This window comes from Kitasatospora sp. NPDC086801, assembly GCF_044745805.1.
Taxonomy (GTDB): domain Bacteria; phylum Actinomycetota; class Actinomycetes; order Streptomycetales; family Streptomycetaceae; genus Kitasatospora.
Genome location: NZ_JBIVAX010000001.1, coordinates 592,218 through 705,318, shown reverse-complemented (window position 1 = coordinate 705,318; position 113,101 = coordinate 592,218). Strand labels below are relative to the sequence as shown.

Here is a 113,101-nt window from a genome sequence, read left to right as displayed (position 1 = left end):
GTACCGCCCGCGCGGCGGCGCGTGGTCCACCTCCTCGGCCGACCGGCCGACGATGCTGCGGCGCACCGGGCCGCCGCCCGCCGGCTCCTCCTCGTACTCGAAGAGCGGCTCGGCGGGGAGCTCCTCGGCGACGCCCTCCTCGTGCCCGTCCTCGTCGCCGCCGCCGGTCGGCAGGCCGAAGCGCTCGGCGTCGGCGTCGGAGAAGGCGATCAGGTCGGACAGGTCGTCGTCGAGGTCGTCGCCGGGCTGGTCCTGGTGCTCCTCGATGAAGACCACGCTGGCGTCGGTCTCGGTCTCGGTCTCGGTCTCGGCATCGCGGCCGGTCTCCGTGTCGTTCTCCGTGTCGTTCTCGCCGTCGCTCTCGCTCTCGCTCTCCGGTTCGGCGTCCGGGGAGGCGAGCGCGGCGGCGAAACGGTCCAGCAGGCGGCGGCCGGTGGCGTCGAGGGTCTCCTCGTCGAACTCGGTGAGCCGGCCGGTGGCGCTCAGGTCGCCGGTGAAGCGGACCACCGCGGTACCGTCCTCGGCGCCGTCCGCGACGCTGACCCGGACGGTGGCGGTCGCCTCGCCGCTGCCGCGGGCCTCCTGGCCCTCGGCGAACACGGTCAGCACGCCCTCCCGCCCCTCGATCAGGGACAGCACGCCCTTGTACGTGATGGTGGAGCCGCCGATCCGCAGTTTCAGCCGGCCGCCGATCTCCTCCGCCGGCCCACCGCCGACCGCGGCCGGTTCGGTGCTCAGCCCCGGCACGGCACGGGCCAGCAGCGCCGGATCCTGCAAGGCCTGCCGCACCAGCTCGGCGGGCATCGGGACGACAACCTCATGCTCCATGTCTGGGAGCCTACCGACCCAACCCCGCCCGGTCCCTACCCACCGCCACCCGACTTCCCCGGGCCACCACCCCCCGGCCCCGCGCCCCCGGCTCAGCGGGGGCCGAGCAGGGTGAGGGCGGCCGGGGGGTGGGCGGGTCGGAGGGCGCCGAGGCGGGTCGCGGAGGCGCGGAGGGCGTCGGGGGTGAGGGCGCGGGGCGGTGGGGCGTCGGGGGCGAGGGCGAGCGGGGGCCGGGCGGCGGCCGCGAGGAGGAAGGTCTGGGCGGCGTCCGGCGGGTCGGGGCGGCAACTCGCGGTGGCACTGCCCTGGACGGCGTACGGGACGGTCTGCAGTCCCGCCGTCCGCAGGCCGGACTCGATCTGCCAGAGCCCGTCCGGGTCGCCGCCGGCCCGGACGGCGATGCGGCCGCCGGGGGAGAGTAGCCGGGTGGCGAGGCCGTAGAACTCCTGGGAGTGGAAGGTGACCGGTCCGCCGTCGGCGGGTGCGGGCAGGTCGGCGAGCACCACGTCGTACGGTCTGCCGGCCGTGGCGGCGCCGCGCAGCCAGGCCATCGGGTCGGCGGCGGTGGCCTGGACGCGGGGGTCGTCGAGGGAGTGCTCGGTGAGGGCGGCGAGCCCGGGGTCGGTGCGGGCGAGCCGGGGGAGCGCGGGGTCGGCGTCGACGAGCCGGACGGACCGGACGCCGCGGTGCCGGAGCACCTCGCGCAGGGCGAGGCCGTCGCCGCCGCCGAGGAGCAGGACGCGGGCGTCCGGGCCGGCGGCCATCGCCGGGTGGACCAGGGCTTCGTTGCCGCGGTACTCGTCCGGTCCGCAGACGGTGAGGCGGCCGTTCAGGTAGAGCCGGAGCGGGCCTTCGGCGGGGCCGGTGAGCACGATCTCCTGGGAGCGGCTGCGGGCGGCGAAGCGGACCTGGGCGCCGTAGAGGGCGTGCCGGGCGGCGCGTTCGATGGCGTCGGAGCCGGCGGCGGCTGCGGCGAGCAGGGCGAGGACGAGCGCGCAGCCGCCCCAGAGCAGGAGTCGTATCCGGGGGGCGGGTTCCTCGCGGAAGAGCCAGAGCACGACGGCGGCTCCGGCGACGGCGTTGACGGCGCCGGTGACGAGGGCGCCGTCGCCGGGCCCGAGGCCGGGCAGGATGAGGAAGGGGAAGGCGAGGCCGCCGATCAGCGCGCCCACGTAGTCGGCGGCGAAGAGGTCGGCGGCGGCGCGTCCGGCGTCCTCGCGCCGGATCCGTTGGATGAGGGTCATCAGGAGCGGGATCTCGGCGCCGATGAGGATGCCGATGAGGCAGGTGAGGCCGACCACGGCGGCCTGGTAGCGGCCGATCCAGGCCCAGCAGGAGTAGAGCGCGAGGACGGAGAGGCCGCCGGTGAGCGCGAGGGCGCATTCGACCAGGGCGAAGGCGGTGGCGGGCCGCCGGGTGAGGCGTTTGGCGAGGAGCGAGCCGAGGCCCATCGCGAACACCATGACGGAGAGCACGACGGAGGTTTGGGTGACCGAGTCCCCGAGCAGGTAGTCGCCGAGCGCCACGAGTTCGAGTTCGTAGACGAGTCCGCAGGCCGCGCAGACGAACGCGGCCAGCAGGACGGTGAGGCGGGCCAGCCGGGGGTGGGAGCGCAGCCGGGACCGACGGCGGGCGGGCAGGGGGGCGGGGCTCCGCCCGGACCGGGGTGGGGCGCCGTCGTCGAGGTCCACTCGCGAGCGGGCGGGTGGACCTGCCGGATGGTTGATCACGAACAAACGCTAGGGGACGTTCGGGACGGATAGCTGCGCCCATTCGACGGACAGTGCGGGGCGCCGGATTGACGAATCGTTCCTGCGTACGATTCGTAGGCTATGGCGGGATCGGCGACCCTGGTCGAGTGGCTGGCGGTCATGCCCCGGACACCACCAGCGCGGAGCGGGTGCAGACCAGTTGGCCCTCCTGCGGGTAGGCGTGCCAGGTCCGCCAGAGCAGCCGGTCGGCGCCGCCCTGGGTGACCAGCGCGGTGAAGGCGCTCGGGTCGCCCGGGAACACCCCGGCCAGGCCGCGCGGGTGGCCCTCGACCAGGGCCAGCAGTTCCTGGGCGCGGGCCGCGAACTCGTGCGGGGGCAGCGCCTCGATCCGGGCCGCGAACTCGTACTCCCAGCCGCCGACCTGCTTGGCCACCCGGGCCGGCAGCGGGGTGCGGCGGCCGGGCAGGCAGGCGACGGTCTCCAGGCACTCGCCGGGGCCGGCGGCGATCACCACCTGGTGCGAAGCGCCCAGCAGCCGCAGCTGGAGGGTGCCGGACGTGCCGGGGCGGCCGCCTCCGTCGAGTCTCAGGTCGCGGACCGCGAGAGCGGGAAGCGGTTCGCCGCCCAGGCACCAGGCCAGGTCACCGGCGCGGGTGTCCGTGTAGGAGGTCTGCAGTGTGGTGAGCATGCTCGGCTCCGCGTTTCAGCTCCGTGCGCGCCCGCCGAGCAGCACCGAGTAGGCCTAGGCGATGGCGAGGCTGTTCGTGGCTGTGCGGCCCTGGGCGCGGCCGACCGTGGAAGGAAGGATTCCGGCTGGAGATTCAGCAGCAGGGAAGCACGAATACGCCGGGTCCGTCGGTGATTTACCCAACTTTGTCAAGCATTCACCGTTTCGAGCACCCCTGCTCCCCGGCTCTGATCGCCCCGGTGTGCGACTTTGCACAGCGCGCGCCCCTTTCGCCGGTTCGTGCGCCGTGCGAGCTGGTAGTGCGCCGTGCACGCGCCTCGTGCGCCGCCGCCCTGCACGCGCCGGGCGGGCAGGGCGGTCGGAGCGTTCCGGAGAGGTCGGCGGAGTTGCCCCACAGGCATCATTCAATCGTCAACCAGGCGTCAACCGGGCATGGCTGTCAGGCGAGTTGAGGAAAGTTCAGCCCGTTCTCCGGGCCATCATTGCTCCCCTCGCGCCCGGGAGGCGAAGGCGTCGCGGGCCCTCGTCGACGGGTCAGAGGCGCTGGAGTCGTGACACCGCTTCCTCCAGCACGGAGTCCTGCTTGCAGAAGGTGAAGCGGACCAGGCTGCGGCCCGCCTCGGTGTTGTCGTAGAAGACGGCGTTCGGAATGGCGACGACGCCGCAGCGTTCCGGCAGGGCGCGGCAGAACTCGATGCCGTCCTTCTCACCGAGCGGGGTGATGTCGGTGGTGATGAAGTACGTGCCCTCGGGGGTGAACACCCGGAAGCCGGCCGCGGAGAGCCCGTCGACCAGCAGGTCGCGCTTGCGGAGCAGGTCGGCGCGGAAGCCGTCGAAGTAGGCGTCGGGCAGCCGCAGCGCCTCGGCGACGGCGTACTGGAAGGGGCCGGCGCTGACGTAGGTGAGGTACTGCTTGGCGGTGCGGACGGCCGTGACCAGGGCCGGGCTCGCGGTGACCCAGCCGACCTTCCAGCCGGTGAAGGAGAAGGTCTTGCCGGCGGAGGAGATGGCGACGGTGCGTTCGCGCATGCCGGGCAGGGCGGCGATCGGGTGGTGGGTGGCGCCGAAGACGAGGTGTTCGTAGACCTCGTCGGTGACGACCAGGAGGTCGTGTTCGACGGCGAGGGCGGCGATGGCGGCCAGTTCGTCGGCGGTGAGGACGGTGCCGGTCGGGTTGTGCGGGGTGTTGATCAGCAGCAGGCGGGTGCGCGGGGTGATCAGGGCGCGCAGTTCGTCCAGGTCGGGGCGGAAACCCGGGGCGCGCAGGGTGAGCGGGACGCGGGTGGCGCCGGCCATGGCGATGCAGGCGGCGTAGGAGTCGTAGAAGGGTTCCAGGGCGATCACCTCGTCGCCGGGCTCCAGCAGGGCGAGCAGGGTGGCGGCGATGGCCTCGGTGGCGCCGGCGGTGACCAGCACCTCGGTGTCCGGGTCATACGACAGGCCGTGGAAGCGCTGCTGGTGCTCGGCGATGGCCTGCCGCAGCTCCGGGATGCCGGGGCCGGGTGGGTACTGGTTGCCGTGGCCCTCGCGCAGGGCCCGTACGGCGGCCTCGCGGACCTCCTCGGGCCCGTCGGTGTCGGGGAAGCCCTGGCCGAGGTTGATCGAGCCGGTGGCCGTGGCCAGGGCGGACATCTCGGCGAAGATGGTCGTCCCCATGCCGGCCAGTCGGCGGTTCAGCAGCGGCCTCTTGCCCATCGGTGGCTCCTCACGCGTCGTCGTCGGCCCCCATCCTGGGTCAGCCGGGGGCCGGGGACAAGGACGGCCCGACCACCTGGGGCCGAGTGGTCGGGCCGTGCGCTCGCGTGCGGGGCGGGGTCACGCCTCGTTGGTGCCCTCGGGGGTCTCGCCGTCCTCGCCCTCGATCTCGTTCTGCAGGCCGAGGCGCTCGACGATCCACTGCTCGAAGCCGACGGACGCCTGGGTCCAGTTGGCGGTGGTGGTGACGAAGTAGTCCAGGTTGACGCCGGTGCCGACGATCATCTGGGCCTCGCCGATCAGGCGGACCACGCCGTCCTCGTGGGTGTGGGTGTAGACCTTGGGCCAGAGGGTCTCACGGTTCCACTCGTCGATGAGGTCGAGGATCTCGCCCTTCTTCTCCAGCGGGTACGCGCGGTCGTAGAAGGCGCGCACCGCGAAGAGCTCCTTCTGCTCGCCGCGGAACATGTAGTAGACGCGGAAGCCTTCCCAGGGAGCGGTGAGGTCGCCCTCCTCGTCCACGACGTGCTTGAGCTGCATCTGGTCCAGCAGCTGGGCCACCAGGCCCTGGTCCGGGACGATGATCGGCGGCGGGCCGGCCGGCCGCCCCTGGCCGCCGGGCTGGCCGCCGCCCTGGGGCGCGCCGAACGACGGGATGGACGACGGGTCGATGCTCATGGGGTCCTCTTCCTCAGTGCACGTGGTGGCCGGCAATGAGAGGCCGCCCTTTCCACTTCCCATCCTGCCTCATCCGGGGCCCGCCTCACAGGGGCACCCGGGCACGCGTCGATCTTCGTCCGGGGTGCTCCGACGTCCGGCGCAAGGGGCGATGGTGACGGAGCGTGTTCGGCCGGGAGGCCGCCCCGGGCGGGGTGCCGCAGGCTGGATCGGCGACCATTTCGACCGTCAACTGTGTCGTGTGGACGGGGTGTTGACCGGGCCGCCCGCGCTGTCGTGCGGGCGGCCCGGGTTGGTGGTGCTACTTCTCCAGCGGTCCGCGGCTGCGGACGGTGAGGCGGTCGCCATCCTCGTCCCGCTCGACCAGGACGGTGTCCCCGTCGTGCACCCGGCCGGACAGGATCGCCCGGGCCAACTGGTCGCCGATCGCGGACTGGACCAGCCGGCGCAGCGGGCGGGCGCCGTACGCCGGGTCGTAGCCGGTGAGGGCCAGCCAGTCGCGGGCGGCCTCGGAGACGTCCAGGGTGAGCCGCCGCTCGCGCAGCCGGTCACCGAGGCGGGCCACCTGGAGGTCGACGATCCGGCTCAGCTCGGCGGTGCCCAGCGGGTCGAAGACCACGATGTCGTCCAGCCGGTTGAGGAACTCGGGCTTGAACGCGGCCCGGACGGAGTCCAGCACCAGGGCCTTCTTCCGGTCCTCCGGGATGGCCGGGTCGACCAGGAACTGGCTGCCCAGGTTGGAGGTGAGGATCAGGATCGCGTTGCGGAAGTCCACCGTGCGGCCCTGGCCGTCGGTGAGCCGGCCGTCGTCCAGCACCTGGAGCAGGACGTCGAAGACCTCCGGGTGGGCCTTCTCCACCTCGTCCAGTAGCACCACGCTGTACGGGCGGCGGCGGACCGCCTCGGTGAGCTGGCCGCCCTCCTCGTAGCCGACGTACCCGGGCGGGGCGCCGACCAGGCGGGAGACGGAGTGCTTCTCGCCGTACTCGCTCATGTCGATCCGGACCATGGCCCGCTCGTCGTCGAACAGGAAGTCCGCCAGGGCCTTGGCGAGTTCGGTCTTGCCGACGCCGGTCGGGCCGAGGAAGAGGAACGAGCCGGTCGGGCGGTCCGGGTCGGCGATGCCGGAACGGGTGCGGCGCACCGCGTCCGAGACCGCCCGCACGGCCTCCGCCTGGCCGATCAGACGCTGGCCCAACTCCTCTTCCATGCGCAGGAGTTTGGCGCTCTCGCCCTCCAGCAGGCGGCCGGCCGGGATGCCCGTCCAGGAGGCGACCACGTCGGCCACGTCGTCCGGGCCGACCTCCTCCTTCACCATCGAGGCGGAGGCGTCCTGGTCCGCGGCCCGCTCCTGGGCCTCGGTGAGCTCTGCCTCGGCGGCCGGGATCTCGGCGTACATCAGCTTCGAGGCCCGCTCGAAGTCCCCGTCGCGCTGGGCCCGTTCGAGCGCTCCTTGCAGGTCGTCCAGCCGCTCCTTGAGCTCGCCGACCCGGTTGAGGCTCTTCTTCTCCTGCTCCCAGCGCGCCGTCAGCGCGCTCAACTGCTCGTTCTTGTCGGCGAGATCGCGCCGCAGCCGGGCCAGCCGGTCGATCGAGGCGGCGTCCGACTCCTTCTCCAGGGCCAGCTCCTCCATCCTCAACCGGTCGACGGAGCGCTGGAGTTCGTCGATCTCGACCGGGGAGGAGTCGATCTCCATCCGCAGCCGGGAGGCCGCCTCGTCGACCAGGTCGATCGCCTTGTCGGGCAGGAAGCGGGAGGTGATGTAGCGGTTGGACAGGGTGGCCGCGGCGACCAGTGCGGCGTCCGCGATCTGCACCTTGTGGTGCGCCTCGTACCGGCCCTTGAGGCCGCGCAGGATGGCGATCGAGTCCTCCACGCTGGGCTCGCCGACCAGCACCTGCTGGAAGCGGCGCTCCAGGGCCGGGTCCTTCTCGATCCGCTCGCGGTACTCGTCCAGCGTGGTGGCGCCGACCATCCGCAGCTCGCCGCGGGCCAGCATCGGCTTGAGCATGTTGCCGGCGTCCATCGCGGAGTCGCCGCCGGCGCCCGCGCCGACCATGGTGTGCAGTTCGTCGATGAAGGTGACGACCTGGCCGTCGCTCTGCTTGATGTCGTTCAGGACGGCCTTCAGCCGCTCCTCGAACTCGCCGCGGTACTTGGCGCCCGCGACCATCGCGCTGAGGTCCAGCGCGACCAGCCGCTTGCCGCGCAGCGACTCCGGCACGTCGCCGGCGATGATGCGCTGGGCCAGACCCTCGACCACGGCGGTCTTGCCGACGCCCGGCTCGCCGATCAGCACCGGGTTGTTCTTGGTCCGGCGGGAGAGCACCTGGACGACCCGGCGGATCTCCTGGTCCCGGCCGATCACCGGGTCGAGCTTGCCGTCCCGGGCGGCCTGGGTCAGGTCGGCGCCGTACTTCTCCAGCGCCTTGTAGGTGCCCTCGGGATCCGGCGAGGTGACCCGGCCGCTGCCGCGCACGTCCTTGAACGCGGCGAGCAGATCCTTCGCCGTCGCGCCCTGCTGCGCCAGCAGTTCGGCGACCGGCCCGCCCTCGGCGGCCAGGCCGACCATCAGGTGCTCGGTGGAGACGTACTGGTCGTCCAGGTCGTCGGCGCGCTTGCCGGCCTCGGTGAGCACCGCGAGGGTGTCCCGGGCGAGCTGCGGCGCGGCGACCGTCGAGCCCATCGCGCTGGGCAGGGCGGTCAGCTGGCGGCGGGCCTCGGCGTCGATCCGGGTGACGTTCGCCCCGACCGCCTCCAGCAGCGGCCGGGCGATGCCCTCGGGCTGCTCCAGCAGGGCGATCAGGATGTGCACCGGCTTGACGTCCGGGTTTCCGGCCGCGCCCGCCTGCCGGATCGCGGCGGACAGGGCGTCCTGCGTCTTGGTGGTGAACTTGCTGGCGTCCACTGCTGGGGGGTCCTCCCTCGTCGTCCTTCAATGCTGCTACTTACAGCATGCACTAAGTTGAGTCTATTCCGCTCAAGTTTTCCACGCCTGTTTCGTCCGGGGCGGCCGCTGCGCGCGGGGCGTCCGGCGGGTCAGTCCCAGCAGCTCCCGGGCCGGTCCGCTCGGCCGCTGCCCGGCCGGCCACACCGCGCGCAGCGGCCGCCGCAGGTCCAGCCCCTCGGCCAGCGGGACCGCCACCAGCCGCCGGGTGGCCAGCTCCTCCACCACCGTCAGCTCGCTCAGGCAGACCGGCCCGGCCCCCGTCATCGCCGCCGCCTTCAGCGCGGTGGACGAGGCCAGCTCCAGCCGGGGCCGCACCGTGCCCCCGTACGGTGCCAGCGCCATCTCCAGCACCTCCCGGGTGCCCGAGCCCGACTCGCGCAGCACCAGCGGGGTGGCCGCCAGCTCCGGCCCGGTCAGTGGCGTCCGGCGGCGCGCCCACGGGTGGCCGGGCGCCACCACGACCACCAGCCGGTCCGCCGCCACCACCGCGCCGGCCAGCCCGGGCGGGGTGGACGGGCCCTCGACGAAGCCGAGGTCGGCATCCCCGGCCAGCACGTGCCCGGCGACCTCCGCCGAGTTCGCCGTCCGCAGCGTCACCGCCGTGCCCGGACTGGCCTCGGCCAGCGCCAGCAGCCAGCCCGGCATCAGGTACTCGGCGACGGTCAGGCTGGCCACCACCCGCAGCTTGGCGTCCCGCCGCTCGCGCAGCGCGTCGATCCCGGCGTCCAGCGCCTGCGCGGCCTCCACCACCTGCCGGGCCCACTCGACCACCAGCCGGCCCGCCTCGGTCGGCTTGCTGCCCCGGGGGGAGCGCTCCAGCAGCGGGACGCCGATCTGCCGCTCCATGCCCTTGATCCGGGCGCTGGCGGTCGGCTGGCTCACGCCCAGCTCGGCCGCGGCCCGCCCGACGCTGCCCAGCCGGGCCACCGCGAGCAGCAGTTCCAGGGCGCCGAGCTCGGGGACGCGGGGGGAGAGGGCCATAGGTCCAGGCTATGTCCTCATAGAGCCCGCGGCGCTACCGGAGGCCCCTCCGGGGCGGCACGGTGGAACCATGTCCACCTTGGCCGATGTCCGCCCGCTCACCCGCTCCCCGCTGCACGCCCGCCTCGCCCGCCTCGACCTCGCCCAGCTCGGCCCCAACTGGTACGCCGCCGTCATGGGCACCGCGATCCTGGGCAACGGCGCGGCCGTCCTGCCGGTGCGGCTGCCCGGGCTGATCGGCTTCGGCGAGGTGATGTGGGCGCTCGGACTCGCCGCCCTGCTGGTGCTGGGCGCGGCCCGGCTGGTCCACCTCACCCGGTACCGCGAGGCCGCCCGCGCCCAACTGCTGGACAACCCGGCCACCGCCGTCTTCTACGGCTGCCCGCCGATGGCCCTGCTCTCGGTCGGCCTCGGCACCCTGCTGCTCGGCTCCCGGGTGATCGGCACCGGCCCCGCGGTCGCCGTCGACGCCGTGCTGTGGGGCGTCGGCACCCTGTACGCGCTGGCCGTCGCCGGCGGCATCCCGTACCTGATGATCACCCGGCACCCGGTCTCCGCCCTGGAGGCCAACCCGACCTGGCTGCTGCCGGTGGTCGCCCCGCTGGTCGCCTCCGCCACCGGCCCGGCCCTCATCCCGCACCTGCCGGCCGGGCTGTCGCAGCAGGCCATGCTGTACGCCTGCTGGGCCCTCTTCGGGATCGGCCTGCTGGCCACCCTGGTGCTGCTGCCGGTGGTCTTCACCGGGCTGTTCCACAGCAAGCTGCCCGCCCTGGTGCTCACCCCCTCGCTGTTCCTGGTGCTCGGCCCGCTCGGCCAGTCCGTCACCGCCGTCCACCAACTCGCCGACGCCGCCCGCCCGGTGCTGCCCGCACTGGCCCCCGCCATGCTCCCCTTCGCCGAGCTGTACGGCGTCGCGGTGCTCGGCGTCGCGATGCTCTGGCTGGCCGTCGCGCTCACCGCCAACCTGCGCGCCCGCCGGGCCGGCATGCCGTTCGCGATGACCTGGTGGGCGTACACCTTCCCGATCGGCACCTGCGTCACCGGCGCCTCCGCGCTCGCCCGGCACACCGGGTTCGGCGGCTTCACCGCGATCGCCGCCGGGCTCTACCTGCTGCTGGCCACCGCCTGGGTGCTCGCCGCCGGCGGGACCGCCGCCGGGCTCGCCCGCGGGCGGCTGCTGGCGCGCTGAGCACACCGCCACGGGCCCACGAGCCCACGGGCACACCGCCTGCGGGCACACGGGCTCACCGCCCGCGGGCTCACCGCCCGTGGGTTCACCGCCCGTGGGTTCACCGGCACTCCGCCCGCCGGCCCGGACGGGCGCTGCCGTTGCAGGAACCCGCACCTGCATCCTGACCGTGCACGGCCAACCGATCGTACGGGCGGGCGCCACCCGCGCACCCCGCTGGCCTCGGCCTTTACCGGAACCCGGCCCACCGCTCGACCCGTCCCGCCCCACCCGCCGTGCGGATAGCTGCAATTGCGCGAACATGCACTCGGGCGACACTTGTTCACCGGCCGTCACGCTGTGAAGGTGGAGTCACGCCAGGCCGTCCGGGCACCGCAGCCCGGTGGTGGCGACTTGCTCTTCGGAACTGACCACGGGTGCAACGTCCCGCACGCGTGAAACGGGGGGGAAGAGCGCCGGCCGGGGCGCCATGTGTGGTGATGGCCCCCGGAACCGGAGCCGTCGAGGCGTTGCTGCTCCGCCTCGACGGAAGCGCCTGGGCATGGCGTGGCGACGGCGGCCCCGGGCACCCCGGAGTGCGACGGCACCCGGGCCCCGGAGGCCGTCGTCAGCCCGGTACCGTGACCGCCGAGCCCCGCGCCGGCCGGCGCGGAGGCGGCAACGAGGGAGAAGCGTCCGGCAGGGGAGTGTGCGACGTGACGGCGGAACCGGCGGTCATGCCGCAGCACGGACAGCCCCCGGGCGAGGAGCCCGACGAGGCCGCCCGGCAGCTGTACCTGGTGATCCTCGCCCAGGGCGGCCGCATCCCGTTCACCGACACCCAGGACGCCGACCAGGCGGCGCTCCAGCAGCTCATCGACCTCGGCCTGCTCATCGCCAACCCGATGGACCACTGCTACACCGCCATCAGCCCACGCTCCGTCAGCGACCGCCTGGGCGCCGAACTCCGCAGCGAGGCGACCAGGCTGCTGGTCCGCGCGGAGAACCTCCCCGGCGCCCTCGACGGCCTCACCCGCGCCTACGACGCGATGCCCCGGCCCTCCGGCCGGGCCGGCGGTGTCGTCTACGTCGAGGGCCACGTCCACATCCGCCAGCGGATCTCCCAGCTCGTCTCCGACTGCCGCTCCGAAGTCCTCGCCGCCCAACCCGGCCACCGCCCCGCCGACACCCTGCAGGTCGCCCTCCTCCAGGACGTCCAACTCCTCCAGCGCGGCTGCGCCCTGCGCACCATCTACCAGCCCGTCGCCCTCGCCGACCCGCCCGCCCTCGCCTACGCCGAGGAGGTCACCCGGCACGGCTCCCTCATCCGCGTCCTCGACGAACCGTTCCAACGGCTGCTCGTCTTCGACCGCACCGTCGCCGTGATCTCCGCCGACGACGACAACAGCACCGCCGCCTTCCTCACCGACCCGGCCGCCATCACCTTCCTGGTCGGCGCCTTCGAACGCGACTGGGCCCGCGCCGACACCGCCGAAACCGCCGCCGCCCTCGGCCCCACCCGCACCACCCCCGACCGGGTCGGCCGGCTCCTCGCCCGCGGCCTCACCCAGCGCGCCGTCGCCACCCGCCTCGGCCTCAGCGAACGCACCGTCGCCGCCCACATCTCCCGCCTGCGCGACCGCCACGGCGCCCAGACCCTCTTCCAACTCGGCTGGCTGATGAGAGGCGCCCGCGATGACCGATGAACCCGGCCCCGCCGAGCGCGCCCTCTACTTGACCGCCGTCCGCAACGGCGGCCGCCTCCACCCCGACGACCTCGCCCGCGCCGACCGGCCCGCCCTCGCCGCCCTCGTCGCCCGCGGCCTCCTCACCCCCACCCCCGCCGGCTACACCGTCGCCAACCCGCGCTCCCTCGGCGACCGCCTGGGCTCCGAACTCCGCACCCGCGCCACCCGGTTGCTCCTCCAGGCCGGACGCCTCCCCACCGCCCTCGGCCCCCTCGCCCACGCCTACGACGCCCTGCGCCGCCCCACCGCCCCCACGACGGACACCACCCACGTCGAGGGCAACGCCGACATCCGCCAGCGCATCTCCGACCTCACCTCGGGCTGCAAGGAGGAAGTCCTGGCCGCCCAACCGGGCCCGCGCCCCATCGAGGGCCTCCAGATGGCCCTGCCCCAGGGCCTCTCCCTGCTCCAGCGCGGCTGCTCCCTGCGCACCATCTACCAGCCGGCCACCCTCGCCGACCGGACCGTGCTCCGGCAGGTCGACCTCAGGACCAGGTACGGCGCCCACGTGCGCGTCCTCGCCGAACCGTACGAGCGGGTGATGGTCTTCGACCGCACGGTGGCCGTCATCCCCGCCGCCGAGGACAGGAGCCGCGCCGCCTTCATCACCGACCCGACCACCGTCGCCTTCCTGGTCGCCCACTTCGAACGCGACTGGGCCCGCGCCACCCCCGCCGACCGCCACTTCGACCCCCCGCACCCCACCGGCGCCCGGATCGTCCGGCTCCTCGCCCGCGGCCTCACCCAGCGCACCGTCGCCACCCGCCTCGGCCTCAGCGAGCGCACGGTCGCCGGCCACATCGCCCGGCTGCGCGAACTGTACGACGCCGAGACGCTGTTCCAGCTCGGCTGGCAGATGAGAGGAGAGCACGATGCCTGAACCCGTACTCGACCTCCCCGACGACGCCGCCCGCGACCTCTACCGGGCGATCCTGGGTGAGGGCGGCCGGATCCGGGTGGGCGAGATCCGTCCCGAGGACGAGGCGGTGGTGAAGCAGCTCACCGACCTCGGCCTGCTCGTCCTGCGGGTCGCGGACGGCGTCTACTCGGCGATGAACCCGCGAGCCGTCGGTGAGCGGATCGGTACCGAACTCCGCGAGGAGGGCGCCCGGCTGATCACCCGGGCGGCACTCCTGCCGAGGATGCTGGACGACCTGACCCAGGCCTACGACGCGGTGCCGCATTGCCACCCCGAGCGTTCGCCCGGGGTGGAGTACGTCGCCGGAATGCTGCAGATCCGCCACCGGATCGCCCAGGTGCAGAACGACCATCCGAGCGAGGCCCTCGCCATGCAGCCCGGGGGTGCTCGTCCTTCGGTGCTCATGGACGACGGGCTGGAGCAGAGCCGACGCCACCTCGCACGAGGCGGCACGCTGCGGACGATCTACGAGGTGTCAGCCCGGCTCGATCCGGCGACGGTCGCCTTCGCCGCCAGGTCGACCGAGCTCGGCGCCGCGATCCGGGTCCTGCCCGTCTCGTTCACCCGGCTGATGATCTTCGGCCGGGCCGTCGCCGTGATCCCCGCCGCCTCGGACCACGGCAGCGCGGCCTTCGTCGAGGATCCGGCCGTGGTCGACTTCCTGGTGCGGGACTTCGAGCTGCACTGGCGGCAGGCCGAGGGTGTGAACTGGGCCGCGCTCGCCGTCGGCGGGGCGGAGCCCGTGATCCACGAGCAGGTCGGCCGCCTGCTCGCGCAGGGGCTCACGCAGCGGGCGATCGCCAACCGTCTGGGGCTGAGCGAGCGGACGGTCGCCGGTCACATCGCCCGGCTGCGTGAACTGTACGACGCGGAGACGCTGTTCCAACTGGGCTGGCAGATGCGGGCAGCCCGGACGGGGGACGGGGAGTCCGGTGGGTGAGCGTCGCTCAGCCGGTGGCGGCGCTGGTCGGCCAGTAGCCGGCCCGGCCGGCGACGGGGGGCTGCTGCCGGGGGACGTTGAACTGCTCGCCGGGGGCGGTCCAGAAGCCCTCGCGCAGGGACAGCGCCATGCCGGCCCAGTCGAGCGCGGTCTCCACGGTGTGGTTGAGGGCCTCCTGCGACCAGGTGTCGTCGAAGACCAGCGGCAGGACGGGGGCGACCTGCTCGATGGTGGCGATCAGCGGGTTGTGCGTGATGGCCTCGTCGACGAGGAGGACGATGGGCTTCCGCAGCGCCGACGCCCACCCCAGCTCCAGGCTCACCCCGGCCGACAGCGGCGCCCCGACGTAGGCGAACACGAGGTCCGCGGACTGCAGGGCCCGGAAGTCGGACGGCACCCGGGGCTCCGGCGCCTGCCCGGCGACGGTCCAGGCATCACTGTGGTGCGCGCTGTACACGGCGGCACCGCTACGGAGCAGGGTGGTGCGAAGCGTCGTCAGCCGAGTCCGGCTGGCGAGGGTCACCACACTGTCCGCCGGCCCGGTCAACCGCATCAGCGGCGCGGCCAGAAACACACGTGCACGCCGGCCCTCGGGGGCCTGTCCAGCGTGCTCTCGCAGGTAGGGCTCACTCATTGTCGACTCCGGGGGAGTGGCTGACCGGGTTCACCGGGCCCGGTGGGTTAAGCAGGCAGGCGATGTCGAGAGCCGCTTGGCGGGCACTCGTCATGAGTAGGTAAAAGACTGGATTGAAGGTACATCGGCAAGTGTGGTGAGCTTGCCGGGACCATCGGGAGCGAACTGATCGTCCATCGTTGGCGGGGACCGAGTCCACTCCCGCACGGTGGCATCTGCATGCCTGGCATGGAGATGACGCACTCCCCCCGAAGGGGGGCTGTGGCATCCACGTCGATACTGCGGCATTATGTGGGCGGTTGAAGGACACGTCCTCAATTTGCTTCGACACTGCGACTCTTTGGAAGGTGTGATCGCGTGCCTCGCATGATCCGACACGTTCGCATCGCGGCGGCCACGGTCGCTGTGGTTATCGCCGTACTGGCCGGCGGCGCTCAGTTCCAGGCCGCCAAGGGCGGTTCGGTGGATCGAGGGGCCTCGGTGACCCAGCAGGCGAAGACCGGCGGCATGTCGCTGGAGAACGACAGCAACTGGACCTGAGACGGGGACAGTTCGGTTGTCGGGGCGGACCTGGCCGGGATCCCGCGTTGCGACGCGGGGTCGGGCCGTCCGGTTCGACGACCTAGGCAGGGGCGTCCGGATCCCGGTGCTGAGCGGCGCGAGCGAGCACGTATCCCAGCTGAAAGAGCGAATCCACCTGGTAGTCCTCTCTCATGTCCGCTATGTGCCGTGCGAGCGTGCGCTCGCTGATCCCGAGGCTGCGGGCTATCACACGGTGACTGGTGCCTTTGAGCAAGAGGTCGATGATCGTCTGCCGCAGGCTTGATATCACCTGCTGCGGGACGACACGGGCTCCGTCGAATTCCAGCGCGTGGCTCCAGTGCCGCTCGAAGATCTCGGAGACGAGGAAGTCGATGATGGCGCGGTCGTGGATGAACGCCGCGACGTTCAGATCGTCCGCCACCGGGATGATCGCGGTCCGTCGGTCAACGATGATGAGTCTGGCGTACGGCTCGTCAAGGGTCCTGACGTGTCCGCCCGCTTCGGTGATCGCCAGGACGTAGTCGCGGGTGGCCGGGTGGTACCGGGTGCTCGGGTGATAGATCGTCCGGGCCGACGCACCTCGTTGGAGCAGCGCGAGGTCACGGTCACGGCTTCCGGCGAGGGCCTCCGGCGGGCGGGGTCCCCCGGGCTGTGCGGCGAGGAACTCCTCGGTGCAGCTGTTCGCCAGTTGGCTGAGCCGCTGGTTGATGAGGGCCTTTCCCCGGACGTATTCGATGCTTCCCCCGGATTGCATCGGGGTGTTGAAGGCCTCCGCCAACTCCTTCAAGTCGGTCGGCAGTTCCTCCGCCCGGGACAAGAGGTCGAGCGCCTTGCGTTGCCACGACGCGATGAGGCCGGCGGAAAGCTGCTGGGGGTCGACCGCGATGAGCACATCGGCTTCGTCCGTGTCGGGCACCAGCAGGCCGATATCGAGGAGTTCTTGCAGATGCTTGGTCTCGGCCTTTACCCGCTCTTGGCGCGTAAGTCGGCCATGATCGCCGACCACCTGGAGATAGAGTTTTCGGGCATCGGCCGAGAGAACACCGAGCCCGCCTGACGTGAGCCCTGGCTCGGCCGTCTCTGGCATTTGCGGCTCCTTGGTGTTGTACAGATCCGGACGAGGGCTGGACATGTCGGTCCCGGCTGGGATCATAGGCGCCTTTCACGCGGTTCGGAGTCGACGTGCAGCCTCGATGTGCGTCTGCTGACAGCACCCTCTCACCAAGACCGAGCCGCCGACACCCCCCGGGTGGAGGGGAGCCGGCGGCCGGAGGTGTTCAGCCAAGTTTCAGCGCTTGGGGCGCCAGACGACGAGGGCGCTGGACTGGGCGGGGGGCTGGTAGGGGACGAGGTCGCGGCGGTAGGAGGCGTGGACGGCGGCCTCGCGCTGCTGGAGGGCGCTGGCGGCGCCTTCGAGGGAGTCGGCCAGTTCGCCGATGCGGGACTGGAGGGCGGCGACCTGGTTCTCCAGCTCGATGATCCGCTTGATCCCGGCCAGGTTGATGCCCTCGTCCTGGGAGAGCCGCTGGACCTCGCGCAACTGCTGGATGTCGCGGGCGGAGTAGCGACGGCCGCGGCCGGCGGTGCGGTCGGGGCTGACCAGGCCGAGGCGGTCGTACTGGCGGAGGGTCTGCGGGTGCAGGCCGGAGAGTTCGGCGGCGACGGAGATGACGTACACCGGGGTGTCCTCGGTGAGTACGTACTGCGGCGGGGCGGTGGGCCGCCGGGTGCGGCGGCCGTCGCCGGGCAGGCCTTCGCCGATGCCGGGGCCGATGGGGCTGTCGGGGATCATCTGGTCGTCACGCTCCCTTCGCCGCCCGGAAGAGAGCGGCTCGTGGGTCGTCGGAGGCGGTGGCCTCGCGGTACTGCTCCAGGGCGTTCAGCGCGTCCCCGGTGATGTGCCGCGGCACCACGACCTCGACGGTGACGAGGAGGTCGCCGCGGGTGCCGTCCTTGCGGGTGGCGCCCTTGCCGCGGGCGCGCATGGTGAGGCCGTTGGCGCTGCCCGGGGGCAGCTTGAGCTTCACGGCGGGGCCGTTGAGCGTGGGCACCTCGATGGTGCCGCCGAGGGCGGCTTCGGGGAAGGTGACGGGGACGGTGACGGTGAGGTTGTCCCCCTTGCGCCCGAAGACGGGGTGCGGGTCGACGTGCACGGTGACGTAGAGGTCGCCGGGCTGTCCGCCGCGTTCGCCTCGGGCGCCCTTGCCCTTGAGCCGGATGCGCTGGGCGTCCTGGACCCCGGCCGGGATGCGGACCTGCATGGTGTGGGCCGAGCTGGCCCGGCCGCTGCCGTGGCAGTCGACGCACGGGTCATCGACGATCATGCCGCGCCCGCGGCAGTCCTTGCACGGCTCGGAGAGCGCGAACGCGCCCTGGCCGCGGCTGACGGTGCCGGCGCCGACGCAGGTCGGGCAGACCCGCGGGGTGGTGCCGGACTTGGCGCCGGTGCCGTTGCAGGTGCGGCAGGGGGCCTGGCTGGTCATCCGCAGGGGGACGGTCGCACCGTCGACGGCCTCGTCGAAGGCGAGGGTCACCTCGGTCTCGACGTCGGCGCCGCGCCGGGGCTGGGCCTGTCGGCCGCCGCCGCGGTTGAAGAGCCCGCCGAAGACGTCGCCGATCCCGCCGCTGCCGGTGTTCTGGCTGCCGCTGAAGAGGTCGCCGAAGTCGAAGCTGTAGCTGCCGTTGCCCTGGCTGGGGCCGCCGGCCCGGAAGCCGCCGTTGGCGAAGAGGCTGCGGGCCTCGTCGTACTCCTTGCGGCGCTTCTCGTCGGACAGGACGTCGTAGGCCTCGGAGATGTCCTTGAAGCGTTCTTCGGCCTTGGTGTCGCCCTTGTTGGCGTCCGGGTGGAACTCACGCGCGAGCTTGCGGTAGGTCTTCTTGATCTCGGCGGCGGTGGCGTCCTTGGGCACGCCGAGGACCTTGTAGTAGTCCTTCTCCACGTAGTCCTTGCCACTCATGCGTCCACCTCGCTCCGCTCGGCAGCCGCTTCGCGCAACACGCACCTTTCAACGATTCGCTCGCTGCGCTTGCTCATGCGTCCACCTCGCTCCGCTCGGCAGCCGCTTCGCGCAACACGCACCTTCCAACGATTCGCTCGCTGCGCTTGCTCATAGCTGCCGCCACCTCCCGATGTCCATCCTCGCTGCGCTGTCAACAGCCGCACCGCCGGGTGCTGTTGACAACGCGCTGCGGAGTCGGCCGCCGTACTGGCCGGCGTACGACTCCGCAGCGCACTGGTTGTCAGCTGTCACAGGTTGTCAGCTGTCCGAGCCACCGTCGGACTTGTCCGTGTCCCCGGGCTTCGCCTCGCCGTCGGGCGCGGCCGTGGTCTGGGTACCCGGCTGGGGCTCCGCGACGGCGACCATGGCGGGGCGGATGATCCGCTCGCCGATGCGGTAGCCGGGCTGGAGGATCTGCACGCAGGTGTCCTCGGTGACGTCCGAGGAGTAGCTGTGCATCAGCGCCTCGTGCATGGTCGGGTCGAAGGGCTCGCCCTCCTTGCCGAACTGCTGGAGGCCCAGCTTGGCGACGACCGTCTCCAGGGACTCGGCGACGGACTTGAAGCCGCCGGTGACCTCGCCGTGCTCGCGGGCGCGGCCGATGTCGTCCAGCACCGGGACCAGGGACTCCAGGATGTTGGAGACCGCGATCTCGCGGACCGTCAGCCGGTCGCGCTCGACCCGCTTGCGGTAGTTCTGGTACTCGGCCTGCAGGCGTTGCAGGTCACCGGTGCGCTCGGCCAACTCCCGCTTGGCAACGGCGAGTTCGTCGGAGCCCGAGCCGGTGCCGGAGTCGGCGGCACCGGCCGCGGCGGCCTCCTCGGCGGCCTTGATCACAGCCTCGTCGGCGGCGGAGTCGTCGCCGGGCTTGCCGCCCTGCGGCTTGTCCGTCATGCCGCACCGCCCTTGGGCTTCTCGTCGTCCACGATCTCGGCGTCGACGACGTCGTCGTCCTTGGCCTGGGTGGACTCGCCGGCCGGGGCGGCACCGGCGGCGTCGGCGTTGGCGTACAGCGCCTGGCCGAGCTTCTGCGCGGTGGTGGAGACCTTCTCCGAGGCTTCGCGGATCTTCGCGATGTCCTCGCCCTTCAGGGCCTCCTTGAGCTCGCCGATGGCGGTCTCGACCTCGGCCTTGACGTCGGCGGGGAGCTTGTCGGTGTTGTCCGCGATGAACTTCTCGGTCGAGTAGACGAGCTGCTCGGCGGAGTTGCGGGTCTCGACGGACTCGCGGCGCTTGTGGTCCTCCTCCGCGTACTGCTCGGCCTCGCGCATCATGCGCTCGATGTCGTCCTTCGGCAGCGCGGAGCCGCCGGTGACGGTCATCTTCTGCTCCTTGCCGGTGCCGAGGTCCTTCGCGCCGACGTGCATGATGCCGTTGGCGTCGATGTCGAAGGTGACCTCGATCTGCGGCAGGCCGCGGGGGGCCGGCGGCAGGCCGGTCAGCTCGAACATGCCGAGCTTCTTGTTGTACGCCGCGATCTCGCGCTCGCCCTGGTACACCTGGATCTGCACGGACGGCTGGTTGTCCTCGGCCGTGGTGAAGATCTCGGAGCGCTTGGTCGGGATCGTGGTGTTGCGCTCGATCAGCTTGGTCATGATGCCGCCCTTGGTCTCGATGCCGAGGGACAGCGGGGTGACGTCGAGCAGCAGGACGTCCTTGACCTCGCCCTTGAGGACACCGGCCTGGAGCGCGGCGCCGATGGCGACGACCTCGTCCGGGTTGACGCCCTTGTTGGCGTCCTTGCCGCCGGTCAGCTCGCGGACGAGCTCGGCGACGGCGGGCATGCGGGTCGAGCCGCCGACCAGGACGACGTGGTCGATCTCGGAGAGCGAGATGCCGGCGTCCTTGATCACGTTGTGGAACGGGACCTTGCAGCGCTCCAGCAGGTCGGAGGTGAGCTGCTGGAACTGAGCGCGGGTGAGCTTCTCGTCCAGGTGCAGCGGGCCCTCGGCGGAGGCCGTGATGTAGGGCAGGTTGATCGAGGTCTCGGAGGACGAGGACAGCTCGATCTTGGCCTTCTCGGCGGCCTCGCGCAGACGCTGCAGGGCCATCTTGTCCTTGGACAGGTCGACGCCGTGGCCGGCCTGGAAGACCTTGACCAGGTGGTCGACGACCTTCTGGTCCCAGTCGTCACCACCGAGGTGGTTGTCACCGTTGGTGGCCTTCACCTCGACGACCCCGTCGCCGATCTCCAGCAGGGAGACGTCGAAGGTGCCGCCGCCGAGGTCGAAGACCAGGATGGTCTGGTCGTCCTTGTCGAGGCCGTAGGCCAGGGCGGCCGCGGTCGGCTCGTTGACGATGCGCAGGACGTTGAGGCCCGCGATCTCACCGGCCTCCTTGGTGGCCTGGCGCTCGGAGTCGGAGAAGTACGCCGGGACGGTGATGACGGCGTCGGTGACGGTCTCACCCAGGTAGGCCTCGGCGTCCCGCTTCAGCTTCTGCAGCACGAAGGCGCTGATCTGCTGCGGGTTGAAGTCCTTGCCGTCCAGGTTGATCTTCCACCCGGTGCCCATGTGGCGCTTGACCGAGCGGATGGTGCGGTCGACGTTGGTGACCGCCTGGCGCTTGGCCACCTCGCCGACCAGGACCTCGCCGTTCTTCGCGAAAGCGACGACGGACGGCGTGGTCCGCGCGCCCTCGGCGTTCGTGATGACGGTGGGCTCGCCACCCTCCAGAACGCTGACGACCGAGTTCGTCGTACCGAGGTCGATGCCGACCGCGCGTGCCATCGTAGATACCTCCACGGAAGAGTTGAGCTTTACGGGCTCAAGGATGCATGACCGGATGGGTGCCGTCAACAGGGATGAGTCGCCGTCGCTCAACTTTGCTGAGCGGTAGGCTTCCCGCGCCCACGGCGTGTGTGGCGCCACGTGACTGCCGCCATAGCTTGGGAACCTTCTGGAGAACTGGTGGCGGGCGGTAATGTCCGGGCCGTCGACCCGGCAAGTTACCGACGAGTACACTCCTTTCCACACAAGACCTTTCAAAGACTGCTCAACAGCAAGCCGCAGGAGACGGAGAGCCGATGCAGCTAGCAGCGATCGTCATCTCGCTGGTCACGTTCGTGATCGGCACCGCGCTCGCCGCCCGTGCGGCGCTGTACATCTACGAAGTGGTACGGACCGGCCAGCCGGACTCCACCCGCTTCGGTCAGCCCGCCCAGCGGGTGAAGACCGTCGCGGTCGAGTTCGTCGGCCACACCCGGATGAACCGCTGGGGGATCGTGGGCATCGCCCACTGGTTCGTCGCGGTCGGGTTCTTCAGTCTGGTGCTGACCATCGTCAACGCCTTCGGCCAGCTCTTCGACGCCGAGTTCGCGCTGCCGATCATCGGCCACTGGATGCTCTGGCAGCTCTTCGTCGAGCTCGTCGGCACCCTCACCACGCTGGGCATCGCGACGCTGATCGTGATCCGGCTGATGAGCCTGCCGTCCCGGTCCGGCCGCAAGTCCCGCTTCGCCGGCTCGATCGCCTGGCAGGCCTTCTACGTCGAGTACACGATCCTCGGCATCGGCCTCTGCATCCTGATGCTGCGCGCCCTGGAGGGCGCCCTCAACGGCGTCGACTCGTACGGGCCCGAGCACCTGGTCTCGTACCCGCTGGTCTCCGCCTTCAGCGGCCTGTCGCACGGCACGCTGGAGAACCTGATCTACCTCTTCGCGATGCTGAAGATCTGCATCTCGTTCGCGTGGGCGATCACCATCGGCATCAACCCCTCGATGGGCGTGGCCTGGCACCGCTTCCTCGCCTTCTTCAACATCTACTTCAAGCGCGAGGAGGACGGCGGCACCGCGCTCGGCGCCCTGCGCCCGATGACCAGCGGCGGTCAGCCGATCGACTTCGAGGACCCGGCCGAGGACGCCGTCTTCGGCGTCTCCCAGGTTGAGCACTTCTCCTGGAAGGGCATCCTCGACTTCTCCACCTGCACCGAGTGCGGCCGCTGCCAGTCGCAGTGCCCGGCCTGGAACACCGGCAAGCCGCTCTCGCCGAAGCTGCTGATCATGAGCCTGCGCGAGCACGCCTTCGGCAAGGCGCCCTACCTGCTGGCCGGTGGGGGCAAGGACGTGGAGGGCGAGGAGAAGGCCACCGCCGAGCAGCTCAAGGACGTCCCGGCGGCCGCCCTGGCCGAGGCCGAGCGCCCGCTGATCGGCACCGCCGAGGAGAACGGCGTCATCGACCCGGACGTCCTGTGGTCCTGCACCACCTGCGGCGCCTGCGTCGAGCAGTGCCCGGTGGACATCGAGCACATCGACCACATCGTCGACATGCGCCGCTACCAGGTGATGATCGAGTCCTCGTTCCCGACCGAGGCCGGGGCGATGCTCAAGAACCTGGAGAACAAGGGCAACCCGTGGGGCATGGCCACCAAGGCCCGCCTGGACTGGGTCAAGGAGCTCAAGAAGGAGACCGGCATCGAGGTGCCGGTGATCGGCGAGGACATCGACCCCGCCGAGGTCGAGTACCTCTACTGGGTCGGTTGCGCCGGCGCCCTGGAGGACCGCGCCAAGAAGACCACCAAGGCCTTCGCCGAGCTGCTGCACACCGCGGGCGTGAAGTTCGCCATCCTCGGCAAGGAGGAGTCCTGCACCGGTGACTCCGCCCGCCGGCTGGGCAACGAGTTCCTCTTCCAGATGCTCGGCGCGCAGAACGTCGAGACGCTGAACGCGGCCCTGGAGGACGCTCCGGTCAAGCGGATCGTCGCCACCTGCCCGCACTGCTTCAACACCATCGCCAACGAGTACCCGCAGCTGGGCGGCCACTTCGAGGTCATCCACCACACCCAGCTGCTGCAGCACCTGATCGACGAGGGCAAGCTCGTCCCGGTCAACCCGGTCGAGGGCCTGATCACCTACCACGACCCCTGCTACCTGGGCCGCCACAACAAGGTCTACAGCCCGCCGCGCGAGATCATGGACAAGGTCCCCGGTCTGCGCCAGCAGGAGATGCACCGGCACAAGGAGCGCGGCTTCTGCTGCGGCGCCGGCGGTGCCCGGATGTGGATGGAGGAGCGCATCGGCAAGCGGATCAACACCGAGCGCGTGGACGAGGCGCTGTCCCTCAACCCGGACATCGTCTCCACCGCCTGCCCGTTCTGCCTGGTGATGCTCTCCGACTCGGTCAACGGCAAGAAGAACGAGGGCGCCGCCAAGGAACACCTGAAGGTGGTCGACGTCGCCCAGCTGCTGCTCGACTCGGTGAAGGCGACCCCGCCGGCCGCCGCCGAGGAGCCTGCGACGGTGGACGCGTAGCGTCCTCTGTTCGACAGTTCTGCTACAACACCCGGCCCGGTGGTCGCCGTGAGAGCGCCCGCCGGGCCGGGCTTTTTGCGGGCCGTGGCGGGCCGTGGCGGGCCGGATCCCGGGCGGATCCCGGGCGGGACTCGTAGGGGAGTGGTGCCAATCGCACGGTCGCCTGAGTCTGCGCCCGTTGGGAGGAAATACAGTAGACGCCAGACCGGCCTCGTGCCGGTCGACCCGTTCCGGACGCCCGGACGGGTCCAGACCACCGACGGAGGTATCGGCCCGCCGGGCCGGGCCGCGGAGAGCACAAGGGGAACAGCGCAGACCATGACCGAGGCGATCATGCTGGTCGGTGGTAAGGGCACGCGACTGCGTCCGCTGACCACCCACACCCCCAAGCCCATGCTGCCGGTGGCAGGCGTCCCCTTCATCGCACACCAGCTGGCCCGCGCGGCCGCCGCCGGCGTCACCCGCGTCGTGCTGGCCACCTCGTACCTGGCCGAGGTCTTCGAGGACCACTTCCAGGACGGCACCCCGTACGGCATCGAGCTGGTCTACCTGACCGAGCGCGAGCCGCTGGGCACCGGCGGCGCCATCCGCAACGCCGCGTCCGGGCTGACCTGCGGCCCCGACGAGCCCGTGCTGGTCTTCAACGGCGACATCCTCTCCGGCGTCGACATCGCCGCCCTGCGCGACGGCCACGTGGCCGCCGGGGCCGACGTCACCCTGCACCTCACCCGGGTCGAGGACCCGCGCGCCTTCGGCCTCGTCCCGACCGACGAGAACGGGCGGGTGCTGGAGTTCCTGGAGAAGCCGGAGACGCCCGAGCAGATCGTCACCGACCAGATCAACGCCGGCTGCTACGTCTTCACCCGGTCCGTCATCGACCGCATCCCGGCCGGCCGCGAGGTGTCCGTCGAACGCGAGACCTTCCCCGAGCTGCTGGCCACCGGCGCGCTGCTGCGCGGCGTCGTCGACACCTCGTACTGGCTCGACCTCGGCACCCCCGCCGCGTTCGTCCGCGGCTCGGCCGACCTGGTGCTCGGCAAGGTCGACTCCCCGGCCGTCCCCGGCCCGACCGGCGACGCCCTGCTGCTGCCCGGCGCCACCGTCCACCCCGGTGCGGTGCTCAGCGGCGGCACCGTGGTCTCCGAGGACGCGGTGATCGAGGCCGGCGCGATCGTCGAGGGCAGCGTGATCCTGCCGGGCGCGGTGGTCGGCCCGGACACCCTGGTCAAGGACTCCATCGTGGGCGCCTTCGCCACCGTCGGCGCCCGCTCGGCGCTGGACGGCGCGGTGATCGGCGACGGCGCGGTCGTCGAGTCCGACAACGAGCTGCCGAACGGCATCCGGATCGCCTGCGGCACCCTGCTGCCGGTCGGCGCGGTCCGCACCTCGGCCGGCCCGGGCGGCTGCCCGGCCGGCACCGCCGCGGCCGCCTCGGTGCACGGGCCCTCGGTCAGCGCACAGCGGTAGGCGCCCGGGCCGGGGCGCTGCCGCCGGGCCGGCCGTGGCGCCGCCCGGCGGCGGGATTTCGGCCGCGTTCGTCTCAGGCTCGCTGCAAACCGGCCCCGGCTCCGTCCAGGCCCCACGCGGACTGGGCCGGACGGGTACCGTCAGAGCGTGGCTGGTAATCAATACGACAGCGGGCAGGGCGCCGACCCGCACGGCGGGTGGGCGTCCCCTCCGCCGCCGGCGGGGCCCGGGGGGCACGGGCAGACGGACGGGCCGGAGTACTTCACGGCCCCGCACCGGGGTGTGGCCGACGGCCCCGACGGCACGCCCGGAGGCCCCGGCGCACCGGGCCCGCAGGGCGGCTACGACCCGTACGCCGCCGACCGGCCCGGCAGCACCCGGGCCTTCCCCACCGGCGACCCGTACGCGCCCTCCCAGCAGGGGTACTACGACCAGGGCCAGTACCCCGGATACCCCGGGCAGTCCGGATACCCCGGGCCGTCCGGGCAGTCGGGGCAGTCCGGGTACCCGCAGGAGGGGTACGGCCCCGAGGGCTACGGCCAGGACGGCTACGGCCAGGACGGCCACGGGCCGCAGCAGCAGCCGCCGTACGGCCAGGACAACGTCACCGTCTACCGGGCCGGCGGCCAGTCCGCCCCGCACGTCGCCGGGCCCCGCCCGCACTGGCGCGAGCTGCTCATCGGCATCTTCCGCGCCCCCACCGCGACCTTCGACCGCACCCGCGACCACCAGGTCTGGCTGCCCGCCCTCACCGTCTCGATGCTGTACGGCGCGCTCGCGGTGCTCGGCATAGGCCTGACCCACGACGACATCGTCGACTCGACCTTCACCGTCGCGCTGACCGGCATCGCCGCCGCCGCGATCGGCTTCGCCGTGGCCGGAGCGCTCTTCGGCGGCGTCACCTACGCGCTGGCCCGCCAGCTCGGCGGGGACGGCCCGTGGAAGTCGACGGTCGGCCTGGCCGCGCTGATCGGCTGGCTGACCGACGCGCCCCGGCTGCTGCTCGACCTGGTGCTGCCCTCGGGCAGCGCGGTCGTCCAGGTCGCCGGCTGGGCGACCTGGGCGTTCTGCGCGTACCTGCTGACCAGCATGGTCCGGCGGGTGCACGACCTGCCCTGGGGCAAGGCGGCCGCCGCCTCGGCGGTGCAACTGCTCGCGCTGCTGGTGCTGATCAAGCTGCCGACCCTGGGCTGACGGGCGGAGGGCAGAATGGTGGACGGGTCCCGGTCAGGCCGGGCCCGTCCACCGTCTTCAGCCCCTCTCACCCGTTCTCCGCCCCTTCACCCCTTCACCCCCCACCCCTTCACCCGTTTCACGTCACCGGAGCCAGGAATGACCCTCCCCACCACGCACGTCAGCTTCCCGGCCGGGGCGGTGACCGGCGAGTCGACGGTGATCGCGGTGCACCCGCTGGGGGACGGTCGGCACGCCGTCGTGACCGGGGCCACCCCGTTCCACCCGCTCGACCACACCTGGCCCGACCAGCCCGCCGACCTCGGCACCCTCACCGTCGACGGCACCGAGCTGGCCGTCGTCGACTGCCTCACCGGCGCCGTCGGCCCGGACGGCGGAACGCCGCTGGTCGGCGCCGACATCCCGGTCCGGCGCGGCGACGAGGAATGGTCCTGGCTGGTCCTGCACGTCGTCGACACCGACCCCGGCGACCTCCTCGGGCGCACCGCCGTCCTCACCGTCGACGCCGACCGCCGGGCCGCCCTCAGCGCCTCGCACAGCGGCTGCCACCTGCTCGCCCTCGCCCTCAACGAGGCCCTCGCACCGCGCTGGCGCAAGGACCCGGGCCGCTCCGACGCCCTCGGTCACCCCGACTTCGACAGCCTCGCGATGGCCACCTCGGTGATGGACACCGAGGCCAGCACCGACACCTACCGGCTCGGCAAGTCGCTCAAGAAGAAGGGCTTCACGGCGGACGCCACCGACGAGTTCCCCGCCCTCGCCGACGCCCTGCCCGCCCTCACCGAAGCCGTGAACGCCCGGCTCGCCGCCTGGGTCGCCGCCGACGCCCCGGTCCGCATCGAGGTCCCCGGCCCCGAGCTCACCGCCCGCCGCCAGTGGCACTGCGAACTGCCCGAGGGCGGCGCGCAGATCTTCTGCGGCGGCACCCACCTGCACCACCTCGGCGAACTCGCCGAACTCCGCACCGAACTGCGGCTCTCCGAGGACGGCACCGAACTGGTCGCCGTCACCCGCCCCAAGCGGGCCTGACGCCGCAAGCGGGCCTGACGCCCCAAGCGGGCCTGAGCACGCGGGAAACGCGACGGGCGGCCGCCCCTCGTCCGTCATCGGCGAGGGGCAGCCGCCCGTGTTGCGTGCGCTCCGCCCGGATCAGACGTCGGTGCGGTGGAAGTTCATGAACGAGCGGGACGGCGTCGGGCCACGCTGGCCCTGGTAGCGCGAGCCGTACCGCTCCGAGCCGTACGGGTGCTCCGACGGCGAGGAGAGCCGGAACAGGCAGAGCTGCCCGATCTTCATCCCCGGGTACAGCTTGATCGGCAGCGTCGCGACGTTCGACAGCTCCAGCGTCACGTGACCGTTGAAGCCGGGGTCGATGAAGCCGGCCGTCGAGTGCGTCAGCAGGCCCAGCCGGCCCAGGCTCGACTTGCCCTCCAGCCGGGACGCCACGTCGTCGGGCAGCGAGATGACCTCGTACGTCGAGGCCAGCACGAACTCGCCCGGGTGCAGGATGAACGCGTCGTCGCCGTCGGGCTCCACCAACCGGGTCAGGTCCGGCTGCTCCTCGGAGGGGTCGATGTGCGGGTAGCGGTGGTTCTCGAACACGCGGAAGAAGCGGTCGAGGCGCACGTCGATGCTCGACGGCTGGATCATCGCCGGGTCGAACGGGTCGATGACGACCCGGCCCAGGTCGATTTCGGTCCGGATGTCCTTGTCAGAGAGCAGCACGTTTCGAGGTTACGTGCACGACACGGCCCCGGACGAATCCGCCCGGGGCCCGTTCCGTCCTCGTGTCGACCGTCAGGCCAGGAACTCCACGGCCTCCAGCCGCATCGCCCGGGCCAGTTGCGGCGCCGACAGCTCCCGCGCGTCGGCCAGCACCGAACTCCGCAACCGTCCGCACTGCGGACAGCGGATCAGCCGCCCGGGCCCGAGCCGGCCCGGCCCGAGGTTCTGCATCGGGAACGTGGTGGTGCTGAACAGGTGCCCCTCGGCACAACGAACGACGGCGCGCTGCTCCATCGATCCCCTTCCCATCCCTAACCCAGTACTCACCCGTACTCATCGCGCCCCGGCGGACCGAGCCCCGGGACAGCGTCACATTAGGGGATGTTCCGGACATTCCACATCGTGGCTCGCCGCCCCGGACCCACCCACCGGAGCACTCCTACGCGGCCCACACAGTACGCCCCCCACCCGCCCCCACCCCGCTCCGCCGCACCCCTGGGCGGGCCGTGCAACCACGGTCACGAATGGGGTACAGTGACACTGGATTGAGCGGTCCCTGACGGCTCATCAGGCGGGCGTAGTTTAATGGTAGAACATGAGCTTCCCAAGCTTAGAGCGCGAGTTCGATTCTCGTCGCCCGCTCCAGCAGTAAAGGCCCAGGTCATACGACCTGGGCCTTTCGCATTGTCTAGACCAATCCGACCCCGCCGTGCCAGACCCGTGCCAGAACGCGGCTGGGTGATCTTTGAAGTCACGCGTCTTCCGATCGCTGCGCGACTGGAAGGCCGAGCCACAGGGCGGCTCTCGGGGCGATGGAGGCGCTAACGGCAGTGAGCCGGGCTGGCGGCGATCCTCTGCTCGGGGAGAAGCGACTGTCACCGTGGCGAGCCGAGTCGTCGGGCCTGTGTGCCCCGTGGAAGGCGGGGGCGTGGCTTGCCGCCGACCGCTGCTGTCCTGATCGGTGTGCTGATTCACAACTCTTGACCTTTATTTGGTAGTTGATCGATAGAAGATTTGATCGTCCCATCGCAGGATGGGATAGGTCACCGCGGTGGTTTCCACAGCGGCAGGGGCGGGATGTGATGCCGGCAGGGTGCAAGGGGGATGCGGTGCAGGACGGTTACTCGGTAGATCTGGGTGCGTTAAGGGACGCGGCCGCAGGCGTGAATGGCACTCTCGAGCAGGTGAGCCAGCGGAAGGTCGCCGACATACCCCATGACTCGTCGGCGATCGGTCATGGCCACCTGGCGAGCACGCTGTCCGATTTCCTGAGTCGATGGAATCGTGGTGTGGACAACCTTGCCAAGGATGGCAAGGAGATCAGAAGTCGGCTGACGCTCAGTGTGAATGCGTACACCAAGGCTGAGCAGGACGCACACCAGCATGTCGTGCAGAGCGGCAACATGGCGACCGCTCCCGGGGCCGATCCCGGAGTGCGCTGATGGCGGCCGAACTCGGGACCACGAGCGATCCGAAGTCGTTGGTCCCCGGAAGTCCGGCGGCGATCTACGCGACCGAGGCCGAACTGCGTTCCTATGGAGACCACCTGCATCAGGCAGGAGCCGGACTCCAACGGATTGACACGGTTGACGGCTGGCGTGGAGACGCCGGAGACGCCTTCCGCCACGCATTCCATGGGCAGCCGGGAAAGTGGCTCCAAGCTGGCGACGCATTTCACGATGCCGCAGACGCACTCAAGAGCTATGTCTCGACTCTGGTGTGGGCACAGGCCCAGGCAGCTACAGCGGTCAGCCAGTGGAACTCCGGCGACAAGGCAGCCGCAGGTGAAACGCTGCGCGGTGCCAGAGAACAGCTGTCATCTGCTGGTGACAGTGCAGCTTCCAAAGTTGGGAAGGCCCGTGACCTGGCGCCGCCCAAGCCGGGTTTCTGGTCCCGCCTGGGCGACGACATCGGTGGGTTCTTCTCCGATGCTGGGCATTTCGTCGAGAAGGCCGGAGAGGTGGTTCTTGGCGACCTCGCGTCGGTGGGCAACGCCATGGTGCATGACCCGGGTGCTGTGCTCCAGCTGGCAGGTGGGCTCGGCCTGGCGGTGCTCGGCGCGGGCGGCGAGATCGGTGGCTTCGCTCTCGACGTCACTGGTATCGGGGCGGTGCTGGGTGTGCCGGTCAACGTCATCTCAGCCGTGGCCATCACCGGCGGTCTCGGGATGGCCGGCGTTGGTCTGAACACGATCATGCATGACGCGGCTGGTCCAGATCGGGTCAACATGAACTCCGACGGAGGCGGTGGCGGTGGTGGGGGAGACACCGGCGGCGAGCCTGTCTCGAATCGCGTCCGGCCCCCTCGGGAGGGTGACACTAACTACGTTGTCGACAATCCCTCTGATCTTTCGGATACGATCACCGATATCGATCGGGTGGAGAACGGGACCCTCTGGGAGGAGAAGACGGCCACTGGCCAGGACCCGCGAATGGACCCCCAGAAGTGGGTGCAGAAGAATGTTGTCAAGAAGCTCGACTCCTATATCCGCGCTCGTCCCTATCTTGAGGGTTACGAGAATGCCCCACTTGGTATGGACTTCACGGAGCCGGGAGCAACGCCCCAGTTCAGGGCTGCGGTTGAACAAGCTGTCGAGGATTGGAAAGCCGCCAATCCGGGCGTAGATGTATCAGTTAGGTGGGCGCAGTGAGTTGTATTTTCCAGGTGGGGGACGAGATCGTGTGGGATCCGTCGAACACGGTGGCCAGGTTGTTCACCGGAGAGGCGGCGGCGGTGGCATCTGCTTTCGGGCTGCATCCGGGAATCGGTGAGATCATCGAGGACGAGTGCGAACTCGATATCCCGGTCCTGGAGGCCTTTATCGCCGAACTCGTGCGGCGGTACCACGAGGCGACCCACCCAATCCTCCGATCGCTCACGGTGGGGTTCATCGCTACGGCGTCGGTTCTGGTCGAGCGGGCTGGCGGGCAGCTTCCGTCCGGTGAGCCGGACCAGGTCGCGGCCTGGGCCCAGTTGCGCCAGGAGCACGCGAGGTCGATGCCGCGCTGAACGGGACCGGACTGGTCGCGGGAGCGCCCTCGGCTATGTCTCTCTGCCGCGGGCACTCGTCGGCCAGTTCCACCGGATGGGTCGGTACCGGGAACGCGGATGAGTGTGCTGCGGTGCCAGGAGCGGTCGTACCGGGCGCCGCAGCACACGGCGCTGCGCAGGTCTATTAGTTGGCGCAGGTCGGCTGAGCCAACGGATGGTTTGGGCGGGCCACGCCTCACGGGCATCAACCGCCAGCTGGGTCGTTGGCCTGGGCACTCATGTTGTTACTCCGCTTCCTCCCAGAGCGTCTCGTGGGCCTCGCGATCGCCCGTCGTTCGCTTGCGCCGGGCGCTGCGGATGTCGACTACGGCGGCGCTGATGCCGTTGGAGATCTTGGTCTGCTGCTCCTCGGTGGAGTGCTGGTAGATCAGCGCGGTACGGGGGGAGTTGTGGCCCATGAAGGCCATGAGGTCCCGGAGGCTGGCGCGAGGACGTTGCCGGTGTGGCGGAGGTCGTAGAAGCGGAGGTGGTCGAGCCCCAGCTTCTTGCGGGCCTTGCGCCACTTGCGGCCGAAGGTCGAACGGCGGAAGGGGGCTCCGCGCTCGCCGACGAAGAGCAGGCCGTCCTCTCCTGGCCGCTTGCCCCGACTCAATTCCTGCAATCCAGGCTTTTCTTCTCTCCATCTCCTGCTGGGCTTGGATCAGGAGCATCCTCCGCCTTTCCTCCTTGAGCGATTGCACTTCTCGCTCGTACTGTTTCAATCGGCGGCGATGGGAATGGGCAACGATGATCTCGACCGGTAGGACCAGAAGGAGGCCGATGGTTAGTGCTATGGATATATTCTGGATCCTCATGAAGCCATCGCCGGGATCTGATACCGCTACCGGAAGGCCCTTTGTCACGTTGTTGATGATGGGAAGCCCAAGAGAGCCCAGTATTACTAGTCCAAGCTTCCAGGATGTGACCTTGCGGTGTGGGAATTCTGGCTGCTTTCGCAAATTTCAAACGCCCTAACTGTTCGACCGCGCCGGCGCCGAAGGAGCCTGCTCTGGCCGGTGACCGAGGAGCGTGAGGATCCTACGGCTCATCCGGGCTCAGGGCTCGTCTCCTTCGCTCTCTCGCGAACCCAACGAAGGAGACGAAGATGAACTTAACTCCAAGGGATGGTCCGAACGCCCCGGCAAAGATTCATACTGCTCCCCACCAGTCGCGCTGGCCGCCATGGTCCCAGACTGGCGCCGTGAGAAAATTTCCGGCAAAAAGTGCCGGCCATCGCCCTGTCTCTTTTGGAACCCGGCCTGCTCGAAATTCGAAGTGCATGGCCACGGTGGCGAAGGAGATGAAGGTGTAGACGTTCAAGACCCGGGGCAAGGGATTTATGTCGGAGTATCTTTCAATAAATCTGATCTGATAAGGCCACTCCCGCGCCGTGATGATTGCTAGAATCATCAAAGGAATGGCTCGCCGTACGTCTCGGGCTAGGCTGTCAATCTTGTCCTCGTGCCGGAGGGCAAAATCGGCAAATCCTTCAAAAAGGGGATTCGGGGCTGTTTCTGGATCCAGGCCCTTCCAGGCCCTTCCTGGCTCTGACTGCCCCGTTGAATCCCTCTTCCTGAGTTCTTCCTCGCATGCGCATCCCGGCGCTATCGACGTACGCCTCAATCTCGGCCGTGAATCCGCGCATGCTATCGCTAGATAGCTTTGAGTCTGCGGAGATTTGAATCGAGGAAGGAGCTTTCGAGGTTTCTCTCAATTTTCTGGTCAGGTTTGTCCAGAAAATGTCACCCGCGTCTGGGTCATAGGCGAATCCCAGTACTGGAATTCTGCTTTGTTTCCAGTCTTCATAGTGATCGTCGATTGGGATGGCGTAGCCGCGGGCGCGCTTGTACTTTTCCGCTCTTGACTTGGATCGCGATGTAGCGGCCTGTTCGTTTACCCCCCCACGAGTGAGGTCTACGATGAGGTCTTCGCCGTGGTCGTTGCCGCCATCGATTTCCTGCACGATGTGTTCGTAGTCTTCAAGCAGGGTGCGAACGGCGTTGACGCCAGCCCTTTCGATGCGGTGGCTCGGACGGAGGGTAGCCACGGCCCCCTTCTCCTCACGCTCTGTTCGGCGCACCCCACCGAAGGTCACTGACATGTAGCGGAGGTTCGCGAAGATCTGTGCAAGGTGGGGCAGTTCTCGACTGGCCGCCTGGGATCGTGTCCTGCGGGCTTCCTTCAACTGGTCGAGGAGCCGGCGAGTTGCCTCGCTGCACCGAGCAGAGCGTTGAGTTGAGAGGTTGGCGCGCGTCCGGGCCCATGCGCGGGCTGGTCGGCAAGGACGGCAGCGGGTATCCGCTCAGTAGCTGTGCCAGATGTGTGCCAGAACGGGTGGTGAACGGGGGACAGCAGCGGTCTGCGCTGGGCGTCCGAAGGGGCGATGCGTTGGCATCGCCGCAGGTCAGGAGCACTTTTTGGCTCGGAAGCCCAAAGATTCCCAAGCTTAGAGCGCGAGTTCGATTCTCGTCGCCCGCTCCGTACCGAAAGCCGCAGGTCACATGACCTGCGGCTTTCGCGTTGTCCGGACCGAGTTGGGTCCGCTGTGCCGGGGTGTGTTCGCGCCGCGTGGCGCGGCTGGCGGCCGGCGGCGGGGGTGACCGCTCCGGTCGGTCGGCGAGGGCACCTGACTGCACCGAGGCCGGTCAGGGACCGTGATCGGTCGGCGATGGATCGTTCCGACGATCCGACGTCGGGGAACTCATCGGTACTCGTGTCCCGGAGCCGGCTGTTCCTCGGTCGGGTCGTACCGGGCGGACGGCGGTGCCGGGGCGGTGTTCCGCCGGGGGATCCCCCCGCCGTATCGGGAGGCTCGGGTTTCTGCGTCCGCCCGCTTCGGCAGGCTACCGTGGGGCCGGACGCAACAGACTGGGGCGGTGGCGAACTTCTGCTCCACGACGGACCGGGGGGTGGGGCGCGGTGGATCCACTGTCGTTGTCGGCGGTGACGGCTTTCCTGGGCGCGGCCAGTGCGGGGATGGCCAATGAGGCGGGCAAGCGCGCTTGGGAGACCGTGGGCGGGTTGGTGGCCCGGGCGGTGGGGCGGGAGGTTCCGGCCCCGGCCGGGCCGGCCGAGCGGGAGTCCGTTGCGGGTCTGCTCGTGGCGGAAGCGCTCCGTGATCCCGACCAGGCCAGGGCACTTGCCGTCGTGATGAGCGGAAACGGTACCGGTGGGGCTGCGGCGCACGGGGTGCCTCGGTTGCTGCCAGCGTCGGCTCGCTTCTTCACCGACCGGAAGGGGCCGCTGGAACTGCTCGACCGCGAGGCCGACCGCAAGCCCGACGGCCTCCCGAAGGTGGCCGTCCTGCACGGCCCGGAGGGAATCGGTACCAGTTCGCTCGCCTTCCACTGGGGTGGTCGTGAAGCGGGCAGGTTTCCGGACGGGACCTTGTACACGGATCTCCGGGGCGGCTCGGCGAACACCGCCCCGACGCCTGCGACGGTCCTGCGGCACTTCCTGCTGCGCCTGGGCGTCCCGGCGGAGCATGTTCCGCCGGCCGTGGAGGACCGGATCGACCTCTACCGCTCTCTGCTCGCCGGCCGACGGTTGCTGGTCGTGCTCGACCACGCGCAGTCGGCGGCGCAGGTCCGGCCGCTGGTCACGGCCGCGCCCGGGGTGTTCACCCTGATCGTCGCCCGCCGTCCGCTCACCGGCCTGGACGCGGTCACCATCCCCGTCGGCCCGCTGTCCGACAAGGACGCCAAGCGCCTGCTGGCCGAACTCGCAGGTCGACCGGCCATGTCGACGGCCCGCGCCGCACTTCCCTCGGTGCTGGAGCGGTGCGCCGGTTCCCCGTTCGCACTTCGTGCCATGGCCCCGTATCTGGCGACGGGGTCGTTCGGCAGTGGCGGGACGGCGAACCCGCTGCCCCCGGTGCGGGCGGCGGCCGAGGAGTCCTATCGCCGGCTCGAACCGGAAGCGGCCAGGATCTACCGCCTGGGATCACTGAGGCCCTGGCCCTCCCTCAACCCGGCCGCAGTGGCGGCGACGGCTGACGTCTCGCAGGCCGAGGCGGAACGGGCACTGGCCGAACTGGCGGATCTCCAACTGCTGGAGAGCACCGGGGACGGCCGTTACCGGTACCGGCCGGCAGTGCGCTCCCACGCGGAGGAGGCCGCCGCCCGGGAGGACGGCCTGGCGGGGTGCGCCGCAGCCGTGGCCCGCACGGTGGACTGGTACCTGCGCTTCGCCGTCCGGGCGGACTACGCGGCGCTGAAGGAACGCTGGCACCTGGGCCCGCTCTACGCCGAATTGGGCCCGGGCGCGTACGAGGACGAGGGCGCGGCGGTCGCCGCACTGGTGGGCGAGTTGGGCAACCTGGTGGAAACCGTGCTCGCGGCAGAGGAGTTCGGCCTTTTCGACACCGTCTGCCAGGCCGTCGAGGCACTCTGGGCGGTTCAGCTCAAGGCCGGCTGCCACGATGCCCTGCTGCCCGCGCTGCGGGCCGGGGCCCGTGTCACCGGACGGCATTGCCCGGGCACCCGGACGGCCGGTCGGATGCACACCCAACTGGCCTTTGCGCTCATGGAGTTGCGGCAGGACGAGGAAGCCGAGCGCGAGTTGTCGGCTGCTACGGACGACGAGGCCCGGGTCGGGCACACCCGTGGTCGAGCGACCGCGGTCGAATCGCTGGGCCTCCTACGGTTGCGGCAGTGGCGTTTCCGGTCCGCGCTGGAGTGCTTCGAGGAGGCCGACCAACTGCTCGACGGGATCGGCCCGGGTGACGAGGGCGCCGCCGATCTGCCGCGTGCTCGCGCGCTGTTGCACCGTCATCGGGGCCGGGCCCTGCGGGGCCTCGGCCGGTTCGACACGGCGGAGCAACGGCTCGACGCGGCACTGGAGTTCTTCCGGGACAGCGGGGAGCGGTACAACACGGCCCGCGTGCTGACGGACCTCGCCGAGCTCCACCTCGACACTGCCGACCGCACCGAGGCGCTCCCCCTGATCGACGAGGCCTCCGCCCTGCTGAGCCGGGAGAACGCGGCCGTTCACCTCAACTACCTGGCCGCGTTGCGTCTGCGCTGCCTTCCCGCTCAACCCTGACCCGTACGCGTCGCAGGCCGGTTCCCGTCTTCACGATCAGCCCGGTTGCCACCAGCTCCGCCACCTCCGAGCCGGTGCGCAGCCGGGAGTGCAGCGCCGAAGCGTACGCGGCCGGGTCTCCGGCCGCGTCGGCCGCCAGCGTGAGCCGCAGCCCGTTGCGGTGCAGCACCGTGCACTCCCGGGGGCCCGTGACGTAGGCGGCGAGCGAGGCGGAACGGTGACGGCCGAGCACTTCGGCCGCCCACGCCTGGGGTGGGCCGAGGCGGGGGTCGTCCGCCTCGCCGTACCGGTAGATGACGTCGGCGATCTCCAGCACTCCGGGATCGAGGGTGTCCTCATGCACGGCGAGGTGTCCCTCACCGTCGGCGGCGTCGGGTTCGTACCGTGGCTCGGCGAAGCGCTGGACGGCGATGGTGCCGTCCGCGGTGGTACGGGTGAGGACGCGCAGCGGTGCGGTGCGCAGCGGCGGCTCGTACGGCGGCAGCGGCAGTGGGTCGAGCACCGCCGGGGCGGTCGGCTCGGTGATGCCGATCAGCCGGTAGAAGAGACTGCGCAGCAGTGCCGCCGACTGTCCCGGAACCGAGCTCGTCAGCTCGGCCGGCCCATCGAGGGGGCGGTGTTCGGCCAGTAGCTTGTCCAACTGGGGCAGCAGTGCGCCGTACGGATCGAGGCGGGGCGCGGATCGGACGAACGCCGCGACGGGCGAGGACGCTCCGAGGGCCTCCGGGTCGGCGGCTCCCAGCAGGACGGGGGTGCCGCAGGCGGCGGCGTAGTAGCTGACCGAGCCGAAGTCGCCCAGGACCACGTCCGCGGCGATCAGGGCCTGGCGCCAGCCTTCGAGCGGGTCGACGAGGGCGAGCCCGGCCCGTCGGGCCCGGTCCAGCCAGAGGCGGACCTGGCCGGGGCCGTGGCCGTGCCAGATGTTCGGATGGAGGACCGCGGCCACCCGGTACTCGTCGACGGGGAGCTCGGAGGTCAGCCGGGGCAACAGGAGCGGGAGGACGTCCTCCGAGCCGGCGTCACCGAAGAGCGAGGTCGGGTTCCAGGTCGAGTTCAGCAGGATGAGGCGCTGTCCCGGATGGACGCCCAGTGCGCGACGGTACCGGTCGCGGTGGTGCCGGGCCGCGAGGATGCGGTCGAAGCAGGGGTCGCCGGCCAGCACGGCGGTCGGCAGGGCCGCAGGGCAGGACTCGGCGAGCCGGTCGATCTGTTCGGGGTGGGAGAAGACCATGGCGTCCGCGATCGGGACGCCTTTTTCGGAGAGGACCCACTCGGGCCCGAGCCCGAACGTGGCGTCCGGCGTCCGGCGTCCGGCGTCCGGCGTCCGGCGTCCGGCGTCCGGCGTCCGGCGTCCGGCGTCCGGCGTCCGGCGTCCGGCGTCCGGCGTCCGGCACGGCCAGCTTCTTATTGTATCCGATGCCATGGGAAAGGACTGTCAACTTGCCTTTGATGGCGTCGAGTTGGCCGCCGAAGCTCGCCGATATGGCCAGGTCCACGGGAACTGAGAGGGCCTGCTCCCAGGGCAGGACAGGGACACCCGTCGAAGCGAGCAGCTCCACCACGCCGGACTGGAAGGGCGACGACCCGGTGCAGGTCGCCAACAGCTGGAGCCGTAGATCGTCACGGAACAGCGGGAGCACGTCTAGCAGCCGCGTCGCGGCCGTCACGTTGTGGACGACCAGCAGGACCCGCCGACACCGTCCGCGGGTGGCCCATCGGGCCGCATCGGACCCCACCGGTACGCGAACCCAGTGCTCACCCACGTCGCTATCCCAACCCTTCCGCGTCGAGGCCTCCGTGGCCACCGTTTCCGATCTTGAAGCCCGGAGGGGCCAACGTATCGCGGTGAGGCGAGAACCCTTGGCTGTACTTCTTCTGGACGAGAACACGGGGTTGCTTCCACCGCCGGTCGGGCCGGATCCGTGCCGGAACGGGTGGTGAACGACGGGCGGCAGCCGCCACCGAAGGGCGTCCGAAGGTGCACCGCCGAGTCGGGCGGACGGTGTTCGGGCGGACGGTGTTCGGACAGGTGGTGTGGGGGTCGAATGCGGATCCGATCGGGGGCTTCACTCGATGGGGCGAACCATGGCGTCAAGGTCCCCTATGTCCTGATTGCCGGACGTGGGCGGGCGGGTCGTTCGGATGGGATGGGCGGCGGAAGCGACGGAAGTCGTCACTTGAATCGCCCGTCGGAGGGGCCATGAAGCTCGCGCGGACCAAGATCGCCGAACTCGCGGCCGTCGCGGTGAGCACGCTGTCGCTCGCCGCCATCACCGGCTCCGCGACGCCCGCCGTGGCCCAGCCGCCCATCTGTGGTGAGGCCGACTGCCCGGTCCTGAAGCCCGTCGGCATGAGCGCCAGCCAGGGGACGCTGAACGTCACGAGCCTGCAGCTGGAGAACATCTCCGCCAGCGTCACCGACATCGTCACCGGGCGGCCGCTGGTGGGCTTGCAGGTCCGGTTCTACACCTCCGGCGGCCGGCTGCTCGGCTCCGCCTACACCAACTACGGCGGCCTCGCGGGCATCACCGCCACGGAGAACCTCGGCCCCGGCACCATCCAGGAACTGCTGAACGGCTACGACGCCGTACTGGTCGCCGACGGCGTCCACGTGGCGACCTCGGCGCACGGGGCGATCACCATCGGTACGGACTGCGCCACCACGCCGCCTCCCAGCGACCGCCGGCTCAAGTGCGACGTGGTCCCGATCGACTGGAGCCGCTGAGCGTGGGCCTGTTCCGACGCTCCGGGAAGGCGGCCCCGACCGCCCCGGAACGCACCGAGACCGCTGACACCGCCGCGGTCGCCCCGGCCGGGGCGGTCAACGGCCGTCAGGTGCTGGAGACGGTCGTCGCCCTGCCCATCAGCACCTGGCGCTACCTGTGGGAGCCCGAACAGGTGCGGCACATCGGGCCGATGGCCCAGGACTGGCACGCCTCCTTCGACTTCCACCACGAGAACACCCGCGTGATCCCCGTCGTCGACGCCAACGGCATCGCCCTGGTCTGCATCCAGGCCCTGAACCGGCGCATCGACGAACTCACCACCGAGGTCCAGCGTCTGCGCGAACTCACGCAGGCCGCCGAGCCGAGCCGGTGAGCGGGCGGGAACGACCCCCGGCGGCCGCGGTCGGGACGGCGGCCGCGGACGAGGCCGGACTCGCGGCCCTGCGGGAGCTGGCGGGCGCATCCGGGGAGCGCTTCCGGCTCCGCCCGGAGCCCGGACCGGAGCAGGAGCCGCGCACCCTCACGGTGGGCATGGGAACGTACGACGACTACGACGGCGTGTACTTCACCGTGACGAGCCTGCTCCTCTACCACGCCGAGGTGATGGACCGGGTCAACCTCCTGGTGGTCGACAACCACCCCGCCGGCCCGCACGCCTGGGCGCTGAAGCGGCTGGAGCAGGAGATCCCCCAGCTGCGCTACGTGCCGTACGACCGGCGCCTGGGCACCGCCGCCCGCGACCGGATCTTCCGCGAGGCCGCCTCGGACTGGGTCCTGTGCGTGGACTCCCATGTCCAGTTGCACCCCGGGGCGCTGGCCGCCCTCCTGGACCGCATCGACGCCCACCCCGACAGCGGCGACCTGCTCCAGGGCCCGCTGGTGTCCACCGACGGACGCGAGGTCTCCACGCACTGGGAGCCCCGCTGGGAACGGCTCATGTACGGGTCCTGGGGCACCGACCCGCGCGGCACCGACCCCGCCGCCCCGCCCTTCGAGATCACCATGCAGGGCCTGGGCCTGTTCGCCTGCCGCACCGGGGCATGGCCCGGCCTCAACCCCGCCTTCGCCGGCCACGGCGGTGAAGAGGGCCACCTGCACGAGAAGTTCCGCCGCGCCGGCCACACCGTGCAGTGCCTGCCCGCGCTGCGCTGGACCCACCGCTTCGACGGGCCCCGCCGCAGCGGGAGCCCCTCGACCTGGTACCAGCGCCTGCTCAACTACCTCATCGGCTACGACGAACTCGGCCAGAGCCCCGACGAGGCCGTCGACCACTTCACCGCCGTCCTGGGGGAGAAGGCCGTCCGCCAGGCCCTGGCCGACTACCGGGCCGAGAAGCGCAACCCCTTCACCGCCTTCGACGCCGTCACCTGCATCAACCTCGACGAACGCCCCGAGCGCTGGCAGGCCATGCAACGGCGCCTGGCCCGACTCGGCCTGCGCCCCGAGCGGGTCCACCGCCAACCTGCCACCGCGACCCCGGGCAACCATCACATCGGCTGCGCGCTCTCCCACCGCCGGGCCATCCAGCAGGCCCGCACCGACGGCCTGGAGTCCCTGCTCGTCCTGGAGGACGACGCCCTCTTCCTGCCCGGCAGCACCTGGGTGCTGCGCCGCGCCCTGGCCGAACTCGACGGACGGGCCTGGTCGTTGCTCTACCTCGGCGGTGCCGACTGGGGCCGGACCTTCCCCCGGGCCGAGGGCTGCCACCACCTCGAAGCGGTCACCGGCATCACCACCACCCACGCCATCGCCTACCACCACAGCGTGTTCGCCGACCTGCTCGACGAACTCCCCGACACCGTCGAAGGCATGGGTGTCTGGATCCGGCGCCACACCGCCCTCGACCAGTACCTCGCCCGCTGGGACCGGCCGGACATCTACCGCACCGTCCCGGTCGTCGCGGCCCAGACCGACCAGACCGACCTGGTCGCGGAGGACCTGCGCGACCAGTTCGCCCCCTGAGCCGCACCCGTACCCGGTCGTCGAAAGGAGCGCCGCCGATGAACGCCCCCCGCGTGCCCCGCGCCCACCGCGACGGCCTGCGCGTCAAGGAACTCGCCGACCGCCGCCTGGCCGTCTACGACGAGCACGCCCAACAGGGGCACCTCCTCAGCCCGCTGTGCGCCGTCGTCTTCCACCTCGCCGACGGCACCCGTACCCTCACCGACCTCACCGCCGCCGTCGCCCGCACCCACCCGGCGGCCGACACCGCCGTCGTCCGACTCGCCCTCGCCGAACTGAACACCGCCCGTCTGCTCGACACCGCGCCCGGCGAACCCGGCGAACCCGACGAACCCGGCGACACCCGGTAGCCGTACGGAGGGGGCGTGCAGGAGAGTGCGGAAGAGGGTGTGGGAACGGTAAGAGGCGGAACTGTCCATCCGCGCCCACCGTCCAAGCAGTGACGGAATCCCTGCCCGGCCTGAACACCGGGAGGAGCACGGAGGGGACCAGTGCAGTCAGGCGGTGCCGAACTGAACGTCGGATTCCCGGGTGGAGGCCGAGGCGGTGCGCCGGTCGTACCACCCTCCCGGTGGCCCGGACCGGCGCGGGCGGTCGATCAACTCGACGCCGCCGAGCGCTGCGAGACGTTGCTTCAGGACACCCTGGACGCCGTCCGGCCGACGCCGGTCTGGCAGGGGGCGGCGCCCAGAGCGGGCGCGCGGCTGCCGCTGCCGGGGCGGGATCCGGACCTGCGCTGGTACGTCACCCGGGGGCGGGACATCCTCACCATCGTCTCGGCGGTCCGGCGGGCGGCGCTGGTGGACGCGGTCGAGCGGCACTGGCGGCAGCGCGGCTGGACGATCACTTCGCTGAACGCCGGCCGGAGCCGCCCCGGAGTTGCCGCCGTCGCCCTGGACGGTTACCAACTAGCGCTGACATTCGGCGAGTTGGGCGAGGCTGGACTGACCGCGAGCTCGCCCGGGGTGGCCCACTCGGAGCGGCTGCCGTCATTGCAGGGCGCCGGGGTTCGCGGCCCGGCGCCGCTGCCGCACGTGTGCTGTCCGTATTGGAGCGCGATGGTCTAGCCGGAGGGCCCGAAAGGTGCGAGGCCCGAAGGTACGAGCCCCGCAAAGGCGCGAGCCCCGAAGGCGCGAGGTGCGGAAGGCCGCAGGCGCAGGGGAGGCGCGGAGCGAGTCCCCCCGGACTCGCTCCGCACCGCCTCGTCGCGCGGCTTCGGCGCTGCCGCTCCCCCCGACTCCCCGGCAGCCCCGCCGTTCCCCCCTGGCAGCACCCTCCGGCGAGAGCGGACTGCACAGGCCCCGGCGAGCCCCCACCTCCGGGGACGTCGTTGGTATCACGCTAACAAACCGCATGGTTGGTTTGTCAATAGTGGAGTCCACGAAAAATCCACAAACGTGACGGTCGGTCCGGAAGGTCCCGTCAGGCGCCGGACCAGCGGGTTGAGGTCCGACGCGATGCTCGACGGCCGTACGGCGGGTGCGCGGCGGGTGCCCGTGCGGGCGGCGGGCCCGGCACGGGCCGCGCTGGAATCCGACATTCCGAGAATCATGGCAGCACGCAGTGACACCGCGCGAGCGCTGAGCGCAGTGCATCGGTCGGCCTGCACTCCGGCGGACTGATGCGGCGTCGGCTGTGCGTGAGGGCCCGTCAGCGCAGCAGCCGGCGCTCCTTGGCCACCGCCACCGCGCCGGATCGGGTGTCCACCCCCAACTTGTCGTAGATCCGGCCGAGATGGGTCTTCACGGTGGCCTCGCTGATGAACAGCGCCCGGGCGATCTCCCGGTTGCCCAGCCCCTGCCCCAGCTGCGCGAGGATGTCCTGCTCGCGCTCGGTGAGCTGCGGTGCGGGCGCCCGCATCTGCGCCATCACCCGGGAGGCGACCGGCGGCGAGAGCACCGTGCGGCCCCGCGCGGCGGCGTGCACGGCGGCGAACAACTCCTCCGGCCGCTCGGCCTTCAGCAGGTAGCCGGTGGCGCCCGCGGCGATCGCCCGGGTGATGTCGGCGTCGGTGTCGTAGGTGGTGAGCACGAGCACGTGCGGGCCGCCCGGGGCGGCGGTGATCCGCCGGGTGGCCTCCACCCCGTCGATGCCGTCGCCGAGTTGGAGGTCCATCAGGACCACCTGCGGCGCCAGCCGGGCGGCCAGCGCGACCGCCTCCTCCCCGGTGCTCGCCTCGCCGACCACCTCGATGTCGCCCGCGCTGGCGAGCAGCGCCAGCAGGCCGGCCCGGACCACCGCGTGGTCGTCGCAGACCAGCAGCCGGACGGGGGCCTCGGCGGGGGAACCGGTGGCGCTCATGTGGTCACCTCGCCGCGCCCGTGGCACCCCGTGCGCCGGTCGGGGGCGGGTCCGCTTCGTTCGCTCATCGGTGCTCCAGGGGGATCGCGGCGGAGACGACGGTGCCCTCGCCGGGGGTGCTCTCCACGGTCAGCGTGCCACCGAACTGCCGCAGCCGGGCGCGCATCGCGGGCAGCCCGTACCCGCGGCCGCCGGCCGCCCCGGCCGCGCCCGGGTCGAAGCCCCGCCCGTCGTCGGCGATGTCCAGGACGGCCTGGTCGCCGAGGTAGGACAGGGTGATCGCCGCAGCCGACGCACCGGCGTGCTCCCGGACGTTGGCCAGCGCGCCCTGGGCGATCCGCAGCAGCGCGGACTGCGCGGCGGCGGGCAGCGGGACGGGCGTGCCGTCCAGGTGGAAGCGGACCGGCAGGCCGCTCTCGGCGGCCTCCCGCCCGGCGAGCGCGCGCAGCGCCTGGTCGAGCGGACGGCCGTCGGCGAGTTCGGCCGGCGCGAGGTCGTGGACGAAGCGGCGGGCCTCGGCCAGGTTGCGGGCCGCCACCTCGGCGGCGGTCCGGACGTGGGTGCGGGCGGTCGTCGGCTCGGTGTCCCAGGTGCGCTCGGCGGCCTGCAACAGCATCTGCTGGCTGGACAGCCCCTGGGCCAGGGTGTCGTGGATCTCCATGGCCAGCCGCTCGCGCTCCGCGAGGGTGCCCTCCCGCCGTTCGGTGGCGGCGAGTTCGCGCCGGGTGCGGACCAGGTCGGTGATCAGGGCGCGCTGCCGGGCGTCCTGCCGGTCCATGAACAGGAACACGCCGGTGGCGAGCGCGGCCACCGCGAACGGCAGCAGGACGAGGGTGGCGTCCGCCCCGCCGGCCAGCCGGACCTCGGCGATCACCACCAGCAGCGTCAGGGCCGCCACGAGCGGGATCGCCGCCCGGGCGGGGAGCGTGCGCAGTGCGGTGTAGATCAGCGGGACGGCGCACCAGGCGAAGCTCGGCGCGAGCAGCACCAGCACCACCCAGAGCGCGACCACCAGCGCCGGCGGCCACCGGCGCCGACGCGGAGCCCGTCCGTCGGGCGCGGCCCCGGGCGCGGCTTCAGCCCCGGGCGCGGGTGCCGGCGGGTGGCGGTGCGCGAGCCAGGAGCCGACCGGCTGGGCGAGGGCGAGGGCGGTGCTCAGCCCGATCACCCAGGGGATCCGGGGGTTGCCGGGGTGGTGGGTGAGGTAGCGGCTGAGCGAGGCGGCGAGCAGCAGCAGGAAGGCGGAGTCGAGCAGCACCGCCAGGCGGCCCGCGTCCGGGTCGTCGGCGTCGCGGCCGGCGGCGGGGCGGGGCTGCTGCACGGGTGGCTCCTGGCTGGACGGGCGATCGGCGCTTGGACGGGCGATCGGCACCCGGGCGGGCACGCGGCACCCGGGCGGGCCTGCGGCACCCGGGCGGGCCTGCGGCACCCGGTGCTTCGACGGTGCACCCGGTGCACCCGGTGCACCGGCACACCCGGCGCACTGACCTGCACCGATCCCTCGATGGTGGCCCGTCCGGCCCGGTCCCGCATCAGCCGATCGGTTGACGGGCTCGTCCTCCATCATGCCCGCGCGGTCGCGCCGGAGCGTCGATGTGGCGGCCCCCGGCCCGGCCGGAGGATCGAGGTGGAGCCGGGCGGAACCCCCTGCCGCCCGGCGGCCCCGATCCCGTTCGCCGATCCGCTGAGGAGCTGGACCATGAAGAAGATCTCCGTGCGCACCCGGGTGCTGACCGGCACCCTCGCCGCCGCCGCGCTCGCCGCCACCGTGGGCGCCGTCTCGGCCAGCGCCGAGACCTCCGAGACCCCGGCCGCGCCGGCCGCGGTGAAGGCCGACACCCAGAACAGGAACCTCGCCCAGAGCACCGGCCTGACCATCGACGCCGCGACCCGCGCCGCCCAGGCCACCCTGGACGCGGCGGCCAAGGCCGGCCAGCACGTCTCGGTCGCGGTCGTCGACCGGGACGGCGTCACCCGGGTGCTGCTCAAGGGTGACGGCGCCGGCCCGCAGTCCCCGGAGTCGGCGCAGCGCAAGGCGTTCACGGCGGTCTCCTGGAACGCGCCGACCTCGGAGCTGACCAAGCGGCTGGCCCAGGCCCCGACCCTCAAGGACATCCCGGGCACGCTGTTCCTGGCCGGCGGTGCCCCGGTGCAGTCCAAGGGCGCCCCGGTCGCGGCGATCGGTGTCGCGGGCGCGCCGAGCGGCGACCTGGACGAGCAGTTCGCGCAGGCGGGTGTCGCCGCACTGGCGAAGTGACCCCCGGCCGGTTGCCCCGTCCCCGATGCGCGGGGCGGGCCGACCGGCCAGGATGGGCGGTATGCCGACGATGACCGATGACCAGTGGCGGGTGTTCCTCGCCGAGGGCACCCGCACCGCCAAGCTCGCCACCACCCGGGCCGACGGCCGCCCGCACGTCGCGCCCGTCTGGTTCCTGCTGGACGGCGACGACCTCGTCTTCAACACCGGTGCGGGCACCGTCAAGGGCCGCAACCTGGCCCGCGACGGCCGGGTGATGCTCTGCGTGGACGACGACCGGCCGCCCTTCGCGTACGTCCTCGTGCAGGGCACCGCCCGGCTGAGCGAGGACCTGGGCGAGGTGCGCGCCTGGGCCACCCGGATCGCCGCCCGGTACATGGGGGCGGACGTCGCGGAGCAGTACGGGGCCCGGAACGGCGTGCCGGGGGAACTGCTCGTTCGGGTGAAGATCGAGAAGGTCTCCGCAGAACACGGGGTGGCCCTCTGAAAAGCCGGTGCCGCTGTCAGTGGTGCATGGCAGGCTTCCCGGTATGACGGCGTGGACCCTCAACGACATCGAACGTGCGATCCGCTCCTCCTGGGGTGTCGACACCTGTGCACCCGAGGATCTGGCCCACTGGCGTCCCGACAATCCCGCCCGCGGCCAGTGCGGGGTGACGGCGATGGTGCTGCACGACCTGCTCGGCGGCGAGCTGATGATGGGCGAGGTGCACGTCGGCGGGATCCGGACGGATCTGCACTGGTGGAACCGTTTCGCCACCGGCATCGAGATCGACCTCACCCGTGAGCAGTTCGGGCCGGACGAACTGGTCAGTCCCGGTCGTCCGGTCGCCCGCCCGGCCCGTCCCGGCCGGCTCCAGGCCCAGTACGAGCTGCTGAGCCACCGGGTGGTCACCGAACTGGAGCGCGGGCGCGTCCGGCTGCCGGAGCGCGCCTGCGCGTGAGCACGGCCCGCCCGCCCGTCCTCCTGACGCACCCGGCCGCCCGTCCTCCTGACGCGCCTGACACGAACGGCACGTCCAGCACACAGGGAGCAGCCGCTCCTGACGTACAGTCATTCGCGGATGCGGTGACGGCGATGGTGACGGCGACGGGAGTGTGCGATGGCCGGGACGACGATCGGCTTCGTGGGGCTGGGTGCGATGGGGCGGGGCATGGCCGGCAGCCTGCTGCGGGCCGGCCACGCCGTCCGGGTCTGGAACCGCTCGCCCGAGCCGGTGGCCGCCCTGGTCGCCGAGGGCGCCGAGGCGGCCGGCTCGCTCGCGGAGGTGTACGCGGCCGACACCGTGGTCTCCATGCTCGCCAACGACGAGGCGGTCGAACGGCTGCTGCTCGACCCCGCCCTGCTCGCGGGTGCCGCGACGACCCTGCACGTCAACATGGCCAGCATCTCCGTCGGGCTCGCCGAGCGCGCCGAGGCGCTGCACGCCGAGCACGGCATCGGCTACCTGGCCGCACCCGTCCTCGGCCGTCCCCCCGTCGCGGCGGCCGGCCGGTTGAACATCCTGACCGCGGGCGCGCCGGAACTGCTGGCCCGCGCGGAGCCGCTGTTCGCCGCGATGGGGGAGCGCACCTGGAACTTCGGCACGAGCCCGCAGCAGGCCAACACCGCCAAGATCAGCACCAACTTCCTGCTGGCCTGCGCGATCGAGTCGATGGCCGAGGCGTGCAGCCTGGCCGAGGCCCACGGCGTCCGGCCGACCGCCCTGGTCGAGATGTTCGCCGGCACGCTGTTCCCGGGGCCGGTCTACTCCGGCTACGGCGCGATGGTGGCCGAACGCCGCTACGAGCCGGCCGGGTTCAGGCTGCCGCTGGGCCTCAAGGACGTCGGTCTGGCCCTGGAGGCCGGGGCCGCGCGGAACGTCCCGCTCCCGTTCGCCGGCATCCTGCGGGACGCCTTCCTGGACGCGCTGGCCCACGGCGACGCCGACAAGGACTGGGCGGCCGTCGCGGCCGTCGCCCGGCGCCGGGCCGGCCTGCCCGACTGAGTGAACTCCGGGGCGCCGGGCGTGGAATAACCGGAGTGCCGGGGCTGCTCGAACCTCCGTCCGCACCACCAGCCCGGGGGAGTCCCGATGGCCGACCAGCCGACGGGCGCCGAGGCGCCACGCACCTTTCTGTTCCTCAACGCCAGTTCGCGTGTCGACGGCAACTCCGAGCAACTCGCCCGGCTGGCCGCCGAGGCGAGCCTGCCGGCCGGGGCGGAGCAGCGCTGGCTGCGGCTGAGCGAGCACCCGCTGCCGCCCTTCGAGGACCTGCGGCACACCGGGGACGGCCGTTACCCCGAGCCGGTCGGTCACGAACGGACCTTGCTGGACGCCACGTCGGCGGCCACCGACCTGGTCTTCGTCGCACCGCTGTACTGGTACTCGCTGCCCACCAGTGCGAAGCTCTACCTCGACCACTGGTCGGCCTGGCTCCGGCAGCCCGGGGCGGACTTCCGCGCCCGGATGCGCGGCGGCACCGTCTGGGGCGTCACCGCCCTCGCCACCGAGGACGACAAGGCCGAGCCGCTGATCGGCACGCTCCGGCTGACGGCCGAGTACATGGGGATGCGCTGGGGCGGCGCGCTGCTCGGCAACGGCACCCGCCCCGGGGACGTGCTGCGGGACGAGCGGGCGCTGATCGCGGCCAAGTCCTTCTTCGCGGACTGAGCCCGCGCACCCGCTCCGGCGGGCGTTGGCGCGGGCGTTCGCGAGACATGCACGCCGACGTTCGCCGGGCGTTCACACGACCGATCGGTTCACGCCGCGCGAGGCCGTGCGAGACGACCCTCCGGGCGTGTACCCGTCACTCTCCGGTCATCTTTCGGAAAAGATCAAAAGCCCTATTGAGGGACGGAGTTGGGTGATTCGGGCGCTCCTGTCCCGTGAGCGGTTCCCAGCGTGACACCCGCCTTCCGGAGTGGCCGGATCCTTCGGTAATCTCCGTCGGACTTTCAAGCTCCGCGGGGGGCTCGCGGCGTCCACGGCCGCCCGCCCCGCCGCGCCCCCGGGCCTCGCCCGGACTCTTCCGTGAGGTCTCCCTTTGTCCATACGTCGCAGTCTTGCCCTTGCCGGCGTCGCCGCGCTCACGTCCTCGCTCGTGCTGTCCGGCGCCCAGGGCGCCCTGGCCGTCGGCACCACCGGTTCGCCGTCGGCCGCCGCCCAGCCGGCCGGGAAGGCCTCCCACCAGAGCCTCGACCTCTCGGTGAACGGCGTGCCCGGCACCTTCATCGCCGGTGGCGACGCCCGCGACTTCACCTTCAAGATCGACAACTCGACGAAGCACGACTTCCTCTTCCTCCCGCTGCTCAAGTTCAAGAACAAGGCGGGCTCGCTCAAGGCGAAGGACCTCAAGGTCCAGTACCAGCTGCCCGGCGGCCAGTGGCAGACCGGCTCGGTCGCCGCCGACGGCGGCGAGGACAAGGACAAGTCCGTCCTCACCCTGCTCGGCGCCCTCGGCCAGGACGGCAACCCGACCGACGACGACCTGCTCGTCGTGAACCGCGGCAAGAGCTTCTCGATCAAGGTCCGGGTCTCCTTCACCTCGGAGGCACCGCTCGGCCGGGCCGGCGTCGTCCCGGTGGTGTTCTCCGCCGAGCTCGACGACGAGACCCACGAGCCGGTCGACGGGGGTCACCTCAGCTGCGACGGCGTCCGCGGCGCGGGCTTCGTGATCAAGGCGGGCGGCGGCGGCAAGCCGAGCCCGACCATCACCCCGACCCGCACCGGCAAGCCCAGCCCGACCGCGAGCACCTCGGCGACGGCCACCCACTCGCCGACCGCGAGCACCTCGCCGACGGCGACCGCCACGGCCACGGCCACCGCCTCCACCACGGCCACCCCGACCGCCGAGCCGACCACGCCGGCGCCCTCGGTCCCGCCGACCACCCCGACCGCCCCGACCACCGGCGAGCCGTCCGGCTCCGCCTCCGCGTCGACGTCCGCTCCGGCCCCGGCCGACGGCAACGGCGACACCGCCGGTCCGATCGACTTCCCGGTGGCCGTCCCGACCCTCACCCCGCCGCCGCTCACCCCGGCCGCCGTCACCAAGGCCAAGGCCGCCGCCGACAGCGGCGACAAGACCCTGGCCCAGACCGGTGGCGGTGACGACACCACCGCCATCGCCGCGGCCGGCGGTGTCGTGCTGCTCGCCGGTGTCGGCACCCTCGTGGTGCTGCGCCGCCGCAAGTCGGCCCAGCAGGGCTGATCGCGGCCGTACGGCACGTTCCAGCCGCTGCACCGAGGCGGCACCGCGATTTCGCCTGATGCCGCCTGGATACCGCCCGCGCCGCCCGACCGTCCGTTCGACGGACCTCCGGGCGGCGCGGGCGGGACACCTCCGTCACATAGGATGTCCGGCCGGAGGGGGGCGGAACCGGCGGGGAGAGGGACAGGTGCGGGGATCACGCACGGCACGGGCGGCCACCGACTACGAGTCGGCGACCGGGCGGATCGCGGGGCTGCCGCTGCGCAGACACCACGTTCTGCTGGTCGCCTGGACGGTGCTCTGGTTCTTCCTGGTCGAGCCCAGCGGAGGCTTCTCCTGGCACTACCTGCGCCAGGGTGAGCAGCTGCTGTTCAGCGACCACCCGGACGGCGGGCTGGCGCTCTACGCCCACCACCCGGAGCTGCAGATCGGCCCGGTCAGCCTGGCCGTGGCGCGACTCACAGCCCCGTTCTCGGCCCACACCGGCGAACTGATCGCCGAGGCGGCGATGTCCGGGCTCGGCCTGGTGATGCTGGTCCTGATCGGCCGCACCGCCGCCCTGTACTACCTGGGCACCGGTACCAATCACCGCCGCCTCCAGCAGCGCCTGCTGATCGCCGGGCTGGCGTTCATCCCGATGTGGGTCGAGGTCTCGGTCCGCTTCGCGCACCTGGACGACGTCCTGGCGCTGTTCTTCACCACCCTCGCCGCGCACGCCCTCGCCCGGGGCAAGCCCACCATGGTCGGCGTCTACCTGGCGCTGGCGGTGGACTCCAAGCCCTGGGCGCTCGCCTTCGCCCCGCTGATCCTGGCGCTGCCCAGGCCCGCCTGGCTGCGCAGCGCGATCTGGTTCGTCGGGCTGGTGGCGATCGCCTGGCTGCCGTTCTACCTGGGCAATCTGGACACCCTGGCCGCCGCCAAGTTCACCATCCCCAACCAGCCGGCTTCCGCGCTGCGCTGGTTCGGGGTCACCGACCCGGCCACCCCCTGGTGGGACCGTCCGACCCAGTTCGCCCTGGGCATCGGCCTCGGCACCATCGCGGTCTGGCGCGGCCGCTGGCCGGCCGTGGTGCTGCTCGGCGCGGACGCCCGGATCCTGCTGGACCCGAGCGTCTACACCTACTACACGGCCTCGATCCTGCTCGGCACCCTGCTCTGGGACGCGGTCGGGCAGAAGCGGCTCGTCCCGTGGTGGAGCTGGATAGCGCTGGCCGCGCTGTACGGCGGGACGCTGATCATCCCGTCCGACGCGGCCCGCGGCTTCGTCCGGCTGGCCTTCGTGGTGGTCTCCGCCGCGTACGTGCTGTTCTGGCCGACCCAGCAGACGCGCCGCCCGCGGTCCCCGGCGGACGGCGAGGGGCGGCGCCGCTCCTCCCGGCGGCGCGAGCGCGTCCTGACCGGTACCGGGGCCTGACCGGTACCGGAGCCTGACCAGCACCGGGGCCCGCGCGATTGCCCGCCTGCCCGCCTGTCCGCCTGTCCGCCTGTCCGCCTGCCCGCCCGAGCGCCCGAGCGTCTCGACCGGTGCCGGGGCCCTCCCCTCCGAGAACGGCTTGACCCTCACGCGACGTGAGAGCGGAGGCTGGTGGTCAGCACGAAGGGAGAACCCGGGATGAGCAGCGAGGGCTACTCGGTCGGTGCCGTGGCCAAGATCGCCAAGGTGACCGTCCGCACCCTGCACCACTACGACGAGATCGGCCTGCTGTCCCCCGCGGGCCGCACCCGGACCGGCTACCGCCGCTACCGGGACGCCGACCTCGACCGGTTGCAGCAGATCCTCTTCTACCGCGAACTCGGGTTCCCCCTGGAAGAGATCGCGGCGATCCTGGACGACGACTCGGTCAGCCCGAGCGAGCACCTCCGGCGGCAGCACCGGCTGCTGACCGACCGGATCAGGCACCTCCAGGACCTCGCCACAGCCGTCGAACACGCCATGGAGGCACGAAGAATGGGCATTCAGCTGAGCCCGGAGGAGAAGTTCGAGATCTTCGGCGAGGGCTACCAGGAGGAGTGGGAGCAGGAAGCCGAGCAGCGCTGGGGCGACACCGCTGCCTGGGCCGAGTCGCAGCGCCGCACCGGCGGCTACGACAAGGCCGACTGGCAGCGGATCCAGGCCGAGATGGCGGACCTCAACACCCGCCTGGTCGAGGCGCTCACCGCCGGCGAACCCGCCGACGGCGCCGCCGCCATGGACCTCGCCGAGGCGCACCGGCAGCACATCTGCCAGAACTTCTACGACTGCACGTTCACCATCCACCGCGGCCTGGCCGGGCTGTACGTCTCGGACCCGCGGTGGACCACCACCTACGAGAACCTCGCCCCGGGCCTGGCGCAGTGGCTGCACGACGCCATCCTCGCCAACGCGGACCGGCACGAGAAGGCGTAGCCGGGCACCGGAGACCGGTGACCAGAAATCGGATACCGGAAACCAGGCGCCGGGCCGCGTGGTCGGGGGGCTATGCGACCCCGTGCCCGAAGGAGCGCCGGTAGGCGGTCGGGGAGGTGCGCATCACCCGGCCGAAGTGGTGGCGGAAGGTCGCGGCGCTCTCGAAGCCGACCGCCGTCGCGATCTCCTCCACCGTCCCCTCCGGGGACTCCAGCAACGGCAGGCTGGCCGCGATGCGCTGGGTGACGACCCAGCGCATCGGGCTGGTGCCGTTGCGGGCGGTGAAGTGCCGCAGGTAGGAGCGGTCCGACATCCGGGCGGCGCGGGCCAGCAGCGAGATGGTCAGCGGGGACGACAGGTGGCCCATCGCCCACTGCATGCTGCGGGCGACCCCGTCGTCGTCCTCCTCGACCGGGCGGACCGCCGCCTCGATGAACTGGGCCTGCCCGCCGTCCCGGTGCGGCGCCACCACGAAGCGGCGGGCCACGCTGTTGGCCACCTTGGCGCCGTGGTCCCGGCGGACCAGGTGCAGGCAGAGGTCGATCCCGGCGGCGCTGCCCGCGCTGGTGAGCACGTCCCCGTCGTCGACGTACAGCACGTCCGGGTTGACCCGCACGTTCGGGTGGCGCTGCTGGAGCAGGTCGGCGTACCGCCAGTGGGTGGTCGCCTCCCGCCCGTCGAGCAGTCCGGCGGCGGCCAGCGCGAAGGCGCCCGAGCAGATCGAGACGATCCGGGCGCCGCGTTCGTGCGCCGTCCGCAGCGCGGTGACCAGCCCGGGGGAGACCACGCCGCCGAACGCGTTCGGCACTCCGGGGACGACCACCGTGTCGGCCGCGGCCAGTTCGTCCAGCCCGTGCCGGGCGGTCAGCGCGAACCCGCCGACCGCGTCCAGCTCCGTCCCGGGCCGGTCGGCGCACACCTTCAGCCCGTACCAGGGCGCCGCCAGCAGGCCGCCCAGCTCGGGCCGGGCCAGCCCGAACACCTCCACCACCACGCCGAGTTCGAACGGCGCCATGCCCGCGAACGCGTACACCGCGACGTGGTGCACCGGCTCCGGGCGGCGGCCGATGACGACGGACACCGGGCTCGGTCCGGTGCCGACCGGGTCCTCGACGTGCTGCTCGGTCATGCGGACCCCCTGCTGACGGGTGGCGGGATGGCGGTGAGTGTAGCCGTTCAGGCCAGCCGGGAGTCTTCCTCGAATCCGGCTTCCGGCTGCCGCGCGGAGGGCGCAAGCCCGCGGAGGACCGGCCCGGCCTGACCGACCCGTACCACGCGCACCGCCTGGGCCTGGTCCGGATGGCCGTCCCCCTGGTCGACCATCAGGACCAGGCCGAGGACGTCGTCCAGGAGGCCTTCACCCAGCTCTACCAGCGGTACGGCGAGGACCTGGACCGCAAGGTCACCAAGTGACACCGGGGCCCGGCCTCCCCGCCGCGGGGAGGCCGGGCCCTCGGTGCGTGGCTCAGGCCAGCGAGGCCATCCAGGCCTCGACCTCGTCGGCGCGGCGCGGCAGGCCGGCCGAGAGGTTCTCGTTGCCGTCGGCGGTGACCAGGATGTCGTCCTCGATCCGGACGCCGATGCCGCGGTACTCCTCGGGCACGGTCAGGTCGTCCTGCTGGAAGTACAGGCCGGGCTCGACGGTGAGGACCATGCCGGGCACCAGCAGCGCGTCGGCGTGCTCCTCGCGGCGCGAGTGGGCGCAGTCGTGGACGTCGAGGCCGAGCATGTGGCCGGTGCCGTGCAGGGTCCAGCGGCGCTGGAGGCCCAGCTCCAGGACCTTCTCGACGTCGTAGACCGAGGCGTCCAGCAGGCCCCAGGCGAGCAGGCGCTCGGCGAGCACGCGCTGCGAGGCGTCGTGGAAGTCGCGGAAGCGGGCGCCGGGCTTCACCGCGGCGATGCCGGCTTCCTGGGCGTCGTACACGGCGTCGTAGATCTTGCGCTGGAGGTCGTTGAAGCGGCCGTCGATCGGCAGGGTGCGGGTGACGTCGGCGGTGTAGAGGGTGTGCGTCTCCACGCCCGCGTCCAGCAGCAGCAGTTCGCCGGGGCGGACGTCGCCGTCGTTGCGGACCCAGTGCAGGGTGGTGGCGTGCGGGCCGGCGGCGGCGATGGTGCCGTAGCCGACGTCGTTGCCCTCGACCCGGGCGCGGCGCCAGAAGGTGCCCTCGATCCAGCGCTCGGAGGTGGCGACGGCCTGGCCGAGTTCGCGGACCACGTCGGTGAAGCCCTTGACGGTGGCGTCGCAGGCGGCGCGCAGCTCGCCGACCTCCCACTCGTCCTTGACCAGCCGCAGACCGCTCAGGAACTCCTTGAACTCGGCGTCCCGGTCGGCGTCCAGCACGTCGGCCAGGGTGTCCTCCAGGCCGGCGTCGTAGCCGCGGACGATCCGGGTGGGCACGGCGGAGTCCTTGGCGCGCTCGGCCAGCTCCTCGGCGGCCTTGCGCACGTCGCGCGCCGACAGGCCGAGCAGCTGCTCCTGCTCGCCCAGGCTGTGCCGGCGGCCGACCCACAGCTCGCCGTAGCCGTCCAGCCAGAACTCACCGTTCTCGCGGTCGGAGCGGGGCAGCAGGTAGAGGGCGAACTCGTGGCCGGCGTCGCCGGTGGGCTCGGCGACGAGCACGGCGTCCTCGGTCTGGTCGCCGGTGAGGTGCACGTACTCGCTGGCGGCGCGGAAGCTGTAGTCGGTGTCGTTGGAGCGCACCCGCAGGTTGCCGGCCGGGACGACCAGTCGCTCGCCGGGGTAGGCGGCGGAGAGCCGGGCGCGGCGCTCGGCCGCGTACGGGGCCTGGGCGACCGGGACGAGGCCGTGCAGGTCGGTGTCGGCCCAGCCGGTCTTCATCGAGGCGGCCAGTTCGTCGGAGACCTCGCCGTACAGGCCGTTCTTGCGGCCCTTGAACTGCTGCGGCTCGTCGCCGCCGACGGCTTCGGGGTTCTCGGCCACTGCGGGCGTGCGGTCCTCGGTCACGTGTAACGCCTCCTTGGGGTGGTACCGCCGCCCCTCGGGGGAGTGTCGGATCGCGACACGCGCGGGCGGCCGTGCGTCCATGGTACGGACGCCCGGCCGCTCGCCCGTTCGGGGTCGGGACGGCTGTTCGGGGCGGCTATTCGAAGCGGGCCGCGAGCAGCAGCAGGTCGTCGGTGGCCGGTCCGGGTGTCGGGGCGGGGCAGACGGCCAGCAGGTGGGCGCAGAGCCGGTCCGGGTCGATCCGCACGTCGCGCGGGGCGTCGGCGGCGGCCCGGCGCAGGTTGGCCTGGCCGGCGTGCAGGGTCGGGCCGCAGCGGCGGGCCAGCCCCTCGGTGTAGAGCAGCAGGGTGTCGCCGCGGTCGGCGGTGAGCTCGACGCCGGGGGCCTCCCAGCAGGCCAGCATGCCGAGCGGGGCGGAGAGCGAGGTCTCCACGAACTCGGCGCCGTGCCGGCCGACCAGGACGGGCGGGCAGTGGCCGGCGCCGGCCAGGGTGATCCGGCGTTCCTCGGGTTCCACCCAGGCGTAGACCGCGGTGGCGGTGCGGGCCGGTTCGGTGGTCTTGAGCAGCAGCTCCAGGTCGCCGAGGACGGACACCGGGTCCTCGCCCTCCAGGACGGCGTAGGCCCGCAGCGCGGCCCGGATCCGGCCCATCGCGGCGGCCGCGCCGGGGGCGGAGCCGGGGCCCGCGCCGGGGCCGTCGCCGGAGACGGAGCCGACGGTGAGGCCGACGGTGCCGTCCGGCAGCGGGATGGCGTCGTACCAGTCGCTGCCGCAGGAGCGGTCCAGGCCGGCCGGGAGGATCCGGGCGGTCAGTCGCAGGCCGGCGGGCTGGGGGAGCCGGTCGGGCAGCAGGCCGCGGCGCAGCGCCTCGGTGGTGCGTCGGACCCTGTCCGCCTCCAGTTGCTTGGCGAGCAGCGGGGCGGCGATCCCGGCGTAGCGGTGGGCCAGGTCGCGCTGGCGCTCGGTGGGTTCGGCGGGCTCGTCGTAGAACCAGACGACGGCGGCGAGCGGGCCGTCCTCCTCGGTGGCGAGCGGCAGGCCGTAGCAGCCGCCGAGGCCGAGCTGGGTGGCGAGTTCGCGCAGCCGGGCGCCGGTGGCCGGGTCCTCGACGAGGTCGGGGGAGTGCAGCCGCTCGGGCCGGTCCTGTTCGCGCAGCAGCCTGGCGAGCAGGCTCTGCTCGGACGGGACGGTCTCCAGCGCGCCGAGGCTGGCGCGGTCGAGGCCGAGGCCGACGGGCTGGCCGGGCCCGCCGCCGGGCATCCGGGTGACCAGGACGCCGCGGCGGGCGCCGAGCAGGGCGGCGCCGGAGGCGAGGACGGTGTCCAGGGTGGCGGCGAGGCCGCGGGCGCGGGCGAGCCGTTCGGTGTGCCGGTGCAGGCTGGTGAAATCGGACAGCCGTCCGGCCAAACGGTCCTGCACTCCGGCGGCCGGTGCCGTGCGGGCGTCCGCCGCGCCGTCCTGCGCGTCGGTGGGGCCGGGGAAGCCCGGCGGGTCGAGGACGGTGAGCCCGCCGGCGCTGCCGGGCTCGCCCGGCTCGGAGGGTGTCGACGACGACGGGTGGGACTCGGTCATGCCGCCACTCCTGACGCGGTGCTACGTGCCATGCGGAACCCCCAGGTACGGCCGGTGTGGAGCGATGACGGCCAAAGGGCGCGTTTCGCCTCGATTCGCTACTACTCGTCATTGATCGACAGCAATGCCACCACTTCTACACAGGCCATTTGGGGCATGTCCAGATCCAGGACGACGCGGTGGCCGGTTCCACATCCGCAAGACCCGGTCGGAGGGCGCGCACGGTTCGTGCGCGCGCCGGTCCGGTCGGGAGGCATGGAGGGGACCGGGAGCGGGCAGAACGGAGGGGACGGACCCGGCGGCCGTCCGGATCGTATGCCCGCGCCGCCCGGGGCCCGGGCTGGCCGGAAGTCTCTCACTCGTACGGTGGAACCAAGCGCGCCCGGGCGGCGTCCATCCGGTCGCATACGGGATTCTCGTTCCAGGGGCTGTTTCAGTGCGCGGCCCTTCTCATGTCGTGCTCCACACCGTGATCCACGTCGTCGCCGCGCCGCCCGCCATGCCGTCCGCCCCCCCTCGCGCCGCCGGGGCCGTGTCGCCGCGGGTCCGCGTGACGAGTCCCGGCGGTGCCGACGGGCCGGAGCGAACCGAGCGGTCAGGGAAAGGAACGAGCGCCATGCGTGAGAACCCGAAAGATCCGTGTCCGCCCGCCACTGCCCACGGCCCCGTCCAGGACGACGTCGCACGTCAGCGCCCGGATCGCCTCGCCGCGGCCCTGACGGCCGCCGTCGACCACCGCTGGCCCGTGGTGCCGGGGGCCGTCCTGCGCGGCGGCCACTGCTCCTGCGGCGACCAGGACTGCGCCGTGCCGGGCGCGCACCCGCACGACCCGTCGTTGCTGGCCGCCACCACGGACGCCCGGATGGTGCGCTGGTGGTGGGAGCGGCAGAGCCCGGACGCCCCGGTGCTGGCCGCCACCGGCTCGGTGGTCTCGGCGGTCAGCCTGCCGGCGGCGGCCGGCGCCCGGGCGCTGGTCCACCTGGGCGCGCTGCGGCTGCCGCTCGGTCCGGTGCTGGCGATGCCGGGCCGGTACGCGCTGCTGGTGGCCCCGTACTCGCTGGACGCGCTCGGCGAGATGCTCGCTCAACTCCCTTGGGTTCCGGGCTCGTTGCGCTACCACGGGGCGGACGGCTTCCTGCCGCTGCCGCCCGGCGGCGCGGCCGGCCGGGTGCGCTGGGTGCTGGCCCCGCGCCCGGACGCCGACGGCGGGGTGTGGCTGCCGCAGGTCGGGCCGTTGCTGGGCGAGTTGGTGGAGGCGACGGTCCGGTTGGACAGCGGTCGCTCGGCGTACTGATCCGCCGGTCCGTTCCCGGGCCGCTCGTCGGGGCCTTGCGGAAAACAAAAGATCCGGCCGCTGGCGACGGGGGATGCACCAGCGACCGGACTCTTTAGACAGTAACAAGGATCCGCGCCCGCGCCAATTTCCAAGACGCCCTGCACGCCCGGAAATTGCGGCTCCATGGCGACAATGTGACGCGTATCACCCGGATCCCGCGCGCTTTAGTTCAAGGTGACCTGACGGTTCACCAGGTTCGCGCGGGCGCGCCGCTCCTCGGCGGTCAGCGGGGTCTCGTCGGCGAGCACCGCGGCCAGCCGCTCGGCGAACTCGGCCGCCGGCTTCTCGCAGTCGGCGGCGGTCATGGCGAGCGGGAGGTCCCAGACCGGGACGGTCAGGCCGTGCGCGCGGAACGAGCCGACCAGGCGGGTGTCCGGGCCGAGCGAGGACTGGTCGGCGGCGCTGAGCCGGGCCAGCGCGTCCAGCAGCCGCTCCTCGGGCACGGTCATCACCCAGCGCAGGTGGTTCTTGTCGGGGGTGCCGCACCAGTAGGCGGCGTCGACGCTCGCCAGCTTCTCGGTCGGGATGGCCGAGGCGTTGGCGCGCTCCAGGGAGGCGGCGACCTCGCCGGTGGCGGTCTCGGCGTCCTCCAGCCAGAACTCGAAGCCGGTGTGCACGGCGGGCGTGAACGCGGCGGTGACGTCCAGCAGGTCCTGGAGCCGGCGCCCGCCCGCCTCGGTCCGGCGGGACGGCACCGGGTTGCCCGGCTCGGTGGCCAGCGCCAGCTCCAGGGCGTCCGCGAGGTCGCGGCTGAGGTCGCCGGAGGCGGACTGGGTCTGCAGGCCGAGCAGGATCGAGCCGTCCTGGCGGCGCAGGGCCGGCCAGGCCAGCGGCAGCACGGTGGCCAGGGTCACCGACGGGACCTCGCCGTTGGCGCCCTCGGCCACCCCGGCGGCCAGCGTCAGCGGCACCGTGGCGGCGGGCACCAGCTCGCGCAGCGCGACCCAGTCGGCCTCGCCCGACAGGCCCTCGAACGGGCGGTGCACCAGCTCCTGCACCGCGTGCGAGGCCTCCCGGCCGTGACACGCCTTGTACCGGCGGCCCGAACCGCAGGGGCAGTTCTCGCGGGCCCCCACCACGGGGACCTCGCCCGCGACGGCGGTGGTGGACTGACGCTGCGGCGCCTTCTTGGCGGCCTTCTTGCCCATGGTGCGGCTCTCCCGGGAACGGTGGTCCTTTGCTCCGGGCAGCCTACTGACGTTCCCCCGGCGCGCGGGCACGCGCGGGGCGGACGGGTGGGGAGCGCGCGTCGGCTCAGGCGCTGCGGGCGTCACCACCGGTGCGCCGGGCGTGCCGGGCACGGGCGGGCAGCGCCGCCCAGACCGTCACCTCGCCGGGCGCGTCGCGCACGCCCCAGTCGCTGGCCAGCTGGTCGACGATGCTCAGGCCGCGGCCGCCGCGCGAGGTCAGCGAGGGGCTGGCGGGCAGCGGCCGGGTGGTCGCGCCGCCGTCGGTGACCTCCAGGGTGAGCACGCCGTCGGCGTGCATCTGCCAGCGGACCAGCACGCCGCCGTCCGTTCCGCTCCCGTGTTCGTCGCGCTCCCGGCCGCCCGGGGCGGGGTGCGTCCCGGAGGGGACGCCGACCAGCAACTGGTCCACCACCTCGGCACGGGCACCGCGCCCCAGGGCCCGCAGCGGGCCGAGCGGACGGGCGTACCGACAGGCGTTGCTCAGCAGTTCGGAAAGGATCAATACGGCATCATCAATGACCGGTTCCGGTATCTCCCGGTCGCCGAGATCTCGACGCAGTCGGCGCCGTGCGACCCCGACACTCGCTGGGCCGTGCGGCACTGCCATGGTCGATGAAGTCGGCACTTCACGCGCCACCATCAACGCCACCCCCGGACCTCCTTCAGCGTATGCCGAGGGAGAGATGCCCCTTGGTAATGCGTCGGAAACGACCACCGGACGATCCCGCGAGGACATTTCAAGCGATTGCGACCGAGGGTGGACCTGAGGTCATTCCGTGCTCACCCTCCGTCGCACCGGTGCATGAATTCCGGCAATAACGGGCCCGGAAGGTTTGACTGCCGACCAGAACGATCAGGTTGAGTCCGGGCTTTGCGGAAGGTTGTGCGGGCGGCCCACCGCCCGGCGGCGGATCACCGACCGAGCTGCGCCAGCACCTCTGCGGGCCGGTTGGTGATGATCGCGGACACCCCGAGCTCCAGGCACAGCTCCACGTCGGCCGGTTCGTCCACGGTCCACACGTGCACCTCGTGCCCCAGCTCGCGCAGCCGCGTCACCAGCTGCGGGCGGGCCCGCACCAGGTCGATGCCCGGCCCGGCGATCCGCGCCCCGCCCGGCAGCGGGGAGCCCGGGCGCAGCCGGCCGAGCAGCGGCAGGGTCCGTTCGAACAGGAACACCCGCCGGTACTCCGGTGCCGAGGCGGCCACCCGGTTCAGCGCCACCGAGGAGAAGCTCATGATCCGGGCCGCGGGGCGCTCGCCCTCCCGGCTCGCACCGATCTTGAAGCGTTCGAGCGTCCGCAGCAGTTCGGCCTCCACCCGGCCGCGGTAGCGCACCGGGTGCTTGGTCTCGATCGCCAGGTCCACCGGGCGGCCGCAGTCCACCACCAGTTCCAGCAGCCGCTCCAGCCGCAGCACGCCGCGCAGCTCGGGATCGGTGCTGGGGCGGCCGGTCTTCCAGGCTCCGAAGTCGTACGCCTCCAGCTCGGCGAGCGTCATCGCCGAGACGGTGCCCTGGCCGTTGGAGACCCGGCCGATCCGGCGGTCGTGCACGCAGACCAGCTCGCCGTCGGCGGTCAGCCGGACGTCGCACTCGACCGCGTCCGCGCCCTCGTCGAGCGCGCGCCGGTACGCCGCCAGGGTGTGCTCGGGCAGGGCGTGCGAGGAACCGCGGTGGGCGATCACCTGGACGGTCGGCGTGCTGCGCGCCGCCGTCGAGGGCAGGTCTGGGCTGGTCACGGGCCCCACGATAGGCGGCCGAAGTGACGCGGAGGCGAAGACGGCCCCAACCTGCGGGGCCGTCTTCGGTGCCGGTCGATCAGCTCCGCGCGGCCCTGCGGGTCAGCGGGGTGAGCGCCCAGGTGACCAGGGCCGGCACCAGGAAGGCGAACAGCGAGGCGGACGTCCACTCCTGCGGGGTGAAGTGCAGGGCGTTCTGGGCGGAGGTCCAGAAGTCCGTCCACCAGCCGGCCACCGGGGTCGGCGCGATGAACTGGTAGACCGCGAAGCCGAGCACCCACGGCAGCAGCATCAGGCGGCGTGAGGGCGCGTCGGCGGAGAGGTTCCAGCCGTGCCGGCCGGCGCCGAAGAAGTAGTCCACCGCCAGCACCGCCAGCAGCGGCACGAAGACCGAGCCGATCAGGCCGAGGAAGTTGGTGTAGGTGTCGGTGAACTTGTCGATCTGCAGCGCCAGCACGGTGATCAGCAGGCCGATCCCGCCGGTCAGCACCCGGCGGTCCACCTTCGGCAGCAGGTTCTGCACCGACATCGCGGTCGAGTACACGTTGGCGAAGGACTGGTCCGTCTCGCGCAGCACCAGCACCAGCAGGAACAGCCAGCCGGCCCAGACGCCGAGGAAGGAGCCGAAGATCTTGTTCGGGTCGCCGTCGGACTGCAGCAGGGCCATCAGGCCGAGCACGTAGCACCAGACCTGGGCGATCGTGTAGCCGGAGAAGCTGCCCCAGAACGCCGAGCGCGGGGTGCGCGAGTGCCGGGTGTAGTCGGCGGCCAGCGGGACGAAGGAGATCGACACCGCGATCATCGCGTCGGTGGCGCCCAGGAAGCCGTGCCAGTTGCCGGCGCCCGGGTCGGGCACCCCCTGGCGGCCCAACTGGACGGTGAAGTACACCATCGCGACGGCGACCGCACCGGCCACGAAGCGGCGCAGCACCGCGATCGAGCCCAGCGGCCAGATGGTCAGCGCGGTGGTCAGCGCGCCCGCCAGGAGCACGAACAGCCAGCGGTAGCCGTCGGTGTGGGCGACGGTCTGCGCGCCCGCCGCGATCGTCAGCAGCTCGAACACGCCCCAGCCGACGCACTGGACGATGTTCAGCACGGTCGGGACGTACGACAGCCGGGTGCCGAACAGCCCGCGCAGGTTCGCCATCGCGGGCGCGCCGGTACGGGCCCCGATCAGCGCGGCCACGCCGAGCATCGCGGTGCCGACCACGGTGCCGGCCACGATCGCGGTCACCGCGGCGGCCAGCGACAGCTCGCTGCCCTTGGCCCCGAGCACGGTCGCGGCGGTGGAGAAGCCGATCAGGCTGACGCCCAGGTTCATCCAGAGCGCGAAGTGGTCCCGGAAGCGCAGCGTGCGCGGCGGCTCGGTGTCCAGCACGAGCGGCGCCTCGGCGCGCTCCGGGCGGTCCAGGACGGCGGCTGGTGCGGCGGGGCGACCCGCGTGGCCGCCGTCACCGCCGTCACCGCCGTGAGCGGTCGTGGACGGTTCGGGGAAACCCTTGGACGCGGGCGCGTCCGAAGAAGAGGATGGCGAAGCAGGCGGCATGGCCGATACTCCCTACGCCGGCATTACCCGGACAGGTTCCGGCGGTCTGCGCCCCCTCGACGGTCCGCCCACGATCCCGTGGCGTACGGTCGACCAGCGCACTCTCAGCCTGGATGGTCCAAGCTCCCGCGTGTCAGTTGTGAGCGACAGGCTAACCGGCCCGGGGGTGAACGCCAAGGCCACGGGGTGTGCGGCCCGCATCGCGGGACACCCGGCCGAGGTGGGGGAGCCTCCGGTCGTCGGCCTGGTCGTCGGCCTGGTCGTCGGCCTGGTCGTCGGTGCCGGACAGCCCGGTCTTCGGTCCGGCTGTCGGCGGCGGCTAAGGATTCTTATGAGTTATTCAGAGGGGTCCTTACGGCAATCGAATCGTCAGTACGAAAAACTATGGTCCTTGGTTCTGTCAGCTATGGAGGTCGTCCGTGAGCACCGAGCGCGAGGTTGGGCCCACCGGGCCGCAGGGGGAGCAGCCCTCGGGCGGCCCGGCGGCGGCTGTTCCCGCTTCTGACGGCCACGCCTCTGGCGGGCACCAGCCGACACTGGCCTTCGGCCGGGTCCCCGAGCCCGAGCCCGGGGCCGCGTCGGCCGCCGGGGCCGCGCCGGCCGCCGGGGCCGCGCTGGCCGACGGCGTCCCGGCCGAGGGCGGGCACAAGCCCACCGTGGCCTTCACCAAGGTCCCCGCGCCGGAGGCGGCCCCGCAGGTTCCGGCCGCGCCCGTCGCCGACGCGCCCGCCGCCCCCGTCGAAGCCGCCACCGGCTACATCGACGCGCCGCCGCCGGTTCTGCCGCCCGCCCCACCGATCCCGGCCGCGCCGGCGGCGCCCGTCGCGCCCGTCGCGCCCGGTGTCGAGAGCCCGGCCCTGCCGCCGGGTGCCAACCCGTACGCCACCCCGGCCCACGGCGTCCCCGCCGCCGGCGCGCACGACCCGTACGGCACCCCGGCCGCCCCCGGCGTGCCCGCCGCGCACCCGGCGCCCGGCCACCACCCGTTCGGCGCCGGCCAGCCGCTCGGCGGCTGGGGCGCCGCCCACGACGCCACCGGCGGCGGCGCGGGTTACCCGGGCGGCCCGGCCGGACCGCTCGGCTACCCGGCCGACTACCCCGGCGGCCCCGGCGGCCCGCGCAAGAAGCGCGGCGGCCTGGTCGCCCTGATCGCCGCCGTCGCGCTGGTCGCCGGCGTGGCCGGCGGTGCGCTCGGCGTCACCGTCGCGGACCGCAACGACAGCACCAACAGCGCCGACGACCACCGCAGCACCACCGTCCAGGCCAGCAACACCCAGAAGAACGAACCCGCCCCCGGCTCGATCGCCGGCATCGCGCAGAAGGCGCTGCCCAGCGTCGTCACCATCAAGGCGCAGGGCAACGGCGAGTCGGGCACCGGCACCGGCTTCGTCTTCGACACCGAGGGCCACATCCTCACCAACAACCACGTGGTCGCGCCGACCCTCAACGGTGGCAAACTGACCGTCAAGTTCGCCGACGGCAGCTCCTACAACGCCTCCGTCCTGGGCCACGCCGAGGGCTACGACGTCGCCGTGATCAAGATCGACAACCCGCCGAAGAGCAAGTTGGCCCCGCTTCCGCTGGCCGACTCCGACAAGGTCAACGTCGGCGACGCCACCGTCGCGATCGGTGCGCCGTACGGCCTGGAGTCCACCGTCACCAGCGGCATCGTCAGCGCCAAGGACCGCCCGGTCGCCTCCGGCGACGAGACCGGCGGCCAGGCCTCCTACATGAACGCCCTGCAGACCGACGCCTCGATCAACCCCGGCAACTCCGGCGGCCCGCTGCTCGACTCCAGCGGCGCGGTGATCGGCATCAACTCGGCGATCCAGTCCAACGCCTCCGCCAACGGCCGGGCCGGCAGCATCGGCCTCGGCTTCGCCATCCCGATCAACCAGGCCAAGTGGGTCGCCGACACCCTGATCAAGACCGGCAAGCCGGTCTACGCCAAGCTCGACGTGCTGCGCAACGACGACTACAAGGGCGACGGCGCGCAGATCCAGACCCGCGACATCCAGGGCCAGCCGGCCGTCACCCCCGGCGGCGCCGCCGACAAGGCCGGCCTCAAGCCGGGCGACGTCATCACCAAGCTCGGCGGAGTCCCGATCGACAACGGCCCCGCCCTGGTCAGCCGGATCTGGACGCACAAGCCCGGCGAGACCGTCGACGTCGAGTACACCCGCAACGGCCAGCAGCTCAACACCAAGGTCACCCTCGGCCAGCGGGACGGCGACAGCTGACCCTCACCCGCACGAAACGGTGTGCACCGAATCCCGCCGGACCCGTTAGGCTGACCTCCGCCTGGAGAGCTGCCCGAGCGGCCTAAGGGAACAGTCTTGAAAACTGTCGTGGCGTGACCCGTCACCGTGGGTTCGAATCCCACGCTCTCCGCTGGTTGGAGAACCACCTGCTCAGGGCGGGTGCCGAGATCACTCGGCACCCGCCCTCGGTGTTTGCGGCGGGCGGGGGTTGACCCTGACACGGTGGCAGGGGGTGGAGTGGGGGCACCATGTTGAACATCGGAGACTTCGCCAGCCACGGCCGGGTGTCGGTGCGGATGCTGCGCCACTACGACGCGATCGGGCTGCTGCGGCCCGCCAGGGTGGACCCGGTCAGCGGGTACCGGTCCTACGAGGCGGCCCAACTCGCCCGGCTCAACCGGGTGATCGCGCTCAAGGAGCTCGGCTTCACGCTGCAGCAGGTGCGGGCCGTCCTGGACGAGCAGGTGGACGCGGCCGAGCTGCGCGGGATGCTGCGGCTGCGCCGGGCCCAACTCGCCGAGGCGATCGCCGCGGACGAGCAGCGGCTGACCCGGGTGGAGGCGAGGCTCCGGACGATCGAGAGCGAGGGGAGCATGTCCGCACACGACGTCGTGGTGAAGCGGGTGCCGTCCGTCCGGGTGGCCGAACTGACCGCTGTGGCCGCGAGTTACCAGCCCGAGGACATCGGGCCGGTGATCGGCCCGCTGTTCGCGGAGCTGTGCCGGCGGTTGGCCGAGGCCGGGATCGCCGAGGCGGGCCCGTCCGTCGCCCGGTACGAGGACGTGCCGGAGGGCGACGGCACGGTGCTGATTCGGGTGGCCGTCCCGGTCGGGCCGGCGGTGGAGCCGGGCCGGTACGACTTCGAGGTGCTCGACCTGCCGCCGATCGAGCAGGCGGCGACGGTCGTGCACCGCGGCTCGATGGACGAGGCGATGGGGAGCTTCCAGGAGCTGGCCCGCTTCATCGACGCGAGCGGCTACCGTTCGGCCGGCTACGCCCGGGAGCTCTACCTGGAGTGCCCGGACGACCCGGCGCGGTGGGTCACGGAGTTCCAGGAGCCGGTGGTCCGCCGGTAGGGCGCGCCCCGTGGATCCCGCCGGAGGCCCACTTGCCCGGCCTCCGGCGGGCGGGCAGAGTGCGGTGGAGGCGGCGGGTGGCGAGTGGAGGCGGCGATGGGTGACCTGACGGACCGACTGGCGCGGGGCCTTCCGGCCGGGGCGGTGGTGGTGGATCCGGACGTGACCGCCGCCTACCGCCATGACATGGCCGGGTTCTGCGCCGCCGGCACGCCTGCCGTGGTGGTGTTCCCGGAGACGGTCGAGCAGGTGCAGCACGTGCTGCGCACCGCCACCGCCCTGCGGGTGCCGGTGGTGCCGCAGGGGGCGCGGACCGGGCTGTCGGGGGCGGCGAACGCCGTGGACGGCTGCATCGTGCTGTCGATGGTGAAGTTGAACCGGATCCTGGAGCTCGACCCGGTGAACCGGATCGCGGTGGTCGAGCCCGGCGTGGTGAACGCCGAACTATCCCGGGCCGCCGAGGAGTTGGGCTTGTCCTACCCGCCGGACCCGTCCAGCTGGGAGTTCTGCACGATCGGCGGCAACATCGGCACCGGCGCGGGCGGGCTCTGCTGCGTGAAGTACGGCGTCACCAGCGAGTACGTGCTCGGTCTGGACGTGGTGCTGGCCGACGGGCGGCTGCTGTCCACCGGGCGCCGGACGGCCAAGGGCGTGGCCGGGTACGACCTGACCCGGTTGCTGGTCGGTTCGGAGGGCACGCTGGGCGTGGTGGTCCGGGCGGTGCTCGCGCTGCGGCCCGCACCGGCGCCGCAGCTGGCGCTGGCGGCGGAGTTCCCGAGCGCGGACGCGGCGGGCGCGGCCGTCTGCGAGGTGATGGCGCGCGGCCTGACCCCGTCGCTGATGGAGCTGATGGACGCGGTCAGCGTGCGGGCGGTCAACGAGCTGGGGCGGATGGGGCTGCCGGAGTCGACCCAGGCGCTGCTGCTGGTGGCCTTCGACGGGCCGGACCGGGAGGCCGGACTGGCGCGGGTGGCGGAGCTCTGCCGGGCCGCAGGGGCGACCGAGGTGGTGCCGGCCGAGGACGAGGCGGAGTCGCGGCTGCTGCTGGAGGCCCGGCGGCTGGCGCTGCCCGCGCTGGACCGGCTGGGCACCACGATGATCGACGACGTGGCGGTGCCGCGCTCCCGGCTGGCCGAGATGCTGAACGGCGTGGCGGTGATCGCCGAGCGGTACGCGCTGACCATCGGGGTGGTCAGCCACGCCGGGGACGGCAACGCCCATCCGATCGTGATCTTCGACGGCTCGGACGAGGAACAGGCGGCGCGGGCGCAGCGCTCCTTCGACGAGATCATGGCGCTGGGGCTGGAACTGGGCGGCACGATCACCGGGGAGCACGGGGTGGGGCTGCTCAAGCGGGACTGGTTGGCGCGCGAGCTGGGCCCGGTGGCGTTGGACCTGCAGCGGCAGCTGAAGGCGGTCTTCGATCCGCTGGGAATCCTGAACCCGGGCAAGATGGTCTGATTTTATTTCCTCGATATTCCGGTACGACTTTCCGATGGTCTGGGAATAGCTGGAAAAGTCGACATGGAAGGCTGGCCGAACTTTTCGGGGGCGCGTTCTTGGGTTCCCTGCGCTGGGGTGGTGCGCCTGGTAGTTCGCGTGATGGCGAAGCGCCCTGCCTGAAGCGGCCTCTAGAGGGTCGCCGTTGGGGCAAAGTCCCAGCTCAGTGGGGGCGTGTCGGCGCACTGTCCGCTTTTCGGTCCGTTATGCGCAGCCCGGGTGGATATCACGCTAACGGGCGAAAACGGCTCCGCCGACTAGTGCTTTGTCGATTTGTTGCGGAAGTCTGTCTCTCGGCGTCGCAGCCTGCAGGTGTTCGTCTGGCCGGCGAACTCCCGCACCCCTGCTCGACAATTGCACGATTTACAGCTTCTTGGAGGCTCTCATGGCTCGCATCCACACCCGCCGGGTGGCCGGACTCCTGCTCGCCGCCCCGCTCGCGGCCGGCCTGCTGCTGGCCGGCGCCGGTGCCGCGGCCGCCGACAACGGCGCGGGCGCCGCCGCCGGGTCCAACGCCGGCGTGGTGTCCAACGTCGGCACGGGCAACGTCTTCGGCGGGGTCGACGGCAACTACGTCTCCACCCAGCAGACCGCCACCGGCGCCGGCGCCTCGAACCAGAACAACACCCTCGCGGTGAAGGACAACTCGGGCGCCATCCTGGCCGGGCAGTCCAACAAGAACATCAACGTGGTGTTCGCCCCGATCTTCCACTGATCCGATCGGGCACCACCGACGGCGGGGGCGCCGGAGGTGGGCGGCCGCGGGTGGGCTGAGCGCCCGCGGAGGGGCTCGAACCAGTCTCCGGGCGGGATTCCCGCCCGGGCGCGGATCAGAACAGCGCATGACCGGCCAGCGGAAAGGGTCGCCGCGAAACCGGCCTCGTGGGCGGTGCCGCCATCGGCACCGCCCACGAGTGCGTCCGGAGCCGGGCGCGAACTCCCCGCCGGCCTCCGCCCCCGCCCCCGCCTGTGTCCGCCCGCGACGTCGCGGCCCTCGGCACCGACCGCCCGGAGACCGTACGGGCCAGCCGGCCGAGGCCCGCCCGGGCGGCCCGAACGCGTCCAGCGAGGGCCCGCGCCCGGAGCCGTCGGTGCTCGGCGGTACGGTTGCGCTCCGACAGCGCACCGCGTGCCCGGGCCCGGGAAGGACGGCCCGGCCGGGGCGGCGACCGCGGCAACGGAAGAGAGGGCGCGCGATGGCGGCGGAGGAGGAGGGCCTGAGCGGCCCGGGCGAGGCCTGGCCTGCACCGGAGCCGGATCCGCGACCCGGACCGGACGCCCGCCGGGAGCCGGCCGAGCACCGGCCCGAGCCGAAGTCCGTGCCCGAGCTGTTGCTCGGCCGCCCGCCGATGGCCCGCCCGCTGCCGACCTTCGACGCCGAGGCCGCGCCCGCCGAGCCCGGCCCGCTGTTCGTGGACTGGCTCGCCACCGCGCTGGCCGCCGGCGTGCCGGACCCGCAGGTGGTCACCCTCTCCACGGTCGACGCGGACGGCCTGCCGGACGCCCGGGTGCTGGTGCTGCGCGACGTCGACGCGGCCGGCACCGGCTGGGTCTTCTCCGCCGCCGCCGACAGCCCCAAGGGCCGCCAGCTCGCCGACCACCCGGCCGCCGCGTTGACCGTCTACTGGCCCCAGCTGGGCCGCCAGGTACGGGTCCGCGGCACCGTCGAGCGGGCCGCCGACCTGGTCGCCGCCGCCGAGTTCGCCACCCGCTCCCCGGACGCCCGGGTCGGCGCGCTGGTCGGGCGGCAGAGCGAGCCGATGGCCTCGCTCACCGAGTACGACGAGGCCGTCGCCGTCGCCCGCCGTCGGCTGGAGGCCACTCCGGACGCGGTCGCGGCCGGGCACGCGGTCTACACCCTGTGGGCGCACGAGGTGGAGTACTGGCAGGGCGACGCGCAGCGCCGGCACGTCCGGCTGCGCTACACCCGCACCGGCCCGGTCCGGACCCCGGAGTGGTCGCGCACCCTGCTGTGGCCGTAACGGCCTGACGGTCCGCCGGGTCCAACAACCCAACAACCCAACAACCCAACGGCCCGCCGGGCCCGGTAGGGCCCCGCCGTCGTGGGACCTACCGCCGCCCGGTCAGCGTGGCACCCACGCTGGCCGCCACCACGCAGCCGATCCCGGCCAGCTGCGGCACGCCCAGCAACTGGCCGAGCACCACCAGGCCGACCAGCGCGCTGACCGCCGGCTCCAGGCTGACCAGCACGCTGAACACCCGCTGCGGCATCCGCCGCAGCGCGGTCATCTCCAGCGCGTACGGGATCACCGGCAGCAGCAGCGACACCCCGGCCACCGCGGCCAGCAGCGTCAGCGGCGAGGCGCCGGGCGCGGTCAGCCCGTCCCAGGCCTGGCCGAGCCCGAACGGCGCCAGGGCGAGCGCGCCGACCGTCATCGACACCGCCAGGCCCTGGAAGCCCTGGAAGGCGGCGCCGACCTTGTCGGTGAACAGGATGTACGCGGCGTAGCAGGCGGCCGCCCCGAAGGCGTAGAGCAGGCCGACCGGGTCGAGCCCGCCCCCGTCGCCGCCCTCGCCGAGCAGGGTCAGCAGGACGACGCCGCCGGCGGCGAGCAGCGCCCAGAGCAGGTGGCTGGCACGTCGGGCGAAGACCAGGGCGACCGCGAGCGGGCCGAGGAACTCGATGGTCGCGGCGGTGCCCATCGGCAGCCGGTCGATCGCCCCGGCGAACAGGAAGGTCATCCCGGCCGAGGCCACGCCCAGCAGGGCCGCCGCGGCGAGGTCGCGCGGGCGCTTGTCGCGCAGTCGGGGCCGGGTGACGGCGAGCAGGATGACCGCCGCGAAGCCCAGTCGCAGGAAGGTGGTGCCGCTGACCCCGAGCGGGCCGAACAGCGGCTTGGACAGGGCGATCCCGGTCTGCACCAGGAACATCGCGGTCAGACAGAGAAGCGGCGCCGGGATCCTCTCCGGGCGCCGCAGGACCTTCGGGAACCGGCTGGTGGTCCGGCCGGGGGGCGCGTCGGGCGGTGCTGTGGAGCCGGGCGCCCCGCCTCGTCGCCAGCTGCCCCGCTCGCCGGCGGGCTCGCCCTGGGGGGCGGGCGGCATGGCAAGCGCCTCGGCGACGGCGGCGGCCGGCGTCGGGGCGATGGTTTCGCTGGGAGGGGAGCTGGGCATACGGGCGAGTTTGCCGTAAGGAGTGATGAACGGGCAAGCTCGTTACAATTATCGGGACGGATGCGGACGGGTGCGTCCGAATGGGTGGGCTCGCCCGGGGCGCGCGGCGTGGTTGCCGCGTTCATCCGATGGTCCGTCAGTATCAAGGGCGGGTGCGCTATCTCCGCCCCGCGGCCCTGCTCGCCGCCTCCCTCGTGCTCCTGCTGGCCACCGACGGGACGGGCGTGAGCGCCGAGGCCACCGCCGCCGTCGCCCTCCCCCGGATCCGGGCCCTCACCCTGCCCGACCGGTTCGGCCCGCCGAGGATCCACGACGACTTCACCGGCCCCGCCTTCGACGCCTGCACCGCGCCGCCCCTCGACACCCTGCGGGCCTGGCGCGGCACCTCCCCGTACGGCGCGCTCGGCATCTACGTCAGCGGCGCCCAGCGCGGCTGCGGCCAGCCCCGGCTCACCGCCGAGTGGGTGAGCCAGGCCCGCGCACTGGGCTGGCGCTTCCTGCCGGCCCACGTCGGGCTCCAGGCGCCGTGCAGCGAACTCGGCCACAAGCCGCGCCGGATCGACCCCGCCCACGCGGTGCAGCAGGGCCGGGACGAGGCCGCCGAAGCCGTCCAGGCGATGGGCTCGCTCGGATTCGGCAAGGGCGGCCCGATCTACCTCGACGTCGAGGCCTACCCGATGCGCGACCCCGCCTGCGGCCAGGCCGTGGTCGACTTCGCCGTCGGTTGGACCCAGGCCCTGCACGCCGCCGGCTACCGCGCCGGCTTCTACTCCAGCCTCGACTCCGGCATCGCCGACCTGGCCGCCGCCGCCCGGGCCGGCAGCTTCCCGCTGCCCGACGCCCTCTGGTACGCCCGCTGGGACGACCGGGCCGACACCGCCGATTCCGGCGCCCTCGGCTCCGACCTCTGGGGCTACCACCAGCGCGTCCACCAGTACCGCGGCAACGTCGAGGAGACCTACGGCGGCGCCACCCTCACCATCGACCGCAACCACGTCGACGGCCCGACCGCCGGCTGACACGTCGCCGATCCGTGATCCGGGCAACGGGGTCGGCATGCTGACAGCGGGCGGGGCGGGGCGGCACAATCGGGCACGTCCGCGCGCATTACCGCCCGGTAGGTGCCGCAGGCGCAGCCGCCAGTGCCGCCAGGTCAAGGAGGACCCGTGTTCAGCACGATGCAGGACGTCCCGCTCACCGTCGCCCGGATTCTGGAGCACGGGTCCACCATCCACGGCCGGTCCACCGTCACCACCTGGGACGGCACCGGGCCGGTCGTGCGGACGTACGCCGAGGTGGGGGCGCGGGCCGCGCAGCTCGCCCACGCGCTCCGCGACGAACTGGGGGTGACCGGGGACGACCGGGTCGCGACCCTGATGTGGAACAACGCCGTCCACTTGGAGGCGTACCTCGCCGTCCCCGCGATGGGGGCCGTGCTGCACACGCTCAACCTGCGGCTGCCCGCCCACCAGCTGTCGTTCATCGTCGACCACGCCGCCGACCACGCGGTGATCGTGGACGGCAGCGTGCTCCCGCTGCTCGCCGCCGTCCTGCCGGACCTCGCCCCGACGCTCAGGCACATCGTGGTGAACGGCCCCGGCGACCGCTCGCTGCTGGCCGGCTTCCCGGGCACCGTGCACGACTACGAGGAACTGATCGCCGGCCGGCCCACCGCCTACCCGTGGCGGAGCGACCTCGACGAGCGCCAGGCCGCCGTGCTCTGCTACACCTCCGGCACCACCGGGGACCCGAAGGGCGTGCTCTACAGCCACCGCTCGGTGTACCTGCACTGCCTCCAGGTCAACACCGGCGACAACTTCGCCTTCACCCCGCGCGACACCGCGCTGCCGGTGGTCCCGATGTTCCACGTGAACGCCTGGGGCATCCCGCACGCCGCCTTCATGTCCGGCGCCAACCTGCTCATGCCGGATCGTTTCCTCCAGCCGAAGCCGATGGCCGAGATGATCGCCGCCGTCCGGCCCACCGTCGGCGCCGCCGTCCCGACCATCTGGAGCGGCCTGCTGGACGAGCTCGACGCCGGCGACTACGACACCTCCAGCCTGCGCATGGTGGTCATCGGCGGCAGCGCCTGCCCGCCCTCGCTGATGAAGGGCTTCGAGGAGCGCCACGGCATCCGCGTGCTGCACGCCTGGGGCATGACCGAGACCTCGCCGCTCGGCTCCTTCGCCCAGCCGCCCGGCGGCCTCACCCCGGAGGAGGAGTGGCCGTACCGGGTCACCCAGGGCGTCTTCCCGGCCTCCGTCGAGGCCCGGCTGGTCGGCCCGTCCGGTGAGCGGATGCCGCACGACGGCGTCGCGGCGGGCGAACTGGAGGTGCGCGGCCCGTGGATCGCCGCCGCCTACTACGGCGGTGCCGGGCAGGATCCGGTCCGCCCGGACGACAAGTTCTCCGAGGACGGCTGGCTGCGCACCGGCGATGTCGGCACCATCACCGCCGACGGCTACCTGACCCTCACCGACCGGGCCAAGGACGTGATCAAGTCCGGCGGCGAGTGGATCTCCTCGGTCGAACTGGAGAACCAGCTGATGGCCCACCCCGAGGTGGCCGAGGCCGCCGTGGTCGCCGTCCCGGACGAGAAGTGGGGCGAGCGTCCGCTGGCCACGGTCGTGCTGCGCCCGGGCGCCACGGTCGGGCTGAGGGAGCTGCGGGCCTTCCTGGCCGAGCGGATCGCCTCCTGGCAGCTGCCGGAGCGCTGGTCGATCGTCGAGTCGGTGCCGAAGACCTCGGTCGGCAAGTTCGACAAGAAGGTGATCCGGGCCGGCTACGCGGCGGACGAGCTGGACGTGACGGTGCTCGGCAAGGAGTAGCCGCCCGCCTGACCGGCGAGGGCCGGCCACCCCGTCCCAGCGGGGTGGCCGGCCCTCGAACGTGCTCAGCCCGCCGCGGCGACGCCCGCCTCGCCCATCGCGCCGATCCGCCCGAGCAGGTCGACGATCCGGGACTGGACGTCCGCGCTGGTCGAGCGCTCGGCGAGGAACAGCACCGTCTCGCCGGTGCGCAGCCGGGGCAGTTCGCGCGGGTCGAGGTCCACCGAGGTGTAGACCACCAGCGGGGTGCGGTGCAGCCGGTCGTTGGCGCGGAGCCAGTCCAGCAGGCCGACCCGGCGGCGGCGGATCTGGAGCAGGTCCATCACCACCAGGTTGGGCTGCACGCTGCTGGCCCGGGCGACGGCGTCGTTCTCGTCCACCGCGTGCTCGACGTGCATGCCGCGCCGCTCCAGGCTGCTGATCATGGCGGCGGCGATGTCCGGGTCGCCCTCGACCAGCAGGACGCGCGGGGCGTGGTGCTCGCCGTCGCGCGGCGCGAGGGCGCGCAGCAGCACGGCCGGGTCGGCGCCGTACGCGGCGTCCCGGGTGGCCTGGCCGAGGCCGGCGGTGACCAGCACCGGGACGCGGCTGTTGAGCGCGGCCGTGCGCAGCGACTGCAGCGCGGTGCGGGTGATCGGGCTGGTCAGCGGGTCGACGAAGAGCGCCGCGGGGAAGCCGGCGACCTGGGCGTCCACCTCCTCGCGGGAGCGGACGATCACCGGGCGGTAGCCGCGCTCCTGGAGGGCCTGCCGGGTGGCCGGATCGGGCTCGGGCCAGACCAGCAGCCGACGGGCGCCGCTGTCCTCACCGGTCGGGCCGGCCATGGCCGGCGGCTGCTCGCTGGCGGCCCGGTCGCCGACGGCGGCGGGCAGTTCGGCCATCGGGCGCGGGGCGGTCCTGGCCTCGGCCGGGACGGGCGGCTGCGGTCCGGCGGCGGGCGTCGGCGAACCGCCGAGCGGGCGCGGCGGGGCGAGTTCGGCGAGGCCGGTGCCGACCGGGCGCGGGCCGGACGGCTCCTCGGCGGCGGGCAGCGCCGGGCGGGCGGGCGGCAGCGCGGCGGGGCCGCCCGGTGCGGGCCGGTCCTCCGGCGCGGTCTGGCCGGACGGTCCGACCGGGGCCTCCTGGCCGGGGCCGGGCGGCACGGCCAGGCGGCGACGTCGGCCGGTCGGCGGGGCGGCGGGCTCGGGCTGAGCGGGTGCCGGGCCGGCCGGCAGGGAGTGCTCCAGGCCGGGGTACACCGGGGTGTCGGTGGCGCCGGGCAGGGCGAAGCCGCCGGAGGAGTCCTCGGTGGCGGGCAGGGCGCGGCGCCGGCGGGGCTTGGTCTCGCCGCCGTCGGCGGCCGGGGCGCCTTCGGTGGTGGGCGTACCGCCCGCCGGGGTGCCGTCGGCGGGGGCGCCGCTGGGGCCGGGGCCGAGCGCGAGCGGTTCGCGCCCGCCGGTCCGGTTCCGCTGCGGGCGCTCGCCCTCGACGGGGACGGCGTAGGCCGGGCCGGAGCGGCCGTCGTCCGTGCCCCAGGGGTCGCGCTGCGCGCCGTCCGGACCGGCCAGGCCCTGGCGGCCGTACGCGGGGTCGTTGCCGGTGCCGTTCCACTGCTCGGGGACGGCCCGCTCGATCCGGGCGGGGGCGTTCGGCCACTGGTCGGCGGCCGGTGCGGTGGCGTTCGGCCCCGCGGCCGGCGGCGGCTCGGGGGTGGCCCGGGCCGGGGGTGCGGGTTCCTCGGCGGCGGGGCGGCCGCGGCGGCCGCGCCGTTCGGCGGCGGGTTCCTCGGCGGGCTGCTCCGCCGCCGCGGCCGGGGGCTCGCGGTCGGGCTGCTCGCCGCCGTCGGCGCCGGGCTCGGGGGTCTCGCCGCTGCTGGGCAACTGCGGGATGCCCGGGAGGTCGGGCAGGACGGCGCTGTCGCCCTCCTTGGGCCGGTCGGAGCGGCCCTCGGCGGCCGCGCGCTCGGCGGCGGCCTTCGCGGCGGCCGGGTCCAGCGGCAGCTCGACGACGTACGTGGTGCCGGCCTTGCCGGGCAGCTCGTGCGGCTGGAGCACGCCACCGTGGCGCTCGACCACCGCGCGGGCTATCGGCAGGTGGACGGGGCTGCCGCCGAGGCCGGGGCCGCGGATCTCGACCCGGGCGACCTCGCCGCGCTGGGCGGCGGCCAGGACGACGGTCGGCGGCTCGCCGCCGGAGGGCAGCGCGGCGGGCGCCCCGGGGGCGGCCAGGCCGGGGGAGGGGGCGGTCGGGGCGTCCAGGGCGAGGCCGATGCCGCTGACGTCGGCGACCAGGTGGGCCAGCGCCTGGGCGAGCCGGCCTTCGTCGGCGATCACCTCGACGGCGGCGGCGTGCACCGAGAACCGCACCCGGCCCGGGCCGACCAGCTCACCGGCCTCCTCGACGGCCCGGCGGACCACCTTGTCCAGGGCGACCGGCACCCGCGGCTCGGTGGGCTTGCCGCCGTCCTTGCCGTCCTTGGTCTCCTTCGCGTCCCTGCCGTCCGCCGGGGCGGTCTCGCCGGCCTCGGAGCGCTGGTGCGCGAGCACGCCGTCGATCAGCCGGCCGTACCGGCGGCACTCGTCGGCGAGCCGGCGCAGCGTCCAGTTGGCCTCCGGCCACAGCTGCCCGGCCGGGTCGGCGGCGAGCGCGTCCAGCCGCTGGTTCAGCGCGGTCAGTGCGCCGCCGAGTTCGCTCTCCAGGACGGCGGTGAGGTGCTCGTTGCGGGCGACCAGGGCGAGTTCGCGGCTGCGGTCGGTGAAGGTCATCACCGCGCCGACCAACTGGTCGCCGTCCCGCACCGGGGCGGTGGTGAGGTCGACGGTGACCGGGCGGCCGTCCTTGCGCCACAGCACGGTGCCGCGCACCCGGTGCTTGCGCCCGGAGGTCAGGGTGTCCAGCAGTGCGGACTCCTCCAGCGCCAGCGGGGTGCCGTCGGCCCGGGAGTGCTGGATCAGCGGGTGCAGTTCGCGCCCGCCCAGCTCGCTCGCCCGGTACTCCAGGATGTGCGCGGCGGCCGGGTTGACCAGCACGCAGCGGCCTTCGAGGTCGACCCCGAGCACGCCCTCGGCGGCGGCGCGCAGGATCATCTCGGTCTGCTTGTGCTGGCGGCGCAGCTCGGCCTCGACACCGAGCCGGCTGGAGAGGTCACGGACCAGCAGCAGGAGCAGGTCGCTCGCGGAGGACGGGCGGGACCGCTCGCGGTACGCGTCGTACGGGGCGAGCCCGTAGCCGCGGCCCTCGCCGGTGCCGTCGTCGGGGAAGTCGTTGCCGGAGACCTCGACCGGGAAGCTGGTGCCGTCGGTGCGCCGGGCGGTCATCCGGACCGGGCGGTCGGGCTCGTCGCCGTCGCGGGCGGCCGGGCGCATCGAGCCGGGGATCCGGCTGGGGTCGAACTCGGGTAGGAGGTCCAGCACTCCCATGCCGACCAGCGAGGTGCCGGGCGCCTGGAGCGCCTGGACGGCTGCGCTGTTGGCGTCCACGACGGTGCCGTTGCTGTTCACCAGCAGCAGCGCGTCGGGCAGGGCGTCGAGTATGGCGGCGAGGCGAGCAGCGCCTCGGATCGGCCTGCTGCTCACGTCGACAGGTCTCCTCGGCTCAGGGCAGCTCCTCCGGAGACGGCAGTATCTCATTCTTCTTTGCGGCGGGGTCGACCCGCCTAGTAACGTGGGCGGTGGTTGGTGCCGAGCCCCACGGTTGTGGCATCATCTCAGGCACACGGAACGGGTCCGCTCACGCGGGCGTGGTCCCTGTGGAGGAGGCTTCGCCTAGTCCGGTCTATGGCGCCGCACTGCTAATGCGGTTTGGGTTTTACCGCCCATCGAGGGTTCAAATCCCTCAGCCTCCGCCAGTCGGAGAGCCCCGTCGACGATCTTGTCGGCGGGGCTTTCCGCATCCCCGGGCGAGGTGGGCCCCGAGGGATCTCCAGGGGGTCGCCCGGGGGCGGGGAGCAACCGATTTCGCCCCGCGTCGCAGGTCATGTAATGTTGTCCCCGCACCGCCCCGCTGGCACCGTTCAGCAGGGCGAGCGCTCATAGCTCAACGGATAGAGCACTTGACTACGGATCAAGAGGTTGCAGGTTCGAATCCTGCTGAGCGCACCAAACTCCGCAAGATCGGGTTCGCCCGTTCCTTGCGCTCATAGCTCAACGGATAGAGCACTTGACTACGGATCAAGAGGTTGCAGGTTCGAATCCTGCTGAGCGCACCAGGGAGAAGCCCCCGGCCATCGGCCGGGGGCTTCTCCCGTTTCCGGGCCCGGGCCCGGACGGGGGTGTCGGGCGCCGGGTGTCGGGTCCGTTCTGGATTGCGGCCTAATGGATGAAATGCATCTGTTTCGGGTATATCTCGTCCTGCCGCTTGAATGACTGCCAAACGGGTGGGACCCGGCCATAAGTGCAGGTGTCGCAGTATGACCGGTTCAGGATCGTGATTCCTTTTTGTCAGATCTTGTGCCCAGACTGCCCGGCACCCCGGCAGCCGACCGCGAAGGAGAGCCGGATGAGCCGACAGTTTCCCCGCGCGGCCGCCGCCCTGGCCGTCCTCGTGGCCGGGCTGCTGACCGGCTGGAACGCCCCGCTCTCGGTGGCCCAGCAGTCCCCTGACGCCTGGTCGGGGGAACACCGGGCGGTCCTGCCCTCCGGCCTCTCCGCCCAGCTCGAATTCGCCGCCACCCCGGGCACCGAGGTGACCGCCGCGGCCGGCGAACTGGCCGACCGCACCGGAGGGGGGCGTGCGGCGGGACCGTACGCGGACGGAGTTCACCCCGGAGACCCCGCACAGACCTTCGGCGTCACCGAGAACCGCCCGCAGGCGGACGGATCCTGGCGCACCGTCGGAACGCTCCGGCTCACCTTCTCCCGACCGGTCCGGAACCCCCGGCTGCACCTCAGCGGACTGGCCGCGCTCGCCACCGGGAAAACCGGCACCACCAGCACCGCGGCCCGGCTGACCCTCACCGGCGGCTCGCCCGCCGCCCCCACCCTGGTCAACCGCACCGACTGGCCCGGCTGGACGGTCGACGCCAACACCCTCGCGCCCGTCGGCGCCGACGGCGGCTCCGACGGCGCGGCCGGCTCCGCCGCCGAGGGCACCCTGGAACTCGCCGGGACCGTGCGCACCGCGGTCTTCCGGGTCGAGCAGCGCTCCACCGCCCGGGCCGGCGGCACCACCGCACCGCCCGTCCTGCGCCAGGCCTACACCGTCACCGTCGACGAGGACCTCGGTACCGCCCCGCAGGACTACGGCAACGCCTCGCACGTGGTCTCCGACCTGTTCCTCGGCGCGGACGCCGCCGACTCGGCGCACCGCACCCGATCCCGGTCCGCCGCCGACCCGGGCGCGGCCGACCGGTCGGCGGGCCGGCCGCTGGTTCAACTCGACCACGGGGCCGGCCGGCGCAGCGTCTTCGCGAGCCCGCTGCCGCCCAGGCTCCAGCCCGGCCGCGGCGAGTACCAGGGCGCCGACCCGTCGATCAGCTTCCCGACCGAGGCCGCGATCGGCCGCTACTACCGGCTCACCGTCCCGGTGGCGGTCGACGACCAGCCCGCGACCCTGGCCGGTTGGGTCGACTTCGACCACAACGGGCGCTTCGACCCCGCCGAGCGGGTGCAGACCGAGATCCCGGCCGGAGCCGACACCGCGACCCTGGAATGGACCGTCCCGTCCGGCGCCGCCTCGGGCGACACCTGGGCCCGGTTGCGGATCGCCCGTGACGCCAGCCAACTCGTCTCCTCCGGTGGCTTCGCCGACTCCGGGCAGGTCACCGACCAGCGGATCAAACTGGCCGTCGGCGCCGCCCGGCCCGAGATCGCCGAACCCGTCGACGGCGCCGTCCTCGCCGAGGCCCGCCCGCGGATCCACGGCGACGGAGCGGTCGCCGGCGCCTCGGTGGAGATCCGGGACGGCGACGCCACGGCCTGCCGGGCCCGGGTCGAGCGCGGCGGCGACTGGTCCTGCCGGCCCGGTGACGCGCTCAGCGCGGGCCCGCACGCCCTCACCCCGGTCGAGATCACCGGCGGCGGCGTGGTCCTGCGCGGCGAGGCCGTCCGGGTCACCGTGAAGACGGCGCCGCCCGCCGCGCCCGTCCTCACCCTTCCGGAGTACACCAACGACCCGGGGATCCAGCTCACCGGCACCGGCGAGGCGGGCAGCACCGTCTCGGTCACCGACCAGGTCGCCGAACTGTGCCGCAGCGCCGTCCGGGCGGACGGCCAGTGGTCCTGCCTGCCGGTCGAGAACCTGGCGGACGGGCGCCACCTGCTCACCCCCGTCGCGGTCGACGCGGCCGGGAACCGGACGGCCGGGCAGGCGATCGCGCTGGTCGTCGACACCGTCCCGCCGGACAAGCCGGTGCTCGGCTCGCCCGCCGCCGGGGAGACCCTGCCGGGCAGCCGGCCGAAGTTCACCGGGCGGGCCGAGCCGGGCTCGAAGGTGCTGGTCACGGCGCGGGCCGGCGGCTCGGCGGCCTCGGGGCCGGCTTCGGCCTCGGGCGAGCGGATGGTGCTGTGCGGGGCGACGGCGGCCCTCGACGGCAGCTGGACCTGCACCGCCAACCGGGATCTGACGGACGGGCAGCAGTGGCTGGTCGTCACGGCGACCGACCTGGCGGGGAACGGGGCGGCGGCGGACGCGGTGCCGGTGCGGGTCGCGGCGGCTGCGGGGGCGGCGGCGCCGAGCCCGTCGGTGTCGGCTTCGGCTTCGGCTTCGGGTTCGGTCTCGGCGGTGGCGAGTCCGGTGGTGCCGAGTCCGGTGGTGCCGAGTCCGGTGGCGCCGACTCCGGGGGTGCCGAGCTCTGCGGTGCCGGTTCCCGTGCGGCCCAGCCCTGCGGTCTCGGTGCCGGCCGTGCCGAGTCCGTCGGCGTCGGTGTCGGCGTCGGTCCCGACCGTGCCGAGCCCGAGCGTGGCGGTGCCGGTGGCGCCCTCGGCCGGTGCGTCCGCGCCGGTGGCGTCCGTCTCCGTCTCCGTCTCCGCCTTCGCCGAACCGTCCCGTCCCGCGACGTCGCCCGCGCCCGTGTCCACGCCTTCGGGAGCGGTCGTCGCGTCGTCAGCCCCGGCTGTGGCGGCGGCACCTGATGCGTCCGTGCTCGCGCCGGTGCCGACGGGGCTACTGCCGATCGCCGTTCCGGCGGTCGACCGGCCGCAGGCGGCGGTGGCCGTGCCGTCCGTGCCGGTGTCCGCTCCCCCCGCGACCTCAGTCACCCCGACCGCCCCCACCGTCCCCACCACCTCTGCCGTCCCGACCGTCTCCGTCCCTCCGACTCCCCGTGCCGTTCCATCCCTGAGCGCCAGTCCGTCCCGGACGGCCGTCGGCGTCGCGGCGTCGACACCGTCACCGTCATCGACGCCGTCATCGACGCCGCCATCGACACCGGCGGCGGCCGAGCCGCTCGCGTCCGCCGAGGAGGGTGCCGGGCCGCTGCCGGCGCCGTCGAGCGCGCCGCCCGTGGGGGCGGCCGCGGAGGCTTCGCAGGCGGCGGCCGCGCGGTCCGCCGCGAGCGGCTGGCGCGGCGGGGTCGCCGGTGGCCTGCTGGTGCTCACCGGGATCGGGCTGATCACCCGCCGGGTGTTCGCCCGTGGTGACGGCGCCCGGCGGCGCTGACCTGCGCTGAACCATCCCGACCATCCGTTCATGTGCCTGCGCGTCAGGTCGGCTTCGGACGATTCGTCAGCAAATGTCGACACACCTCACCTTAAATGTCGCATTTGATGACGTATGAACTTAGCCTGACTCTGGCACTGCCCGTCAGATCCGGGCCGCCCGTTGCGCGACACACCGACCCCGAGGATCCGTGCATGGACGTCACCCGCGATTCTTCGCAGCGACCCGACAATCTGCCCAAGGCGCTCCCACCGGCCTTGCCGGAACGTTCCGCCTCCGGCGCCAGCCCGCTGGCCAAGACCACGGCCGTCAAGACGGCCAAGCCGCTCGGCCCGGTCGACGGCGGCCCGGCGACCACTCCGTTGGTCGTCGTCCCCGGCCCGGCCACCGGCGCCTCCGCCGACCTGTGCGATCCGCTGGAGGCGGTCGCCCCGGAGACCGTGGAGATCCCGGAGCCCACCCCGGCGGGCGTCCCCACGGCCACCACCTCCCGCCGCCCCCCGCGCGCCGACCAGGCGGTGCGCGAGCACGGCGCCACCGCCCTGCCGGGCTGGATCGCCCTGCTGGTGGTGCTGGTCGGAGTGGCCGGCGTGCTGCTGATGCTGCTGCGCGACGGCGTCATCCCGTACTGGGACGCGCTGCCCGACCTGCGCAGCGCCGCCGCGCAGGCGAGCGGCCAGGCCGAGGTGGACGCCAAGTCGGTCGCCGCGGCCAGCGCGGTCGGCCTGCTCATGGTGGTCGCGCTCGCCGGCCTGCTGGCCAACGCGGGCGGCGAGACCCGGGTGCTGACCCGCTGGGGCCGCTACCGGGGCACCGTCCGCCGCACCGGCCTGGTCTGGGTCAACCCGCTGCTGCGTCGGCGCCGGGTGGACGTGCGGCTGCGGCACTGGCGCAGCGAGCCGGTCAAGGTGGTCGACCGGACCGGCACGCCGATCGTCGTCCGGCTGCTGATCGTCTGGCGGGTCAAGGACACCGCGCGGGCGCTGCTGGCGATCGAGGACCACGAGAGCTACCTGCGCGAGCAGGTCCAGGCGGTGCTCACCCGTACCGCGTCCATCCTGCCGTGCGACAGCAACGCGGGGCCCGGGCCCGCGCTGCGCGACGGGCAGTGGTTCGCCGACGAGCTGACCAGGGCGCTGGCCGCCGAGGCCGCCCCGGCGGGCCTGGAGGTGTACTCGGCGCAGCCGCTGGCGCTGGACTACGCGCCCGAGGTCGCCGAGTCGATGCGCCGCCGCCGGCTGGCCGACCTGGACGCGGGCCTGCGGACGGTGCTGGTGGACGACGCGGTCGAGGCGGCGGCGCTCGCCGTCCGGCGCCTGGAGCGGGCCACCGCCCACGAACTGGACGAGGCCGCCCGCAGCGCGCTGATGGAGCAGCTGCTGGTCGCCTTCGTCGCCCCGGCCGGAGTGGCCGCCTCGGTAGCGCCCCCGGCCGCACGGGCCGGGCGGAAGGAAGGACGACCCGCATGAGGATAGCCACCGGCGCGTACGCCGATCCCGGCCTCGACCTCGACGCCGATTTCGACGCCGCCCTCGACCGGGGCCTGATCGGCTTCGAGGAGAGCACCGGCAGCATCCCCGCGATCGCGGGCTGCGGCTGCCCGAACTGCGCGGCCCGGCCGCGCACCGCCAGCCCCGCGACGGCGGCCGGCGGTAGCCGAATACACCGCGCCGTGCGCAGTACCTGCCTGGCCACCACCGTGCTGGCGGGCGCCGGCGTGGTCGGCCTGACGGCCGGTGCCGGGTCCGCGCACGCCGCGGCCGGGAAGCAGGGCTGGGACGGGTCGAAGTACTGGTTCAAGAACGGCGCCGGCGAGTGGCGGTGGACCAGCCACTACGACGTCTACCTCAGCCGCACCGGCCAGTCCGGCGGCTCGGGCGGCTCGGGCGGATCCGGCAGCTCCAGCGGTGCCAGTGGCAAGGCGGCTGCCGTGTCCAACGGCTCGGGCTCCTCCTCCGGACTGCGCCAGGGCTGGGACGGGTCGAAGTACTGGTTCAAGAACAGCGGCGGCGAGTGGCGGTGGACCAGCCACTACGACGTCTACCTCAGCCGCACCGGCCAGTCCGGCGGCGGCGCGGACCCCGCTCCCGCCCGGCCCACGGCCACGCCGTCCGCGGACCAGGCATCGGCCTCCGGCAGCCTGGAGTCGGCCATCGACTACGCGCTCGCCCAGCTGGGCAAGCCGTACGTCTGGGGCGGCAACGGCCCGTCCGGCTACGACTGCTCGGGGCTGGTCCAGCAGGCCTACCGGCGCAGCGGGATCAGCCTGCCGCGGGTGGCCGACGACCAGTACGCGGCCACGACGCCGATCAGCGCGGGGCAGCTGCGCCGTGGTGACCTGGTGTTCTGGTCGGACAGCGGCCGGGCCTCGGGGATCCACCACGTGGGGATCTACCTGGGTGGCGGCAAGTTCGTCGAGGCGCCCAGGCCCGGCAAGACGGTCCGGGTCTCCACCCTCAACTCGGGCTACTACCCGACCCACTTCGGGCGGCCGTAGTCCCGGAGCGCATCGGGCCCTCGACAGCGGGTGTGCTGTCGGGGGCCCGAAGCCTCGCGGGGGTGCCTGACCGCGTCCTCCGTCGCCGGGTAGCGGTCGGCGGTCCGGCGGTCGTGCGCACTCGCTCGGCGATGTCGTGGAGGGTGTTTCCCAGCACCGCCACCTGGCCGTCCCCGCGGATGGAACGGGGTGCGCAGTTCGGGCCCGATCTGCCGATCGGTCGGTGAGCCACACGCGTTGGCGGTCTTCTCCCGGGCGGATTCGCCGACCGTCCGGAAATCCGCCTGGATTGCGTCGACGCTGCCGGCGCGGGCCCTCGGATCGGCCGGGCCGACGGTCACCCCGTCGGTGTTACCGCCCGCACCTGCTGAAGTCCTGCCCTGTGCTTGGTCGTTCGTGGGCCAAGGCCGATCGCTGCGGCCGGTGGTTTCAGCCGGGCGGGGTCGGCCGGGGACGGGTGCAGGCTGCGAACGGGGCCCGGGTGGGGGGTGGGTTCGCAGCCTGCGGGGTGGGGCGGGGTCAGGCGGAGGCGGTGTCGAGGAGGGCGGTCTGTTCGGGGGTGAGGCGGAGCGTGGTGGCGGCCAGCAGGGGCGGGAGCTGCTCGACGGTCCGGGCGCTGGCGATGGGGGCGGCGACCGTCGGCCGTCCGGCCAGCCAGGCGAGGGCGACCGTGGCGGGGGCGACGCCGTGCTCCCCGGCGACGGCGTCCAGGGCCTCCAGCACCTTCGGGCCGCGCGGGTCGTCCAGGTAGCGGGCGGCGCCCTCGGAGCGGGCGCTGTCGACGCCGGGGCCGCCGGGGCGGTACTTGCCGGTGAGGAAACCGGAGGCGAGCGCGTAGTACGGGACGGTGGCGAGGCCGTGCGCGGCGACCACGTCGGCCAGCGGGCCCTCGAAGGTGCCGCGCGAGACCAGGTTGTAGTGCGGCTGGACGGCGACGTACTTGGCCAGGCCCTCGCGGTCGGCGAAGGCCAGTGCCTCGGCCAGCCGCTCGGCGCCGATGTTGGAGGCGCCGACCGCGGCGACCTTGCCCTCGCGGACCAGCTCGTCCAGCGCGGTGACGAACTCCTCGACCGGGGTGTCGTCGTCCCGGTGGGTGTAGTACAGGTCGATCCGCTCGACGCCCAGGCGGCGCAGCGAACCCTCGGCCGCGGTCTTGATGTTGGCCGCGCTCAGACCGCCGGCCTCGGGGTGCATGCCGACCTTGGTGGCGATCACGACGTCGTCGCGGTTGCCGCGGCTGCGCAGCCAGTTGCCGAGGACGGTCTCGGACTCGCCGCCGGTGTTGCCCGGGGCCCAGGCCGAGTAGACGTCGGCGGTGTCGACGAAGTTGCCGCCGGCCGCCGCGTAGGCGTCCAGGACGGCGAAGGACTGCTGCTCGTCGGCCGTCCAGCCGAAGACGTTGCCGCCGAGGGAGAGCGGGAAGACGGACAGGTCGGAGGCGCCGAGGCGGACCCGGCCCGGGGCGTCGCTGTGGTTTCCGGTCATGGTCGGATTCAACCGGATCGCGCCGGGCGGCATTCCGCGTGTCGGGCGGACTTCACGAGGATGTCGTATCACCGTTGCACGACCGGGTGGTGGGGCGGTGTGGGAGGGGTCCGGGGTGTCCGTGAGGTGGGCGGATTCGTTAGAGTCCGTGCCATGGCTGACAACGACTACGACCCCGCCGGCAGCACCCAGATGTTCCGGGCGTTCGTCGACGAGACTCCGGCGGCCCCGCAGGCGCCGGGCTCCGTCTCCACCTACGGCCGCAGCAGCAGCAGCAGCAGCGGTGGCGGCAACCGCACCGGCGTGATCGCGCTGGTCGCCGTCATCGTGCTGGCCGTGTTGGGCGGCGTCATCTGGCTGGCGGTCAAGTGATCCTCGCGCGGGTGACCCGGACGAGGGTCACCCGCGCGACGGAACCCGGTGCGCCGGCGCTCAGCAGGGCTTGCGCCAGGCGTTCAGGTCGAGTTTCTTCTGCATCGAACTGAAGCCGAGTGACTTGGCCTTGGCGCAGAACTGGTCCGTGCCGAGCTTGTACTCGACGTGGAACACCGCCTTGCCCGCCTTGACGAACGGTGCGACCCGGTCGCACTCGTCGAACTGCGAGCACTCCTCGTTGACCGCGAAGTCGAAGTCCGGCAGCAGCGCCGGGATCTGGTCGAGGTCGTTCTTCAGGCCGATGGCCAGGCCGCGCTCGTGCGCGAGCTGGGCCAGCATGCGGTTGTACTTGACCTGGTCGTCAGGGGTGAGCGGGAAACCGCTGTTCTGGTTGTAGGCCTCGATGGTGTCCGGCTCGATGGCGTCGAAGCCCTTGCTCTTGCACATGTCGAAGCGGGCCGCCATCAGCGGCTTGAGCTGGTCGAGCTTGCGGATGTCGAACCACTTCTCGCCCTTCCAGCCGGTGTCGGAGCCCTGGAGGGACTTGGCGAAGGCGGCGGAGTCGGGGCGGAAGTTCTCCCAGGAGCCGGCGTTGATGTAGCAGATCACCTTGCGGCCCTTGGCGTGCAGCGCGGCCACCACCGAGGCGTCGTTCTCGAAGCCGTCGATGTCGTAGACCGGGACGTCCACGGACTGGTCGACGGTGCCGCCGAGCTGCCACTGCCAGGCGAGGCCCGGGGCGGGCTGCCAGCGAGCTCCGGACGGCGGCGGGGGGGTGGTGCCGCCGGGGGTGCCCGGGGCGGTGGTGGCGCCCGGGGGCGTGGTGGCGCCGGGCGCGGTGGGCGAGCCGGGGGCGCTGGGCGTGCCGGGGGCGGCGGGCGTGGTGCCGGTGCCCGACGGGGTGCCCGGGGCGGTGCTGCCGTCCGGGGTGGTCGGGGCGGTGGCCGCGGGCGGGCTGCTCGGGGAGCCGTCGGCCGAGGAGTTGTCGTCGTCCGAGCCTGAGCTGCTGCACGAGGTCGCCAGCAGGGCGGCGGCGATGGTGATGGCGGCCGGCAGGAGCCGGGTACGGCGGTTCACGGTAGTCGAACTCCGGATCAGGTCAGGTCAGTTCAGCGGCGGTCAGGCCGTAGGGAAGGGTGCACCAGGGGTTCTCCCCGGCGCCCGGTACGGCGCAGCCGACGCCGGCCCGGCGGGCGGTGATCAGCGCGGTGGCGTCCTCGGCGTGTTCGGCCGGGACGTCGTACACCAGGTGGCAGAAGCGGGAGGCCGCGTGGCGGCCGGTCCACAGCGGGAGCGTCATCGCGCGGTACGTGTCCCAGTCGCCCTCGAAGGTGACCAGCAGGTCGGCCAGGCCGACTTCGGCGTACCCCGGGTCCGGGTGCTCGCCGTGGCCGAAGACCACGGTGCCGCAGCCGGCCGCGCGCGCGGCCGTGGCCAGCCGCCGGTAGTGCGCGAGCGCGCCCGGGTGGGTGGCCACCTGGTCGAGGTAGACGCCGGTGATGCCGTGGCGTTGACGGTACGTCAGGATGTCGGCGACCACCGCCGCGTGCGGTCGGCGGCCGTAGTCGGTGTCGGCGTAGCCGACCAACGGCAGTCCGGCCGCGCGGAGTCGGTCGGCCGCCTCGGCGAAGACGTTGTCCGGGTTCTCGCCAGGCCCGTCGGCGAGGTTGAGCACGACGGCGGCGATCCGGCCCGGGTCGGCGGCGGCGACCGCCTGCCAGGCCGCCGGGTCCACCGCGGGGTGGACGTACAGCGGCACCAGCAGGCGGCCGTCGGGGATGATCCCGCCGGTCATGCGACGACCGGTGGGGACGCGGGCTCGGCGGTGCTGAGCCACAGGTCGCGCAGGGTGTCGGCGAGGTCCGTCTCCGGGTGCCAGCCGAGCTCCCGGGCGGCGGCCGACACGTCGGCCTGCTGCCAGGAGACCGCGGCCGAGCGCTCGGAGCCCGCCCCGCTCTCGTCGATCCGGCCGGTGAAGCCGGCCGCGGCGACCAGCCCGTCCGCGATCGCCCGGACCTGCCGGGCCTGCCCGGAGGCGAGGTTGAGCACCCGGGGGAGCGGACGGTCCGCGGCGGCGGCCAGGCCGACCGCGCGGGCGATGTCCCGGGCGTCGACGAAGTCGCGGTAGGCGGAGAGGTCGCCGACCGTGATCACGCCGTCGGCGCCCTCGGGCGCCACCCGGAGCAGCTCGGCGGCCAGCCGGCCGGGCAGCGAGCCCGCCGGTGCCCCCGGGCCGACCGGGTTGAACACCCGCAGGACCACGGCGTCCAGCGTCGAGCCGGCCACCGCGAGGGAGCCGGCCAGCTTGGTCGCGCCGTACACGCCGACCGGGCGGGCGTCGTAGTCCTCGGACAGCGAGCTGCCCGCCGGACAGACGCCGTACTCGCCGGCCGAACCGATGTGCACCAGCCGGGCCTTCGGGACGCCGAGTTGCAGCGCCTCGCAGAGCACGGCCGGGCCGCGCGCGTTCACCTCGGCGAGCTTGACCGCGCTGCCGGCCACCGCGCCGGCGAAGTTGACCACCACGTCGGGTGCCAGCGCGGCCAGTTCCTCGCCGAGCGGGCCGGCCTGGGCGGTGGCCAGGTCCAGCCGGAGGTCGTGGGCGGGCCGCCGGCCCGCGGTCAGCACGGTGGCACCGGGCAGTGACCGCAGGACGGCGGTGGCGTGACGGCCGAGGAAGCCGTCGCCGCCGAGGAGCAGGATTCTCACGCGGCCCGTCCGTCGCTCTGGGCGCCTACGGCGGCGGGCGCCTCGGCGGTGTCGTCCGGCGCGGTGCCGATCGAGGCCGTGTCGTCCGGGGCGGTGCGGGCGGCCGGGATCGGCAGCTCCGCCACGCTCTGGCCGGCGCCGGCCGACTCGAAGGGCATCAGTACCGGTCGGATGGAGGAGAACTCGGCGTTCGCCCGGTCGTAGTCGTCCGGGCGGCCGATGTCCAGCCAGTAGCCGCCGAAGTCGTACGCGGCGGGCGGGGTCTTGGCGGCGAGCAGGTCCAGCACCAGCTCGTCGAAGCCCAGCGGCAGGCCGGGGGTGTACTTGGCGAGTGCCGAACGGGAGACGCCGTACACGCCCATCGAGACGCGGTAGTCGATGCTCGGCTTCTCCTGGAAGCCGGTGATGCTGCCGGACTCGGCGGTCAGCACGCCGAAGTCGATCTTCACCTGGCGGGCGTAGGTGGCGATGGTGAGCGGCGCCCCGGACGTCTCGTGGTGCTTGAGCACCCCGGCGAAGTCCAGGTCGGTGAGGATGTCGCCGTTCATCACCAGGAAGTGCTCCGGCAGGCGGTCCTGCATGGTGAGCAGCGGGCCCATGGTGCCGAGCGGGCTGTCCTCGACGGCGTAGCCGACCCGCAGCCCCCACTGGGAGCCGTTGCCGACGTACGCGCGGATGATGTGGCCGAGGTGGCCGATGGCCAGGGTGACGGTCGTGAAGCCCGCGGCGGCGAGCTGGCGCATCACGATCTCCAGGATCGCGTGCTGGTCGCCGATCGGGACGAGCGGCTTGGGAAGCGCGGTGGTGTACGGGCGGAGTCGGACGCCCTTACCGCCGGCCAGGATCACTGCATGCATGGTGTTTCCCCCACGGAAAGGATGTGCAGGACACGAACCTTGGTTACCAGGACGGGCATTGATCTCTACGGCAGTCAGACGTTGTAGATGTCGGTCTTGTAGCGGGCCAGGTTGGCCGGGTCGCGGAAGAACTCGATGGTCTGCTCCAGGCCCTGCTCCAGGGTGAACCCGGGGGCCCAGCCGGTGGCCTCGCGCAGCCGGGTGGCGTCCGCGACCAGGCGCATGACCTCGGAGTTGGCCGGACGGATGCGCTGCTCGTCCTCCTTCACCAGGAGGTCGACGCCCATCAGCTTGCCGACCAGGGAGACCAGGTCGCCGACCGAGATCTCGCCGCCGGTGCCGGCGTTGAAGGTCTTGCCGACCACGGTCTCGGCGGGAGCGGTGCCGACCGTGCGGAACGCGTGCGCGGTGTCCTTGACGAACATGAAGTCGCGGGTCGGGCGCAGGTCGCCGAGGGTGATCTCGGTCTCTCCGGCGGCGACCTGGGCGATCACGGTCGGGATGACGGCACGCATCGACTGGCGCGGGCCGAAGGTGTTGAACGGGCGCAGGGTGACGACCGGGGTCTCGAAGCTGGCGTGGTAGCTGTCGGCCAGCCGGTCCCCGCCGGCCTTGGAGGCGGCGTACGGGGACTGGGTGTTGATCGGGTGGTCCTCGGTGATCGGCACGGTCTGCGCGGTGCCGTACGTCTCGCTGGTGGAGGTGTGCACCAGACGCGGGATCTCCTGGTGGCGCACCGCCTCCAGCACGTTCAGGGTGCCGGTGACGTTGGTGTCGACGTACGAGTGCGGGGCCCGGTAGGAGTACGGGATCGCGATCAGGGCGGCCAGGTGGTAGACCGCCTCGGTGCCCTTGACCAGGCCGTTGACCGAACCCGGGTCCCGGACGTCGCCGAGGACGATCTCGACCGAGTCCAGCACCTCCTTGGGTAGGGTCTCCAGCCAGCCGAAGGACGAGAAGGAGTTGTACTGGACCATCGCCCGGACCTGGTGCCCGTCGGCGACCAGGGACTCGACGAGGTGGGAACCGATGAAGCCCTCGGCTCCGGTGACCGCGACGCTGCTCATGCGTGATTCGCTCTCTCGATTTTTGGGAACGGCCGGACTCCCGGTGGCGACCGGCCGGTGGTGGTTCAGCTGTGTGGTGAAGCGTGTTCGGGTGAAGCGCGTTCAGGTGGAGCGGGTGGAGCGGGTGGAGCGGGTGGAGCAGGTGGAGCAGGTGGAGCAGGTGGAGCGGTGCACGCGAATTGGGCGTGCGTGATTTCTGTATTCGGTGTTCAGCGGTGCTGGGTGGTGCGGCCGAGCGCAGGCCCGGCGATGGCGGTGAGGAGCAAGGCGGCCGCCCCGCAGCCGGTCAGCTGCAGGACGATCGGATCCGCACCGGTCAGCAGCCCGGCGCTCTCGGCACCCGCGGCGGCCAGACAGATGAGGGCGGTGCTCCAGCTGAACCCGAAGGCGTTCAGCAGCAGCGCCAGCCAGAGCGAGCCGCCGAGGAGCAGCATCGCGCCGAGCTGCGGCACACCGAGCGCGGGGGCGCCGGGCCACAGCACGGTCGCGGCGGCGTCCAGCGCGGCCACGGTGGTGAGGTAGATGAACAGGCAGCCGAGCAGGATCCCGCCGGTGCGGCGGGTGAACTGCCCGCTGGTGTGACTGGTGCGCAGCGCGGCCACGGCCATCGCCCGGTAGCGGAAGAGCAGCCACTCGGCGAGGCCGAGACTGAGCGTCAGCGCGATCATGGCCGGCCCGGTCGGGGTGGCGTTCGCCCCGTGCGCGGCACCGGTCCGCACCGCCTGGTGGATGGTCTCGCCGAGACCGGCGATCAGCGTGAGGGTGCCGCAGGCCAGGCCGAACAGCAGGTGCGGGACCTCCTGGCGGATCGGCAGCCTCAGCTCGACGGACTCCTTCTCGCCGCCGCGGATGCAGAACAGCAGCTCCCGGGCGGCCAGGCCGACCGCCAGCACCAGCGAGACGAGCAGCACGACCGTCCGCACCACCGGCGGGACGTCCGTGGCCAGCACCACGCCCGCGCCTACCGAGGCCGGAGCCAGCGCCAGCAGCAGGAACTTCTCCCGTCCGAGCACCAGCAGGGCGGTGGCCGCGCCCAGGTACAGCGACTGCCCGGCCGCGAAGCAGAGCGCGCCCAGCGGCCCGCCGACCACGTACGCGGCGGCGGACGCGACCAGCGCGCCCAGCGGCGCCCCGACGGCCAGGCAGATCGCGGCCTCGCGGCGCCGCAGCCGACCGAGCCAGCGGTACGAGCGGTGCGCCAGCGCCTGGTTGAAGCCCCAGCTGACCAGCGTCGCGACGGACAGCGCGAGCATGCCGGAGGGCAGGCCGAACCGCATCCGGGTGGCCGCGAACAGGTTGGCGCCGAGTAGGTAGCCGAGCCCGGGCAGGGCGAACACCAGGCCGCGCACGACGCAGCGCCAGGGGTCGGCCCGCCACGGGTTGGCGAACTCGGAGCTCGGGCCGGGGTAGCGCCGCTCGACCTTCTCGAACAGCTCCTCGGCGAGGGTGAACGAGTCGGGGCGGCCGTACAGCAGGGCGGCCTGCTCGTCGGAGAGGCCGTCGGACTCCAGGAACGCGGCGATCTCGTACGGGTGGACGGCATCGGCGCAGATGTCGTGCAGCCGCTCGGCGAGCTCGTCCAACGGGTCCGCGGAGAGGTCGAGCTGCTCCTCGGGCTCGGGCTCGGACTGGGCCGGCAGGCCGGGGCGGCGGCGCTTGAGCGGCAGGGTGCGCAGCTGCATCGTCCGCTCGGAGCCGCCCTCGTCCGGCACGAGCCGCAGGGGACCACTCATGCGCCCACCTCGCTGCGCTCGGCGGCCGCTTCGCGGTACACGCACCTGTCGATGGTTCGCTCGCTCCGCTCGTTCACGTGCCCACCTCGCTGCGCTCGGCGGCCGCTTCGCGGTACACGCACCTGTCGATCGTTCGTTCGTTCACGCGCCCACCTCGCTCGGCTGGGGCTGGGCGGCGGCCAGCTGTTGGTCCCAGTCGGGGGTGGGGGTCTGGTCGGTGACGGCCACCACGCCGTCCGGCATCCAGCGGGCGGTGCCGAGGAGTTCGGTGTAGATGCCCCGGAAGCCGTCGATGTTCTGGCGGAGCGTGAACTGTTCGATGACTCGCAGCCGGGCCTGTTCGCCCAGTCGGGCGCGCCGCTCGGCGTCGCGCAGCAGCTCGATCGCGGCGGCCGCCATCGGTTCGGGTTCGCGGGGCGGGACGACGAGTCCGGTGTCGCCGACGGCTTCGCGGACGCCGCCGACGTCGGTCGAGACGGTCGCGCGGCCGCAGGACATCGCCTCGATCAGGGTGAACGGGAAGCCCTCGCTGATGCTGGAGAGCATGACCACGTTGCCCGCCGCGTACGCGTCGGTGATGTCGGCGACGCGGCCCTCGAAGGCCACCGAGTCGGCGATGCCGAGTTCGGCGGCCAGGGCTATGCAGCCGTCCCGGTAGGCCTCGCCGCCCTTGGGGGTTCCGCCGAAGAGCCGCAGCCGCGCCTCGGGGATCTCACGGTGGACGATGGCGAAGGCCCGGATCAGCGTCTCCAGGTCCTTGATCGGGTCGACCCGGCCGGCCCAGCTGAGGGTCGGCGTCTCGGGTTCGGGCCCGGCGGGCGGGAAGGCCGCCGGGTCCACGCCGTTGTAGACGGTGCGGATGTGGGCGGACGGCGTGCCGCCGCGCTCCTCCCAGCGCCGGTTGTACCGGTTGCCGGGGGTGACCAGCGCGGCCTGCCGGTAGCTCTCCTCGGCCAGCATCCGGTAGAAGCCGAGCAGCAGCGCCTTGACCGGCCAGCGGTACGGGCCGGTGCGGTAGCCGAGGTAGCGCTCGCGCAGGTAGATGCCGTGCTCGGTGAGCAGAAACGGTACGCCGTACTGCTGGGCGGCGATCAGCCCCGGCAGGGTGGCCAGCCCGCCGCTGGCGGCGTGCGCGACGCCGTCGGTGGGCGGTTCGACCGAGAGCGGCCGCAGGGCGTGCTCCAGCAGGTCGGTGGCGTTCAGGGCGTCGTGCATGGTGGGCCGGGAGACGGCCGTGGGCAGGTAGTCCCGGGTCCAGACGTGCTGGAGGGTGCGCAGGGCGCGCTCGCTGCGCAGCGCCGGGCTGAGCAGCCCGCGCCGGGCGAGGTCGGCGAAGCCGTACAGCTCGGTGCCGAAGTGGGTGGTGTAGACCGGATCGAGGATGGAGTGGAGGAAGCGCTCGTACGCGTTGAGGAAGCGCCGCATCTCCTTGCCGTGGGGCGGTCCGGCTTCGGAGGCCGGGCCCCACAGCGGTGCGGTCGTGACCGACCGTACGTTGGCGGGCAGCTCCCAGGCCAGCGGTTCCTGGCCGGTACCAGTGACGGCGATGACGTCGAAGTCGACGTCCGGCATGCCTTGAACGAGCTGGTCGCACCAGACACTCACGCCGCCGTGCTGGTGCGGATACGTCCCCTCGGTGAGCAGGGTGACGCGCATCTCCTGTCCCCCCTCCTGTTCCTTGCGTCGGTGTCCGGCCTGGGTGGCCGGAACGGGACCCGAGGCAGGGCCGGACCGGGCGACCGGCCCGGCCCCGCCATCGGGTGCTGCGGGTTACCGGTTGCCGGAGCGTCCGGTGGTACTGGTGCCGAGCGAGGCCGCCCCCCCGGTGGCCTTACCGCTCTTGGCGGCCGCGGCGGTGCCGCCGTTGCCGTTGGTGGCGACGTCCTTGCCGGGCACCGGGGTTCCGCTACCGGGGACCAGGGTCGGGGCGCTGGTGCGACCGGTGTCGCTCGGGCCCACCGGGACGGGAGTGGCGACGCCCTGCGGGACGACCTTCTTGTCCGCCGGGGCCGGGGCCGGGACGGACTTGGCCGCGACGCCGGGGGCGACGGCGGCCGGGGCGGCCGGCGTGCCGGCCGAGGCGAGCTGCAGGGAGACGCTGCTCTGCAGGGTGCCCGGGGACACCCAACCGGAGAGCGTACCGGCGTAGGACGAACCGAAGGCGGTCGATCCGATGACCAGCTTCTGAGAAGTTCCGGTCGGCATGGTGGCCTGGACCTGAACACCGGCCGGAGCGTTGACCGTGACGGTGTCGCCGACCCGGTAGGCGGTGACCTGGCCGGAGGAGACGGCCGAGTTCCAGGCCGCGCGGCGCTGGAACTCCAGGCCGATCTCGCGCTCGCCGAGGTTCACGATCGGGGTGTTGTCGGCGTGCAGCGACCGGTAGGTGCCGAGGATCTTCTCCAGCACCGGGTAGAGGATCCGGTCCTCGGACAGGTTCGACTGGTGGATGAAGTGCGGCCGCGGGTCGTTGCTCAGCACGTGCCCGAGGTCGATCCGGGCCTCCAACGGCACGATGTACGACTGGAATCCGGTGTTGACGTCCAGCGGCTTCGACAGGCAGGTGGAGTTGGCGTTGTTCTCACAGACGCCGCTGCCGCCGTTGGCCTTGCTGGTGTAGATCCAGTTGTACTCGTCGGCCTCCTCCTTCGCCGTGCCGGCGTTGTAGAAGACGTTCATCGGGTAGCGGGGCACGGTCAGCGTGGACGAGCCGACGGCCCGCTGGGCGGGCTCGCGGGAGGCGTCGCTGCCGGTGAACTTGATGCCGTTGGCGGCCAGTGCCGGGGCCAGGTTCGGGTTGTCGCTGGTCTCCTGCGGGGCGGTCAGCAGACCGGAGTGCTCGCCGGTGACCAGGGCCTGCGGGTCGACCTTCAGGCCGTTCTTGGCGGCCCAGTCGAAGTTGTCCTTGATCTGGCCGGAGATGGTGCTCTGGTCGGTCCAGACCGCCTTGCCAGAGGAGTCCTTGGTGCAGATCCACGGCACGACGGTGACGTCCTGGACGCAGCCCAGGTACGGGTGGGTGTAGGTGTGGTTGACCCAGCGGTAGTTGTTCTGGTCGGCGATCATCTGGTTGGCCGTGGGGTCCACCGCGGTCTGGTGGTCGGCCTTCCAGTCCTCGCTGCCGCCACCGTTGAACACCATGTCCAGGGTGAAGTTGTTGGCCGTCTGCCACTGCTTGAGGTGCTGGGCGTCGTCCGGCGTCATCCGGATCGGGTTGGCCGTGTCCGGGGTGCCGGGCGGGCAGGTGACGTCGCCGGGGGTGCACTTGAGCACGGTGTCCCAGCGGTCGTCGGCCAGGAAGACGTCGTCCACGTGGGCCGCGAAGTAGTTGCGGTCGTAGCCGAGGTGGACGCCCTGGGTTATCCAGTCGACCATGCCGCGGGCCAGCAGGCGGTACTGCTGCTGGTACTGGTTGTAGACGAACGTGACGACCAGTTCCTTGCGGCCGTCGTGGGTGTACTCGCCGACCAGCGAACCGCGCGAGGTGGTGCTCGGGATCGCGGCGTCGACCAGCGGAACGAACGAGGCGCCGGCCGGCAGGGTGGCCAGCGGCGTGGCCAGGTATCCGTAACTCTCGCTGACGGTCGGATCGTTGTCCTCGAAGGGCACGCTGCCCTTCAGGTACCCGAACGGGCCCGAAGTGCCGGCCGTGGTGGTGGCGCCCTGGAATCCGTCCAGCGTGCCGTAGTAACCGGGATTCACGGCGTAGTTCAGCCCCACCGCGGGACTGGCGAACGTGTACGCGTCGATCTGCCGGATTCCGAATGCGGCTTCGTAGCCGGCGATGGCCGTCATCTCGGCCGCACTGTTGGGGAAGGGGTTTTCGTTGGGCAGGACGATGCCCTGGTACTTCCCGCGGGGCTGGCCGTTCACCGTGTCGCTGAGGAAAGCGGAGTTGATGACGGGACGGTTGGTGTCGTTGAGGTTGACGACCTTGTACGGGGTGCCCTGGTTCTTGAGTTCGGCGGTGATCGCCGCTACCGACGGGCCCCCGTCGTCGATGACCAGGATGGTGAGGTCGATCCTGGGCGGCGTGGCGCCGTGGGCCAGGGTGGTCTGCAGGCCGCTGGCCAGCAGAACTGCCGCCGCGCACGCGGCAACTCTTCGGGTCGCTCGACCCATGGTGATCCTCCCCTTGGGTAGACGCCTCGCTGCTCAGCGTTCGCCTGCCCTGTAGCTGTTCGCGGGCAGCAGGCTGCCCGGCGCCCATCCTGGTCGAGGGGGGCCTCTGCGAGGGACCAATTGGGCGAGAGTGCAGCGAACCTGTTACCAACGTTCATGGCGAAGCCATGAAGGCGCCGATTGTGACCGGAACCGGACCGGCCATGCAAATAATGAATTGAGAATGAAAAAGCGGAAGCTGAGAGCTACACCTGGTTACCGCCCGTGCGGCTTGGGCGGACCACCCGGACGCCTACACTGTCGTCGTCGCGCATGACACTCTTGCACATCTTGCCGACCCCTTGGGCAGGTTCATGCAATATCAGGCACCGCTGTGCCATGTGACAGTCCGAATATGCAATGGAGGTGCTCGCGTGGCCGATCAGCGGACCGAGTCCGGTGCAATCGGGGGCGGGCGGAAAGCGGCGCCGGAGCCGGTCGGAACGGCGCTGGTCGGGCGCAGTCTCGGACTGAGCGGTGCGGTCAACGCCCGCGATCTCGGCGGCTACCGGACGGCCGACGGGCGGGTGCTGCGGTGCGGTGTGGCCCTGCGCAGTGATGGCCTGAACCATGTCACCGCCGACGACTTCGGCCCGCTGCGCGCGCTCGGTCTGCGCCGGGTGGTCGACCTCCGCAGCCTCGACGAGGTCCGCGAGGCCGGCCCGGACCGGCTGCCCGGTCTCCCCGTCGCCGACTTCGCGGCCGCCGCAGTCACGGCAGTCACGGCGGCCACCGCGGTGACCGTCGAGGCGGCCCCGCCGGATGGCGTCACCCTGCACCATCTCCCCTTGCTCGCAACGGACTTCGACATCTACGGCACACTCCGGGACGCCCTCGCCGACCGCAGCCCGCAGCAGCAGCACGCCCTGCTCGGCGACGGCCGGGCGGCCGCCATGATGACCGGCCTCTACCGCTGGTTCGTCACCGACCCGGTGGCCCGGCAGCGCTTCGCCACCCTGCTGCGGCTGCTGGCCGCCCCGGACGGGCCGCCGCTGCTGTTCCACTGTTCGGCCGGAAAGGACCGCACCGGCTGGGCCGCCGCCCTCGTGCTGACCGCTCTCGGCGTCGACCGCGAGACCGTCCTCGCCGACTACCTGCTCACCAACGAGCGCTCCGCCGCGGTGGTGGGCCGGGTGATGGACGACTTCGGCACCCGCGGCCTGATGCGCGAGCCGCGACTGCTGCTGCCGGTGTTCCGGGCCGACCCGGGCTACCTGGCAGTGGCCTTCGAGGAGGTCGGCGCCGGCTGGTCCGGGTTCGACGCGTTCTGGCGGGACGGCCTCGGGCTGGACGACGCCGTCCTGGCCGGCCTGCGGGCCAACCTGCTGGACGGCGACGGGCGGCCTCCCGCGGCCTGATCAGCCCTCGCTGATCAGGCCCTCACGGAGCTGGGTCAGCGTCCTGGTGAGCAACCGGGAGACGTGCATCTGGGAGATGCCGATCTCCTCGCCGATCTGCGACTGGGTGAGGTTGCCGAAGAACCGCAGCATGATGATCCGGCGCTCGCGCGGCGGCAGCCTGGCCAGCAGCGGCTTCAGCGACTCCCGGTACTCGACGCCCTCCAGCGCGAGGTCCTCGTAGCCGAGCCGCTCGGCCAGCGGCCCGTCGCCGTCCTCCTCGCTGGGGCTGGAGTCGAGCGAGCTGGCGGTGTACGCGTTGCCCACCGCGAGGCCCTCGACCACGTCCTCCTCGCTGACCCCCAGGCAGACGGCCAGCTCGGCGACGGTGGGGGAGCGGTCCAGCCGTTGCGACAGCTCGTCACCGGCTTTGGTGAGCGCCAGCCGCAGCTCCTGCAGCCGCCGGGGCACCCGGACCGACCAGCTGGTGTCCCGGAAGAAACGCTTGATCTCGCCCACCACGGTGGGCATCGCGAAGGTGGGGAACTCCACCCCGCGCTCGGGGTCGAAGCGGTCGATCGCCTTGATCAGGCCGATGGTGCCGACCTGGACGATGTCCTCCATCGGCTCGTTGCGGCTGCGGAAGCGCGCCGAGGCGTACCGGACCAGCGGCAGGTTGAGCTCGATCAGGGTGTCGCGAACGTACGTGTGCTCCGCGCTGCCCGGTTCCAGGGCGGCCAGCCGCAGGAACAGCGAGCGGGACAACGTCCGGGTGTCCAGCCCGGAGCCGGGCGGCGTCTCGGGGCCGGGCGGCGCGGCGGCCGGGACCCGCTGGAGCGGGATCCGGTCCTCGGCGACCGCCGTACCGTTGGCCTGACCAGCGTGGATCTCCGCAGTGCCCAGCTCTCCGGACATGCGCCCACCCCCTTGTGACTGACAGTTGAACGGGGGCCGTCGCACGGAGGTTCCCGGCGGGGGCCCTCCCCCTCCATACCGGAACACGGTCCACGGCAAACCCGAACGTCGCAAGATGTCACGCGGGGGTAACGCGCTGCAATCTCAGTCTTCCCAGGAGTTGCCGGTCCGAAGCCTCGTCAGAATGCGTGAGAGCAGCCGTGAGACGTGCATCTGGGACATCCCCAGCTCGGTGCTGATCTGCGACTGGGTCAGGTTGGCGAAGAACCGCAGCATCACGATCCGCCGCTCCCGCTCGGGCAGCTGGACCAGCAGGTGGCGGACCATGTCCCGGTGCTCGACCTCGGCCAGCGCGGAGTCCTCGTAGCCGAGCCGGTCGAGCAGGGCGAGCCCGCCCTCGTGCTCCTGCGCCGCCTCCAGCGAGGCCGCGTTGTAGGCCCGCCCGGCGTCCAGGCAGGCCCGGACGTCCTCCTCGGGGATCCGCAGGCTGGCGGCGATCTCCGGCACCTTGGGGGCCCGGCCGTGCAGCACCGTCAGCTCCTCCATCGCGCCGCTGACCTGGACCCACAGCTCCTGGAGCCGGCGCGGGACGTGCATGGTGCGGACGTTGTCCCGGAAGTAGCGCTTGATCTCGCCGAGGATGGTCGGCAGCGCGTAGGTGGGGAACTGGACGCCGCGGGTGGGGTCGAAGCGGTCGATCGCGTTGATCAGACCGATGGTGCCGACCTGGACGACGTCCTCCATCGGCTCGCTGCGGCTGCGGAAGCGGGTGGCCGCGTAGCGGACCAGCGGGATGTTCACCTCGATCAGGGCGGCTCGGACCCGCTCCCGCTCGGGGGCGCCCGGGGGAAGCTCCGCGAGCCGTTCGAACAGCACCCGGGTCAGCGTCCGGACGTCCATCGCGGGGCGGCCGCCGGGGCCGCGCAGGCTGTCCGGGCGGAGTTCGCCGGCCGGGCTGATGATCGCCGCCAGTACCTCGTCGGACACGTCACCCCTCCCTCAGTCGATAACGAAGGGCCCTGCGGATCGGGTGTCGCGGCTGGTTCACCACCTCGCCATGTCCGGCAAAACCGGTCATAGCATCACAAGGCGGGCGCAGGTCGGGCAAGCACCCGATGGAGGTGTGTTGGTGCGGCATGGGGGCTTCACCGGGCCTCCCGTCCAGGTGCCGCAAGGATCGTTCCGGGACGGAGCAAGGTGCCCCGTCCGGTGGCCGGACGGGGCGCGGCGGGCCGTCCGGGGGACGGGCCTCGGCTGCCTCGGGGGTCAGACCTCGATGTCGGCGATCACCCAGGTGGCGAATTCGCGCCACTGACCGGCCGCGGCCTGATGGGCCGGGTGGGTCAGGTACGCCTGCAGGGCGTCGCGGTCCTCGACCAGGCTGTTGATCGCGTAGTCGTGGGCGATGTCCCGCTCGGTGGTGTTCCAGCCGCACTCCCACTCGCGCAGCTCGGGGATCAGTGAACCCAGCTCGGCGAACGCCTTGGCGCCGGCGAGCGCGCGCTCGTCGTCCTTGCCGACGCCGTCGTTGAGCTTGAACAGGACCAGGTGCCGGATCACGATTGCCGCTCCTCGCGGACGGGGACAGAGGGTCCCGCCCACCGTAGCCGGTGCGCCGGGGCGGCAGAACGGGCCCTACGTGACGGGACGGGTCATTTGATCAGTCCGGTCATGAAGGTGCCGACCGCCTTGGCCGCGTTCGAGATGCCCTCGAAGCCCAGTTGGACGAGCTGGGCGGAGCGGGCCGGCGAGCTGATGATCGAGTAGAGGACGAAGATGAGCAGGAGGACCATGCCGATCTTTTTCGCCTGCGCCATCGAGTACCTTCCTCCCTGCTGTGGGCCGCCGCCATCCGGGTCCCCGAGCGGCCCTGCGGAAGCAGCTTATCCACCGGACGGGCTATCAAGTGTGCGACGCGTTCGCCGGGCGGGACGAAGGTCCCCGGGAGTGGGGCCTTTCTCCGGGTGCCCGGAAGGGGCCCGGGCGGCAGGATGGAAGACGTACCGAGGATCTGGCAGGAATCCCCGGTGCGTGGATCCGGAGTTCCCCGCTGTGGGACCGGGCGCCGCGGCTTCCCCCCGACGCGGCGCCGGTTGTGGGACTCCGCCGGGGGAGCGGTCAGTCCCCCCGAGCCGCTCCCCCTTTCCAGGCTCCGTACCCTCCGGGCGTTGGTGGTCATCAGCCCGGAGTACGGAGCCCTTTTCGCGTTCGAGGGTGCGCGGAAACGCCGAGGGCCCGTCCGGATCGGACGGGCCCTCGGGCTTTCCAGCGGTAGCGGTGGGATTCGAACCCACGGTGGAGTTGCCCCCACACACGCTTTCGAGGCGTGCTCCTTTGGCCGCTCGGACACGCTACCGAGGGGAACTCTACCGGACGGGTGGCGCGGTCACGAAATCCATATGGCCGGGCGGCCGGCGGGGGAGTCGGCACCGGAAGTCGGCACCGGAAGTCAGCGGTGGGACTCGAAGAACTCGCGCAGCTGCTCGCCGCACTCGTCGGCGAGGACGCCCCAGACCACCTCGGGGCGGTGGTTGAGCCGGCGGTCGCGCATCACGTCGAAGAGCGAGCCGGCCGCGCCGGCCTTCTCGTCGAGGGCGCCGTAGACCACTCGGTCGATCCGGGACAGCACGAGGGCGCCGGCGCACATCGTGCAGGGCTCCAGGGTGACGATCAGGGTGCAGCCGCTGAGCCGCCACTCCCCGAGCCGCTGAGCCGCCTGCCGGATCGCGACCACCTCGGCGTGCGCGGTCGGGTCGCCGACCGCCTCGCGCTCGTTGTGGCCGCGTCCGATCACCTCGCCGTCCGGGCCCAGGACGAGCGCCCCGACCGGGACGTCCCCGGTGGCCGGCGCCAGGGCGGCCTCGGCGATGGCGAGGCGCATCGGCGCCGCCCAGCGGTCGCGGACCGGGTCGGGGCGGACGGGGGCGGACAGGGGGGCGATGCGGGGGACGGCCTGCGGGGCGGATGCGGACTGCATGGCATCCAGTGTCGGGTATCCGGCGGCGGGCACCGGCCTGGTCACCGACCGCTACCGGACCGCCTCCAGGACCTCGCCGCAGCCGAGGGCCTCGGCGATCTCCTCCAGGGCGTCGCCCGGGACGGCGCCCTCGCCGCTGAGGGCGAGCAGCTCCTCGGCGGCGAGGCCGAACTCGGTGAGCAGGTGGGCGTCGCCGAGCGGGCCGACCGGGACGCCGGCGCGGGCGTCCTCGTCCTGCTCCTCCGCCTCCTCGTTCTCCTCCAGCTCGACGACCAGGTGGTCCAGGTCGCCGAACTCGCTCTCACCGGCCTGGTCGACCAGTTCGTCGGTGAGGACGGAGCCGTAGGAGCTGCGGGCGGCGGCGGCGCCGTCGGACACGAAGATCCGCGGGTCCTCCTCGCCGTCCACCCGGACGATGGCGAACCAGGCGTCCTCCTGTTCGATGAAGATCAGGACGCTGTCGTCGTCCTGCGTGGAGTCGCGGGCCAGGTCGGTCAGGTCGGCGAGGGTTTCGACGTCGTCGAGCTCCGTCTCGCTCACATCCCACCCGTCCTCGGTGCGAGCAAGCACTGCAGCGAAGTACGCCACCAGGGACACTCCCAAGATCTCGGTCTCGGCTGTCGGCGCGCTCGGGCAACGCGAAAATCTGGCCGCCCCCGCGCCAGAGGCGGTCCGCTCGTTCGGACCGTCCCATCGGAATCGTGACAGAAAGCCCGCCCTTGCGGGGGGTGTTCGGCAGCGCGTCTTTGCAGGTCGTGTCGGAAGGGCTGGCCGGCGGCCGGTGAAGCGCCGGCGGCGCCCGGGGCCCGTTGGATCCGGGCCGGCCGGTCCGCGGGGCTGCGGGGGGAGCCGCGCCGGAACCGCTTCGGATCCTTGTCAGATCCGGAAGGTTCGCATCCGCATGGCCTCGCGCATCCGCCGTTCCTTGGTCCGTCGGGGCTGGACCCGCTCCCGGAGCTCGCGGGCCTCGGTGAGCTCGCGGAGGAAGACGGCCCGCCGCTTGCGGCGGTCCGCCTCGGTCTCCGGGGGGTCCTGCGGCGGGCCGGGGCGATCGCCCGACCGGCCTGCGGGCTCGTCCGCCGAGCCGTCCCCGGCGTTCGGGTTGCTCGTCATAAGACGTGACATTCCCAGATCAGCCCGGTTGATACCACAGGAGGCGCTTCCGTCCGGACATTCGCGGGGCGTCACGGCGCGTCACGGCGCGGTGAACCCCGCCGACGGCGCGGCCGCCACGCGGCGAGTCGTACAGGCGTGCAGACCCGGGCTAACCTCGACACATGCGTCTCCACGTCGTCGACCACCCCCTGGTGGCCCACAAGCTCTCCACCCTGCGCGACGAGCGCACCGACTCGCCGACCTTCCGTCGCCTGACCGACGAGCTGGTGACCCTCCTCGCCTACGAGGCCACCCGGGACGTCCGCACCGACGAGGTGGAGATCACCACCCCCGTGGCGGTCACGCTCGGCACCCGCCTCAGCTACCCCCGCCCGCTGGTCGTGCCGATCCTGCGCGCCGGTCTCGGCATGCTGGACGGGATGACCCGGCTGCTGCCGACCGCCGAGGTGGGCTTCCTCGGCATGGTGCGCAACGAGGAGACCCTGGAGGCCTCCACCTACGCCACCCGGATGCCGGACGACCTCTCCGGCCGCCAGGTCTACGTGCTCGACCCGATGCTGGCCACTGGCGGCACCCTCGTCGCGGCGATCAAGATGCTGATCGAGCGCGGCGCCACCGACGTCACCGCCGTGGTCCTGCTGGCCGCGCCCGAGGGCGTCGAGGTGATGAAGCGCGAGCTGGCCGGCTTGCCGGTCACCGTGGTCACCGCCGCCCTGGACGAGCGGCTCAACGAGAACGGCTACATCGTGCCCGGCCTCGGCGATGCGGGCGACCGCCTGTACGGCACCGCCGGCTGAGCGGATCCCCCGAACGGACGAGAGCCCCCCGGCGCGGTGCCGGGGGGCTCTCCTGTTGCGCGGGACGACCAGCCTCAGCAGCTGCCGGTGGCGGTCGGGGCGGGGGTCGGCTTGGTCGCGAGGGCCAGGGCGGCGGCCGCCTGGGTCTCGTCCAGCAGGGCGTTGTAGCTGTCGCCGATCACGAAGTCCACGGTGCCGTCGGCGCGGGCGTCGGCGGTGGCGGTGGCCCCGGCGATCTGCGAGCTGAGCAGGGTGGCGGCGCCGGCGCCGGCCGGGCCGGCGATCACCTGGGCGGTGCCGGGCACCTTCTTGTCCAGTTCGGCCGGGGCGTTGCCGACCTTGCCGATCGTGAAGCCGCGCTTCTTGAGCTCCTCGGCGGTCCGGCCGGCCAGGCCGCCCTTGGTGGTGGCGTTGTAGACGTTCACCGTGACGCCGGACGGCTGCGGGATCGCGTGCGGGTCGCCCTGGGCGGCGGGGGCACCGGAGGCGGCGGGCGCGCCGGGCGTGGCGCCCGCGGTGGGGGCGGCCAGCGGCTTGCCCGACGGGGTCGCGCAGGCCTGGGCGGAGGAGTTCTTGTTCTTCCCGCTGAAGATGTCGTAGAGCTGCACGCCGCCGAGGCCGATCAGGGCCAGGGCGAGCAGGGCCGCGAGCCCGGCGATCACCTTGCGGCTCTTCCTCGGGGGCCGGCCGAGTCGTGGATAGGCGGTGCCGGTGACGCGGTACTGCTTCCCCTTGAGGCCTTGGGGAGTCAACATGCTCACGGTTTGTCTCCCCCTCGTGCCAGGGCGGGGTCGGGATGACGGATCGGCTGGTGCGGGTGGATCCCGTGGTGCGGGTGGATCCCCTGGTCGCGGCCGTAGTCAGCAGCGTAGTGCCGTCCGGTCGGGAAGGTACTAAATGATCATCATCTGGAGTACGCCGGTACCCGAAAGGAGGTACTCGGGTACGCGCGGACCGCCCTCCGCCGACTGGCGAGGGGGCGGTCCGGGAGCCCGTGCAGAGGGATCGTCACTCCATTTCGAGGACCCGGGCGTGCAGCACCTGGCGCTGCTGCAACGCGGCCCGCACGGCCCGGTGCAGGCCGTCCTCCAGGTAGAGGTCGCCACGCCACTTCACCACGTGGGCGAAGAGGTCCCCGTAGAAGGTCGAGTCCTCGGCGAGCAGGGTTTCGAGGTCCAGTTGCCCCTTGGTGGTCACCAGCTGGTCGAGCCGCACCGGGCGTGGGGCGACGTCAGCCCACTGGCGGGTGCTCGTCCGGCCGTGATCCGGGTACGGCCGCCCATTGCCGATGCGCTTGAAGATCACACGGAAAGCCTACCGTTTGGGCGGCGGATGGCGCAGCCGCCGCGACGCCGCCACGCGCTCGGGTGTGAGCTGCGGGAGGACGATTGCGGCTGTTTGATGGGAAATGTCGCGAACATCGCCCGGTTCCGATCGGGCCACGGACTGCCCGGGACCGGGTTCCGGGCCCGCCCAGCCTCCCGCCCCGCCCAGGAGAGTGCCCCGATGTCCTCCGCCCTCACCCCGCCGGCCGTCCGGGAGATCGCCGACGGGTACGCCTTCACCGGGCCCGCCCTCGACCTCGGCGCGGTGCTGCTGGACGGCACCGCCTACCCGGACGCCCAGGTGCGCATCCCGCTCGGCGTGCTCAACCGGCACGGGCTGGTCGCCGGCGCCACCGGCACCGGCAAGACCAAGACCCTCCAGCTGATCGCCGAACAGCTCTCCGCCCAGGGCGTGCCGGTGTTCCTCGCCGACGTCAAGGGGGACGTCTCCGGCGTCGCCGCGCCCGGCGCGCCGAGCGAGCGCACCGCCGCCCGCGCGGCCGAGGTCGGGCAGCAGTGGACCCCGCGGGGCTGCCCGGTCGAGTTCTACTCGCTCGGCGGCCAGGGCGCCGGGATCCCGATCCGCGCCACCGTCACCAGCTTCGGGCCGCTGCTGCTCGCCAAGGTGCTCGACCTGAACGAGACCCAGGAGTCCTCGCTCAGCCTGGTGTTCCACTACGCCGACACCAAGGGCCTGGAGCTGTACGACCTCAAGGACCTCACCGCCGTCATCGCCTTCCTCGCCTCGCCCGAGGGCAAGGAGGAGCTGAGGACCATCGGCGGCCTCTCGTCGGCCACCGCCGGGGTGATCCTGCGCGCGCTCACCGTGCTGGAGAACGAGGGCGCCGGGGCGTTCTTCGGCGAGCCCGAGTTCGACACGGCCGAACTGCTGCGGACCGCCCCGGACGGCCGGGGCGTCGTCTCGGTGCTGGAACTGCCCGCCGTCCAGGACCGGCCGCGGCTGTTCTCCACCTTCCTGATGTGGCTGCTCGCCGACCTCTACCAGGAACTGCCCGAGGTCGGCGACCTGGACAAGCCCAAGCTGGTGTTCTTCTTCGACGAGGCGCACCTGCTGTTCAAGGGCGCCTCCAAGGCCTTCCTGGAGGCCATCACCCAGACCGTCCGGCTGATCCGCTCGAAGGCCGTGGGCATCTTCTTCGTCACCCAGACCCCGCGCGACGTCCCGGCCGACGTGCTCGCGCAGTTGGGCAACCGGGTGCAGCACGCGCTGCGCGCCTTCACCCCGGACGACGCCAAGGCGCTCAAGGCCACCGTCTCGACCTTCCCGCGCTCCTCCTACGACCTCGGCGCGGTGCTCACCTCGCTCGGCACCGGCGAGGCCGTGGTGACCGTGCTCTCCGAGAAGGGCGCGCCGACGCCGGTCGCGGCCACCCGGCTGCGGGCGCCGCAGTCCCTGATGGGGCCGATCGAGGCGGGCGCGCTGCGGGCCGTCGTCGACGCCTCGCCGCTGACGGCGCGCTACCGGGACGCGATCGACCGGGAGTCGGCGTACGAGAAGCTGGCGGCGCGGGCGGCCCGGCCGGAGGCCGCCGTACCGGCCGGGGCGCCGAAGGAGCGGGAGCCCGCCCCGCGGCGGGAGGAGCCGAAGGGGGCGGGCGGGCTGCTCGGCTCGCTGCTCAGCAACCCGACGGTGAAGTCCCTGGCGCGTTCGGCCGGGAAGCAGCTCGGGCAGGAGATCTCGCGCAGCCTGTTCGGGACGTCCAAGCGGCGGCGCTAGCGGGGCCGGTCCGTCGGCGTTCAGCCGGCCAGGGCGGCGCCGATCCGGTCCAGCGAGGACAGCCGCATCAGGCCGTAGTTGTAGAACTCGACCTCGGGGACGCCCAGTTCGCGCAGGGTGGCGATCTTGGCGGCGAGGTTCTCCGGGCCGTCGCAGTCCGAGGCCATCGGGCGCAGGATCACCGCCATGTCCTGCGGGCGGACGCCGTGCAGGGCGAACGCGGCGATCTTCTCCCGGACGGCCTCCGGGGTCTTCGCGTAGCCGAGCGTCTCGATCTGGTCGGCCGCCTCGGCGAGCGCGGGCAGGTCGATGCCGGACAGCCAGCCCTTGCCCGGGCCTGCGCCGTCCATGAAGCTCAGCCGCATGCCGTGGCGCCGGGCCTCCTCGGCCAGTTCGGCGGCCAGCGTGGTGACGGTGGTGGTGGCGGCGTCCAGGTAGGCGGCCAGGGCGCCGTCCGCGAGCGCGCTCAGGTCGGCGGGCTCGGCGGCGGCCGCCTCGTCGGCCAGCCGGCGGCGCAGCTCGGTGCGGACGGCCTCCGCGACCTCCTCCGCCGGGACGCCCGCGCGGGTGGCGGCGGCGCGGCAGTGCGTGCAGAAGCAGATGCCGAGCAGCGCCTCGGCGGTCGCGCCCAGCTCCTCGAAGTAGCGCTCGTGGTGGTAGCCGTGGCGCAGCCCGTGGAAGTGCAGGGACTCGGCCCGGATCGCGTCCACGCCGTACCGGGCCAGCTCGGTGACCAGGGTCCGCGCGTACTCCCGGACCTCCGGGTCGGCCGGGCAGAGCTCGGTGAGGTGGCGGTCGCCGAAGGCGTTGGCCGGGGCGCAGTCGGGGTGGGCGAAGCCGAGCCGGTCGTTGTGGCAGAACACCGTCCAGGCGTGCAGCTTCAGCCCTCGGCGACGGGTCTCGGCGGCGGCCTCGGCGAAGGGGTCGCGGTCGCCGATCGCGGTGGAGGGGACGGGCGCGAGCCGGCGGCCCCGCCAGCGGGCCGGATCGGGGCGGAAGTACGCCGCGCCCGGCTCCAGGTAGCGGATCACCCGGCGGGGGTTGTGCGGGAAGACGTCCCGGGCCTCGTGGTAGACCGAGGCGAGGGTGACGCCGCCGACCCCGGCGCGGTCGGTGAGGTTGCCGAAGAAGGTGTCGGCGCCCTCGTCGAGCAGGTCGGTGGCGAAGGCGAGGACGGACGACTCCACGGCGCGGCTCCGGAGCTGGGGGCGGGTGCGCTGCCCACGCTAGCCGCAGGGGCCGGATTGGTCTATACCTGGCGGTTTGAACGGTTTGAACGGGCCGGGCCCGGACAAGGGGACGGCCGGCTCGGAGGCGGCCGGATCGGACGGGCACCCCCACTACAGTGAACCGTGTCAGTCGGACCGTGTCCTTCAGCGTCCTTCAGCCCTGGGCCGTCCACGGCCCGTTGAGAGGTGACCACCCCATGAGCGCTCGCCCGCCGCTGCCGTACGACTTCCTGCCGCAGGTGCCGTCCTTCCCGCTGACCAGCCAGGACGTCACCGACGGCGGCACGCTGGCCCGGGAGTTCAGCCACGCCGGGGGCAACCTCTCGCCGCAGCTGGCCTGGTCGGGCCTGCCCGAGGGCACCCGGGGCGTCGCCGTCACCTGCTACGACCCGGACGCGCCCACCGGCTCCGGCTGGTGGCACTGGCTCGCCCTCGACCTGCCCGCCGACACCGTCGAACTGCCGCGCGGCGCCGGCTCCTCGGACGAGGACCTGCCCGGCGCGGCCTCCTTCCACGGCCGCAACGACTTCCCCGGCCACCGGTACGACGGGGCCGCCCCGCCGCCCGGCACCCCGCACCGGTACGTCTTCGCGGTGCACGCCCTGGACGTCGAGAAGCTGGACGTCTCCGCCGACACCCCGGCGGCCCAGATCGGCTTCCACCTGACCTTCCACACGCTGGGGCGGGCGCTGCTCACCGCCGAGTACGGGGTCTGAGCGCGGTGGGCCACGATCCGGTCGAGGTCTGGCGGCTGTCCGAGGAGGACCGGTCGGCCGGCCGCCGGGCCGTGGCCTGGACGGTCGGGCCGGCCGGGGAACCGGCCGTCCTGGTGGTGCCGGAGCAGTACCTGGCGCCGGCCGGATCCTGGCCGCCGGTCCGGCTGCCGTTCGACGGCGAGGTGGTCGTGGCCGCCCCGCAGGGGGAGTGGCGGGTGCCGCTGTCCGGCGTCTCCTGCTTGCCCGACCACCTCGGGCTGCTGCCGGGCGGCCGGGTGCTGCTGGCCGGGTACCGGGCCGAGCAGGACGGGGAGGAGTGGCTGCCCAACGCGGCCGTGTACGGCGCGGACGGGACGCTCGAACGGGAGCTCGCGCTCGGCGACGACGTCCAGGTGCTGGTGACCGACCGGGACGGCCGGATCTGGATGGCGTACGGGGACGAGGGCATCTACGGCGACCACCCGATGGCGGTCTCCGGGCTGCGGGCCGCCGACAGCAAGGGCCGGGTGGTGTGGAGCCCGGAGAAGCTGCCGTCCCAACCGCTGGAGGGCCTGGCCGGCGCGACCGACGGGCGGAGCGCCTGGCTGGCCTGGTACCCGAGCCCGTCGGCCAGCCACCTCACCCGGATCGACGCGGTCGACGGGCCGTCGACCACCGTGCCGTGCCCGGTCCGGCTGCCGGTCGGCTTCGCGATCCACCGTGGGCAGGGCGTCTTCCTGTCCAGCGGAGGCGAGTTGACCTGGCACCAGCTGATCGGCAAGAAGTGGAAGCAGACCCGGCGCCGGCAGCTGAGCGTGCCCGGCGCGCTCGACCAGGAGCGGGCGCACGGCCGGGACGGCGCGCTGTGGTTCCGTGCGGGGGACGGCTGGTACCGGGTCGACGTCTAACCGGCCGCGCCCGTGGCCCGGTCGGCGCGGGCGGCCAGGGTGCGCAGGTGGGTGATCAGCTCCGGCGGCTCGTGCACCTCGAACTCGCAGTCCAGCGTCAGCAGCCGCACCGCCGTCCACTCCAGGGAGTCCGTGCGGGAGCGCAGCCGGCAGCTGTGCTCGTCGATCGGCTCGATCTCGGAGTCGCCCCGGGCGAAGTGCCGCCGGACGTTCGCGGCCGGGGCGTGCACGGTGGCGACCACGGCGCGGGCCGGTGACTGGCGGCGCAGCTTGCCCGCCACGTACGCGGCGGCGTCCTCGGCCGGGAGCGGGCGCGGGGTGAAGTGGGCGCCGGTGGCCCGGGGTTCGCTGAGCCGGTCGACGCGGAAGAGCCGCCAGTCGTCCCGGTCCAGGTCGTAACCCACCAGGTACCAGCGGCGGCCGGCCGAGACCAGCCGTTCGGGTTCGACGTTGCGCCTGGTCTCGGCGCCGTCGCCGGCCCGGTAGGCGAAGCGCAGCCGCTCCCGGTTGGTGACGGCGCCGGCGAGCACGGTGAGGTCGTCCGGGTCGACGGTCGGGCCGTCGCCGGTGAGCAGCGGCACGGTGGCGGCGTTGAGCGCGCCCACCCGGTGCCGCAGGCGGCCCGGCAGCACCTGGAGCAGTTTGCCGAGGGCACGGACCGAGGCCTCCTCGATGCCGACCACCGCGTGCCCGGCCGCCGCCCGCAGCCCGACCGCGATGGCGACGGCCTCCTCGTCGTCCAGCAGCAGCGGCGGCATCGCCGTCCCCGCGACCAGCCGGTAGCCGCCGACCGCGCCCATGGTGGCCTGCACCGGGTAGCCGAGGTCGCGCAGCCGGTCGATGTCGCGCCGGATCGTCCGGGGGCTGACGCCGAGCCGCTCGGCCAGCTCGCTGCCGGGCCACTCGCGCGGGGTCTGCAGGAGGGACAGCAGGTTCAGCAGCCGTGCGGGGGTGTCCGTCATGCCGTCCAGGATGCCGGACGACTGGGACAGGATCTGACCTACATGCCCCGTAGTCTCGCGGATGTGCCGACGAGCAGGACGAGTGGGACGCATGGGACGAGCAGTGCTAGCAGTGCGAGCAGGACGAGCGAGGAGTACCGAATGAAGACCGCGGACGCGGACCGGCGGAGGTGGATCGCGCTGGCGATCGTGATGGTCGCCTCCTTCATGGACCTGGTGGACGTCACCATCGTCAACATCGCCATCCCCAGCATCCAGGAGGACACCGGCGCCTCCTTCAGCGCCATCCAGTGGGTCACCGGTGGCTACGCGCTGGCCTTCGCGATCGGGCTGATCACCGGCGGCCGGCTGGGCGACATCTACGGCCGCAAGCGGCTGTTCCTGATCGGCATCGGCGGGTTCACCGTGGCGTCGGCGCTGTGCGGCCTGGCCTCCGGACCCGAGATGCTGGTCGCGATGCGGGTGCTGCAGGGCGGCACGGCGGCCATGATGGTGCCGCAGGTGCTGTCGATCATCCACGCGACCTTCCCGGCGGAGGAGCGCGGCAAGGTGTTCGGCATGTTCGGCGCGGTGGTCGGGCTGGGCGCCGTCTCCGGGCCGCTGATCGGCGCACTGCTCACCGAGTGGGACCTGTTCGGCCTGGCCTGGCGCCCGATCTTCCTGATCAACCTGCCGGTCGGCATCGTCGGGATGCTGCTCGGGCGGCGCTTCATCGACGAGTCGAAGGCCGAGCGGGCGCTCAAGCTGGACCTGGTCGGGGTGGCGCTGGCGAGCGTCGGCCTGCTGATGCTGATCTACCCGCTGACGCACGGGCGGGAGGCCGGCTGGCCGCTCTGGGGTTACCTGTCGATGGTCGGCAGCCTGGCGGTGTTCGCGTTGTTCGTGGCGTACGAGAAGGCCAAGACGCGGCGGGACGGCTCGCCGCTGGTCGAGCTGTCGCTGTTCCGGGTGAAGAGCTTCGCGGCCGGCATCGGGGTGCAGCTGGCCTTCGGCGTGGTCTGCGGGATCTTCTTCCTGGTCTGGACGCTGTACATGCAGATGGGCCTCGGCTGGAGCCCGCTCAAGGCCGGGTCCACCGGCATCCCGTTCTCGCTCGCCGTCTCGGCCGCGGCCGGGCTGTCCGTGCAGAAGCTGGTGCCCCGGTTCGGGCGCCGGGTGCTCCAGACGGGCGCGCTGGTGATGGCGGCGGGCGTGCTGACGTACATCTGGGAGGCGGACCGGTACGGCACGGCGATCGCGCCCTGGCAGATGGCGCTGCCGCTGGTGGTGATGGGCCTGGGGATGGGCCTGATCGTCGCGCCGATCACCGACGCGATCCTGGCGGAGGTGCCGCGCGCGCACGCCGGTTCGGCGTCGGGGCTGATCAACACCGTCCAGCAGATGGGGAACGCGCTCGGGCTCGCGCTGGTGTCGGTCGCCTTCTTCGGGGCGATGGACGACGTGGTCGCGCCGGAGGCGATGGGCACCGCGTTCGGCGGGGCGTTCGTCCACGCGATGTGGTGGGTCGCGGGGGCGCTGCTGGTGGTGTTCCTGCTGATGTTCGCGCTGCCGCGGCGCAAGGCGGTCGCGCCGGGCGGCGCGGGTGCGGCGGAGACGGCGGACGCGGCGGAGGAGCGGGAGCCCGTCCTGGCCTGACGGCCGCAGCCGAGGGCCCCGGTCGCGCCGCGCGACCGGGGCCCTCGGCGTACACCCGGCTCCCGGCGGGGCCGGTCGGGGCGATCGGTTCTCAGCGCGCCCCGGCCGCACTCACGGCGGTCGTCCGGGTGGTGGTCTTCGCCGCGGACTTGGCCTCCTTCGCGGCGCGCTTCATCTCCTGCTTGAACTCCCGGACCAGGTCGAGGGATTCCGGTCCGGTGATGTCGGCGACCGAGCGGTGCGCGCCCTCCTCGCCGTACGCGCCGGCCGCCTCGCGCCAGCCCTCCGGCCGCACGCCGTACTGCTTGCCGAGCAGGGCCAGGAAGATCTGCGACTTCTGCTTGCCGAAACCGGGCAGGGCGTTGAGGCGGCTGAGCAGTTCCTTGCCGGTGCGGGTGTCCTTCCACAGCGCGGCGGCGTCGCCGTCGTACTGCGCCACCAGGAACTGGCAGAGCTGCTGGACCCGTTTGGCCATCGCGGCCGGGTAGCGGTGCACGGCGGGCTTCGAGGACAGGAGGGCGACGAACTCCTCCGGGTTGTACACGGCGATCTCCCGGGCGTCCAGGTCCTCCCGTCCGAGCCGCTGGGCGATGGTCAGCGGACCGGTGAACGCCCATTCCATCGGCACCTGTTGGTCCAGCAGCATGCCGACGAGCGCGGCCAGCGCACTCCGTCCGAGCAGTTCGTCGGCCTCGGGCTGCTGTGCGAGCCGGACGGTGACGTTCATGGGCTTGCCCTCCTCGGAGTTGACGTCGGGTCGGCGCCCAGTCTGGTGGACGGGCGGGGGCGGAGGCGGTCAACACGCCCGTAGCAGGGGAAGTCTTGGAGTTCCAGGCCTTGGCGTGCCTGGTTTGTTCGTTGGCGGAGCGGTTGCCGTGGGTGTCCGCTCCGGTGGTCGAGGGAATCGGCGGACTACTTTTTGCCCGCACCGGCACTGGTGCTCGCCCTGCCGCCACCGGCCTGCCCGGCTGTGTGTTCGGGGGTGGGTCAGGGGGGCCGAGGCCGGTCCGTACGTGCGATCCGCTCCGGTGCCCATGCGGGCGGAAGTCCGGGCGCGGGTTCGAGCAAGTGAGTCATCTTGTATGACTGTTCCCGTTGCGCCGGTGCGGCACCCTGCCGGCGGGTCATTCTTGGTCCAATCGACGCGTCCAGAAAGGCCCGCCCGCCGTGACCCAGCCGTTCGAACTGCCGTCCTTCTACGTGCCGCACCCGGCACGCCTCAACCCCCATCTGGACGAGGCCCGGGCCCATTCCACCGTCTGGGCCCGGGAGATGGGCATGCTGGAGGGTTCCGGCATCTGGGACCAAGCCGACCTGGATGCCCATGACTACGGCCTGCTCTGCGCCTACACCCACCCCGACGCCTCCGCCGAGGTGCTCTCACTGGTCACCGACTGGTACGTGTGGGTCTTCTTCTTCGACGACCACTTCCTCGACATGTACAAGCGCACCAACGACCGCGAGGCCGGCAAGGCGCACCTCGACCGGCTGTCGCTGTTCATGCCGGCCGACCCGGCCACCCCGATGCCGGAGCCCGAGAACCCGGTCGAGGCGGGCCTGGCCGACCTGTGGCGGCGCACCGTGCCGGCGATGGGCGAGGACTGGCGGGCCCGCTTCGCCGAGAGCACCCGCAACCTGCTCAACGAGTCGCTCTGGGAGCTCGCCAACATCAACGCCGGCCGGGTCTCCAACCCGGTCGAGTACATCGAGATGCGCCGCAAGGTGGGCGGCGCGCCCTGGTCCGCCCAACTGGTCGAGTACGCGGCCGGCGCCGAGGTCCCGAAGGAGGTCTCCGGCTCGCGCGCGCTGCGGGTGCTGATGGACGCCTTCTCCGACGGCGTGCACCTG

Annotated in this window: 94 protein-coding genes, 6 tRNA genes, 2 pseudogenes and 1 riboswitch (2 of these 103 only partly in view); of the genes and pseudogenes, 51 read left to right on the top strand and 51 right to left on the bottom strand. The window is 72.6% G+C overall.

Translation table 11 applies throughout. The annotated features are described in order from the left end of the window. From ACIPLC_RS03200 to ACIPLC_RS03170, 7 genes are all read right to left on the bottom strand, one after another. A protein-coding gene (locus ACIPLC_RS03200) for an SRPBCC family protein (RefSeq protein ID WP_400470521.1) crosses the window boundary here: on the bottom strand, nt 1–828 show its 5' portion. 180 nt of this gene lie to the left of the window's left edge; only the first 828 of its 1,008 coding nucleotides appear in the window; its start codon is at nt 826–828; its stop codon lies off the left edge, out of view. A 92-nt stretch (nt 829–920) separates the two neighbouring features. After that, nucleotides 921–2,558, bottom strand: coding sequence for a polyamine aminopropyltransferase (locus ACIPLC_RS03195; RefSeq protein WP_400470518.1), 1,638 nt, complete (start codon nt 2,556–2,558; stop codon nt 921–923). Between the two features lie 139 nt (nt 2,559–2,697). Further along, nucleotides 2,698–3,228 carry a DUF2617 family protein gene (locus tag ACIPLC_RS03190; RefSeq protein ID WP_400470515.1) on the bottom strand — a complete coding sequence of 177 codons (531 nt, stop codon included), beginning with the start codon at nt 3,226–3,228 and terminating at the stop codon, nt 2,698–2,700. A gap of 534 nt (nt 3,229–3,762) precedes the next feature. Continuing rightward, the gene (locus ACIPLC_RS03185) at nt 3,763–4,923 is read right to left on the bottom strand and encodes a pyridoxal phosphate-dependent aminotransferase (RefSeq protein WP_400470512.1); all 1,161 of its coding nucleotides are present in this window, start codon (nt 4,921–4,923) and stop codon (nt 3,763–3,765) included. Between the two features lie 120 nt (nt 4,924–5,043). Next, nucleotides 5,044–5,601, bottom strand: a complete 558-nt coding sequence (locus ACIPLC_RS03180) for a YbjN domain-containing protein (RefSeq protein ID WP_400470510.1) — start codon at nt 5,599–5,601, stop codon at nt 5,044–5,046. A gap of 301 nt (nt 5,602–5,902) precedes the next feature. After that, nucleotides 5,903–8,509, bottom strand: coding sequence for an ATP-dependent chaperone ClpB (clpB, locus tag ACIPLC_RS03175; protein ID WP_400470507.1), 2,607 nt, complete (start codon nt 8,507–8,509; stop codon nt 5,903–5,905). Nucleotides 8,510–8,581: 72 nt separating this feature from the next. Next, the gene (locus ACIPLC_RS03170) at nt 8,582–9,532 is read right to left on the bottom strand and encodes a LysR family transcriptional regulator (RefSeq protein ID WP_400470504.1); all 951 of its coding nucleotides are present in this window, start codon (nt 9,530–9,532) and stop codon (nt 8,582–8,584) included. A 70-nt stretch (nt 9,533–9,602) separates the two neighbouring features. Here ACIPLC_RS03170 and ACIPLC_RS03165 point away from each other — a divergent pair, with 70 nt between their 5' ends. The 4 genes from ACIPLC_RS03165 to ACIPLC_RS03150 all read left to right on the top strand — a co-directional run bounded on the left by ACIPLC_RS03165 (nt 9,603) and on the right by ACIPLC_RS03150 (nt 14,307). Beyond that, nucleotides 9,603–10,721 (top strand): TDT family transporter, encoded by a 1,119-nt coding sequence (locus ACIPLC_RS03165; protein WP_400470501.1) that lies wholly within the window; start codon nt 9,603–9,605, stop codon nt 10,719–10,721. A 695-nt stretch (nt 10,722–11,416) separates the two neighbouring features. Continuing rightward, nucleotides 11,417–12,406, top strand: coding sequence for a LuxR C-terminal-related transcriptional regulator (locus tag ACIPLC_RS03160; RefSeq protein WP_400470498.1), 990 nt, complete (start codon nt 11,417–11,419; stop codon nt 12,404–12,406). Further along, nucleotides 12,396–13,328, top strand: a complete 933-nt coding sequence (locus tag ACIPLC_RS03155) for a helix-turn-helix domain-containing protein (protein ID WP_400470495.1) — start codon at nt 12,396–12,398, stop codon at nt 13,326–13,328. Before ACIPLC_RS03160 ends, ACIPLC_RS03155 begins: the two co-directional genes overlap by 11 nt. Further along, entirely contained in the window at nt 13,321–14,307 is a 987-nt protein-coding gene (locus ACIPLC_RS03150) for a LuxR C-terminal-related transcriptional regulator (RefSeq protein ID WP_363619449.1), read from the top strand. Before ACIPLC_RS03155 ends, ACIPLC_RS03150 begins: the two co-directional genes overlap by 8 nt. A gap of 7 nt (nt 14,308–14,314) precedes the next feature. Here ACIPLC_RS03150 and ACIPLC_RS03145 read toward each other — a convergent pair whose 3' ends face one another. Then, nucleotides 14,315–14,830, bottom strand: a complete 516-nt coding sequence (locus ACIPLC_RS03145) for a hypothetical protein (RefSeq protein ID WP_363619450.1) — start codon at nt 14,828–14,830, stop codon at nt 14,315–14,317. 477 nt (nt 14,831–15,307) lie between these two features. Between ACIPLC_RS03145 and ACIPLC_RS03140 the strand changes: the two genes are divergently transcribed. Further along, entirely contained in the window at nt 15,308–15,481 is a 174-nt protein-coding gene (locus ACIPLC_RS03140; protein ID WP_400470492.1) for a hypothetical protein, read from the top strand. A gap of 82 nt (nt 15,482–15,563) precedes the next feature. Here the strand turns inward: ACIPLC_RS03140 and ACIPLC_RS03135 are convergent, their stop codons facing one another. The 5 genes from ACIPLC_RS03135 to dnaK all read right to left on the bottom strand — a co-directional run bounded on the left by ACIPLC_RS03135 (nt 15,564) and on the right by dnaK (nt 21,212). Next, complete coding sequence (locus ACIPLC_RS03135; protein WP_363619452.1) at nt 15,564–16,571, bottom strand: hypothetical protein; 1,008 nt, start codon at nt 16,569–16,571, stop codon at nt 15,564–15,566. A 201-nt stretch (nt 16,572–16,772) separates the two neighbouring features. After that, on the bottom strand, nt 16,773–17,276 hold the full coding sequence (locus tag ACIPLC_RS03130; protein ID WP_400470490.1) for a heat shock protein transcriptional repressor HspR: 504 nt from the start codon (nt 17,274–17,276) through the stop codon (nt 16,773–16,775). Nucleotides 17,277–17,283: 7 nt separating this feature from the next. Then, nucleotides 17,284–18,441 (bottom strand): molecular chaperone DnaJ, encoded by a 1,158-nt coding sequence (gene dnaJ, locus ACIPLC_RS03125; protein WP_400470487.1) that lies wholly within the window; start codon nt 18,439–18,441, stop codon nt 17,284–17,286. Nucleotides 18,442–18,741: 300 nt separating this feature from the next. Further along, nucleotides 18,742–19,377, bottom strand: coding sequence for a nucleotide exchange factor GrpE (gene grpE, locus ACIPLC_RS03120; protein ID WP_400470484.1), 636 nt, complete (start codon nt 19,375–19,377; stop codon nt 18,742–18,744). Next, a complete protein-coding gene (gene dnaK / locus ACIPLC_RS03115) occupies nt 19,374–21,212 on the bottom strand; it encodes a molecular chaperone DnaK (protein WP_400470481.1) in 1,839 nt (612 codons plus the stop codon). Before dnaK ends, grpE begins: the two co-directional genes overlap by 4 nt. A gap of 296 nt (nt 21,213–21,508) precedes the next feature. On the opposite strand from dnaK, the gene ACIPLC_RS03110 reads away from it, so the two are divergent. From ACIPLC_RS03110 to ACIPLC_RS03095, 4 genes and pseudogenes are all read left to right on the top strand, one after another. Beyond that, on the top strand, nt 21,509–23,731 hold the full coding sequence (locus ACIPLC_RS03110) for a (Fe-S)-binding protein (RefSeq protein WP_400470478.1): 2,223 nt from the start codon (nt 21,509–21,511) through the stop codon (nt 23,729–23,731). A gap of 318 nt (nt 23,732–24,049) precedes the next feature. Continuing rightward, nucleotides 24,050–25,123, top strand: a pseudogene (locus ACIPLC_RS03105) (sugar phosphate nucleotidyltransferase); the annotation flags it as partial. 222 nt (nt 25,124–25,345) lie between these two features. Continuing rightward, nucleotides 25,346–26,392 (top strand): YIP1 family protein, encoded by a 1,047-nt coding sequence (locus ACIPLC_RS03100; protein ID WP_400470475.1) that lies wholly within the window; start codon nt 25,346–25,348, stop codon nt 26,390–26,392. A 138-nt stretch (nt 26,393–26,530) separates the two neighbouring features. Then, nucleotides 26,531–27,421 (top strand): metal-dependent hydrolase, encoded by an 891-nt coding sequence (locus tag ACIPLC_RS03095; protein ID WP_400470472.1) that lies wholly within the window; start codon nt 26,531–26,533, stop codon nt 27,419–27,421. Between the two features lie 120 nt (nt 27,422–27,541). Here the strand turns inward: ACIPLC_RS03095 and dcd are convergent, their stop codons facing one another. After that, complete coding sequence (gene dcd, locus ACIPLC_RS03090; protein ID WP_400470469.1) at nt 27,542–28,117, bottom strand: dCTP deaminase; 576 nt, start codon at nt 28,115–28,117, stop codon at nt 27,542–27,544. Nucleotides 28,118–28,189: 72 nt separating this feature from the next. Beyond that, nucleotides 28,190–28,411 carry a hypothetical protein gene (locus tag ACIPLC_RS03085; protein WP_400470467.1) on the bottom strand — a complete coding sequence of 74 codons (222 nt, stop codon included), beginning with the start codon at nt 28,409–28,411 and terminating at the stop codon, nt 28,190–28,192. Nucleotides 28,412–28,688: 277 nt separating this feature from the next. On the opposite strand from ACIPLC_RS03085, the gene ACIPLC_RS03080 reads away from it, so the two are divergent. The 4 genes from ACIPLC_RS03080 to ACIPLC_RS03065 all read left to right on the top strand — a co-directional run bounded on the left by ACIPLC_RS03080 (nt 28,689) and on the right by ACIPLC_RS03065 (nt 31,126). Next, nucleotides 28,689–28,762, top strand: a tRNA-Gly gene (locus ACIPLC_RS03080). Nucleotides 28,763–29,226: 464 nt separating this feature from the next. After that, entirely contained in the window at nt 29,227–29,559 is a 333-nt protein-coding gene (locus ACIPLC_RS03075; protein ID WP_400470464.1) for a hypothetical protein, read from the top strand. Continuing rightward, nucleotides 29,559–30,767, top strand: a complete 1,209-nt coding sequence (locus ACIPLC_RS03070) for a WXG100 family type VII secretion target (protein ID WP_400470462.1) — start codon at nt 29,559–29,561, stop codon at nt 30,765–30,767. Before ACIPLC_RS03075 ends, ACIPLC_RS03070 begins: the two co-directional genes overlap by 1 nt. A gap of 14 nt (nt 30,768–30,781) precedes the next feature. Continuing rightward, the gene (locus ACIPLC_RS03065; protein ID WP_400470460.1) at nt 30,782–31,126 is read left to right on the top strand and encodes a DUF6086 family protein; all 345 of its coding nucleotides are present in this window, start codon (nt 30,782–30,784) and stop codon (nt 31,124–31,126) included. A gap of 266 nt (nt 31,127–31,392) precedes the next feature. On the opposite strand, the gene ACIPLC_RS03060 is transcribed toward ACIPLC_RS03065, so the two are convergent. Together ACIPLC_RS03060 and ACIPLC_RS03055 are read right to left on the bottom strand one after the other, a co-directional pair. Next, nucleotides 31,393–31,566, bottom strand: coding sequence for a hypothetical protein (locus ACIPLC_RS03060; protein ID WP_400470457.1), 174 nt, complete (start codon nt 31,564–31,566; stop codon nt 31,393–31,395). Nucleotides 31,567–32,636: 1,070 nt separating this feature from the next. After that, nucleotides 32,637–33,194: a DUF4365 domain-containing protein gene (locus ACIPLC_RS03055; RefSeq protein ID WP_400470455.1), complete on the bottom strand. Its 558-nt coding sequence runs from the start codon at nt 33,192–33,194 to the stop codon at nt 32,637–32,639. A gap of 1,142 nt (nt 33,195–34,336) precedes the next feature. Here ACIPLC_RS03055 and ACIPLC_RS03050 point away from each other — a divergent pair. Further along, nucleotides 34,337–36,190, top strand: a complete 1,854-nt coding sequence (locus ACIPLC_RS03050) for a tetratricopeptide repeat protein (RefSeq protein WP_400470453.1) — start codon at nt 34,337–34,339, stop codon at nt 36,188–36,190. Here the strand turns inward: ACIPLC_RS03050 and ACIPLC_RS03045 are convergent. Further along, complete coding sequence (locus ACIPLC_RS03045) at nt 36,141–37,421, bottom strand: hypothetical protein (RefSeq protein ID WP_400470451.1); 1,281 nt, start codon at nt 37,419–37,421, stop codon at nt 36,141–36,143. The genes ACIPLC_RS03050 and ACIPLC_RS03045 overlap by 50 nt on opposite strands. A 969-nt stretch (nt 37,422–38,390) precedes the next feature. Here ACIPLC_RS03045 and ACIPLC_RS03040 point away from each other — a divergent pair. The 5 genes from ACIPLC_RS03040 (at nt 38,391) to ACIPLC_RS03020 (ending at nt 41,945) form a co-directional block, all read left to right on the top strand. Further along, a complete protein-coding gene (locus ACIPLC_RS03040; RefSeq protein WP_400470449.1) occupies nt 38,391–38,915 on the top strand; it encodes a hypothetical protein in 525 nt (174 codons plus the stop codon). Between the two features lie 2 nt (nt 38,916–38,917). Continuing rightward, nucleotides 38,918–39,289 carry a tail fiber domain-containing protein gene (locus tag ACIPLC_RS03035; RefSeq protein WP_400470446.1) on the top strand — a complete coding sequence of 124 codons (372 nt, stop codon included), beginning with the start codon at nt 38,918–38,920 and terminating at the stop codon, nt 39,287–39,289. Beyond that, a complete protein-coding gene (locus ACIPLC_RS03030; RefSeq protein ID WP_400470444.1) occupies nt 39,286–40,878 on the top strand; it encodes a glycosyltransferase in 1,593 nt (530 codons plus the stop codon). Before ACIPLC_RS03035 ends, ACIPLC_RS03030 begins: the two co-directional genes overlap by 4 nt. Nucleotides 40,879–40,916: 38 nt before the next feature. Further along, nucleotides 40,917–41,228 carry a hypothetical protein gene (locus ACIPLC_RS03025; RefSeq protein ID WP_400470441.1) on the top strand — a complete coding sequence of 104 codons (312 nt, stop codon included), beginning with the start codon at nt 40,917–40,919 and terminating at the stop codon, nt 41,226–41,228. A 279-nt stretch (nt 41,229–41,507) separates the two neighbouring features. Beyond that, nucleotides 41,508–41,945, top strand: coding sequence for a hypothetical protein (locus ACIPLC_RS03020; RefSeq protein WP_400470438.1), 438 nt, complete (start codon nt 41,508–41,510; stop codon nt 41,943–41,945). A 583-nt stretch (nt 41,946–42,528) separates the two neighbouring features. Here ACIPLC_RS03020 and ACIPLC_RS03015 read toward each other — a convergent pair. Both ACIPLC_RS03015 and ACIPLC_RS03010 read right to left on the bottom strand, forming a co-directional pair. After that, nucleotides 42,529–43,179 (bottom strand): response regulator, encoded by a 651-nt coding sequence (locus ACIPLC_RS03015; protein ID WP_400470436.1) that lies wholly within the window; start codon nt 43,177–43,179, stop codon nt 42,529–42,531. A gap of 64 nt (nt 43,180–43,243) precedes the next feature. After that, the gene (locus ACIPLC_RS03010) at nt 43,244–44,500 is read right to left on the bottom strand and encodes a sensor histidine kinase (protein ID WP_400470433.1); all 1,257 of its coding nucleotides are present in this window, start codon (nt 44,498–44,500) and stop codon (nt 43,244–43,246) included. A 378-nt stretch (nt 44,501–44,878) separates the two neighbouring features. Between ACIPLC_RS03010 and ACIPLC_RS03005 the strand changes: the two genes are divergently transcribed. The 8 genes from ACIPLC_RS03005 to ACIPLC_RS02970 all read left to right on the top strand — a co-directional run bounded on the left by ACIPLC_RS03005 (nt 44,879) and on the right by ACIPLC_RS02970 (nt 52,013). After that, entirely contained in the window at nt 44,879–45,436 is a 558-nt protein-coding gene (locus tag ACIPLC_RS03005; RefSeq protein ID WP_400470431.1) for a heme-binding protein, read from the top strand. Between the two features lie 70 nt (nt 45,437–45,506). Continuing rightward, a complete protein-coding gene (locus ACIPLC_RS03000; RefSeq protein ID WP_400470640.1) occupies nt 45,507–45,923 on the top strand; it encodes a PPOX class F420-dependent oxidoreductase in 417 nt (138 codons plus the stop codon). A gap of 43 nt (nt 45,924–45,966) precedes the next feature. After that, the gene (locus ACIPLC_RS02995; protein WP_400470428.1) at nt 45,967–46,380 is read left to right on the top strand and encodes a hypothetical protein; all 414 of its coding nucleotides are present in this window, start codon (nt 45,967–45,969) and stop codon (nt 46,378–46,380) included. Between the two features lie 159 nt (nt 46,381–46,539). Next, nucleotides 46,540–47,424: an NAD(P)-dependent oxidoreductase gene (locus ACIPLC_RS02990; RefSeq protein ID WP_400470425.1), complete on the top strand. Its 885-nt coding sequence runs from the start codon at nt 46,540–46,542 to the stop codon at nt 47,422–47,424. A gap of 87 nt (nt 47,425–47,511) precedes the next feature. After that, a complete protein-coding gene (locus tag ACIPLC_RS02985) occupies nt 47,512–48,090 on the top strand; it encodes a flavodoxin family protein (RefSeq protein ID WP_400470422.1) in 579 nt (192 codons plus the stop codon). A 373-nt stretch (nt 48,091–48,463) separates the two neighbouring features. Continuing rightward, nucleotides 48,464–49,627, top strand: a complete 1,164-nt coding sequence (locus ACIPLC_RS02980; protein WP_400470419.1) for an LPXTG cell wall anchor domain-containing protein — start codon at nt 48,464–48,466, stop codon at nt 49,625–49,627. A 187-nt stretch (nt 49,628–49,814) separates the two neighbouring features. Continuing rightward, entirely contained in the window at nt 49,815–51,041 is a 1,227-nt protein-coding gene (locus tag ACIPLC_RS02975; RefSeq protein ID WP_400470416.1) for a hypothetical protein, read from the top strand. Between the two features lie 198 nt (nt 51,042–51,239). Continuing rightward, complete coding sequence (locus tag ACIPLC_RS02970) at nt 51,240–52,013, top strand: MerR family transcriptional regulator (protein ID WP_400470413.1); 774 nt, start codon at nt 51,240–51,242, stop codon at nt 52,011–52,013. A 70-nt stretch (nt 52,014–52,083) separates the two neighbouring features. On the opposite strand, the gene ACIPLC_RS02965 is transcribed toward ACIPLC_RS02970, so the two are convergent. From ACIPLC_RS02965 to ACIPLC_RS02955, 3 genes are all read right to left on the bottom strand, one after another. Further along, on the bottom strand, nt 52,084–53,142 hold the full coding sequence (locus tag ACIPLC_RS02965) for a helix-turn-helix domain-containing protein (RefSeq protein WP_400470411.1): 1,059 nt from the start codon (nt 53,140–53,142) through the stop codon (nt 52,084–52,086). A gap of 336 nt (nt 53,143–53,478) precedes the next feature. After that, a complete protein-coding gene (locus ACIPLC_RS02960; protein ID WP_400470410.1) occupies nt 53,479–54,978 on the bottom strand; it encodes an aminopeptidase P family protein in 1,500 nt (499 codons plus the stop codon). 136 nt (nt 54,979–55,114) lie between these two features. Then, entirely contained in the window at nt 55,115–56,551 is a 1,437-nt protein-coding gene (locus ACIPLC_RS02955) for a PP2C family protein-serine/threonine phosphatase (RefSeq protein ID WP_400470407.1), read from the bottom strand. Nucleotides 56,552–57,167: 616 nt separating this feature from the next. On the opposite strand from ACIPLC_RS02955, the gene ACIPLC_RS02950 reads away from it, so the two are divergent. Further along, nucleotides 57,168–57,845: a bifunctional DNA primase/polymerase gene (locus tag ACIPLC_RS02950; RefSeq protein ID WP_400470404.1), complete on the top strand. Its 678-nt coding sequence runs from the start codon at nt 57,168–57,170 to the stop codon at nt 57,843–57,845. Nucleotides 57,846–58,051: 206 nt separating this feature from the next. On the opposite strand, the gene ACIPLC_RS02945 is transcribed toward ACIPLC_RS02950, so the two are convergent. The 4 genes from ACIPLC_RS02945 to ACIPLC_RS02930 all read right to left on the bottom strand — a co-directional run bounded on the left by ACIPLC_RS02945 (nt 58,052) and on the right by ACIPLC_RS02930 (nt 62,360). Beyond that, a complete protein-coding gene (locus ACIPLC_RS02945; RefSeq protein ID WP_400470401.1) occupies nt 58,052–59,035 on the bottom strand; it encodes a DUF5926 family protein in 984 nt (327 codons plus the stop codon). A 106-nt stretch (nt 59,036–59,141) separates the two neighbouring features. After that, on the bottom strand, nt 59,142–59,684 hold the full coding sequence (locus tag ACIPLC_RS02940) for an ATP-binding protein (RefSeq protein WP_400470398.1): 543 nt from the start codon (nt 59,682–59,684) through the stop codon (nt 59,142–59,144). Nucleotides 59,685–59,989: 305 nt separating this feature from the next. Then, nucleotides 59,990–60,814, bottom strand: a complete 825-nt coding sequence (locus ACIPLC_RS02935) for a glycerophosphodiester phosphodiesterase family protein (RefSeq protein ID WP_400470396.1) — start codon at nt 60,812–60,814, stop codon at nt 59,990–59,992. Nucleotides 60,815–60,893: 79 nt separating this feature from the next. Further along, the gene (locus tag ACIPLC_RS02930) at nt 60,894–62,360 is read right to left on the bottom strand and encodes a purine-cytosine permease family protein (protein WP_400470393.1); all 1,467 of its coding nucleotides are present in this window, start codon (nt 62,358–62,360) and stop codon (nt 60,894–60,896) included. After that, nucleotides 62,353–62,500, bottom strand: a riboswitch (TPP riboswitch). It overlaps the preceding gene by 8 nt. Before the next feature lie 279 nt (nt 62,501–62,779). Here ACIPLC_RS02930 and ACIPLC_RS02925 point away from each other — a divergent pair. The 6 genes from ACIPLC_RS02925 to ACIPLC_RS02900 all read left to right on the top strand — a co-directional run bounded on the left by ACIPLC_RS02925 (nt 62,780) and on the right by ACIPLC_RS02900 (nt 69,179). Next, complete coding sequence (locus ACIPLC_RS02925; protein ID WP_400470391.1) at nt 62,780–64,600, top strand: S1C family serine protease; 1,821 nt, start codon at nt 62,780–62,782, stop codon at nt 64,598–64,600. Between the two features lie 63 nt (nt 64,601–64,663). Next, a tRNA-Ser gene (locus ACIPLC_RS02920) sits at nt 64,664–64,751 on the top strand. Nucleotides 64,752–64,869: 118 nt separating this feature from the next. Continuing rightward, on the top strand, nt 64,870–65,697 hold the full coding sequence (locus ACIPLC_RS02915; RefSeq protein ID WP_400470388.1) for a MerR family transcriptional regulator: 828 nt from the start codon (nt 64,870–64,872) through the stop codon (nt 65,695–65,697). 96 nt (nt 65,698–65,793) lie between these two features. Further along, nucleotides 65,794–67,158 carry an FAD-binding oxidoreductase gene (locus tag ACIPLC_RS02910; protein ID WP_400470386.1) on the top strand — a complete coding sequence of 455 codons (1,365 nt, stop codon included), beginning with the start codon at nt 65,794–65,796 and terminating at the stop codon, nt 67,156–67,158. A 424-nt stretch (nt 67,159–67,582) separates the two neighbouring features. Next, nucleotides 67,583–67,912 carry a hypothetical protein gene (locus tag ACIPLC_RS02905; protein WP_400470383.1) on the top strand — a complete coding sequence of 110 codons (330 nt, stop codon included), beginning with the start codon at nt 67,583–67,585 and terminating at the stop codon, nt 67,910–67,912. A 481-nt stretch (nt 67,913–68,393) separates the two neighbouring features. Further along, entirely contained in the window at nt 68,394–69,179 is a 786-nt protein-coding gene (locus ACIPLC_RS02900; protein ID WP_400470380.1) for a pyridoxal 5'-phosphate synthase, read from the top strand. Between the two features lie 88 nt (nt 69,180–69,267). Here the strand turns inward: ACIPLC_RS02900 and ACIPLC_RS02895 are convergent, their stop codons facing one another. Beyond that, the gene (locus ACIPLC_RS02895; protein WP_400470378.1) at nt 69,268–70,332 is read right to left on the bottom strand and encodes an EamA family transporter; all 1,065 of its coding nucleotides are present in this window, start codon (nt 70,330–70,332) and stop codon (nt 69,268–69,270) included. 152 nt (nt 70,333–70,484) lie between these two features. Between ACIPLC_RS02895 and ACIPLC_RS02890 the strand changes: the two genes are divergently transcribed. Next, entirely contained in the window at nt 70,485–71,351 is an 867-nt protein-coding gene (locus ACIPLC_RS02890) for a glycoside hydrolase domain-containing protein (protein ID WP_400470375.1), read from the top strand. 147 nt (nt 71,352–71,498) lie between these two features. Then, nucleotides 71,499–73,160: a long-chain fatty acid--CoA ligase gene (locus ACIPLC_RS02885; protein WP_400470372.1), complete on the top strand. Its 1,662-nt coding sequence runs from the start codon at nt 71,499–71,501 to the stop codon at nt 73,158–73,160. Between the two features lie 65 nt (nt 73,161–73,225). Here ACIPLC_RS02885 and ACIPLC_RS02880 read toward each other — a convergent pair whose 3' ends face one another. Then, nucleotides 73,226–76,714: a PAS domain-containing protein gene (locus ACIPLC_RS02880; protein ID WP_400470369.1), complete on the bottom strand. Its 3,489-nt coding sequence runs from the start codon at nt 76,712–76,714 to the stop codon at nt 73,226–73,228. Between the two features lie 178 nt (nt 76,715–76,892). Between ACIPLC_RS02880 and ACIPLC_RS02875 the strand changes: the two genes are divergently transcribed. The 6 genes from ACIPLC_RS02875 to ACIPLC_RS02850 all read left to right on the top strand — a co-directional run bounded on the left by ACIPLC_RS02875 (nt 76,893) and on the right by ACIPLC_RS02850 (nt 83,232). Beyond that, nucleotides 76,893–76,986: transfer RNA gene (locus ACIPLC_RS02875), tRNA-Ser, on the top strand. A gap of 177 nt (nt 76,987–77,163) precedes the next feature. Continuing rightward, nucleotides 77,164–77,239: transfer RNA gene (locus ACIPLC_RS02870), tRNA-Arg, on the top strand. Nucleotides 77,240–77,270: 31 nt separating this feature from the next. After that, nucleotides 77,271–77,346: transfer RNA gene (locus ACIPLC_RS02865), tRNA-Arg, on the top strand. Nucleotides 77,347–77,636: 290 nt separating this feature from the next. Then, entirely contained in the window at nt 77,637–80,735 is a 3,099-nt protein-coding gene (locus ACIPLC_RS02860; RefSeq protein ID WP_400470366.1) for an Ig-like domain-containing protein, read from the top strand. A gap of 194 nt (nt 80,736–80,929) precedes the next feature. Further along, nucleotides 80,930–82,204: an SPFH domain-containing protein gene (locus tag ACIPLC_RS02855; protein WP_400470363.1), complete on the top strand. Its 1,275-nt coding sequence runs from the start codon at nt 80,930–80,932 to the stop codon at nt 82,202–82,204. Further along, nucleotides 82,201–83,232: a C40 family peptidase gene (locus ACIPLC_RS02850; RefSeq protein ID WP_400470361.1), complete on the top strand. Its 1,032-nt coding sequence runs from the start codon at nt 82,201–82,203 to the stop codon at nt 83,230–83,232. Before ACIPLC_RS02855 ends, ACIPLC_RS02850 begins: the two co-directional genes overlap by 4 nt. 519 nt (nt 83,233–83,751) lie before the next feature. Here ACIPLC_RS02850 and ACIPLC_RS02845 read toward each other — a convergent pair. Further along, on the bottom strand, nt 83,752–84,717 hold the full coding sequence (locus tag ACIPLC_RS02845) for an aldo/keto reductase (protein ID WP_400470358.1): 966 nt from the start codon (nt 84,715–84,717) through the stop codon (nt 83,752–83,754). A 153-nt stretch (nt 84,718–84,870) separates the two neighbouring features. Here ACIPLC_RS02845 and ACIPLC_RS02840 point away from each other — a divergent pair, with 153 nt between their 5' ends. Continuing rightward, nucleotides 84,871–85,089 carry a hypothetical protein gene (locus ACIPLC_RS02840; RefSeq protein WP_400470355.1) on the top strand — a complete coding sequence of 73 codons (219 nt, stop codon included), beginning with the start codon at nt 84,871–84,873 and terminating at the stop codon, nt 85,087–85,089. A 60-nt stretch (nt 85,090–85,149) separates the two neighbouring features. Here the strand turns inward: ACIPLC_RS02840 and ACIPLC_RS02835 are convergent, their stop codons facing one another. The 5 genes and pseudogenes from ACIPLC_RS02835 to ACIPLC_RS02815 all read right to left on the bottom strand — a co-directional run bounded on the left by ACIPLC_RS02835 (nt 85,150) and on the right by ACIPLC_RS02815 (nt 89,725). Then, nucleotides 85,150–86,169 carry an endo alpha-1,4 polygalactosaminidase gene (locus ACIPLC_RS02835; protein WP_400470352.1) on the bottom strand — a complete coding sequence of 340 codons (1,020 nt, stop codon included), beginning with the start codon at nt 86,167–86,169 and terminating at the stop codon, nt 85,150–85,152. A 22-nt stretch (nt 86,170–86,191) separates the two neighbouring features. Further along, nucleotides 86,192–86,887, bottom strand: coding sequence for a spherulation-specific family 4 protein (locus ACIPLC_RS02830; protein ID WP_400470349.1), 696 nt, complete (start codon nt 86,885–86,887; stop codon nt 86,192–86,194). Further along, complete coding sequence (locus ACIPLC_RS02825; RefSeq protein ID WP_400470346.1) at nt 86,884–87,801, bottom strand: NAD-dependent epimerase/dehydratase family protein; 918 nt, start codon at nt 87,799–87,801, stop codon at nt 86,884–86,886. The genes ACIPLC_RS02830 and ACIPLC_RS02825 overlap by 4 nt, the downstream gene beginning before the upstream one ends. A 155-nt stretch (nt 87,802–87,956) precedes the next feature. Then, nucleotides 87,957–88,658, bottom strand: a pseudogene (locus ACIPLC_RS02820) (NDP-sugar synthase); the annotation flags it as partial. Nucleotides 88,659–88,732: 74 nt separating this feature from the next. After that, nucleotides 88,733–89,725 (bottom strand): SDR family NAD(P)-dependent oxidoreductase, encoded by a 993-nt coding sequence (locus tag ACIPLC_RS02815; RefSeq protein WP_400470343.1) that lies wholly within the window; start codon nt 89,723–89,725, stop codon nt 88,733–88,735. Here ACIPLC_RS02815 and ACIPLC_RS02810 point away from each other — a divergent pair. Further along, nucleotides 89,706–89,918, top strand: a complete 213-nt coding sequence (locus tag ACIPLC_RS02810) for a hypothetical protein (RefSeq protein ID WP_400470341.1) — start codon at nt 89,706–89,708, stop codon at nt 89,916–89,918. The two genes, ACIPLC_RS02815 and ACIPLC_RS02810, sit on opposite strands and share 20 nt — an antisense overlap. Before the next feature lie 16 nt (nt 89,919–89,934). Here ACIPLC_RS02810 and ACIPLC_RS02805 read toward each other — a convergent pair whose 3' ends face one another. The 3 genes from ACIPLC_RS02805 to ACIPLC_RS02795 all read right to left on the bottom strand — a co-directional run bounded on the left by ACIPLC_RS02805 (nt 89,935) and on the right by ACIPLC_RS02795 (nt 95,580). Continuing rightward, nucleotides 89,935–91,458, bottom strand: coding sequence for a hypothetical protein (locus ACIPLC_RS02805; RefSeq protein WP_400470338.1), 1,524 nt, complete (start codon nt 91,456–91,458; stop codon nt 89,935–89,937). A 141-nt stretch (nt 91,459–91,599) separates the two neighbouring features. After that, entirely contained in the window at nt 91,600–93,114 is a 1,515-nt protein-coding gene (gene pelF / locus ACIPLC_RS02800) for a GT4 family glycosyltransferase PelF (protein ID WP_400470335.1), read from the bottom strand. A gap of 114 nt (nt 93,115–93,228) precedes the next feature. Next, nucleotides 93,229–95,580: a hypothetical protein gene (locus ACIPLC_RS02795; protein ID WP_400470333.1), complete on the bottom strand. Its 2,352-nt coding sequence runs from the start codon at nt 95,578–95,580 to the stop codon at nt 93,229–93,231. A gap of 413 nt (nt 95,581–95,993) precedes the next feature. On the opposite strand from ACIPLC_RS02795, the gene ACIPLC_RS02790 reads away from it, so the two are divergent. Then, entirely contained in the window at nt 95,994–96,977 is a 984-nt protein-coding gene (locus ACIPLC_RS02790; protein ID WP_400470330.1) for a tyrosine-protein phosphatase, read from the top strand. Here the strand turns inward: ACIPLC_RS02790 and ACIPLC_RS02785 are convergent, their stop codons facing one another. The 8 genes from ACIPLC_RS02785 to ACIPLC_RS02750 form a co-directional block, all read right to left on the bottom strand. Next, nucleotides 96,978–97,871, bottom strand: coding sequence for an RNA polymerase sigma factor SigF (locus tag ACIPLC_RS02785; RefSeq protein ID WP_400470328.1), 894 nt, complete (start codon nt 97,869–97,871; stop codon nt 96,978–96,980). A 144-nt stretch (nt 97,872–98,015) separates the two neighbouring features. After that, nucleotides 98,016–98,771 carry an RNA polymerase sigma factor SigF gene (locus ACIPLC_RS02780; RefSeq protein WP_400470638.1) on the bottom strand — a complete coding sequence of 252 codons (756 nt, stop codon included), beginning with the start codon at nt 98,769–98,771 and terminating at the stop codon, nt 98,016–98,018. A 366-nt stretch (nt 98,772–99,137) separates the two neighbouring features. Next, the gene (locus ACIPLC_RS02775) at nt 99,138–99,431 is read right to left on the bottom strand and encodes a Dabb family protein (RefSeq protein ID WP_400470326.1); all 294 of its coding nucleotides are present in this window, start codon (nt 99,429–99,431) and stop codon (nt 99,138–99,140) included. 92 nt (nt 99,432–99,523) lie between these two features. Then, a complete protein-coding gene (locus ACIPLC_RS02770; RefSeq protein ID WP_280673602.1) occupies nt 99,524–99,688 on the bottom strand; it encodes a hypothetical protein in 165 nt (54 codons plus the stop codon). Between the two features lie 452 nt (nt 99,689–100,140). After that, a tRNA-Ser gene (locus tag ACIPLC_RS02765) sits at nt 100,141–100,227 on the bottom strand. A 93-nt stretch (nt 100,228–100,320) separates the two neighbouring features. After that, nucleotides 100,321–100,752: a tRNA adenosine(34) deaminase TadA gene (gene tadA / locus ACIPLC_RS02760; protein ID WP_400470636.1), complete on the bottom strand. Its 432-nt coding sequence runs from the start codon at nt 100,750–100,752 to the stop codon at nt 100,321–100,323. Nucleotides 100,753–100,899: 147 nt separating this feature from the next. Further along, nucleotides 100,900–101,436, bottom strand: coding sequence for a tRNA adenosine deaminase-associated protein (locus tag ACIPLC_RS02755; RefSeq protein ID WP_400470323.1), 537 nt, complete (start codon nt 101,434–101,436; stop codon nt 100,900–100,902). Nucleotides 101,437–101,724: 288 nt separating this feature from the next. Beyond that, nucleotides 101,725–101,961: a hypothetical protein gene (locus ACIPLC_RS02750; RefSeq protein ID WP_400470320.1), complete on the bottom strand. Its 237-nt coding sequence runs from the start codon at nt 101,959–101,961 to the stop codon at nt 101,725–101,727. 164 nt (nt 101,962–102,125) lie between these two features. Here ACIPLC_RS02750 and upp point away from each other — a divergent pair, with 164 nt between their 5' ends. Further along, nucleotides 102,126–102,761 (top strand): uracil phosphoribosyltransferase, encoded by a 636-nt coding sequence (gene upp / locus ACIPLC_RS02745; RefSeq protein ID WP_350876411.1) that lies wholly within the window; start codon nt 102,126–102,128, stop codon nt 102,759–102,761. A gap of 74 nt (nt 102,762–102,835) precedes the next feature. Here upp and ACIPLC_RS02740 read toward each other — a convergent pair whose 3' ends face one another. Both ACIPLC_RS02740 and ACIPLC_RS02735 read right to left on the bottom strand, forming a co-directional pair. Next, nucleotides 102,836–103,516, bottom strand: coding sequence for a LytR C-terminal domain-containing protein (locus tag ACIPLC_RS02740; RefSeq protein ID WP_400470318.1), 681 nt, complete (start codon nt 103,514–103,516; stop codon nt 102,836–102,838). Nucleotides 103,517–103,769: 253 nt separating this feature from the next. Next, a complete protein-coding gene (locus ACIPLC_RS02735) occupies nt 103,770–104,066 on the bottom strand; it encodes a type II toxin-antitoxin system VapB family antitoxin (protein ID WP_063348635.1) in 297 nt (98 codons plus the stop codon). 201 nt (nt 104,067–104,267) lie between these two features. Between ACIPLC_RS02735 and ACIPLC_RS02730 the strand changes: the two genes are divergently transcribed. Then, nucleotides 104,268–105,824 carry a helicase HerA-like domain-containing protein gene (locus ACIPLC_RS02730; protein ID WP_400470315.1) on the top strand — a complete coding sequence of 519 codons (1,557 nt, stop codon included), beginning with the start codon at nt 104,268–104,270 and terminating at the stop codon, nt 105,822–105,824. Nucleotides 105,825–105,844: 20 nt separating this feature from the next. Here ACIPLC_RS02730 and ACIPLC_RS02725 read toward each other — a convergent pair whose 3' ends face one another. After that, nucleotides 105,845–107,011, bottom strand: coding sequence for a hypothetical protein (locus tag ACIPLC_RS02725; RefSeq protein WP_400470312.1), 1,167 nt, complete (start codon nt 107,009–107,011; stop codon nt 105,845–105,847). Between the two features lie 239 nt (nt 107,012–107,250). Here ACIPLC_RS02725 and ACIPLC_RS02720 point away from each other — a divergent pair, with 239 nt between their 5' ends. Both ACIPLC_RS02720 and ACIPLC_RS02715 read left to right on the top strand, forming a co-directional pair. Further along, nucleotides 107,251–107,769, top strand: coding sequence for a YbhB/YbcL family Raf kinase inhibitor-like protein (locus ACIPLC_RS02720; protein WP_400470309.1), 519 nt, complete (start codon nt 107,251–107,253; stop codon nt 107,767–107,769). Nucleotides 107,770–107,774: 5 nt separating this feature from the next. Next, the gene (locus ACIPLC_RS02715) at nt 107,775–108,656 is read left to right on the top strand and encodes a hypothetical protein (RefSeq protein ID WP_400470306.1); all 882 of its coding nucleotides are present in this window, start codon (nt 107,775–107,777) and stop codon (nt 108,654–108,656) included. On the opposite strand, the gene ACIPLC_RS02710 is transcribed toward ACIPLC_RS02715, so the two are convergent. Continuing rightward, the gene (locus ACIPLC_RS02710; RefSeq protein ID WP_400470303.1) at nt 108,653–109,618 is read right to left on the bottom strand and encodes a helix-turn-helix transcriptional regulator; all 966 of its coding nucleotides are present in this window, start codon (nt 109,616–109,618) and stop codon (nt 108,653–108,655) included. The genes ACIPLC_RS02715 and ACIPLC_RS02710 overlap by 4 nt on opposite strands. Nucleotides 109,619–109,759: 141 nt before the next feature. On the opposite strand from ACIPLC_RS02710, the gene ACIPLC_RS02705 reads away from it, so the two are divergent. Further along, complete coding sequence (locus ACIPLC_RS02705) at nt 109,760–111,253, top strand: MFS transporter (protein ID WP_400470301.1); 1,494 nt, start codon at nt 109,760–109,762, stop codon at nt 111,251–111,253. Nucleotides 111,254–111,344: 91 nt separating this feature from the next. Here ACIPLC_RS02705 and ACIPLC_RS02700 read toward each other — a convergent pair whose 3' ends face one another. Further along, on the bottom strand, nt 111,345–111,980 hold the full coding sequence (locus tag ACIPLC_RS02700) for an HhH-GPD-type base excision DNA repair protein (RefSeq protein WP_400470298.1): 636 nt from the start codon (nt 111,978–111,980) through the stop codon (nt 111,345–111,347). Nucleotides 111,981–112,420: 440 nt separating this feature from the next. On the opposite strand from ACIPLC_RS02700, the gene ACIPLC_RS02695 reads away from it, so the two are divergent. Then, nucleotides 112,421–113,101, top strand: the start of a protein-coding gene (locus ACIPLC_RS02695) for a germacradienol/geosmin synthase (RefSeq protein ID WP_400470295.1). The gene runs 1,740 nt beyond the window's last position; the window shows 681 of its 2,421 coding nt (coding positions 1–681); its start codon is at nt 112,421–112,423; the stop codon falls past the right edge of the window.

What these genes read in the sequence shown, in the direction of transcription:
- ACIPLC_RS02955 (WP_400470407.1), bottom strand. Translation starts at nt 56,551, where the DNA reads ATGACCGAGTCCCACCCGTCGTCGTCGACACCCTCCGAGCCGGGCGAG.
- ACIPLC_RS03060 (WP_400470457.1), bottom strand. Translation starts at nt 31,566, where the DNA reads ATGGGCCACAACTCCCCCCGTACCGCGCTGATCTACCAGCACTCCACC.
- ACIPLC_RS02720 (WP_400470309.1), top strand. Translation starts at nt 107,251, where the DNA reads ATGAGCGCTCGCCCGCCGCTGCCGTACGACTTCCTGCCGCAGGTGCCG.
- ACIPLC_RS02895 (WP_400470378.1), bottom strand. Translation starts at nt 70,332, where the DNA reads ATGCCCAGCTCCCCTCCCAGCGAAACCATCGCCCCGACGCCGGCCGCC.
- ACIPLC_RS03025 (WP_400470441.1), top strand. Translation starts at nt 40,917, where the DNA reads ATGAACGCCCCCCGCGTGCCCCGCGCCCACCGCGACGGCCTGCGCGTC.
- ACIPLC_RS03095 (WP_400470472.1), top strand. Translation starts at nt 26,531, where the DNA reads ATGACCCTCCCCACCACGCACGTCAGCTTCCCGGCCGGGGCGGTGACC.
- ACIPLC_RS03000 (WP_400470640.1), top strand. Translation starts at nt 45,507, where the DNA reads ATGACCGATGACCAGTGGCGGGTGTTCCTCGCCGAGGGCACCCGCACC.
- dnaK (WP_400470481.1), bottom strand. Translation starts at nt 21,212, where the DNA reads ATGGCACGCGCGGTCGGCATCGACCTCGGTACGACGAACTCGGTCGTC.
- ACIPLC_RS02710 (WP_400470303.1), bottom strand. Translation starts at nt 109,618, where the DNA reads ATGACGGACACCCCCGCACGGCTGCTGAACCTGCTGTCCCTCCTGCAG.
- ACIPLC_RS03045 (WP_400470451.1), bottom strand. Translation starts at nt 37,421, where the DNA reads ATGGTCTTCTCCCACCCCGAACAGATCGACCGGCTCGCCGAGTCCTGC.
- ACIPLC_RS03155 (WP_400470495.1), top strand. Translation starts at nt 12,396, where the DNA reads ATGACCGATGAACCCGGCCCCGCCGAGCGCGCCCTCTACTTGACCGCC.
- pelF (WP_400470335.1), bottom strand. Translation starts at nt 93,114, where the DNA reads ATGCGCGTCACCCTGCTCACCGAGGGGACGTATCCGCACCAGCACGGC.
- ACIPLC_RS02705 (WP_400470301.1), top strand. Translation starts at nt 109,760, where the DNA reads ATGAAGACCGCGGACGCGGACCGGCGGAGGTGGATCGCGCTGGCGATC.
- ACIPLC_RS02730 (WP_400470315.1), top strand. Translation starts at nt 104,268, where the DNA reads ATGTCCTCCGCCCTCACCCCGCCGGCCGTCCGGGAGATCGCCGACGGG.
- ACIPLC_RS02910 (WP_400470386.1), top strand. Translation starts at nt 65,794, where the DNA reads ATGGGTGACCTGACGGACCGACTGGCGCGGGGCCTTCCGGCCGGGGCG.
- ACIPLC_RS02985 (WP_400470422.1), top strand. Translation starts at nt 47,512, where the DNA reads ATGGCCGACCAGCCGACGGGCGCCGAGGCGCCACGCACCTTTCTGTTC.
- ACIPLC_RS02970 (WP_400470413.1), top strand. Translation starts at nt 51,240, where the DNA reads ATGAGCAGCGAGGGCTACTCGGTCGGTGCCGTGGCCAAGATCGCCAAG.
- ACIPLC_RS03005 (WP_400470431.1), top strand. Translation starts at nt 44,879, where the DNA reads ATGAAGAAGATCTCCGTGCGCACCCGGGTGCTGACCGGCACCCTCGCC.
- dnaJ (WP_400470487.1), bottom strand. Translation starts at nt 18,441, where the DNA reads ATGAGTGGCAAGGACTACGTGGAGAAGGACTACTACAAGGTCCTCGGC.
- grpE (WP_400470484.1), bottom strand. Translation starts at nt 19,377, where the DNA reads ATGACGGACAAGCCGCAGGGCGGCAAGCCCGGCGACGACTCCGCCGCC.
- ACIPLC_RS02915 (WP_400470388.1), top strand. Translation starts at nt 64,870, where the DNA reads ATGTTGAACATCGGAGACTTCGCCAGCCACGGCCGGGTGTCGGTGCGG.
- ACIPLC_RS02830 (WP_400470349.1), bottom strand. Translation starts at nt 86,887, where the DNA reads ATGACCGGCGGGATCATCCCCGACGGCCGCCTGCTGGTGCCGCTGTAC.
- ACIPLC_RS02785 (WP_400470328.1), bottom strand. Translation starts at nt 97,871, where the DNA reads ATGTCCGGAGAGCTGGGCACTGCGGAGATCCACGCTGGTCAGGCCAAC.
- ACIPLC_RS03170 (WP_400470504.1), bottom strand. Translation starts at nt 9,532, where the DNA reads ATGGCCCTCTCCCCCCGCGTCCCCGAGCTCGGCGCCCTGGAACTGCTG.
- ACIPLC_RS03110 (WP_400470478.1), top strand. Translation starts at nt 21,509, where the DNA reads ATGCAGCTAGCAGCGATCGTCATCTCGCTGGTCACGTTCGTGATCGGC.
- ACIPLC_RS02795 (WP_400470333.1), bottom strand. Translation starts at nt 95,580, where the DNA reads ATGGGTCGAGCGACCCGAAGAGTTGCCGCGTGCGCGGCGGCAGTTCTG.
- ACIPLC_RS03185 (WP_400470512.1), bottom strand. Translation starts at nt 4,923, where the DNA reads ATGGGCAAGAGGCCGCTGCTGAACCGCCGACTGGCCGGCATGGGGACG.
- ACIPLC_RS02950 (WP_400470404.1), top strand. Translation starts at nt 57,168, where the DNA reads ATGCGTGAGAACCCGAAAGATCCGTGTCCGCCCGCCACTGCCCACGGC.
- ACIPLC_RS03135 (WP_363619452.1), bottom strand. Translation starts at nt 16,571, where the DNA reads ATGCCAGAGACGGCCGAGCCAGGGCTCACGTCAGGCGGGCTCGGTGTT.
- ACIPLC_RS02945 (WP_400470401.1), bottom strand. Translation starts at nt 59,035, where the DNA reads ATGGGCAAGAAGGCCGCCAAGAAGGCGCCGCAGCGTCAGTCCACCACC.
- ACIPLC_RS03130 (WP_400470490.1), bottom strand. Translation starts at nt 17,276, where the DNA reads ATGATCCCCGACAGCCCCATCGGCCCCGGCATCGGCGAAGGCCTGCCC.
- ACIPLC_RS03165 (WP_400470501.1), top strand. Translation starts at nt 9,603, where the DNA reads ATGTCCACCTTGGCCGATGTCCGCCCGCTCACCCGCTCCCCGCTGCAC.
- ACIPLC_RS02965 (WP_400470411.1), bottom strand. Translation starts at nt 53,142, where the DNA reads ATGACCGAGCAGCACGTCGAGGACCCGGTCGGCACCGGACCGAGCCCG.
- ACIPLC_RS02900 (WP_400470380.1), top strand. Translation starts at nt 68,394, where the DNA reads ATGGCGGCGGAGGAGGAGGGCCTGAGCGGCCCGGGCGAGGCCTGGCCT.
- ACIPLC_RS02700 (WP_400470298.1), bottom strand. Translation starts at nt 111,980, where the DNA reads ATGAACGTCACCGTCCGGCTCGCACAGCAGCCCGAGGCCGACGAACTG.
- ACIPLC_RS03015 (WP_400470436.1), bottom strand. Translation starts at nt 43,179, where the DNA reads ATGAGCGCCACCGGTTCCCCCGCCGAGGCCCCCGTCCGGCTGCTGGTC.
- ACIPLC_RS03070 (WP_400470462.1), top strand. Translation starts at nt 29,559, where the DNA reads ATGGCGGCCGAACTCGGGACCACGAGCGATCCGAAGTCGTTGGTCCCC.
- tadA (WP_400470636.1), bottom strand. Translation starts at nt 100,752, where the DNA reads ATGCGCCTCGCCATCGCCGAGGCCGCCCTGGCGCCGGCCACCGGGGAC.
- ACIPLC_RS03180 (WP_400470510.1), bottom strand. Translation starts at nt 5,601, where the DNA reads ATGAGCATCGACCCGTCGTCCATCCCGTCGTTCGGCGCGCCCCAGGGC.
- ACIPLC_RS02770 (WP_280673602.1), bottom strand. Translation starts at nt 99,688, where the DNA reads ATGGCGCAGGCGAAAAAGATCGGCATGGTCCTCCTGCTCATCTTCGTC.
- upp (WP_350876411.1), top strand. Translation starts at nt 102,126, where the DNA reads ATGCGTCTCCACGTCGTCGACCACCCCCTGGTGGCCCACAAGCTCTCC.
- ACIPLC_RS02995 (WP_400470428.1), top strand. Translation starts at nt 45,967, where the DNA reads ATGACGGCGTGGACCCTCAACGACATCGAACGTGCGATCCGCTCCTCC.
- ACIPLC_RS03150 (WP_363619449.1), top strand. Translation starts at nt 13,321, where the DNA reads ATGCCTGAACCCGTACTCGACCTCCCCGACGACGCCGCCCGCGACCTC.
- ACIPLC_RS02990 (WP_400470425.1), top strand. Translation starts at nt 46,540, where the DNA reads ATGGCCGGGACGACGATCGGCTTCGTGGGGCTGGGTGCGATGGGGCGG.
- ACIPLC_RS02940 (WP_400470398.1), bottom strand. Translation starts at nt 59,684, where the DNA reads ATGGCAGTGCCGCACGGCCCAGCGAGTGTCGGGGTCGCACGGCGCCGA.
- ACIPLC_RS02855 (WP_400470363.1), top strand. Translation starts at nt 80,930, where the DNA reads ATGGACGTCACCCGCGATTCTTCGCAGCGACCCGACAATCTGCCCAAG.
- ACIPLC_RS02845 (WP_400470358.1), bottom strand. Translation starts at nt 84,717, where the DNA reads ATGACCGGAAACCACAGCGACGCCCCGGGCCGGGTCCGCCTCGGCGCC.
- ACIPLC_RS02740 (WP_400470318.1), bottom strand. Translation starts at nt 103,516, where the DNA reads ATGTTGACTCCCCAAGGCCTCAAGGGGAAGCAGTACCGCGTCACCGGC.
- ACIPLC_RS02930 (WP_400470393.1), bottom strand. Translation starts at nt 62,360, where the DNA reads ATGCCGCCTGCTTCGCCATCCTCTTCTTCGGACGCGCCCGCGTCCAAG.
- ACIPLC_RS02905 (WP_400470383.1), top strand. Translation starts at nt 67,583, where the DNA reads ATGGCTCGCATCCACACCCGCCGGGTGGCCGGACTCCTGCTCGCCGCC.
- ACIPLC_RS02815 (WP_400470343.1), bottom strand. Translation starts at nt 89,725, where the DNA reads ATGAGCAGCGTCGCGGTCACCGGAGCCGAGGGCTTCATCGGTTCCCAC.
- ACIPLC_RS02805 (WP_400470338.1), bottom strand. Translation starts at nt 91,458, where the DNA reads ATGAGTGGTCCCCTGCGGCTCGTGCCGGACGAGGGCGGCTCCGAGCGG.
- ACIPLC_RS02780 (WP_400470638.1), bottom strand. Translation starts at nt 98,771, where the DNA reads ATGGACGTCCGGACGCTGACCCGGGTGCTGTTCGAACGGCTCGCGGAG.
- ACIPLC_RS02750 (WP_400470320.1), bottom strand. Translation starts at nt 101,961, where the DNA reads ATGACGAGCAACCCGAACGCCGGGGACGGCTCGGCGGACGAGCCCGCA.
- ACIPLC_RS03140 (WP_400470492.1), top strand. Translation starts at nt 15,308, where the DNA reads ATGATCCGACACGTTCGCATCGCGGCGGCCACGGTCGCTGTGGTTATC.
- ACIPLC_RS03190 (WP_400470515.1), bottom strand. Translation starts at nt 3,228, where the DNA reads ATGCTCACCACACTGCAGACCTCCTACACGGACACCCGCGCCGGTGAC.
- ACIPLC_RS02860 (WP_400470366.1), top strand. Translation starts at nt 77,637, where the DNA reads ATGAGCCGACAGTTTCCCCGCGCGGCCGCCGCCCTGGCCGTCCTCGTG.
- ACIPLC_RS03085 (WP_400470467.1), bottom strand. Translation starts at nt 28,411, where the DNA reads ATGGAGCAGCGCGCCGTCGTTCGTTGTGCCGAGGGGCACCTGTTCAGC.
- ACIPLC_RS02840 (WP_400470355.1), top strand. Translation starts at nt 84,871, where the DNA reads ATGGCTGACAACGACTACGACCCCGCCGGCAGCACCCAGATGTTCCGG.
- ACIPLC_RS02850 (WP_400470361.1), top strand. Translation starts at nt 82,201, where the DNA reads ATGAGGATAGCCACCGGCGCGTACGCCGATCCCGGCCTCGACCTCGAC.
- ACIPLC_RS03040 (WP_400470449.1), top strand. Translation starts at nt 38,391, where the DNA reads ATGAAGCTCGCGCGGACCAAGATCGCCGAACTCGCGGCCGTCGCGGTG.